Source organism: Ulvibacterium sp. (assembly GCF_965248315.1).
Taxonomy (GTDB): Bacteria; Bacteroidota; Bacteroidia; order Flavobacteriales; family Flavobacteriaceae; genus Ulvibacterium.
Map to the genome: position 1 here is coordinate 2,308,993 of NZ_CBDFIX010000002.1, position 115,343 is coordinate 2,424,335.

A 115,343-nucleotide genomic window follows, 5' to 3' on the forward strand; every position below is an offset into this window, starting at 1 on the left:
TTGGGTGAAAAAGCCCCCGGCCTCACCGCCAACTTCAGTACTTCCGCCAATTTCGGTAAGCTTGGGCCATGATTTTATTTCGATACGCCAACCTTGGTCGTCGGTTAAATGCAAATGCAAAACATTGATTTTATAATAGGCGAGTAGGTCTATGTATTTCTTAACATCCTCAACGCTGAAGAAATGTCGGGCCACATCCAACATGGAGCCTCTATAGGCAAAGTTGGGACTGTCCATAATCTTGCCCGAAGGAATGGGCCAAATACGCTGCTCGGCCAAGGTATCGTTACTGGTTTCTGGGACAATCTGCCGTAGCGTTTGTATGCCCCGGAATGCCCCTTCCGCCGTACTGGAATTCAAGATTATCGTGTCCTGCGTAATATACAGCTCATAGGCCTCGGGAGATTCCATCTCCAGACTGTCCGATCGGTTAATGTAAATAACCCTTTGTGTACCTTCGGGAGCATCCCTGTTAACCGGAATTTCCAAATCTATTTTGGCCTTTATCTTTTTAGCTAAAAACTGCCCTGCTTTTTCATACTCGGACTCGTTTTCGGAAGTAAAAATGGCCGTATAACGATCCAAGGCAAAGGCGGAATGGGTCGGAATTATTTTTAGCGGTTTTGGCATAAAGCTTTCCTGGGCCAGATCTGTAGGTGGAAAATTGATAGGTTTCTTTTTCTCTTCTTGGCAAGCCAGAACATGAATAAGGATGAATAAAAATGAAAAAAATTTGATTAAGGTCGATTTAAGCATTTTCGAAAAATTTATAGGTTGATATGTTGATCGATGAATATTTCTTTGATGGGTAACTGCGATTTCAAATTTAGTCCATATACGGCTTTAATACGTTATGCCATAACTCATATCCCTTAGCGTTCATATGAAGTCCATCCTTGATAAAAATATCGGTCTTTACCTTTCTTCCATCCAACATGGGTGCCCAGACATCCGCAAATTCCAAATGTTCGTTTTGCTTGCTCAATCTGCTGAATTTGCGATTTAACCTTTTATATTTCCGTCTTAGGTTCCATCGGGCAATACTTGGTTTTGCCGATATGAGGACTATTCGCGTAGTGCTATCCTTTTTTTTGATTTTATCAATGATTTCCTTGGTAGTGTCAACTATGGTATTAGGCTTTTTACGGGCAGAAATATCATTGTCGCCCTCATAAATAAAGACCTTTGACGGGTTATATTTTAAAATGAGATCATCTATATGAATCAATAAATCGGAGGCCTGTGAACCACCAAAGCCAGAGTTAACAATTTGATGTTGCGGAAAAAGCTGTTCCAAATCATTCCAAATCCGAATACTGGAACTGCCTGTAAAAATGACGGTTCGTTTGGAAGGGTCCCAAAGGGAATCGTATTTTTTGCCGATAGCTTCCACTTCATCCCTGAAACGAAATGAATCCTGTGAATGACCAATGGTATAGGTTATCAAAAAAAATAGGACAATGCGATATTTCACTATGCAAAAATTAAGAGCGTAAGTTAGTTTTTATTTGGGATTGTCCAAAAGTTTTAGGGTGTCATCATTTTAAAACGTAATGAAAATATAGGAAGAATTGAAATTATGCCAACTTGCAATAATCTGTCATTCAACTTTCAACAGAATTGCAGTGGTTTTCTTAACTTGTTTGAGAACCAGCTAAATCCACTACAATGACCACCAAACTTTGCACTTTCCGAAAATACTTTTTATTCCTATCTCTATTTCTGGCAATGATTGCCTCCGCGCAGCAAATCTCTAAGGAAGAGCTTATTTTTTTAACTCCGGAATGGAAAGGTGAGCGTTTGGCGGATGGCCGACCTTATGTCTCAGATGAAATTTTGGAACGTATGAAAAAGGTGACCTTGGAAGAGGCCTGGGCCGTGCTTAAAGGCCAAAATTTTAAATATCAGTATGAAGAAAATTGGCAGACGATAAATCCGGATAGCGTTTTGGTGGGAAGGGCGGTCACGGCGGTGTTTGTACCGGGCCGGCCAGATATTCATCGGGTAATCGATGAAAAAGGGCATACCAAGGATGGTCGCATAAAATCCCAAAATGCCTGGACTATCGATTTATTGATCAAGGGAGATGTTTACGTGGTAGATCAATTTGGTGCACATTTGGATGGCCCTACCATTGGCGACAATTTAGGGAACTCCATCTATGCCAAAACTGGAAACGGAATCGTGTATAACGGAGCAATACGGGATATAGACGGTTTGAAGGAGTTGGAGTCTTTTACCTCATTTTTTCGAACGTATCATCCATCCCATCATTTGAACAACCCGGATGGGGAACTAAATACGACATTGATCGGAATCAATACACCCACACGAATCGGGATGGCGACGGTAATACCCGGGGATGTGGTATTGGGACGTGATGGCGGAGTTATGTTTATTCCTCCCCACTTAGCGGAAAAAGTGGTAAAGACCTCTGAGATCGTGCGACTTCGAGATATGTTTGGTCACCAGCGGTTACGCGAACAGAAATATACGCCGGGTCAAATTGATTCCAGATGGTCCGATGTAATAGAGAAAGATTTTTCCCAATGGCTTAATGCCCATATTGATGAATTGCCGGTACCTAAGGCACAGATACAGGAGTTGTTGAAGACTCGAACATGGTGAGCAGATTATGAATGACCACCCTTCCAAAATAATCGTAAAATCAAAGAAATGAAAAACTCAAGAAGAGACTTTTTAACCAAGACCATGGCTGCTGGTGCATTGTCCGCCATACCTTTTGCCAGTTATGGAAAGGAATTTGAAACCGCAGTCGATCGGACACCTAAAATGTCAGCTCCATCAGACCTTAGGATTACGGATATCAAATGTGGCTATATACGGGGAGGGCATAGTCTTTTTGTAAAAATATATACCAACCAAGATATCGTTGGGCATGGTGAAGGTGTTGATGCCACTCCGGGAACCTACCACCTGGTAAAAATATTTGGGGAACGATTGCAAGGAAAAAGTCCCCTAAATGTGCATCGACTATTTGAGGATTTACGAAGAAGAGGTTTTTTTGAAGGGGCACAGGCAGGTATGTACGTTTCGGTGCTCACAGCAGTGGAATCCGCTTTATGGGATTTGGCCGGTAAGGCCTTGGGACTTCCGGTATACCAGTTATTAGGAGGCAAGTTTAGGGACAAGATCAGGGTTTATATGGATACGGCACTTTATCAAAATAGGCTCCCCAAACCAGAGGATTTTGCCACTAGCGCCAAGGAGGCTGCGGATATGGGATTCACAGCGGTAAAGTTTGATTTGGACCAGGCCAAAGATCCCAATAAATATGACGCCTATAACTGGACGGCGAGTCCTGCGGAGATACAACGTATGTACAATCAGATGGCTGCGGCCAGACAAGCCGTTGGCCCCAATATTGATATCTGCGCCGATATGCACGGACGATATGATACCACTTCGGGAGAACGGGTCGCCAAGGTTTTGGAGCCGCTGAACATGATGTGGTTGGAGGAACCTATTCCCGCTGAAAATGTAGAGGCCTATAAAAAGATTACGGAATCGACCAGTACCCCCATTTGTGCTGGTGAAAACCACTATTTGGCCTATGGTTTTAGACCTTTGCTGGAAGCAGGTGCCGTGGATGTTATTATGCCGGATCTACAAAAAGCCGGCGGTTTGGGCGAGGCCCAACGTATTGCTAATCTGGCCAACCTCTATTACGTTCCTTTTTCTCCACATATGGTGGCTTCATACCTCGGTGCCATGGCCTCCTGTCATGTCTGTGCCTCCGTACCCAATTTTATGATATTGGAATGGCAGATTTACTTTCATAAGAACCCGATGTTCAAGGAAATTGTCACTTTTGACGGTCCAATGGTGGTAGACGGCTTTATTCCACTTTCCGATAAACCCGGAATTGGCGTGGAAATTAATGAAGAGGGCATGCGGAAATATGCCGTAAAGGATGTTCCTTTTTTCAAATGATAAAAAAGCACTACCGAAAAGAGACTCCAAATCTATCACGTGAGTTAAAATAAAGGAAATTTCTTGATGTCCTAGGCTATGGGTGAGCTTAAGGTGCTGTAATACCTTCAGCAACGGACCAATCGTAAAAACGCTGTATCCAACTGTCAGATGGCAGCCCCTGTTCCTTCATGCCAAAGCCATGACCGCCTTTGGCATACATGTGAAGTCCTACTGGTTTTTTGGCCGAGAACCATTTGGAGTACAGCTCAATACTTCCTGAAGCCAATCCTAAGGGATCATCCGTTGCACATACGATTAACATCGGAGGTGCATCGGAGGGAGGGTCATTTGGCGGAAGTACGGTTGTCCAAGGATAAACAGGAACCAAGAAATCCGGGCGGTTGGCCTCAGTGTAATTGTAGCCAACACCCATAGTAACGGCCCCACCGGCTGAAAAGCCCATGAACCCGATTTTATCAGGGTCTATAGCATACTTTTTTGCGTTTTTGCGAACATACGCAATAGCGGTCAATCCATCGGCAATGGATAGTGGCAGTACAGGTTGTACCTGTCTACCGATTTCCATGGGATTGGAATTGCCCAAATCCGTAATTTCCTTTACGCCATCCTCTCCGGTGGGTACCAATCTGTATTTGAGAACAAAAGCAGTAATCCCTTTTTTATTGAGCCATTCCGCAACATGATTGCCCTCGCTCAGAATACTTAAAGCATAAAGTCCACCTCCAGGTGCAACAATGACCGACGTACCGTTAGGACTTTCGGGACGGAAAACCCGCATAGTGGGAACGGACACATTGGTCACCACTTCATTGTCCCAAATTTTTGAGTAGTACTGCTTCTCCGGCCCTTTCCATGAGATATCCCTTGGGTTCTCATGGGCAAGCTCTACAATTTCTTGAGCTATTGTAAACTGTATTAGGACTAAACAACTTAATAAAAAAGTAATTTTTTTCATGTGTTTAAATTTTTTAACTATCTGTAAATAAGATATCTAAAAATTTGAGAACCCATGCAACCACTCATTGCATTCGTTCTCTCATAAATTTATTTTAATCATCCTATTACGCGGGGTTTTTGATTAAAAAAATTCATGTTCGTTTCATTTGTATTTATTTGAACTATTCTAAACTTCTGTCTGGATCATTTTAGCTCCCTATCCAAAGAAATGCCAAAGCGGCCAAAAAACCACCTGCCAATGGGCCCAGAATGGGAATCCATGCATAACTCCAATCACTACTTCCTTTTCCCTTTAAAGGTAAAAGCGCATGCATAATGCGCGGCCCAAGATCACGTGCCGGATTAATGGCATATCCGGTAGGTCCTCCCAAGCTAAAACCAATTCCCATCACCAAGAGGGCAACCGGAAGAGCGTCCAAGGAACCCAATGAAATAGGTTCCTCTGAAAAAGTACCTCCGGCAATATAGAATACCCCGAAGACCAAAGCAAAGGTTCCAATAGCTTCGGAAACAAAGTTCCACAAAGGATTACGAATAGCCGGTGAGGTGCAAAAAGTAGCTCTAAGCGCATCCGGTTCCTCGGTGGCATCATATTGCTTTTTATAGGTTAACCAAACCAATGTAGTCCCTGTCATAGCACCCAATAACTGCGCTAACATATAGCCTGGCACCATTGACCACGCGAACTTCCCCGCGCTGGCCAACCCCAAGGTTACGGCAGGATTCAGATGCGCACCACTTACATCGGCACTAATAAAAACGCCTACAAAAACAGCGATACCCCATGCCAAGGATATGCCGACCCAACCCGAATCAGATCCCTTGGTACCCTTTAAGACTGCATTGGCTACAATACCGTTCCCTAAAAGTAGAAGCATACCAGTACCTACAAATTCAAAAATATAAGCGGTCATCGTGTTGATTATTTAGTTGCTGTAAGATAAAAAAAATATGATAGGCGTTAAACAGGACACTTTTACCTTACATTTATTCGGTAATAGCTTGATATATAAACTGGCGCATTATGGTCCCATAATAATTGTTATAGGGTTGGACCTGTGTCAATAAAATAGCGATGAGTTCTTCTTTGGGATCTACAAAAAAATAGGTGCAATATGCCCCACTCCAATAATATTGCCCCACAGATCCCAAACTTTTGCTGTCGGCCAGATCCGTGGTAACCCCAAAACCAAAACCGAATCCCTGACCCGGAGCTTGATATAAATCGCCAACCTGATTCATGGTCATAATTTCCAAAGTCTTGGGACTTAGAAATTGCTTTCCATTCCATTTACCTTTGTTCAACAACATTCGGCAAAAGGCCATATAATCGGAAGCTGTTGAAAATAGTCCGTGGGTTCCTCCAAAAACCGTATTTCCCTGGGTAGGCAATTGCTGTTCGGAATTGACCAATTTTCCTTCTGGATTGAAATTGTGGACCGGCACCCATCTTTTTTGATTTTCATTCGAAATATTGTATCCCGTATCATTCATTTCAAGAGGATCAAACAATCGCTGCCGTAAAAAATCTATGACGGTCATTCCGGAAAAGTGCTCGATCAATAGCGCCAATACATCCGGGGAAGCACTATAATACCATTGTTCCCCAGGATGCCCCATAAGTGGTAAACCCACCAAAGTGTTGACACGGCTCTCTATGTTTTCTTGAGGGTTAAAGTATAAGGCTTCCCGTACTTCCTTATCCAAAGCAGACCCTCCAAGACCGTGCGAGAAACCTGCAGTATGAGAAAGTATATGCGCTATCGTGATTTCGGTATGGGCAGGTTCGGTAGGTCCTGCTTTTCCAAGTTCAAGATCCTGGGCGACCTTTACGTCCTTGAATTGGGGAAGGTATTTGGAAACAGGATCGGTCAGAAAAAAATGCCCCTCTTCGTAGAGCATCATAAAAGCAACGGTAATTATGGGTTTCGTCATGGACATAATATGAAAAATCCCATCTTTTTCCATAGGAGATTTGTCCTTCAAACTACCATATCCATAGGTATTGTCGTGTACTATCTGTCCTTTTCTTGAAACTAGTGAAATCGCTCCTGGGATTCTTCCTTCTTTTACCTCTTTATTTAAAAAGGCATCATATCTGTTCAGACGTTCCGGGGATATTCCGGCTACATCCTTCTTTTCCAATAGTGCCTGTTGTCCATGTACGGATAAAACGAAAAGGCAAATAAAACTTAAGACAATTGTAAAATTGTGGCTATTTTTCATGGTTGGAGTTTGTTTCTAATAGGATATGACAACTTTTGCCAAAACCTATTCCGTTTTTCCAATTTCCAAGATAGTCTTTTTTTGCTAGCTGTTGAACCTCCTAAGAAATTCTCTTTTTAAGGTTCTATTTTCTTACGGAAATTTTTAACTTGTTGCTGTATTAAAAAATTCAAATGCTATTCTGAAAGGTATTATCCGATAACTTAATTTAAAACAAAACTACTATGAGCGATTTAGCAGATAAATTGGCTGCATTAAAATCCACAGCGGTAAAACAATTAAACGAATGTGGGGTGTCCGATATTGATCACGATCAATTGGATGGCTATGTCAATAGTTTAAAGACCATGGTGAACAATCAGGATGCTCTTCTCGTATCTGGAACGGATGAGTCCGAATTGGAGACCGTAAGACGTAATTTCGTTGAGAAAAAATTAGGAGTAACCAATAAGGACAAGGCCATGGCCGCTATCCATTCCGTTGCTGATAAAATGTCCGGAATCCGAATGAAAAGCAGACCGGCATTCTACTATTTGGTAGCTCATGAGCTAAACTAACTTTCCCATATACTATTGAAAAAGCGCCCGAATAGGGCGTTTTTTTGTACATTGGATTTGCCGTTCCCTTTCACCACAAACCATGGGATTATTCCCAAATAACCGGACCAACCAGAACGATGACCCTTTTTAAAAACCTTATTTTCTATTCTTTTTGCTGTATTTCCATATCTGTCGTTTCGCAGTCCACAAATTCAGATTTGAAAGCGAGACCTGTAGCCGAGGCCCAGGCCTTGACTGAGGCCCCATTGATTGATGGTGATGTATTGAACGACCCCATTTGGCAAACCATAGAGCCATTTGATGAAATGGTTCAAGCGCAACCGAATTTCGGTCTACTAGCTACTGAACGAACAGAAATCCGTATTGCCTATACTTCGGAGGTGTTCTTTATTTCCGCCGTCTGTTATGATGCCAACCCGGAGGGATTGGTAGTCAGTGATGCCCGTAGGGACGCCGATTTGGATAATACGGATGCCTTTATCTTTATTTTGGACACGTATAAGGACAGCCAAAACGGATTTGTGTTCGGTACCAATGCCCTCGGAGTAGAATATGATGCTCAGGTTGATAATGAAGGCCAGGGGAATTTTAATGCTAATCGACAACAAGGAGGTACCATTGGAGGTTTTAATCTAAATTGGGATGGATCTTGGGAGGTTCGGACAGAAGTAGGGGAGTACGGCTGGAGTGCCGAGTTTGCCATCCCGCTGCGTACACTTCGGTTCCAATCCGGTAGGGACTGGGGCATTAATTTCCGCAGAAATATTCGCAAAACCAATGAAATTACCTATTGGGCCCCCATGCCCGTAGGACTGGATCTAAAGAGGCTTTCGCTTGCGGGAACCCTAACAGGCTTGGATTTACGGAGCCCAGGAAATTTAAAATTGATTCCATATGTCCTTGGTCGTATGGAGAAGGATTTTGAAGCGGCCAATCCCAGTACGGAATGGAGTGCCGATGCAGGAGGGGATCTAAAATATAGCGTTACCCCCAGTCTTACCCTAGATCTCACGTACAATACGGATTTTGCCCAGGTTGAGGTAGATGACCAACAGGTGAATCTAGATCGCTTTAATCTGTTCTTTCCAGAGAAACGCCCTTTTTTTCTGGAAAATGCGGGCCAATTCAGTGTAGGTAGCCCAGGTGAGGTGGATTTATTCTTTAGCCGTCGAATAGGTATTGGCGATGAAGGTAACATTGTTCCCATCATCGGTGGGGCAAGACTATCTGGAAAACTCAACCGGACCAATATCGGTTTTTTGTCCATGTGGACAGAGGACGTTCAGGAAGAGGGGGTAGAGGAAAACAATTTTACCCTGGCGCGTGTTAACCATGAATTTAAGGGACGATCGGCACTGGGGGCGGTTGTTATCAACAAGGAGGGCTTGCAATCCGATGATAATTTCAACCGTACCTTTGCCATGGATGGAAAATTGGGTTTGGGCAAAAAGGCAAGATTGGCAGGTTTTTATGCCCGTACCCAAGACCCGAACGATACCATAAATGAACGCTCCTTTAAATTTCAGGCCGACTACAATTGGAACAATTGGGAATTGAATGCTGCCTATACGGAAGTGGGGCAAGGTTTTAACCCCGAGGTGGGTTTCTTACTGCGTACAGCATTTAGAAAACCGGAGGCCCGAGTACTTTACCATTTAAGACCTCGAAATCCGGATGCAAAAATATTGGAGTACAGACCCCATATTTCGTATCGTAGCTACTGGAACTTCGATAATTTTTTAGAAACCAGTTTTTTACATATCGATAATCATTTTGAATGGAAAAGTGGGCTGGAAATCCATACAGGCGTGAACGTAACCACGGAAGGTGTTGTGGATGCCTTTGATATTTCCCGTGGGAAAAACGTTATCGTACAGCCCGGCACTTATAATCATGTAGAATCCCAGATTGTATTCTTTACCAATAGAAGCCATCCTTTTTCGGTAAACCTAAGGTCAGTAATCGGAGGGTCTTTTGGAGGTACACGCTATATAGAGAGCCTTACGGGACGCTTGCGCTTAGGTGATAAGTTTAATTCGGAGGTTACGTTCTTGTATAACAATTTTCAATTGCCCGTAGGCAATTTTACCGCCAATATTTTGAGAAGTCAATTATCCTATGCCTTTAGACCCAATATTTATTTACAGGGACTTATCCAACACAATACCACGGATAAACTTTGGGCGGCCAACCTACGTTTTGGATGGTTGCAGCGTGCCAATACGGGACTTTTTGTAGTTTGGAACTACAACCTTCAGGACGGCGATCCGTTGAACAATAGTTTTATAGTAAAGTATACGCGAATGTTCGATTTGGTACGATAATCCCTTAAACCCCAAATTGTTGCAAGTGGTGATCCAAATGTTTGGAAAATAAGGTATTCCATTCCTTTTCCGTTAACGGGCCAAAAGCGTGGGATTCTTTATTGTGAAAATGGGCAGGCCCCAATTGAAAGGTCTTATCCAAATGATCCAGTAGGCGTTTCTTTTCTTTTTCAAAATCCCTTTGCCCTTCAATGAGAAAGATTGGAGCTGTTCGTGCATTCTTTTTATAGGGTTTGGGTCCGACGACCACATTTTTGGCGAACAGTTTAATCAGGAATTTTTGAAAACCTTTGGGCTTGGGATACTTGTCCGTGTACACCAGTTCGTAAGCCACGTTTACGTGGGCAAGCATTTGATCGACACTCATTTTGCCCCAATGATTCTGGGTTTCCGGAGTCAAGGAGTTGATGCGCGTCTTGATTTCCTTTACATCGTTTTCATCGAAGATATTTTTCATGGATATCCTTAATTTTTGATTGGAATTTCTAAAGTACTAAAAAATAGAATTTGGCATGGTAAGACTTTCTTTTATCCAATTTGCTTTTCAAATATTATCCTTAAGAAATAGCTATACATATGGATTTTTAAATTATTTTGATTCCACTCTAAATCGCAAAACGGTCTTTAGTTTTTCCGGGGCCACCTTTCTAAAATCGGTCAGATAAATTTCCCTATGATCTTTGGATATTCTTGAGAGATTTTCTTTCTCGGCAAAATCTTCCATGACCTTAAAACTTCGGGGTTCATCATCATAACTTCCTAGATGCATCATTTGAATGCACTTCCCGTCCGTTATCTTTTCAAACGTAACCTGCTCCAAAAGCGGGTGTGTTTTTCTTTTTTTGGTTTGTTCCAACATTTCCAAAAAATAATCATCGGTAACAAAGGCCGGCTGACGGATCATCAATTTAAAAATCAAGTCATTTTTATCGATTGTTCCGGTAAATGTTTTTTTGGCTTCCTTGGTAATGTCCCAAATACCCTCTAAGGGATAAACCGTATAATCACTGTACCCTTGCGGCTTTTTCGACTCCTTTTTTAGGTTCATTTTTATGGCGTAGGAAACAGAATAGAGGACTCCGATATATTCGGCAAAAATTTTGTTTTGGGGACTGCCCGAACCTTTTATGGTAACGAACTTGAATTCCGGGATTTCTACTATTTCCGGGTTGCTCTGGGGCAGATAAATCTCCTTTTCCCGTTTTCGCCATTCATGTTTCATAGGACAATAGCCTTTAGTGTTGCCTAAATGTATTTAAAAAGTGGAAATCAAAGGTGGATTGAATTCAATTACTTTTTAACCATTTTTGCGGAATTAGCGATGGACCACTGTTTGGCTACTTGTTAAATGCATTCCCAGAATATCCATGTAGTAGGATTTCCAAATCTCTTAGTCTATGGTATGCTGTGTTACTATTGGTTTACTTTGTAATTTCCTGGGGTAAATCCGAATGTTTTCATCAACCGGTTCCAAGTATTGCTTTGCGAAATGGTCAATGTTATATAGCAAATTTCTTCTTTGGAAAAGAAGTTCAACAATGGATTATATATACTATTGGATATTGGTTTTCCGTCCAATTGGGTAAGGGCATCGGTGAGATAGAGCACCACCCTTTCCTTCTCCGAAAAATAGGGCGTTTCTTCCCAGACACATAATGAAGATAGGCGCAACTCTGTTTCACCTAAATGTTTCAACTCCTTATGGTGCATATCAACGCAGTAGGCGCAGCCATTCTTTTGGGATGTTCTTAGCTTAATGAGTTCCGTTAAGTTTTTGTCCAGAGGGGATGCGTCGATCAAACCTTCAATGGCCCGTAGACTTTCAAACATTCCTTTTGGGACATCTTGATATGTAATTCGTTCCATGGTTTATTTTGTTTTATAAGTTTGGAACAAATTTTATACATACGATGGATTTAAAAATTAAGGTATCTTAAGAAATTCGATTATTTTGAATTCCTGCGCAATTCACTTAAATACTCCGGTGTAATTTCGAGATAGGAAGCTATCATGTATTGGGGTACCCGTTGCATGAAGTCCGGGAATGTTCTGGCAAAGCTGGTGTACCGCTCTTTACTTCTCATTTGAAGGAAGATATCGCTTTTCCGAAGACTGGCAATCAACATGTTCTCGGTAATAATTCGGAACAATCGTTCTAGTTTGGGATATTTTAAGTACAGTTTTTCCAAGGTCTCCTTTGATAGGTAAAGAACCGTTGTTTCTTCCAGAGCCTGTAGATATTGTGTGGAAGGAGCTTCCCTTATGAAACTTTCCATATGGGTTACCCACCAGTTGTCTATAGCGAATTGTGTGATTTTCTCGTTTCCCTTTTGATCAACATAGTACAAGCGGACCACTCCTTTAAGAATAAAATAGTAGTATTTACAAATCGTGTTTTCCTTTAGGAGAAGTTCTTTTTTTTGAAAAACCTTTGCCTTGAGTTCAGAATAGATACCATCTATTTCCTCATTGCTAAATTCCACGTATCTGGCAAAATACGTTTTGATTTGTTCTTTCATGGCATGGGAAATCTTTTATATAACATCCATTGCTATCCAAATACTGACACTAAGTGAAATAGCGGACTTTTTTGCTAAAACACCTCATGCGTGAGTTCCATATTTACTTTTGCTCCCGCTACATTTCCTTTGTAAACGGCATTGGCCACGGAGCGAAAAGCTGTGGTATTGTCACCACAGGCGAAAACACCTTCTACGGTCGTTTTTTGAAAATCATCAACTATTATATACCCTTGTTCGTCCAATTTGCATCCCAAAGTGGTCGGGATATTGGAATGTTGTTCAAAGAGAGGCCTTGCATAAATGGTGTCAAAATCTATTTTTGTATGATCCTGGAAAACTACATTTTTCACATTACCATTTTGATGATCTATTTCAACTATTTTAGATTCTACAATGGGAATATTGTGTTGTTCAAACTTGGCCTGTTGCTCATCCGTAAACTGGGCTTTGCCCGAAGTTAAAATGGTCAAATCCTTAGTTAAATTGTGAATTAAGGGCACCATGTGGATTGCAGTATCCCCATTGGCAAGGATAGCTGTTTTTTGATTGCGGTGCTCGTAACCATGACAATACGGACAATGGATTACCGAAATCCCCCAACATTCCGAAAACCCTTTGATGTTGGGCATGATGTCCCTTACTCCGGTTGCAAAGATCAGTTTTTTCCCTCCAAAAGTTTTTTCGGATTCGGTCTTTATCTCAAAACCATACGGGGTCTTTTTTCCATTTATTGCAATATCCTTTTGGAACCTTACCGTTTCGTATTTCTCTACCTGATTTTTGGCGAGTGTAGAAATTCCCTTTGGGGTATTTCCATCCTGCGTTAGAAAGTTGTGGGAATGTGGGGTCTGAGCATTGCAGGGCTTTCCACTATCGATGACCAATGTATTTTTTAGGGAGCGTCCCAAGGTCATTGCTGCCGAAAGGCCTGCATAACTTCCCCCAATGATGATTACATCATAAATCGTGCTATCTGCCATTTTGTTGTATTTTGAACAGACGAATACTCTGTCCCAGAGTACTGTTGTACTATTAATTTTTTTGGTAAAGTTAATCGCATTTTTTTGTTATTGCAACATAGTCGCATTAAGAATATGAATCGTAGAAGCACACCGACAAAAGAGGCCGTCCTTAAGCTGCTTAAGGAAAGTGGTAAAGCGATGAGCCAGGACGCTATTGCCGCTGAAATTAAAATTGATATCAATCGGGCAGCGATTTATCGGGTTTTAAATCGTTTTTGCGAGGATGGGGTCGTACATAAAATAGTGGCGGAGGATAGCAAGCAATACTTTGCCGTTTGCGAGAAATGTGATAGCAAAAGCACTTTGACGATTATTTTCACTTTCGTTGTAGGCGTTGCAAAAAACAGAATGTTTGCATGAGTCTGTTCACTCCAATGCTCCCAAAAGGGTATATCGCTGAAAGCATGAATTGTTTACTAACCAGAATCTGTAGCAAATGCTCCTTACGAGTTTCAACTTTTTTAGTTGTCCAAACCATAGTTAGAATATGCTGATCTATGAATCGCAGTTATAGGGCTAAATAGTGTCCCCAAGTGCTTTTTGCACGGTACGATGCGTTTTTTCATAACTATGTTTTAAAAGTGTCTTTGCATCCATGGTTTCCCAATACCCTTTATTGAACAGTTCTACGGAAAATCCACCCCTAAAACCGGCGTCGTATAGTTTGGGGATAACGGCATCAAAAGGACAGACCCCTTCTCCGGGCAATACCCGATCCGAATCCTTTAACTGATCATAGGCGGGTGTAGCCGGATAATCGTTCATATGTATTACAGGTAATTTCCCCCCATTAAGAATGTCTACGGTGTCCCAGTCGTTCCCGCCCCGATAGACATGATAAAAATCCAATAAAATTGTCGCTTTGGGGTGTCCGGTGGCAATCGCGATTTGAGCGCAATCGGCTACCTTGTTAAGGGCTCCCATACCCCAAAGTTCCATAATGGGGGTAACTCCAGTTTCATCTCCCAACTGTAGGATGGCGGCATAACGCTCGGCATAAGCATCGTATTTGGTTCTATCCAAGGAGGTTATCCCCTGTACCGGAGCGGCGATATAAGTACCGCCCAGACCTGCGGTAATCTGCATTTCCTCACGTAGTTGATCTATCGCCTTTTTTCGTTCCTCGGCATCGTCACTACACCATTTTGAAAATCCAATGATATTCTCCAGAACAAGGCCGCGGGTCTGTAACTTATTCTTTAGGTCGGTCGTGTTGCCCCCATTTTCCAAATAAGTCTTTATATTACGCATCCATAATTCTATCCCATCAAAACCCGCATCGGCCACGAGGTCTATTTGTACATCCACATCCAGCTCGTAATGCAAAAGGGTAGAGGTGTTTAAGCTAATTCGAAAGGGCAATTTCTTCTTTTCCCTTGGGCCAGAAGCGGTTAGCATGTCCTTGGAATTGGATGTAAAGGCATAACCGCCTATTGCGGCAAGAGAGCCTGTGAGGCCAGTGGTAATAGCCTTTCTCCTTGAAATTTTGTGTTTCATTAAGTATGGTTTTATCTGATGTCTAAAGATATGGATTGGAATGCCAATCATTCATAAGCTTCATGCCCGAAAAGATACAAAAAAGCCGGTGTCTGTAATTCTTTTTGTGTGATACTCTATCGGGTATTTCAGTTTTGATTTGGAAGTATCTTGGGTTGATGCATGCTTATACAGTGTAATCCACCTCCCCCTAAGTTAACGGCCAGTGCATCTAACATGATCACTTTTTTTTCTGGAAATACGGTTTGTAGTATTCTTTTGGCTTCGGCATCCTGCATTTTGATTTTCTCGGGCAAGCCTTCCCGCCAATATTTTTGCCCAAGGATTATAGTATTGGTAGTGATAAAATTGAGATAGCTGGCCGGGGCTACCACGGTAATGGTTTCTCCATCGGGAAATTGGCTACCGTCATGATAGTCCAAGGTTTTGATATAATCATATACATAATCCCCAGGCCCCATTGTGGTCAAAATGGTTTGCGGTAAGGGCAGTCGTGCTATTTTCAATGGATTTCCATCTTGATCGGTACTGTTGGAAAGGATCGTGAAGTTTTCTTCCAAACGCCTATAATTTTCCTGGGCAATGGGATCTTCCAATTCAGTACTGTCAACACTGGCCAAAAGAAGGGTAGAATCGTTTACAAAACGGGCAAACTCATCCACATGGCCGTTGGTCGTAACCACGGTATATGCTTTTTTGGTATCAGCAGTCGATAGGGGTCCTAAGAAGGTATGGCTGTCCTCCAAAAGTCCCTCTTTTAGCCATATTACTTTTTGTGCTCCGAGTAATCTTTGATATTCCGCTTCCATGGTAGCTTTTGACATCCCCGGGTTACGTCCCCGTTCCACGGCCTCGGTAACTACCAAAGTTCCCTTTCCGTTGAGCTCACGATTACCGCCTTCGCTGATCATGGTACTTGAAATGATAGGGAGATCCAATAATTCAGCCACCTTTTCATCATACTTCTCTTCGATCCGGGAGCTTTGGTCTAGGGTGTCCGAATACCCCCAAGAATTAAAATTAAAGTCGGCAATGGCATATTGTCCATTTTCTATTTCTACAAAGACAGGCCCCATGTCCCGGGCCCATAGCTCCACCGAGGGAATCACACGAAAAACAAGATTCTCCAGATTGGGATATTTTTCGCTTAATTTGGATTTTGCCTCTTTAAGAACTCCATCATCCGCACAACTTATCACAATCTTTAGGTCGCTGATCAGGGCATCGATAATGGCCAAGGTTACTTTTTCAACAGATTCCCCTTCCTTATGGTCGGTGGTTGGCCAAATAAGCCAGAGCGCATCGATAGTTTCAAATTCGCCCATTTGCCGGGTAACCTTCAATGACTCCGGTTTTTTGTTCGAAGGTGGATTACACCCTAAAAGTAGTAAGACCGGAATGAGTATGAATAGTATAGAGATTTTCATTTTTGAGCTTAACGATACATGATGAAGTAGTTGTTATACCTCCATCGAATCAAATAACTGGAGATGGCATAAAAGCCAGCCATCTCTTACCGAGGTTTCAAGATAGCTTTTTAAGTTGTATTTCCCCAACCATACTTTAAAATCAACAAGGGCGTAGGCCCTATTCCATTAGCCTACAGATACCGCTCTTTGATGATGTTGAGGTGTCTCAATTCATGGCCGGCAATATGATAGGCAAATGCCCTTACCGTTCTTTCATTGATTATACTACCGTCCGTATCGATTCCAGAACCTTTCCTCATAAAACTGTCCTTGGGCAAATGTTTAAAAAGTGCGATCGTACCTTTCCGTACGGCTTCATACTCTTCAAAGATGCTGTCCAGACTTCTTCCGTTGGCCTCCGAAAATATTGTGTAATCATCTTGTTCAAAGCCGGGCAAAGGGGTAGTGTCATTCCGAGCAAAGCGCATGGCCCTACAGGAAAAGATGCGTTCATCATCGATGTTATGTACTAAAATCTCTTTAATGGTCCATTTACCTTCGGCATATCGATACTTCAATTTTTTCTCGGGAAGACTGTAAATGAATCGCTTTACTTCCAAAAAATTCTCCCATAATTGATCTAGAATGTTTTTTTGGTCATCCAACAAATCCATATAAATGGACGAATACGAGGGATATTCGGAGGGATTTGGCTTTTGTAATGTTTCCATGTGTATAATTTAGGTGAGTCCTGATAACTTTAACCCCGATTCCTTGCACGTTCTACTCAGCGTTGTTACGAGTTGTTCTTTACTAGATACAAATTAAGTAGCAATACTACAAAAAATGTAGCAATTAATCAAAATCTTCTAGCTATTATTTTAGCGAAAGTAATTTAAGTAATACAAGGTACCGGCGATTTAAACCAAACTCAAATCACCGGTACTATTCACTTTCCGGCCTTTAAGATTCTTATTCCCGTATCGGAATCATATTGGAGGTATCAACCGGAAAACTATCGTACTTGTTATACAATTGTAAGTATTTTTCAGGGTCTATAGGGACCTCGTTCAATGTTTCGTAAAGGCCCCTAAAAAAGCCTTCCCGTTTTTGTGATGGGTTGAAAATCAAGGTCAGTTTTACCATTTCATCAGTATCATTCCTAAATCCATGGGGCGTAAATCTGGGCACGTATACCACTGTCCCTGGTCTGGCCTCATATACTCTATCGGCTGCTTCTATGGTCAAAACACCCTGGTTCACCACAAAGGTCTCATCCATAAATCTGTGATAGTGCAATTTTGCACCGATACACATAGGGGGAAGTGAAATCTCGTAAACTCCCAATTGGTCATTGGACATTTCACTGGTCACCTTAAAGGTTATTGCAATGGTATTGAGTTCCAGGGTTTCCCCTTCGTCAGGCACTATTATGGATGCGTTGTCCTCCAATTGGTCTACAAAATAATTCGCTTTAGTTGCTTTCATGTTTTTGTTTTATAAATGATTGATCGATGCTCTGTTGAGCCAAATATTTGTTCTGTTCCAATACCCCGTTATCACTGGTACCTTCCAGGGAAAATAATCCTCGGACCTTTATACCCATATGTCCCAAAATAGCTTTGAGATAAGGTTCTTGAAAATCATGGGATTCCATAAAAGTGCCTTTGTACCGGCCTCCTTTTACGGTTGCCAAATAGGCCGATTTATCCTCTAGCAAACCATAATAGCCCTTTTCATTGGTGTTGAATGTACGTCCAACTCGTACCACTTGATCGAAGTAGGCTTTGAGATTCGAGGGGATATTCAAATTGTACAAAGGGCTACTTATCAGGATATCATCTACGGATTTGAGCTCTTCGATCAATTCGTCCGATAAGGCAGTGGCTTGTTTGCTTTCAGGGGACATATGTTCCAAAGGTGTGTAAAACCCTTCAATGGTATTGTTTTGGATGTGGGGCAATTGCTGTTTTGCCAAATCCCTATAAATAACCGTTCCGCTTGAGTTTACAAGTTTCCATTTTTTTTCGAAGTAATCGGCCAAGTTTCTTGAATGTGACCCTACGATCCTTGAACTACAATCGATTCGCAATAATCGTTTCATACGTTTAAATTTTTGTAATTAGTTGTAAATAAAACAATTAAAAAAATTGAGAACGTATGTAACCACTACGTTCTCGCATTAGAAATTTTAAACATTACCTTTAATGAAGTAATCATTAAAATTTCTTAATGCTCGTTTCATCTATTGATATTTTAAATTCAATAGTATGACCAAAGAGCAGGAAGAAACGTGACGGATTTATCGAAAAAACGTTTTCAATTTATTGGGGTCGATGACGGCGTAGATATGCCGTATTTTGTTGTCTTCAAATTCAAAGACTTGACAATTGATCAAGGTTTCACCTTCGTAAAATAATAAGGCAGGTTGGTGGTTCACTTCGGATATTTCAATGGACAGTGATTTTTGATAGGTTTTGAACACATAGAGCAACAGGTTGGAAGTGGCCATTTTTCCCGTGGTCAATTCCCGTATCACCTTGATGTCCTCCCCTCCATCCGCACTTAGGGCCACATCCTCAGAAAGCATTTCTCCCAAATGTTTTACATCTCCGTTTTTAATGGCATGGATATAATTTTCCAAGTGAGGGGAGGGGGCGGCGGAATAGTTTTTTGGGCCGGATGTTTTATGTGCTCCCAATTTTAGCTTTCCCCTGCTCAACAGTTTTCTGGAGTTTTCAATGGAAATGCCAATGGTTTCGGCAATTTCCTTATGCGAATAATCAAAAGCTTCCTTAAGAATAAAAACAGCCCGTTCCCGGGTAGTTAATTTTTCGAATAGAACCAATAGGGAATAGGACAATATCTCTTCCCCGATAAGATTGTCGTCCGCTTTTTCCGTAGATATGGGTTCGGGAAGCCAAACCTTGTTGGCCGTAACTTTGGCTTTCCTGTTTTTGATATTTATAGATCGGTTTATCACGGATTGGGTCAAATAGCCTATTTCATTTTCAACATGTGCAGTATTGATGGATTGATACTTGACCAGTACATCCTGTATGGCATCTTTGGCATCCTCTACCGTGCCCAGAATATTATAGGCGTAGGGAAACAAGGTGTTTTGGTGATTTTTCAAATCGAAATTTTTAGTATTTCAATAGTGTGACAAGGTAGTCAATGAAAACGTGACATTTTGAAAGGAAAAATTGCTATTTACCTTTTACGTCTTACATGATATGGCCCTACCCTGATATTGCTACATTCCAATGAGAGATTTTCGAATTCGATTTGACTTTGGGAGTTTTTGCCACAAAAGGGGACTTCACCCGTCCCTAATAACAAACCACCAAAGCAATACAAATGAAAACAACAATGCCATACCTATTGTCAATTGTGGGTATCATGTCCTGGGGTCAGGATACCCGTTCAACCACAAAAAGCTCTAATGACGAACTTGCCCATAAAATAGACGCATTGATTAGCCCAATTTCCGATTCCAATAATTTCAGTGGCACTGTTCTGGTAAAACAAAATGGGGACATCATCTTATCAAAATCCTACGGGTATGCCGATAGGGAAAATCAAATCAAAAATACCAAGGCATCCCAATTTTTTATAGGATCTGTTTCCGCCATGTTTACCGCGGCCGCCATATTGCAACTTGTTGAGAAAGGAAAGATATTGGAGGATGATAAGCTCGCCAAGTTCATACCCGGATTTCCCAATGGAGATAAGATAACCATTCATCATTTACTTACGGAGAGGTCAGGTTTGCCTAGGTTTGTTTCCCAAGCCGATGGCACTTATGATAAAATGATCGAATCGGCCCATACGCTGGATGCGTTGGTGGATTACATAAAAATATTGGAACCCATAGCGGAACCTGGAGAAAAATATAGACATTCGGGATCCTCCTTTATACTCTTGGCCAAAGTGATTGAAATAGTCTCAGGAGAGTCTTTTGGATCGTATCTTAAGAATCATATTTTTTTGCCTTTGGGCATGACCCATACGGGACACTTTGCCTATGCAATGCAGTATGGGGACGTTCCAAATTTGGCCCTGGGTTATGAACAGCAAGGGGTTACCGAATTGGAGCGGGCCCGGTTAATACATTGGTCCACAAAAATCGGTCATGCCTCAATTTACTCCAATGCGGAGGACTTGGAAAAGTTTGCCCAGGCTATGATGCACAATACATTGTTGTCCGCCGATTCCTGGAAAAAAATGACCAATTCTTACTATGGCACAAGTTTGGGGTATGGAATATCCAATAAACCCCAGGGAAATCATGTAAGATATTACCGAAGTGGGGGATCTCCGGGCTTTTCCAGTTATTTTGCGGTCTATCCCGGGGAAGGTTTAATCGTGATTATGTTCTCTAACATTCATATCCATGTACCCTATTTTAACGTGCCCAAGATTGCCTCGATCGTTTTTGGGGAACCCTATGAGCAACTAAACTTGGTAAACCCTAGGTACGTGAATAATGACCTTGCCCAAAAATTGTTGGGAACCTTTCAGTTTGATGAAAACTTTTATAATCCCAATGGAACGGTAACCATAAGTTTCAAGGATGGAATGCTACTTTCCGATGGTGCTCCTATGATACCTGTTGTAGGTGACAATGGCCAAATCGTTAAGTTCATCAATCGGCAGTTTTGGTCACGGTTGGAATTTGTCCCGGATGGTACTGGACATTTTTCGAAATTGAAATTTGATGGGTTCATGGGGACAAAAAAGGCAATGTTGAAAAAGAACTAGTATCCCAATCCCTGAATCGGTCCCTATTGAATCACGGCTACTGATGTATTGAATCTATGACCGGCCAATTTGGAACTTCTTGATTTGATCAATGTTCTCATATTCTTTTTAGCAGTACGATTTTCTTATGCAAACCAAATTCAATTCCTCCTCCAATTTTAAACCCCCAAGCCCACGTATTGATTCTTGCTTTATAACCCACATAGTTCAAGGCGAACAGATTGTTGATTCCGGTCTCTCCGAACAAGCGGATGGTATTCGGAAGAAAATTGTTTTATGGTATAGGTTTTTCTTAAAGGTTTACTAAAGTCTTGTATAAACGTTTTGCCATTAGTACTTTTTTGGCCAAATGGTTTTAAATCTTACACAAACTACTAGCATTTCTTCGGTCGGCTTCTCCCCGCTCTCTTTTAAAAAGCTCTCAAAAAAGTCCCAGTGTGCTTTTCTCCATTTTTCAAGAGGTTGAATATCTGTTCCCATATCCATTTCTGCATACTCTTTGGAAATTTTATTGAATGGAATAGTGTCTACTCTCGTATTTTCAATTATCCCTTGTGCCCTGCCGTCAAAATCAGTAAATATTTGTTTTGCTCCTACTTTTGGTAAATCAACGTTATATTGTTTATACAAACTCAATAAACCTGAAGAAGCTTTCTTTTTACCTTTTAGTGTTAATTCCGCTAGTCGATTCGCATCTTTTCTATTGTTATGAAAAAAATCGGATTCCGGGATTTCTTGGTCTTTAAATCCAGGATTTGATTCCACATAGTTGTTCCACATTTCGTAAACGGATTTATCAATTCCGTTTTCGGTTTCGGCCATAGTTTGTGTTTCTATATCCGTTTCCTTTTCGTTTTGGATTTTCTGTTCATTTTTACAGCTTATAAAAATCAAAAACAGCACTATTGTCAGTTGTTTCATGGTTTCTTTTGGTGTTAATGCCAATGTTGGGCACTTTTCCAGATTTAAATCTGTTTAAATATAACGAAGTACGGGAGAACGTGGCCAAATTACTTTTGGTCTAATTAATAGCATACGTCATTCCATTATTTAACGGAAGCTATAGTATGGTTATCGTAGTTTTAGTTTTGAATGATGATTTTTTTGATCGAGCGAAATTAGTTGGCCACTTATAAAACAGGGTTGTTGGATCTCTGTAGTAAATGGTTGAAAAATAATGCGTTATAGGCTAATCTTGGTCGTTTAGAAATTGAATTGAATAATCTTCATACCAGAATTCGGCCCTCAGGAAGAGTTTTTCCCCAAATTCATTACATCGGTAGCTTTTTCTCCTTTCCGGAAAGATCAGACCCTTTTTCTCAATAACGGATATATTTTCTATTAAGACGTATGTTGGTTTGTGATAAACCATAGAGCTTACCAAAGCCCAATTGTTTTTGTCAAAATGATACCACCACTCGTCTTTGGTGGAATGATTTTGGTGTTTCTTTGGTTCATAGGTGGCTTTAATGGTGTGTACGGTGTCAGTGGTGTTTAGTAATTTTGGCCCTTCATAGGTGAGGACTGTACCTTCATCTAAAAGTTTAAAAGGCATTCCTACCACATATAGTGAGCTGTTGACAGCTGATTTTACCGCATCGCCTTGTTCGACAATGCTGTTATTTTTAAATTTTTGGGAAATGAGATCATTATGTACTATTAGAAAGCTGTCCCGGTCGACGACCCATGATATTTTTATGCTTTTATGAGGTCTTAGTACATAGTGGTGCCGTTGGGTTACTTCAGATTCAATTTGGCCATTTTTCAAAAGTAATCTTGTTTTTTTGGTATATTCCAAGGAGGCTATGTTTTTCCATTTTTCGATTGTTCCAGCCCAATTGATTGAGTTTTCTACGATTTCTAAAGCTGTGATTTTTTTTGGGTCCTCATCAATTTTTTCCTTTTCTTTTGAAAATTTACAAGAGATAAACAGACAACCTAAGATACACATGACAAGTACTGATTGCGTAGTTTTCTTTATGAAAAAGAAAAATAATGATAGCAACGAGTTAGTAATTGTATTTTTCATAAAGTAGTATAAAATCAATTATTTCATAATATGTCCCATCTTGTTTATATAGCCATAAAATACTGCTTTATAAACCCATAATAGGTATAAAACCAGCTAAAATCTATGTTTTAAGGTAAACCATAAAATTAGCGAAAGTGCTTTTTGTCCCCAGTAGCTAACATTCTAATAGACCACTGTATTTTTTTAGAGTTTGGGATTGGCACAACGGATTAAATCCATCACTAAGCGCAGCTATTATTTTTTAGAGCTGTTAAAGCCCTTAAGTAGCAATTCCATACCCCATTTTAAAAGTTCGAATGATTCATCATCACTTAAACCGCAAACATCTTTGGTAACGATAAGAGGTTCAATTCCCATTAGAATAGTAAGAAGGTTTGAAAGATCCCTTTTTTCTTTGGAGGTATAGTTTGTGTTCTCAAGTACCAATTGCAAAGTTTTTTTCCTTCTTGCTCCCCTTTTCTGGGTTGAAGTACCAGAATCCAAAACGGTACTCAAGTATTTTCGAAACAACTTTTCATGGTTTGTAGCCAAAATGTTGTAGTAGTCTTGAATTTCAAGGACCTTATCCTCAATGGTCTTGCCATGAAGATTTTCGAAAATTGTTACCGGACTTTTGGTGCTAACGTCGAGTGCGGCTTCCGCTGCCAATACATCTACATTCGAAAAGTATCTATAGATTGTTGCTCTGGAAACTCCGGTTCTTTTCGCAATATCCTCTAGATTAAACGCTAGCCCCTTGTTTAAAAAATATTGGGCACTGATCAGAATTTTCCCTCTAGTCTCAATTTTTTGGTTTGTCCTGCCTTTGTTGATGTAATTGTCTTTCATAAGACAAATATCTCACAAAGTTTGGATAAAGAAAAATTTACGCGTATGTTTGTGAGACAAATATCTCATAAGATGAATTCAACCAAAACAAAATGGGTACTCGGTCATAAGGTAACGCCCCATGAAACTACGGGCGATTATGACCTAATGGTAGCAGAAACGCCAGCTAGAGTGCAGGGCCCACCACCACATTTGCACAATTCTTTTAAGGAATCCTTCCTCATCATTGAAGGTGAAATGGAGTTTATGGTCAATGGCGAGACCATGATTGTAAAGGCCGGAGAATCTGTGGACGTTCCTCCCAAGACCTTGCACACATTTTCCAACAACAGCGATAGACCCTGCAAATGGGTAAATATCCATAGCCCCAAAGGATTTAGGGATTTTTTCGAACAAATAGGTATCCCGGAAAACGAGGAAGATGCCAGTGACAAATCGCTTGCTCCAGAAATCGTGAATAAAGTGATAACGACAGCGGTGGAGTTTGATATGATTATTAAGATTTAAGTTACAGCTCGCTATCACTGTTGTGCTATAGTTGTTTGATTAGGATTTCGCGCAGAAATCCGGACATTGCTAACAACTAACTGTTACTTCCAAAAGTTATAGAAGAAAAGAGTAACAAAAACCCTGGGATAATGGCTTCTAAAAAGAAGGCCAATAGGGAATCGGTACATACCATAATAGCGATAAAGCATACTATTTTCTCAATTTCGTGTTTCATGAAAAGTGTTCCGTTTTTGATTAAAATTGACAAAAAACCAAAAAAGACCCGTTTTTCGGGCCTTTAATCTTTGGTTGATGGTATTGGGCATTTACTTTTTCTTGTACTTTTCTAGGAATACTCCATACCCCTCATCTTTTGTTAGCGTAAGAATATCTCCCGAAATTTCAAAAGGAGTTTCCCATTTATTAATGTCCACATAATCGTCATTACTATAATCAAACTTAATTATCCCGTCAGATATATATTCCCAAGAACCGATGGCATCTTGAGCTTTGTAACATCCTACTTCTTCATCAAAATTATAGTGGTACGTGAAATTAAAAGTACTATCGTTCATAAATGTAAGCGAATCTTGACTATCACATTCATTGGCTTGTATTTCTCCCTCATCATCATGGACATACGCGATATACGTCCAAGTGCCTATTAGGTCTTCGTCTGTTGTTGGCTCACTTTCATCTTTATTGCACGAAGTAAAAAAGAATCCAGTGGTAAGAAATAAGAATAACATTGATTTTTTCATGATTTTAAATTTGGGGGTTTTTGTTTAAATATTTTATTACAAAACGTCCATACATAGAGAATATTGTCTATGAAACTATTTAGATTTTTTAAACTTATACTTCCCAAATAAGGAAGCCTTCAATACAGATGCGGTGAATAGGGAAAGAAGTATGTCATATATTGGATGTGTGGCAAGTTATATCAAAAAGGAAAAGTGCTTTAAGACCAAAAGGACATAAAGGACATACTAAGTATCTTTAGGAAGATTAGTCCATGGCCATTCATAGGATTCATTGTTGTAACCGGTTATGACACATCTGCGTAAACACGCCACCTTCAAGTTCTGTTTTCCGTTCGATTTTTAAGTCCTGATTTTTACAATACCAAAGTGTAAAAAAGCCCCTTTAAGGGGCTTATAATTAGCTGCTTGTATGAATGTTACTGGCGTTAACAAAAAATTTTTTATTCTTCGGTATCTTGATAAAATACTTCCTTTGAGTAGTCCGTTCCATCAATTGATAGTTGCAAGGTGAACGTATTGCTCTGTATGTTGGAAATTTTTAACCAAACAGATGAAGCAATTTGTCCCCTACCTTCAAGATTTTCGATTTTCATTATTCCAGAATTTTCGTCTTCCCAAGCCCAATCTCCAGATCCTACAAATTTGTTTTCTAATAAAATCATTTTTTGTTCATATTTGCCATCTGAATGGAAATAAATATCGGCGGTACCATTATTTGAATCAAACCACCATTTATCTAAAAGAGATGATTTGTCGGGATCATTATCATTGGAAGTACTATCATCTTTATCGCACGAAGTAAAAAAGAATCCAGTTGCAAGAAATAAGAATAAAATTGATTTTTTCATGATTTTTAATTTGGGGGTTTTGTTTAAATGATTTATTCCAAAACGACAATGAATAGAGAATATTGTCTATTTTTTATTTGGAACCTGTTTAATCAAAGAAACGGTGATTGAGAGTATATACGACACTGAAGATAAAATACCCCAAAACAATCCACTATTTACACAAGACTTTGTAGTCCTACTCTTTCTGTAACCTTCCCTAAAAAATGGAAAGGCTTCAAACTGAGTTGACCACAGTTCCGACTTGACAAAAAAAGCCTCGAGAAGAGGCTTATGAAGATTCAATATTTCAAAAAATATGGGCTTGAATAACGATTACCATTGTTTTAGCCAGTTATTCTTTAACCTCTAAATCTTCTCTTTTTATGACTTTACCCCCAATAACAACTTGCACTATAGCATCATAGGCTTCAATATCCATTAAAGGGTTTTTAGCCATCATAATGATATTTGCCTTTTTTCCGATAGCCAATGAACCAAGAGAAGCATCTAAATGAAAAGCTTTGGCATTATTAATTGTAGCGGATGCAAGTATTTTATGTAAAGGGACTCCTGCTTCTTTCATCAATTTAAGCTCCCAATTTCCATTATGACCGGGTTGATTGCCATAAGTTGGGGCAGATGGAGTATCCGAGCCAAATAGAATTAGGCCATTATGGTCGGAAAGGTACTTTAAAGCTAGCATGGCATGCGCTTGTACATTGCTATAGATTTTATGAACCTCTTCTACAGTAAGTTCACTAAAAATTTCTTTGGCGAACCATTGGGCCTCTTCCGTTTTATACCATTCCAGTAAATCTTTAGGGACCACCTTTTTTAAGCCAGGCTGATCAAGAAATTCAGTATCGACCAGTGCTTCCTCTCCTTCAATGACTGTTAAGGTGGGGGTATAGCCTATTTGTTTTTCAATTTGTAGATCCAATGTTCTTTTTATTTCTAATGGTAGAGAGTCCCTTGGTACATCTTTGTACTTTCCCCAATTCCATATGCCATGTGCTATAACGTCCACTCCTATGTCCACCAAAAAAGAATGGGCTTCAAGTGAATTGGCGTGAACTGTTAGGACAAGCCCATTGGAATGCGCTTCTGTAAGCAAATCTTTCATAATGTCTTTGGTTGGAACAGGTAACCCCATCATACGTCCAAAGCCTGATTCATAATACGATTTTACGGCGATGGCTCCGGAGTTTTTGATACGCCTGACAACGGCTTCGGGGGTATGATCGGCAGGGTCATAGGTATCCGGGATATTTTCTGCCTGACTGTCCATGTATATGAAATTTGGCACAGCATCAAACCGAAATTCTTCAGGTGTAAAATTCATTGGGTAACCATTTGCAACCGCGGCTCCTGAATATCCAACATGATATAAATCGGGTTTTATCTCTTGTTTGCTAAAAGAAGTAATAAGTTCTTCAGATATGCCCCCTAGATCAATAATTGAGGTAAAACCATAATACAAATAACTTCTTGGCATTTGGCTTTTAAACTCCGTGGCCAGTTCAGGGTATTTTTCTATATGATGAGGAAGCATTCCTTGCACTCCCGGAATATGAACATGGCTATCGATTAACCCTGGAATTATGAATTTTCCAGTACCATCGATCTGTTCAAATGTTCCGCTTATGCTTGGCTCGTCTTTGCTCACATAAACGATTTGATCTTTTTCAACCACTAAATGACCCATATAAGGGCTGTAAGTACCATCTTCTGTTGAGATTAGGGTAACATTCGATATGTATACACCTTCCGTAAGATTTAGTTGTTCTTTAGTGTCCTGACAAGAGCATAAAATTGTAACAAGGAGAATAGTCAGTAAATTTTTCATATATAATCTTCTTTAGTTTTTAACTGAATACGATTATATCCCCGGCTTGTTACAGAATTTATAAGTCTTAATTGTTCTTTGGGCGATTGAGCATAGTTTAACTTCATGGAAATCACAGGTATAATTGTGAATACTATTTTTTGCATTGGTCTTGTTGTTTTTCTATAAAGACGTGAATAGGATACCAATGGTTGCCTGTGTTTAGAATTTTGTTCGTTCACCAACGGTTTGGCTATATGCAGTATCCCGAAGAGTATTGCGTATAGGTTTTGTTGGGGCTAGTTTTTCTTTCTAATGATTTTTACAATTCGGTTAATTGTAATTTCCGATAAGTTCCATTCATAACCATTAAAATCTGTGGTATTGATGAATTGAACCACAACAGCATCTATATCTTTGTGGTACTCTGCAAGGCTCTGATAGCCAATTACCAGACCTCCATGATTGTATTCATAAGGATAAATTTCCTTTTCTCCCTCGTCAAATACCGAACCATCGTTTAAGGCTCGCAAGAATATACCCACATCCTCTGCTGTAGCCAACATCCCATATTCACGCGCTTTAAAATCTTCCTCATATCCCACATAATATCCACTCATAACATCATCTAAATCGACTTCAGTAATCGAAGAAAAGGTGTTTTTCAACTCTAGGGGAATTAATACTTTCTCTTTGATATACTGATTGTGGCTATACCCTAAAACATCATCCATAATCCTACGAAGCAATAAATAATTTGTGTTTGAATATTCATATCCTTTATTAGGTTTAAAACTGGCTGGTAGGTCTAGAGCAAAATCCAAGGCATTTTGGCCATTTTCCTGTTCGTTTTCCCAAAAAGCCGGATTATCCGTGAAATTGGGAATACCAGACCGGTGTTGAATCATCATCCTCAAGGTAATTTCTTCAGCATTTTCAATCCTACCTCTAAGTTCTGGAAGATAATCAGTGAGTGCTTTATCAAAAGACAAACGCTTTTCTTTGACCAATTTGGTAGCTGCTACAGCGGTATATAACTTGCTAATACTGGCAATTTTGAACAATGATTTTGGGTCGGCCGGTATTTTGTTCTGTCTATCTTTCCAGCCACCTGTGTAAAATGCAGGTGGTTTCCCTGCCTGATCTACGTAAACAATCATCCCATCAAATCCATGCCCAATGGCTTCATCTACTTGTTTTTGGACTGTTTCCGGTAGCGGCAAAATCCAAGCCTTTACCAAAATCCATGGCACAAAGAATAAGGAGGATATAGATGCAATTATGAACGCTATTCTCAGAATTTGTTTTACTTTTTTCATTGTCATAATTCAGGGCCGTAAATTTCTTAATTGCTCACAAAGGTTCCGTATATAGCTTCGTTGCGTGGGTGGCCGGTGAGCGTTGGGTTTGGTTGGTGTGCCTGCCTGCATGCCTGAGGCACGTAAACCGGCAGGCAGGATTTTCCAGAGAGCCAAGACGCGGGATGGAATCATTCTGTTTTGTTTTTTAACTTTTATTGAAGGTAGTAAATATTCTTTTGGATAGGAGTGCAACCATGGATCATAGCCATTGTTACCTGTTGGCATCATTTTTTAATCGATCTACTAGTTCCATTATTTTTTGTTTTCTCAATAGTAATTCACTTCCAGTAGTTCTTACTGTTAGTATCGTTGTTAAGTTGGGAAACGTCAATTTTCCGTTGCTTAGGGAATACATCCAAATCAAATCAATATAATTTAGTGCGATATTTAATTTTTCCAAAATTGAGGTTTTATTTACCTCGAAGCCTAATTTTTCAGCACTTCGTTTACTCAAAAAGTACGAGCTTCCTCTTATTACGGTAGTGCTTGATAAGTCACCACTTTCAATTTGAAGTATTATTTTAAGCAATGCGTCCAGATAATAATGAAGCATTCTATTTTTCCATTTGATGCCTGGTTTTATTTTCGACATTTCCATTAGATAATCAAATGATGACCCATTGTGTAAATCTATATGTCTCTTATTATTTCCAAACGAAACGACCATTGGCGAATAATAGGTATAAAAGTTAAGAAGTGTAAAAAGAGGTGTGATTAGAAGTTGAATAACCGGAACCATAATAAAAACTAAAAGCATCCACAATTTGGATTCACTCACGGCCGTAATCCAAAAAAATAATATGAATAGAAGAATTATTGCAAATGAAATCGAAATAAACCATTTATGGAATTCATTCAATTGATTAAATCGTTTCATCAGTTTTGCTTGCAGGTAAAGGTCTTGTATATGAAAAGTAGCATTTTTATTACATATACTTTTCCTAGAGGAATAAGATAATAAAAAAGCGCAACCCAATAGGATTGCGCAATGTCTGCTATTTTTTGTATATGGTGTTGTAGGTAGTTGTTTAACTTTCCTTAGTTGGTGGAATATTAAACATGTATCCAGCTATTTTCCATTCTCCCATTATGTGTTCGAAAAGCCAGAGTTCCCTATTATCTTCAGGAACGACAACTCCGGTTTCTCGAATTAATCGTGTACCCACAGATGTAGTTGTTGCATAAGCAAAATCTCCGTTCACTTGAATTTGATCTTCTTTAATATCAAATTCTAAGGTTAATTGCAGTAAGGAAAAAGCGTAATCGTAAAATCTAAAAATGGCCTCTTTTCCAAAATTAGTGGGAAAGTTGGCAGGAATCATGATGGCATCTTCCTTATATAGACTCGCTGCAAGTCCCGCATCTGCGGTGTTAGTTGATTTTTGATATTGTTGCAATATGTCAATAATTTGTTGTTTCTCTTGTGACATCATAATTAAATTAAATAGTTATCATAGTTGTGTTAATCCCCCGTCAACAGCTAGGTCTACCCCGGCTATAAAAGAAGAATCATCTGATGCTAGAAATAAAGCTGCTTTGGCGATTTCTTCAGCAGTGCCTATCCGTTTCATAGGATTCTCTGCGGCAAATCCCTGTTTAGCGGCTTCAATAGCTTCTTCCGGAATGCCAACCTTATACATGATTGGTGTGTCGATAGGGCCTGGTGAAATGCCATTGACACGAATTCCTTTGGGCAATAGATCACCTGAAAGTGTTCTGGCCAAACTTCTTGCCGCTGCCTTGGTCGCACCATAGACGCTCATGTTCGGTGATCCTATTAAACCTGCGGCAGAAGTGGTCAAGATGATTGAACCTCCTTTTTCCATCAAGGGTACTGCACTTTGAACATTAAAGAACAATCCTTTGAAGTTGGTATCGGATAATTCATCAAATTGTTCTTCTGTAACAACATCCATAGGTTCGAATTTTGCTATTCCAGCATTCAAATACAGCACATCAATTCTTCCATAATGTTCTTTAACCTGTTGGTAAAGTTTTTTAATATCATTTAGGTCAGTTGTGTCCGATGTGATTCCCAGTACACCTTCACCGATTTCTCTGGCTGCATTTTCTACAACTTCTTTTCTTCTTCCAGTGATTATTACTTTGGCGCCTTCTTTATAAAATAGTTTAGCGGTGGCTAAACCGATTCCACTGTTTCCACCGGTTATTAGGGCAATTCTGTTTTCTAATTTCATATGATTTATGGTTTGATTTTAAAACATTGTGTTGCTATGAGCCATTTTTTCAGGAATTTCCTGTATCACATCCCAATGCTCTACAATTTTGTCCTTATCAACCCTGAACAAATCGTAGATGGCAACTGGTTTTTCGTTCCATAACCCTTCGCATTGGGTAAGAACAAAATTCCCTTCACCTACGACTCTATGGATTTTGTGATTTTTTAGTCCGGATGCAGAGATGACTTCCTTGAGCGCTTCTGGTCCATCTTTTACCAAGGGATTATGTTGATGATAAAGCCCGTTGGATATGTAATGATTCATTTTTGCGAAGTCCTCCGGAATTAATACCTCCGAAACAAACCGCTCAACTAAGGCTTTGTTCTCTTCAGTTTTGCCCAAATCAGTAACTGCCGTCACCCCATCCACTTGACTTCTTCCACTTGCCGTTTCTGTGTGTTTGGGAATAATACAATCCCAATGTTCGGCCACTTTTCCGTTATCCATACGCCATAGGTCAAAAGCAATTACGGTATCTGCTCCAAAAACACTTGCGTTGTTATAGGTAGTATGCGTCAATAACAGGTTTCCGTCCTCAATTACCCGGTGCGTATCGTAACTAAAATTGGCCTCTTTGAGAATGGGCAGCAGCCCAATGACTGAATCCAATCCAGTCGGGACATTCGGGTTATGTTGTACGTAATCCCGCTTATAGAGTTTTCTCATTTGTTCTTCATCAAAATTTTGGAAAAGGGCATCCATGGCATGTACTAGGATTTTTTTTGAATCACTCATTGATTTTATTTAGAATATTTCAGTTTGTAAATACCTACTGGCCAAACCATATATTTATGCACGAGAGCAGCCATTAGGGCAATATTATATTGTAATAATAATTATTACAGTTTAAAGGTAAGCTGTATATTTGAAGCAAACAAAAAAATGGGGACATACAAAAAAGTGCGTTTATGAGAAAAGAAAACTCCACGAATTCAATCAATCAAAAGAAACTTGAGGACACCTGCGGCTTAACATATGCCATGATACTGACCAAAGGTAGATGGACAGTGAATATTTTGTGGCGTATCTACAATGGCGACACCCGGTATGGCATGATCAGGAAAGAGGTTGAAGGAATTTCAGAGAAGATGCTTACCCAGCGTTTAAGGGATTTGGAGAAAATGGGCCTGATTGTTCGTGAGGTTAAAACCGAATACCCTAGTCAAATAGAGTATCATTTGTCTCGCTCCGGAAAAGATTTTATACCCGTTATTTTAGCCCTTTGTAAGTGGGGAGATAAAGTGAGGCCATATACCAAAACCTTACTTTAGATTTATTGGAGGAGCTCAGTATGCTTATTTGTTGCCATCAAATTGGGATAAGATTAAAACCTTTCTTTGAACTCTTCCAAAGTAATTTTTGCAAGGTTTTTAAGAATAGCAGCATCCATATCTTCATATAGCTCATCCAATTTTGTTTTGATTTGGCTACCTACGGGACAATTGGAATTGCCCTCATTCTTAGAAAATTCTAGAATATGATTCCTTCCTTTTATGATTTTGAAGATCTCGGCAAGTAGAATTTCATCTGCTGATTTTGCGAGCTTAACGCCGCCATTCTTACCCTCTTTGCTTTCAATCAAGTTGTGGGTCTTGAGGTCAATGAGCTCTTTTCTGATCAATGCAGCATTTATATTTACACTTTTTGCCAAATGACCAGATGTTATCCATTCATCCGGATACTTCGCCAGAAAGGTCATTATATGTATCGCTATGGAAAATCTACTTTTTACCAACTGTAACAAAAATTACTACTCTACAATGATAGTCATTGTAGTTTAAGAGGTAAAATATCACTTGGAAAAATGTGCGTGGAAGCAATTACCGCCAACGGTCCCGGCGATGATTTGTTCTTGCCTCCGACGACTCCCAATACCTATCGGGATGAGAGGAAGGCATTGTTGAATGTAGTGCAGGGCCTATTCTTTTGATATTGAATTTAATTAAAAATATTAAGGGTAGGAGGGCAGCAGTGGATTATAGCCCTTTTAAGCGGTAGTTTTTATTTAGGAGTACCCTTTTTTTTAGTACTGAAAATATCCAACAGATAATATAAACCAGCCTTAATTAGAATATACATTTTTATTATGGAGTTCCATCCATTTGCTTGAATCGGCTAAGTCCGTCCAACCGTATTTTCGATATAGTTCATGAGCATCTCCAGTAAGTAAAATCCAACGTCTTAAACCTTGAAGTTCAGGGAAATTCATTATAGTTTCCATCAGCCATTTTGAAAGACCTTTTCCTCTATATTCCTCTAAAATGTACACATCTCCTAAATAAGCTATTGTCGAAAAATCTGTGATAATTCTTGCAAAACCAATTTGTTTGTTGGTCTCGTAAAGACCAAAACAGAAGGAATTTTCTATTGAAATTTCAACTTTTTCTTTCGGAATATGTAAACACCAATATGCTTTAGTCGATAAAAAATCATGAATGGTATCAATGTCTAATTTCGACTTATCCGTAGAAATGTAGAACTCGTTTTTTTGTAGTGATAGTTTTTTCATTGAAATCTTTGGTCAAAATTGCCGCTAACGGTCTGGGCTATAAATTCGACTCACCAGTGTGGAAATCAAACCGCCTTTATTTTCTTTTATTCTAAAGTAGGAATTTATTTAAACGGAGAAGTAAGGCAGGGATAAATTATAGCCAACTTAAGTTTGATTCTGATTAGATTGAGTTAATAAATCAGAAAGAACAAAAGAGAGGAATAAGGTCACTATAGCCATAGGAAGTAATGATTCCGTCAACATTGATGATCCCCTCTCTTTTCCATCAAAGAATTCGTTCAGTTCTGTGAGACCTAGATCTCGATTTTAAGTTGTTGAAGCTTAGATGGAGCGTCCTTTCCAAAACAATGTATTATGACTAAAGATAGCAAAATCCATGGCGTGGACATCAGTAAGGATGTGTTCGATGTTATAGGCCCCAATGGTCACCACCATCAGTTCGGTAATGCTCCCAAAGGTTTTGGGCAATACCTGAAGCTGTTGGGGGAAGAAGACCTGGTGGTCATGGAGGCTACGGGGTATTATCATTATCTATTGGCACAGTTTCTTTACGAATCCGGTATTAAGGTTTCCGTGGTAAATCCCTTATCGGTAAAGCGGTTCAGACAGATGAAACTGGCCAAGGTAAAGACCGATAAGAGCGATGCCATGGCCATACGTGACTATGGCCGTACCAATGAGGTCCCACGCTATGATGGAAAAGGGGCTGTACAAGCGGAGAGCTTACAATTATTGGCCCTAATGGACATTTATCTAAAACAGCGCACCCAGATAAAGAACAAGCTCCACGGGGAGAAGGTCCTGGGCATACCTTCAAAAGCGGTCCACGGTTCATTGAAACGCACATTAAAGGATCTGGACCGGGAGTTGGATTCACTCAACGAGCGATTACTTTCTTTGGTCAAAGAGACCCAGCAAGAACAATTGACCAATTTAAAGAGCATACCTGGTCTGGGTGACAGGACCGTTGCGCTGTTGATCGTTCTGACCGATGGCTTCACCAAGTTCGAGAATGCGGGCCAGCTGTGCAATTATGCGGGCATAACACCCACGATACGACGTTCGGGGAGCAGTGTCAGGGGCAGGAGCAGAATAAGCAAGGTGGGCAATAGAAAATTACGGAACCTATTGTTCTTATGCGCCTTCTCCGCCTGCAAGCACAACAAGGGATGTAGGGAAATCTATGAACGTATCACGGCAAAGGGGAAGAGCAAGAAACTGGCATTGATCGCGGTATCGAACAAATTATTGAAACAGGCCTTTGCAATTGCAAAATCGGGACTGCCCTATGATGAAAATTATATGTCCAGATTAAACTAAAAGGACTTGTTTTTTAACTCAGTTCTTTGTTACAGCACGTTTTTCTTTTTCAATAATCTTTTGGCCGCCTTGTAGCCTTCCCTAAAAATAGGACAGTTTAAAATTCGAAAATAGTAACTTTAAATTTTAACTGTCAGATGAAAAAAAGCAAGTTTACCGAGAGCCAGATTATCAAGGCACTCAAAGAGAACGAACAGGGCCGCAAGGTCGGGGACATATCCCGTGAGATGGGCATCGATACCAGCACCTTTTATTATTGGAGAAAGAAGTATGGTGGCATGGAAGTGGCCCATATGAAGCGCCTTAAAGAGCTTGAGGAGGAGAACCGCAAGCTTAAGCAGATGTACGCCGACGTAAGTCTGGACGTCCGCATGCTCAAGGACGTGCTGTCAAAAAAGTTCTAGGGCCTTCCGACAAGAAGCACCGCGCGAAATACCTACAAGAGGCCTATTCGGTAAGCGTATCACGTTCCTGTCAGGTTCTGGAACTTGCCCGTTCGATGTGGTACCACCACAACAGGAAGGATGACACGGAAGTTGTCGGAGCGTTATCCAGACTGGCGGAAGAACTGCCCACCAGGGGCTTTGAGGTGTATTACAAGCGGCTTCGTCGCGAAGGCCATAAATGGAACCGCAAACGGGTCTTGCGGGTATATAGGTCGATGAACCTGAAACTCAGGCGCAAACACAAGAAACGTTTGCCCGCAAGGACAAAGAACCCATTGGAGGCCCCGATGGATCTCAATGAGGTGTGGAGCATGGACTTTATGGCCGATGTGCTGTCCGATGGCAGGAAGATCAGGGTGTTCAATGTAATGGACGATTGCAACCGTGAGGTGCTTGCCATGGATGTGGGGCTGAACTACCCGGCAAAAAAAGTGGTGGAGACATTAAGCCATTTGGAGGAAGAAATGGGCCTTCCCAAAACGATCCGTTGCGATAACGGTCCGGAGTTCATTTCCAAGACCTTGGCCGATTGGTGCAAGAAGAAAAGAATCGAGCTCAGGTTCATCCAACCGGGAAAGCCCGTACAGAACGCATTTATGGAACGATTGAACCGACATTATCGCGAAGATGTACTCGATGCATATTGGTTCAATGACCTGCACCAGATAAGGACATTGACCAACGAATGGATGGAGAACTACAATACAAAGCACCCGCACTCGGCATTGGACGATATGCCACCAAGGGAATACAAAGACCGTTTCGGGGAAGAATTCTTCCCCGAAACCAACATAATTAATGAAAAATTATTGAATTTAGAGTTGTCCTAAAAAGGGTAAGGCTACAGCCTCTTTTGCTTCTTCAGTGAATTTGGAATTCGAGTCCGCAATTGCATTTAATCCTTTGATGGTCTCGTTTTTAAATTTTGATTCAAAGGAATTTATCAAATTTTCATTCAAAACCCTTTCTTTAGGGTTCTTTTTTTCGGGTAATAATGTGTCCATCTGCTCTTTGCTGACCACGAAGAACAGAATCATTAATCCTAGAAAAATCGGATTTATTCCAACTCCTGCAAATCCAACTTTATAAGTGGTTATGTAAAACTCCAAAAACCCCATTAATCCAATTGTGAGTGTCAATGCAAAGAACCAGAAGAAAATCTTTCTATTTGAAAAATAAAGTACTGTGGATAAGGTCAAGCAACCAATTCAGATATAATGTTCGGTTGTGAAAACTTTGTTGGACATAATAGTAATTCCAAAAGAAATCAGAACCAATATTATGGAAATGACCAATGGTAGTATGTTGATTTCAATTTTTTTCAAAAATGTGCTATATCATTTGTTAGCCTCTTGTTTTCAAAACGAAAAATCAGCTTGTTGTTAACGTATTTAAATCTATTTTTCTTTCCTTTCCTCTTAGTTCAATACTTCCCAAGGGAATCAACTTATATCCCTTAGTGTCAGAAATTAAATCAAAAGTCTCTTTGGAGATCAGGATATTTACACAATATTGATTGCATTGCTCTTGGATTCTGGCAGTGGTATTTAGTACATCTCCTGAATAAATGATATCCTTTTTAATGACACCAATTTCACCGGCCATAACAAGCCCACAATGAAGGCCTGCTTTGAATTCTGGGATGACCTGATATTTTTTTTCGTAAAAAGACCCTAGATCGGTTAGTTTTTTCTGGATCTGAGTAAAGCACCGAAGACAATTTGCATTTCGAATGCCCTTCTTAATTGGCCAGGAGATTACAATTTCATCTCCAACATATTGATATATTTCGCCCTCGTTGTTAAGAATTGGGTCGGTGATATCAGAAAACAGATCATTCAATAAATCAAAGTACATTTCATTACCAATTTTCTCAGCAATTGTAGTTGAAGAACGCATGTCCATAAACATGAAGATCCGCTGTTCTTTTTTTGGTCGGTGGTAGTTTCCGGTGAGGAATTTTAATAGTATTCCAGGTCCAAATTTGTCATTAACTTGTAACAGGAATAGGGTTGAAAGTGTAATAGCACCCCATAAAACAAAAGATGTTAGTAATATTGGGTCAAGCACTAGCCAAAGGCCTGTTTTTATTTGGTCAAAGGATAGTTCTCCAAGCCCATATTCTTCCAGCAAGTTTGCGAGTGTGCCTATTAGAGTAACTATAGCAAAAATCAAGATATAAGACCCTAGGGTTGTTAGCATGGCAAATCTGAAAGATTTCTTCCTGAACAATTGACTATTTACAGTGACAAGTAAAATCCCACCAAGTATTCCAGCAATTAGTCCAATCAATATGTTTGTTAGCAAATAGTTTTTTAAACTGAATAGAGGAGATGGACCAAGGGAATATGGAGAATTGATTAGTGAATAATTGAAGAAAAAGAAGAAAATGTTAATGCCAATGTAGCTAACCGTTATAACAGCTACTTTTTTTAGATCCATCTTGAATTGTCGCGATGATTTCATCTAGTTGAGGCTTACGGTCTTGTATATGAAAAGTAGCGAATTTTACACACTAATTTTCAAGTTTACCAACGACCTTACTTTATTCATTTTCTTTAGTTTAAGCAATTAAACAGCTATTTTTTATATACGTTGTTGGCAACAGTTATTTATTCGGGAAAATGAAAGGCCATTATTTCAGCGTAAATAAATTTTTCTTTGTCTGTTGGAAAATGGAAGATGTATGAAAACGAACTTTCTCCATTACTACCATTTTCTCGAACAAAGTATTCGTGTTTAGGAATGATTTCTTTAATGGTTGCTAATACTTTTGAAAACTCCTTGTTTTTTACAAAAAATATAATTGCCACTTTACTGTCTCTCCAAGTTAAATACCTGTCGAACAATTGATTTATAGTTTCGTGCAGTACAGCTTCTCCTTTCCAATATTTACATTCAGCTACAAATAGATTTGTTCCGTCTTTATATCTGATTAAAATATCGGTTTTACCACCTTTGTTAAAAGTCTCACCTGTGACTGAAGTATTATCATAACGAGTCTCCAATGTTGGCAATACATAATCTCTTAACCCTTCTTCATCTTTACTTTTATATGTTGAAGGCTTTTTTTCTACAGATTTAAAAAATGTGTATATCACTTCAATAATATCTGCGTAAAAAGCATCATCCATCGCAGGTGTTTCGGTAAATTTTTTCGTTGATTTTTTGTCTACTATCGGTTCTGGAATTTTTTTCTTTTTTGCGATTGGAACCTTAAATATTTTATCTGTTTTTTTATCTATATCTATATTTATTTTTTCGAAGAAACTATTTTCAGATAGTACCTTTTCCTTTTTTCTTTTGTAAACCGTGTCAAAAGTGCTTGATACGTCAGCCTTGAACCTTTGCAGATCATTATTGATATTTGGCACATTAGCCATAATCCCATCTAATAGGTGTTTTTTATCGTATTCAAACTGCTTTTCGTTTTGGTCATACATTTCAAATTCAGCAGTCAAAATTCCACTATCCGAACTGGGAACATTCACCATTGGATGATGAATTCTTCGTGTTGAGGGTATGAGCATAAATAAGAAGTAATATCCTGTATACGGAACACTTAATTCGAATCTGTATGATTCACTTTCATATACTCTCCCGAACTGTTCTTTTTTGATTTTTCTTTTGCCCTTGAATTTAACTGTTGCTTGCTCTGGGAATAAAGTTAATGGCGTAAAATCATATTTATTTACAAAGTACTCTTTCCATTCATCCTCATCAACATTTAAGATATAATCATTGGATTTAGAATTAATTTCATCTGTCATTTCCTTTAGATAATGTCTAAATGAAGAAGATGCTTCTTGGGTTCCAAATATTGCAAATAGTGCCATTGGTTTTGACTGTACTTAAATTGTTGCCAACTTGTTTATATGAATGTTAAATAAAGCTTTATACGCCCATACAGGTATAAAACCGATAAGAAATACAATGTATAGATATACAATATGGTCCATCAAAAATCATATCTCCAAAGCCATAGCGTTTTTCCTAGTGAGTGTTTCTAACGTACCCCGTTCACCTGCATCGCCAAGGTATAGACCGAGTCCATGGCCGTAATAAAAAGAATATCCTGTTGGGGCCCGCCAAAGGTGACATTGGCCGTCCATTTTTCAGGTACTGGAATATGGTAGATCTGCTTCCCGGTTTTGTCAAAAACGGTCACCCCGTCTCCGGTGAGGTATACATTCCCCTGGTTATCTACCGTCATCCCGTCGGAGCCCAATTCGGCGAACAGTTTTTTATTGCTTAGACTGCCATCCGCGTTCATGGAATAGGAATAGGTTTTTTTATCCCCAATATCCGCCACATAGAGCGTTTTACCATCGGCCGTACCGATAATGCCATTGGGCTGTACATAGTCCTTGGCCACAATACGGACCTCCCCCATATCCGGAGTGAGGTAATAGACCCGTTTGGCGGCCTGCTCCGGTTCCTCATGCTCCCACCAGGGTCTTTTGTAAAACGGGTCGGTAAAATAGATGCCCCCGTTGGGGTCTACCCAAAGGTCATTAGGGCCGTTCAATTTTTTGTCATCAAAACCTTCCACCAAGACCGTGACATTTTTTTCGGTATCAATGCGCCACAGTTGGGTCTTCTCATCGGCACAGGACAGCAGATTGCCGTCATGGTCAAAATAGAGTCCGTTGGAGCGGCCTGAAGGCTGCAGATAGGTTTCCACGGAATTGCTGGCAGCATCCCATTTTAAGATACGGTCGTTGGGCTGGTCCGTAAAATAGACATCACCATTGGGGGCAAGGGCTGGTCCTTCGGTAAAGTCGTAATCTTCCGCAACTAAGGTCAATTCGGCTCCATCTGCGACTAGGTTGTTTTCTTGGGCCTTGCCATAGGTGATCAAAACAAGGAGAACGAGAATCGTGAGGTATTGCTTTTTCATTGGATTTGATTTTGATAGGGTAATGTACGAATAGAAATTTGATTAGTCCAAACCCCTCCGTCTTTTGGCGCGGTAATCGATTTATACTTTTTAGATAGGATATAAAGAGATCGCTTCGTCTCCCCGATCACCATCGGGGACGTCGCGAAAACGAATCTATTCACCAACCCATCCGGGTCCACGGACCACCCGTCCCGGAAAGGCTCCTGTATGCTCACCGTCCTGCAACACCTGGGTGCCGTTTACAAATACGTGCCGTACACCTGTGGCATATTGATGCGGCTTTTTAAAGGTGGCGTTATCCGTAATGATCTCGGGATCGAACAGCACCACATCGGCGTAAAAACCGGTTTGTAGCGCACCACGTTTTTTTATCTTTAAGTTGGTAGCGGGTAAGGTGGTCAACTTGTAGATGGCCTCTTCCAACGGAATTACCTTTTCCTCCCGAACATAATGCCCCAACAAGCGGGCAAAGGAACCGTAGGCCCTGGGATGCGTGCTTTGTTCCAAAAACACGCCCTCATTGGTATAGGAACCGGCATCCGAGCAAATGCTCATATAGGGCAGGGCCAGCTTCTTCTTGATATTGTCCTCGGACATGGAAAAATAGACCACTTGAATCCGGCTATCGTCCTCGTAAATCAAATCTACCAAGGTCTCGTTGGGCGATTTTTGTCGCTCTTCGGCCACTTCCGCCAAGGTCTTGCCGATAAGGTTCCGGAGGGCTTTGTTGCGAAACCCGACCAATAAAATCTTGTCCGGCGGTACATGAAAATCGATTTCCGCCATCATTTTTTTACGCTGGTCAGGCTGCGCAATCAATTTCATGGTAGCGTCATGGCCCCCTTCCTTGGCCCATTCCGGGAGTACCACGTTAAGTCCGGTGGAGCTGGCATTGTACATATACATATCCGTGGTAATGGGCAATCCCTCAGAACGGGCGTCCTCCACCAATTGTATAACACTGTCCAACAAATGCCAATTGGCATTGCCAGAGGCCTTAAAATGGTAGATTTCGGATGAAATTTCCGCTTCTCGGGAAATGGTGATCAACTCCCGTACGGCATCCAATAAATCCCCTTCCTCGCTACGGAGATGGGAAACGTACATACCATCGTGTTGGGCAACTTCTTTGGCCAATTCAATAATTTCCGGAGTCTGGGCATGACCGCTGGGTACATAGATCAAGGCGGTGGAGAGCCCTACGGCCCCCTCTTCCATAGCCTGATTGGCCAGATATTTCATGGTATCCATTTCGGATGCGGTGGGCACTCGATTTTCATAGCCCATTACATATTGGCGCAGGGTACCGTTGCCCACAAAGGAAGCGATGTTGGTAGATACCCCTTTTTTCTCCAAAAACTCCAGATATTCGCCTAGAGTGCTCCAGGGGATATCGTAGGTAATATCCTGTTGGCCCGCTTTCATTTCTTGCTTCATGGTATCGTTCAGGGGCCCCATGGAATGTCCTTCGCCCAATATCTCTAAGGTAACCCCTTGCCGGATATCCCCTTGCGAACGCCCATCTTCAATCAAGGAAATATTGGCCCAACTAAGCATATTAATGAAGCCTGGGGCAACGGCCAGTCCCGTAGCATCGATTTCCAAGTTGCCTTTTGCCCTTTTAAGTTGACCTATGGCGGCAATAGTATCGGCATTGATGGCAATATCACCCGTAAAGGACTTTTCACCGGAACCATCGTAAATCTGTCCGTTTTTGATAAGGACATCATAGGTTTTTGGCGATGTACAGGCCATGAATAGCAGGCTCATAAAAATAAAAAGGGGGAGGCAGTAGTGTTTCATGTTGTGTATTTCTGGATTGACGAGGGGTGTTTTACCCTCCCGATTTACGATTATAAATTGTTGAGATAGTCCATATTGTGCTGCATGCTCGCCATGGGGGTACTGGCGTATTCTTCCTGTTCTAGAAAAATATGTTGAACACCGGACGCTTTTTGGTGGGCCATCATTTTTGGGATATCCAATACGCCCTTGCCGAATTCCGTGCTTTCCTTTTTTCGCATATCCATATCCTTTAAATGCCAAAGCGGGAAACGACCCGGATATTTCTTGAAATAGTCCAAGGGATCTTTCCCGCCTACAACTACCCAGCCCAGATCCAGTTCCATATAAACCAAATCGGGTTCGGTTTGTTCCATGAGCACATCGTACAAGACCTGCCCTTTGTGCGATTCAAATTCATAGCCGTGATTGTGGTACCCGAATTTCAGTCCCATTTTCTGACAGGCCTCCCCAGCCTTATTAAAATCCTCGGCCACTTTTTTATAGTTGCTTACGGTCTGTCCCTTGGAGGGTAGGGAGGAGCAGATAAGATATTCCTGCCCGGCTTCCACGGCCTCCTCCATGGTCTTCTGAAAAGCGCCGTCCAAACGTACATGGCCGCTCACCAATTGCATTCCAAAATCTTCACAGATGGATTGCATTTCCTTGGGCGAAAGGCCATAATAGTGTCCTTTTTTGCTTCGGGCCGATTCGATTTCGGTAATCCCCAGGGAAGCGATTTTTTCCAAGGTGCCTTTGGCGTCCTTGGCCATTTCATCACGAAAGGAGTACAATTGTACCCCAATTTTTTGTTTTCCGGGCCATGCCCAGGAAAATGAGGGTAGGAGCAAGGTACCTACTGCCAATCCACCCGTTTGTCGTAAAAAAGTTCTTCGTGTTTGCATGCTTCGGTTTTAGGGATTCGTTAGATTGATTTCTGATGATGTGTCGCTTAAAAATAGCGTAAAATTCTCAGTCCATAAAAAGGTCGGGCAGGAAGAGGGATAGCTGCGGAAACAAGGTGACCAAAATCAGTACCAAGATACTTACGGTGAGGAAGGGGAGTCCAGCCATACTCACCTTGCCGATAGACACCTTGCCAATACTGGAAGACACGAATAGACAAATGCCCAAGGGAGGCGTGGTAAGCCCGATCATTAGGTTCAGTAGTGCAATCACCGCAAAGTGAATGGGGTCTACATCCACGGCCAAGGCCACTTTCAACAAAATGGGAAAGAGGACCAATAAGGCCGCAATGGTCTCCATAAAAGTACCGACCAAGATCAATAAGATATTGATCAATAAAAGCACCACATATTTGTTCTCCGAAAAGGCCAGTATTTCACTGGAAATCAATTGAGGCAATTGTTCGGTGATAAGAATCCACCCAAAAAGATTGGCGAACCCTACCAGCACCATAAGGGAAGCCGAGGTCTTCATGGAATCCAATACGATGACCAGGATATTCTTAAAATTCAATTTGCGGTACACAAACATCCCGACCATTAAGGCATACAAAACAGCAATTATTGATGCTTCCGTAGGGGTAAATACGCCCCCAATGATGCCGAATAGAATGATAAACGTCATCAAGAGCGACCAAAAAGTATCCAGGAACCCTTTGGCTATCTGTCCTATATTGCTTCTAGGATGTTTGGGATATTTCTTTTTTACCGCAATATAATAGGCTATGCCCATAAGCCCGAAACCCAGGAGGAATCCGGGAATGGCCCCGGCCAAGAATAACCGGCCAACTGACAGGCCACTCAGTGTGGCCGCAATGATCATGGGAACACTAGGCGGGATGATAGGCCCAACGGTAGATGATGCCGCTGTAATGGCACAGGAAAAACTGGCATCATAACCTTCCTTCTTCATGGCCGGTATCATTACGGCACCAATACTGGCGGTATCGGATACGGCTGTGCCCGAAATTCCAGCAAAGAGCATGGAGGCGCCAATATTGGCCAGGGCCAAACCTCCCCGGATATGGCCCATAAGATGGTTACAAAACGAAATGATCTTTGCGGTAAGGCCGCCATGGTTCATCAAATTACCTGCAAGGATAAATCCGGGAATACTCAACAGTACAAATACATCGATGCCGGAATACATTTTCATCGGGACCACGATTAGCGGAATGCCCTCAAGAAGTAAATAGAAAAGACAGGAAAGCCCCAAGGAAAAGGCGATAGGTACGCGAAACAACAAGCAAACGACAAAAACCAACAACAATACCCAGATCATATCAACTTTTTTGTTTTTTCAGGGTTTTTAGGAAATCCAAAAGCGCAAAAAAGCTTACGGAAAGCCCCATAAGGATCATACTGCCAAAGGCGATGGACATGGGAACTTCAAGACTAGGGGAACGTTCGGGAAGCCCTTGTATCACAAATTGGATACCGTATAGCATCAAAACCATAAACAATACTATGGTCAGTAGGGATATGAAGTGGGTGACCCATCGCTGTACCTTTTTACCCAACCGATTGAAGAACACATCAAAATGCACATAAAAACCATCTTTCATGGCCAGGCCTGAAGCAAAGGCCATGGCATAGATAAAAAAGAAACGCGCCGATTCCTCGGTCCAGGAGGGGGCACTTTCCATATAAAACCGGGCGTATATCTGTATAACAGTGGAGACAATAAGCCCTAAAGAACTGATCAAGGTTCCATATTTAAGGAAAGTGGCCACATATTTTCTCGTCTTCCTCATTTTCTTAACGCTACAATTTCTTGATGTACTTTCTGCATCTCTGGTGATAAACTTTCAAATAGGGCCTTGCGTGATTTCTTTTCGAAACTTTCCTTGTCAACTTCTACTAATTGCATCCCCTGGACCTTCAGCTCGTCCTGTACTTCCTTTTCGTTTTCCAAAAACAATTGACGCTCAAATTCCTGCATATCGCGGGCGGCTTCCAAGAAAACTTTCTTGAGATCCTCCGGAAAGGCCTGAAATTGTTTCTCTCCGATTACCGGATAGGTCCAACTAACCACATGGGCGGTAAGGTTAACATATTCTTGAACCTCGGCAAAACCGGCTGCTTTGATCATAGCGAAGGGATTTTCTTGGGCTTCTATAGTACCTTGCTGTAAGGAAGTGAACACCTCAGAAAAGGACATGGGTGTAGGTTTGGCACCCAAGGCCTGCCATGCCGTAACGAAAGAGGGCACATTAGGAACTCTAATAATAAGGCCTTTTAAATCATCTGGATGTTGAATCGGGCGGTTGGAAGTGAGGTGCCTAGGTCCGCGTTGAAAATAACCCAAGGCCCTAAAACCGGTTTTTTCCCGCATCTCCCGCTCCATCCGTTGCCCTATAGGCCCATGGATCAACTTATCCATATGCGCTTCATCCCGAAGCAGGAAGGGCATCTCGCAAAAGGCCATGATCTCGATCCAATTGTTCAAGGTGGACCCGGTTACTGTCATATCGATCACTCCGGCCTGGATCATCCGCAGGGCCTCGATTTCCTTGGCCAATTGTTCAGAATGGTAATTTTGAACTACTATCCGTCCATTGGACCGTTCTTCCAAAATCTCGGCAAAATATTCAAAAGCCTTATACCATGTGTGATCTTCATTGGTGAGGTGACTGGCCCTAAGCAGGAATTCAGGTTCCGGTTCCGATTTGCACTGTACCAAGAACAGGCAAATCAAGACGGTAGTTATACTTAAAAATAGTCTTTTGGTAAGGGCCATTTTGGTTTGGAATACTGACTTGCCTAGGTAATTTCGTTGTTTCTTGGCTTCCTAAAATACTCTAAAATTTCCACACTTAGAAAGTTGGGGTCTTTGTACTTTTGCCAAAATTGGTTTTTATGAATTCCAGAAAGGCACAATTACAAGCTTTTGATCGTTTACTGACCATTATGGACGAACTCCGTGCCCAATGCCCATGGGATAAAAAGCAGACCATGCAGACCCTTAGGCATTTGACCATAGAGGAGACCTACGAATTGGGAGATGCCATTTTGGAAAATGACTTTGAGGAGGTAAAGAAGGAGTTAGGCGATTTGCTCCTGCACATCGTTTTTTATGCTAAAATCGGTTCGGAGACCCGAGATTTTGATATCGCCGATGTCTGTAACGATATTTGCGAGAAGCTGATTAACAGGCATCCCCATATTTATGGCGATGTAAGTGTAGAGAATGAAGAGCAGGTAAAACAAAACTGGGAGGCTATAAAACTTAAAGAAGGTAAAAAGAGCGTTTTGGAAGGCGTTCCTAACAGTTTGCCCGCTTTGGTAAAGGCAAATCGGGTTCAAGACAAGGTCGCGGGACTAGGTTTTGATTGGGAAAAACCAGAGCAAGTTTTCCTTAAGGTACAGGAGGAGTTGGAAGAACTACAGGATGAAGTTTCAAAATCGAATCCAGATCGTATCGAATCCGAATTTGGCGATGTGCTTTTTTCGATGATCAACTATGCCCGATTTCTAAAGGTCAATCCTGAAAATGCTCTGGAGCGTACCAACAAAAAATTCATAAAGCGCTTTCAATATTTGGAACGCAAGGCGGATGAGAACGGAAAATCCCTAAAGGACATGACCTTGGCCGAGATGGATGTATTTTGGGAAGAGGCCAAAAAAATCTAGTATCTTGCTTTCCTATCATAAGGAACTGCAAACACAATCTAAAACCAAAAAGAAAATGTCCAAACCCATCAACTATTTCCTGGCCATAGCATCCTGTATTTGCTTTTTGAGCTGTGAACCAAAAAAAGAGGCACCGGAACCCGAGCAACCGAATATCCTATTTATACTTTCCGATGATCATACGTCACAGGCATGGGGAATTTATGGTGGTAATTTGGCAGATTATGTACAGAACGAAAACATAAAGCGCATGGCCCGGAACGGGGCCGTACTCAATAATGCCTTTTGCACCAATTCCATTTGCACACCCAGTAGGGGCAGTATCCTTACCGGTCAATACAGCCATATCAATCAGGTTTACACACTTAATGAACCACTACCAAAAGGCCATCCCAATATCGCTAAAACCCTTGGAAAAGCAGGGTATCAAACTGCAGTGATAGGCAAATGGCATTTGGTGGAACAACCGGAGGGTTTTGATTATTTTAACGTACTTCCAGGTCAGGGGTCGTATTGGGACCCGGTACTAAAGAAAAAAGAAGGATGGAAAGATGGACATGACAGTTCCGGCGGGACCACTTATACCGGCTTCTCTACGGACGTGATTGCCGACTTGACCATAGAGCATTTGGAAAAGCGGGACAGTCTAAAACCATTTCTGATGTTCTGTAATTTCAAGGCCACCCATGAGCCTTTTGATTACCCTGAGCGGTTTGCCTCCCTCTATAATGATGTTGAAATTCCAGAACCGGAATCGCTCTTGGATTTTGGCAAAGAAACTACGGGGAGAACCTTTGGAGGTCAAATTCTGGAGCGCTTGGGCGCTCGATGGGAAGCAGCCACAAAAGACCCAGAAAAATTTTGGACTTCCTATCCCGGATTGCCCTATCCCTTGGACGGATTGGACAGTATTCAAAAAAGAAAAAAAATATACCAAAAACTGGTCAAGGACTTTATGCGTTGCGGTGCCGCCATTGATGATAACATTGGAAAATTACTCGATTATTTGGAGGAAGCGGGCATCGCCGACAATACCATAGTTATCTATACCGCCGATCAGGGCTATTTTTTAGGGGAACACGGATTCTTTGATAAAAGATTGATCTATGAGGAATCCCTTAGAATGCCTTTTGTAATACAATACCCAAAAAAGATACAGGGAGGCCAGCGCATTGATGACATTATCCTGAATATTGATTTTGCCGCCCTACTGGCCGATTATGCAGGTGTAGCCCAACCGAATTATATACAAGGAAGGAGTTTTAGGGGAATACTGGAAGGAAATGCTCCCGAGGATTGGCGAAAACAGATGTACTACAGATACTGGCTGCACCACCCGCATAGACCTGCCCACTTTGGTATTCGGGACGATCGCTACAAGCTGGCCTTTTTCTATGGGCAGGATTTAGGAATGAAAGGGACTTCCGATCAAATAACCGAACCGCAATGGGAATTTTACGATCTGGAAGAAGATCCCAAAGAGCTTTACAATGCCATTAACGAAGAGAAGTATGCAGACATTATTGGAAAAATGAAGGAAGCCCTTTTGGAGGAACGCAAAAAGTATCGAGACCTGGACGAGGATTACCCTATTATGCAGGAGCTATTGGCAAAGGCCTATAAATAGGGTAATCCGTCCATAGGTACCCATAGCTGTTAAAAAACTTTTTCACTGTTGTGCCCTACGGTGAAATCAACTTTCTATCTTTGTCGGTTCTAATCGCATAATCCGTTGTTCCAACAATACACCAAAGAATTCCGCTATAATTTTAAACTGGCCTACCCGGTTATTCTGGGTATGTTGGGCCATACGTTTGTAGCTTTTGCGGATAATGTTATGGTGGGGCAACTGGGAACCGCCGAGCTGGCCGCAGTCTCCTTAGGCAACAGTTTTATTTTTATCGCCATGTCCCTGGGTATTGGTTTTTCTACTGCGATTACCCCTTTGGTGGCGGAGGCGGACGGTGCCAAAAATAAGGACGATGGCAAAAGTGCCTTAAAACACGGGTTAGTGCTGTGCACGCTGTTGGGCCTATCGCTTTTTGGTATCATTTTATTGTGCAAGCCTTTAATGTACTCTATGGATCAACCTCCAGAGGTGGTGGAATTGGCGATACCCTATTTAAATCTGGTGGCATTTTCATTGGTTCCTTTGATTATGTTCCAAGCCTTTAAACAGTTTTCCGAGGGCCTATCACAGACCAAGTATCCTATGTATGCCACTATTCTTGCCAATGTGGTAAATATTGTATTGAATTATTTGTTGATTTTCGGCTCCTTCGGATTTCCGAAAATGGGTATTGTAGGTGCGGCCATTGGTACTTTGGCCTCCCGCTTTATTATGGTCGCCTTTATCTGGTACCTATTAAAAAGCAAAAAGAAATTTCACGATTATGTTACCGGATTCAATTTTAGAAAGATCGAAAACAAGGTGATGCGGAAAATTATCAATTTGGGATTTCCATCCGCCTTGCAGATGTTCTTTGAGGTGGCGATTTTTACCGCCGCCATTTGGTTGAGTGGGGTATTGGGAAAGAATGCACAGGCCGCCAACCAAATTGCCTTGAATCTGAGTAGCATGACGTTCATGTTCGGGATGGGCCTTGGAGTTGCCGCGATGATCCGTGTCGGGAATCAAAAGGGGCTAAAGAATTTTACCGAATTACGGAGATTGGCCCAATCCATTTTCTTGCTTACCCTTTTGTTGGAAATCGTATTTGCGGTATTGTTTTTACTGGGCAGACATTGGTTCCCTACCTTGTATTTGGATGTGGACGATGTTATGAATATGGCGGACAATACCGAGGTAATTGCGCTGGCCGCCCAATTGCTTTTGGTCGCGGCATTTTTTCAGATTTCCGATGGAATACAAGTAGTTGTACTTGGTGCTTTACGCGGATTACAGGACGTTAAAATTCCAACTTTTATTACTTTTATCGCCTATTGGTTAATCGGTTTCCCCATCTGTTATTACTTGGGATTGCATACCGATTTAAAAAGCACGGGCATATGGATCGGGTTATTGACCGGGCTTACCGCATCGGCCATTATGTTGTATATTCGATTTAATTATTTGACCAAAAAACTGATAGGTTAATCCGGTTTCTTGATTATCCTAAGAATCACTTAAAGGTTTTTTTAAATAGTAACAAAAAACGAATGGAACTACCAAAATTTCTTTTAGGGGACAATACGGACCATCCCTCCGCCATATTCATCATACATACGGAGTATCCAAGATTTATAATCAATTTGGAAAATGATGAAGTAGAGTGGTTGGAGGACTTTACCAAAGAAGATGAAAAGGAATTGGAATCCGAAGCGGAAAATCTGATACGTGAAGCGACCGATTTTTATGATCGCGAAGTATCCCGATATGAAGAATAGCAACTATGTTGGAACAATTGGTAGCCTATGATAAGGAACTATTCCTCTTCCTAAATAATTTGGGAAACGATACTTGGGATGGATTTTGGATGTTCGTTACCAATAAACTAAGTTGGATTCCACTTTACGTGGCCCTACTTTTCTTTTCCTATAGGCAATTGGGAACTAAAAAAACAGCGTTACTCCTTCTTAGCGTAGCTGTTCTTATTCTGGTTACGGATCAATTGGCCAATTTTTTTAAATATGGGGTACAACGCTTGCGTCCTTGTCACGATATGGAGGTAAATGATATGATGCGTTTGGTAAAGGATTACTGCGGAGGAAAATTTGGCTATTTTTCTGCGCATGCCGCAAACCATATGGCAGTAGCTTTTTTCTTTACCTATTTGATAGGTAAAAAGTATTGGTATATAGGGGTTTTCCTCATTTTTTGGGCGTTTTTGGTGGCTTATAGTCGTATCTATATTGGGGTGCATTTTCCATTGGATGTGCTTACAGGCTTAGGAATTGGCCTGATTCTTAGCTGGTTGTTTGCAAAGTTGTATATATTTGCACTCAACAGATTTCCTCTATGATATCCAATCTTAGGTATTGGTTTTTACTGTCCTTGATAATTCTGGTTTATATCGCCGGAATGTTCGTTACGCTTTTCGAAAATGACTCTGCCCAATTTGCCGTTATGGCCATGCGGATGGTACAGGAGAACGACTTTTTGTCCCTTTTTAAGGGCCCGGAGGAATACCTGGACAAACCCCATATGCATTTTTGGTTGGCGGCAATGTCCTACAAGGTTTTTGGATTGTATGACTGGGCCTATCGAATTCCCGCTATTTTGGCGACTTTTTTGGGAGCGTATAGCTGTTATGGCCTTGGAAGATTGCTCTACAATACCCATGTGGGTAAATTGGCCGCTTTGGTTTTTATGACCTCCCAGACCATTGTACTGTCGGTTATAGATGTCCGTACCGATGCAGTACTTACCGGGTTTACCATTTTTGCCATTTGGCAATTGGCCACTTATATAGAAAAGAACTCCCTTGGGCATATGATCTTGGGGGCTTTTGGAGCAGGAATCGCCTTTTCCACAAAAGGACAGATTGCACTTTTGGTCATTGGGTTACCGTTATTGTGCCACTTGGCCTATACCCGAAAATGGAAGGCTTTGTTACATTGGAAGGTTTTAGTGGGGCTACTGTTTTTTGGAATTGCGATTGCTCCCATGTTGTATGCGTACTATCATCAATTTGATTTACATCCGGAGAAGATAATCCGGGGCAAGGACAACCGTAGTGGCATCTTTTTTATTTTCTGGGAGCAGAGCTTTGAACGGCTAAGCGGTGAGGGTGTTGGGAAGAATAGTAGTGATTACTTCTTCTTCTTTCATACTTTCCTATGGGTATTCCTGCCCTGGACCGTTCTGGGGCTTACTGCCTATTGGTGCCGGGTAAAGACCTTTTTTAAACTTAGGTTCAAGTATAACCCCAAGTACGAGTTTTTGACCTTGGGAGGAATTTCCGTCGTTTTTTTGATTATCAGTTTTGCACAGTTTAAACTGCCCCACTATTTGAATATCATTATCCCTCTTTTTTCGGTTTTGACTGCCTCGTACCTCTATAGCCTATATCTATATACAAGAAGAAAGCCATTGAGGATTTTGCTTGGGATACAATATTTTTTGATCAGTGTGGTGTTTATAGCCTCTACTCTCATTCGTTATTTCGTGTTCAAGGTGGAGAATCCTTTTGATCATATTTGGACCATAGTATTGGGAGGTCTTATCATATATTATGTTCTCAAAAGAGAGGAGTATTATTATCGGTTGATTACCATTTCCATATTTAGTGCCATTCTTTTGAACCTGACGCTGAACATTCATTTTTACCCATCATTATTGGACTATCAGGCAGGGTCTTCCATGGCCAAAAGAGTGGAGGAAAACAAGGTTCCCAAGGAAAAGATTTATAAGCTTTCTTCCAATCATACTTGGGCCCTGGATTTTTATAACCAGGAGCCCGTAAAATTAACTTCATACAATGAGTTACGGAAAAAGAAAGATTTCTGGTTGTACGTGAATGATGCGGAAATTCAGGAATTACACAAACTGGGCTTCGACTGGGACCGGCAATTTACCGAGAAACAATTCAGGATTACCAGGTTACAGGCAAAGTTCCTCAACCCGAATACCCGTAAAAAGGTATTGAATAAAATGCACTTGATCCATGTGTATTAAATAACTTGGCTGGGCCAAAGGCATTTGAATGCGGATACATCATTTAGTCCCCAAGTGTCTCCAAATTGGGTCGCTTAAAATGATATACTATTCCAAAAAAGGATACCAGGGCGGTTATCAAAAAGAACACCATACTAATGCTTATGGAAATGTTTTCGTCCAAGGATAACCATGTGGCCCCATAAAAAAAGGTCACTTCCCTACTACCGATTCCTCCTACGGTCAAAGGGAGGACAGCAACTATGGAGGAAATCAGAAAAATGAATAGATAGGGCACTATTCCTGCTGTAAGATATAGGGCCTTGAAGATAAAATAAACACTTATCAATTGGGCCAACTGTACCAAGGCGGAAAGACCGAAAGACTTCCAAAAAACGGGCAATACGTAGTTAAAAAAACGCTTGTTAACCCACCAGAACACGGAAATACTTCCGAGGACTGCCGGGAGAAACAACCATTTGATATCGGTAAAAGCCTGGGTATTTAACAACAAGGCCAAAATACAGGCATATACAAATAGTAGTAAAAGTCCACTAAGTCGGTCCAATACCAAAACCGAGACGACTCGTTTTGTACCAACATCAAAATTCTTTTTAATCAGATACCCTTTGTAGGCATCCCCCCCAATTCCCCCAGGGAGAAAAAGGTTATAAAACATACCTAAGAGATACAGTTCCAGATTACTTTTTTGAGATAGGGGAACACGGATCTGGTGAAAATATAGGTTCAACCGAAAGGCCGCCAATACTTTGGAAAGTATAAAAAGCGCAAGGGCTGGAAGGAGATAGGAAAGCTTTGCCCTTTTCAGGATGTCTAAAACTTTCTGTAGGTCAATTTTGGTGATGACAAAATAAATAAGCGCGATGCTGATTACCAGTTTCAGTACCGTTAAAAGCTTTTTACGATGTTTGGCCACCTACGGATACTTTTTTGATTCGGTACGGTCTTTTTTGCTGGGACTCGTAATAGGTACGTATCAAAAGTTCCATAACGATGCCAATGGTAAACAGCTGAATACCGGCCAAAATAAACATCATCCCGAACATTAGTAGCGGCCGTGTGCCAATGTCCTCTCCTAGGCCAAGCTTTACGATCAATAAATAGATATTGATGAAAATCCCCAAGATGATCATTAGAACACCGAATATTCCGAAAAGATGAATGGGACGCTGAAAGTACTTTCGTATGAACAATAGTAACATCATATCCGCCACTACCTTAAAAACCCGCTCCAGTCCATATTTGGACACTCCGGCATGTCTGGCATGATGCTTAACAGGTACCTGTTTGATCTGCGCTCCCTCCAAATGGGCCAAGAGGGTAATAAACCGATGCATTTCCCCATAAAGGTTTAGCTCTTTTGCGATATCCCTGGTAAACACTTTCAAGGCACACCCATTATCCTTGATGTCCAGTTTAGTGACCCGACGGACCAAAAAATTAGCGATTTTGGACGGAATTTTTTTTACGAGGGAATCCTTTCTTTTTTGCCGTATACCAGTTACCACATCAAAGTCTTCATTTACCGCAAAATGTAACATTTGTGGAATATCGCTGGGATCATTTTGCAGATCACCGTCCATGGTAATAATATATTCTCCTTCGGCATAATCCAAGCCAGCCGCCAAGGCCAGGCTCTGACCATAGTTTTTTTTAAGCTCCACCAAATGCACCCTGTCATCATTAAGGCCTTTGATCACCTTTCGGGTATTATCCTTTGAAAAGTCGTCCACGTAAATGATTTGGTAAGTATACCCGACCAAACTCTCGTGAATTTTTTGGGTAAGGAGGGCCACATTGTCCTCTTCGTTATAAAGGGGTACGACTACGGAAAGGAGTAGAGGCGTTATAGGCTGCATGTATTCGGTTTGTTGTCGGGGGCAAAGTTATGTTTTTATTCGGAATCGAGATTATTCCTTACCAAAAGGCAACTTGTACCTTCATGACACCTCTATTTCGCTTCCTGTCTGTAGGCCTGTATCAGTTTTTCTGCGGCCGCAAAAGGAGAAACTTTGCTTTGGGTGACTTCTTGGATAATTTTTGGCAATAGCGAAGCCACTTTTGGGTTGGAATAAAAGTCGGATTTTATTTGACTGTCAATATGTTGTAATAGCCAATTTTTGTTCTGTCCCTGTCTATTCAACAAAAAATGATCGGATTGTTTGGCCCGCTCCATGTATCTATCGATTACCTCCCAAATTTCCTGAATTCCGGTATTCTCGCTGGCGGAACAGGTCAGCACTTTGGGAACCCAGCCATTTTCCTTGGGAGGGTAAAGGTGCAGCGCCCTGGAAAATTCGGTCTTGGCCAGTTGTGCGGGTTTGATGTTATCCCCATCGGCCTTATTGATTACTATGGCATCGGCCATTTCCATAATACCCCTTTTCATACCCTGTAGTTCATCACCGGCTCCGGCCAATTTTAATAAAAGGAAAAAGTCTACCATACCATGGACAGCGGTTTCACTTTGGCCTACACCCACGGTTTCTATGAGTATAACATCGTATCCCGCTGCTTCGCAAAGAATTATGGTTTCCCGGGTCTTACGGGCCACCCCGCCCAAAGAATCCCCTGAGGGAGAAGGCCGTATAAACGCATTGGGGTCCTTTACCAATTCTTCCATTCGGGTCTTGTCGCCTAGTATACTTCCCTTGCTCAAACTGCTGGTAGGATCCACTGCAAGAACGGCCACTTTCTTCCCCTTGGAAGTCAACGTTTTTCCAAAGGTCTCTATAAAGGTGCTTTTTCCCACACCGGGTACACCGGTGATTCCTATTCGGACCGTATCGGGTTTTTTTCCCAGGCAATGCTCCAGAATCTCGGTAGCTTTCTTAAGGTGTTCGCCGTTGGAGCTTTCTACAAGGGTTATGGCCCGGGCCAATGCGGTCTTATTCGAATTAAAAATACCTTCTACAAGTTCCGCTACGGAGGGTGGGCTTTTTCTTTTCCCCTTTACTTTGGAGATACTTTCCTGACCTGTATTTTTTGGAATGCTCAACTTTATGGATTAATGGGCACCTTTACTTTGGTATCATCCCAAAAAAGGCTAAGGTACAATTGTTTCCCGTCCTCAAAGCCTATAGTAAAGCTTTCCTGGGGCGATGGGAGTTTCTCAACAGGAACCTGTACTTGTATGACATCTTGGGACGGATCACGGGAAGTTTCCGAACCTCCGCTCAAAAAAGTCACGCCCCATTCCGGGACTTCCTTGTTGAACATGATGGTCCAGTATTCCCTTTGAGGTCTGGTCCATATGGAATACGTGCCAGCGGGCAGGTTTTTATCAATGATTTTTACATCTGTTTTGGTACTAAAAGTGGTAGGCTCATTGGCCCCGGTACGCCAGACAGCATCATAGGGGACAAGCTCCCCAAAAATGACCCGCCCTTTCTTAAAGGGACTGCTATAAGTTACGGAGAGGTCAAAATCATCTTTAATATGGGTCACTGTTTTTTCAGGGCTCTTTTTTTTGGTTTGCTTGAGCATATAAGGCTTGCCCACGAAAAAGAACAAAGCCACCAACACTATGAGCACTATTAAAAGCCATTTTAAAAACTTCATGATTACCGGTCTTGATTTCTATAAAACTAAAGTACTAAATCAAACGTAAAGACGGAGGCATTACGATAAATTTCATCGGGCCGTAATATGCAACTAGGGAAGTGTTCATGATTGGGCGCGTCTGGATAATTTTGGGTTTCAAAGCAAATGGCCGGAAAATCGGGCGGGGTATACACCACTACCGCTGGTTGATTGGTTTTTACCTCTAGGGAGATGCCCGATCTTCTGGAAAAGATACGGGCGGCCAAATCCGTTTTTGAATTTTTTACATAAGGGGTATCCAAACGCATTTCCCCAATTTTTCGTTCCGTACGGAAATCGTATTCGGTATCGGCTACGGGAACAATATTTCCTGTGGGCAATAAGTTCCTGTCCGTCTCGACGATTTCCGGGCAGTAAAGTTCTAATCGATAGTGATCTATGGACCCCGTCTTATCCAACCTAAAATAGGAATGGTTGGTCAAATTAATCACTGTAGTCCGATCGGCCGCGGCTTCATGTATGATGTGCAATTCGTTTTCCACCAATTTATAGGTGAGCATCACCTTTAAGTTTCCAGGATAGCCTTCCTCCAAATGTTTACTATAATAGGAAAGTTTAACAAAAGGCTCACTACCATAATCCACCTCCTCAATGGTCCAGTACTTTTTTCCGAAGCCTTCCTTTCCACCGTGTAGATGTATCCCCTTTTCACCATAAAGAGGAAAGGTTTCGCGATCTAGTTCAAAACTGGCATTGGAGATACGCCCGGCATACCTTCCTACACAGGCCCCCAAAAAAACAGTGTCCTCAAGGTAATTGTTGGGATAATTGGATCCTACCACCACATTAGTGGATCGGCCCTTTTTGTCCTTTACCAGAAGTTTTTGAATGATGGCACCGTAGTCCAGTACGATTAGAGTAATGAAGGGAGTACTTATGGTAACCTGTTTCAAGACGAAATCATTAATTTCCCTATAAAAATAGTCTTTTTTGCAACATCGGGTTTTTTGTCCCGTCCTTAGGATAACGACACCGATAAAACCAACAACGAAACTGGCCAATGTTTCAAATTGATGTAGTAGAGCAATGCAAGGCAAATGACCGAAAAGCACAGCTGCAACTGTACAATCAATATTGTAGTGGTATGTTCTATGTGGCTATGCGTTTTGTAAAAAATAGTAGTGATGCCGAGGACATCATCCAGGAGTCGTTCATCAAGGCCTTTCAAAAAATACATCAATTTAAGGGAGACGTGAGCTTTGGAGCTTGGCTCAAACGAATCGTAATCAATAAGAGTATCGATTTCTTAAAAGCCAAAAAAGAGCGATTGGTGCCGTTGGATGAAAATTATATGCAGGTAGTAGAAGATGACGACTGGACCGTAGAAGATGGTATAACCTTGGACGAGGTAAAATTGGCCATGGAACAATTACCGGAAAAGTACAAATACGTGGTGATGATGTTCTTATTGGAAGGCTATGACCATCGCGAAATTGCAAATGTATTGGGGTTGAGCGAAACGGCCTGTAGAACACGATTGTTACGGGGCAAAGGTTTTTTAAAGGAACTTTTAAAAAAGAAAAGATATGGGACAGGATCTTAGGGAAATGTTCAAAAAAGAAAATGAGGGTGGAAAATTCCAAATGCCGGAAGGTCATGAAAATCGATTTTTGGAACGTTTGGAAACCGAACTTCCTAAACGGGAAAAGTCCTCATTTTATATTTTAAAAATTGCAGCGTCCATTTTAGTGCTGCTTAGTATTGGAATTGTCGGATATAAAGTATTGACGGGAAAGGATACCATCAAGACCACTGTAGTAGAAAAAAATGATCCATCCAAGGAAAAAAAGGGTATTTCCTTTGGTGACCTTTCGCCAGACCTTAAGAAAGTAGAGGACTACTATGTAACCAACATAAACCTGGAACTTTCCAGATTGGAAGTGTCCGAGGAAAACAAGATACTGGTAGATAGTTTTATGGATCGGTTGGCCGACCTCAACGGCGAATATGAAAGGCTTAATGCGGAATTGAACGAAATCGGTCCCAACGACCAGACCATAACCGCTTTAATCAAGAACCTACAGCTACGGTTGGAATTATTACAGAAATTAAAAAGAAAATTAAACGAATTAAAATCATCAAAAAATGAACAAGTCACAAAGAATACTATATAAGGGCATCCTGGTTTTCCTATGTCTCGGTATTTGGGGCACCAATGCCCAGAAAAGTACGGAGACCTATAACGAGACCTTTGTTGTCAATGCTAATACCGTATTGGAGTTAAATACCAGTCATGCGGATATCGAATTCGAAACTTGGGACAAGGACCAGATCGGCATTGAGGCCGTGGTAACCTTGGAAGGTGCCACGGAAGAGGAGGCCCAGCGCTATTTTAAGAACGACCCCATTACCATTATGGGTAATAGTAAAAGGATAGAAATACGTACAAACTCCGGGAATTCTTGGTCATTTGCACCTTCCTTTAATATGGTCCTTGATATTCCCGAACTGGAGCCCTTTATCGTGGATATTCCCGAAATTCCGGGAATCCCCGAAATTCCGGAATTTGCCGAACTTCCTGAATTCCCACCCCTTCCTGTAGCTCCCTTTCATGATTTCGATTATGAGGCCTATAAAGAGGATGGTGAAAAGTATTTGAAGAAGTGGCAGAAGGAATACGGCAAGTACTTTGACGAGGAGTATAGGGAGCGAATGGAAGCGTGGGGGAAAAGGATGGAGGCCCGTAGCGCCGAAAGGGAAAAACGGAATAAAGAAAGATTGGAGGAACGGAAAAGGGCCCGGGAAGAACGTTTACAGTCCAGGGAAGCCGCCAGGACGGAACGTATGGAAAGAATGGAGGAAGCAAGGGAAAAACGCGCCGAAGCCCGTGAAAAAAGAATGGCCGCCCTTGAAGCGCGAAAAGTGGAACGGTTTGTCTACCATGACTCCGTTTATTCCTTTATTGCCGGGGACAGTCTCGAGAGATTGCCAAATACCTTTTATTTTCATAGTGATGGGGAGCACAAAAATTATAAGGTAAAGAAGACCATTAAGATAAAGATGCCCAAGAATACCAAGATAAAGATGAACGTACGCCATGGAGAGGTAAAACTGGCAGAGAATACCAAAAACATCAACGCAACGCTCTCCCATGCCTATTTATGGGCCAGTACCATAGATGGTGACCAGACCGACATTAAGGTTTCCTATTCCCCGGTAAGCGTACAGAAATGGAATTATGGGCAATTGCAAACTGATTACTCGGAAAATGTAGATCTACGCGAAGTCCTCAACCTTCGTTTGAGCGCTACCTCTTCGGATGTTTCCATAGACCACCTATTAAAAAGCGCCTTTATAAAAAGTGATTTGGGCCCTTTGCACATCAATACCGTATCCGAAAACTTTAAGGAACTAGATGTTACCTTGCAAAATGCCGAGTTGATTTGCAATTTACCCTCCACCGCCTATGCCATATACATTAACGGCACCGATTCCAAGGTCAATTGCCCAGAACAGCTAAAACTTGACCGGAAAAAGAATCGCAACACGGAAATCGTAAAAGGGTATCATTTGGATGAAAACAACAAAGCATCTATCGTAATCCATTCCAAGTATAGTAACATCCTTTTGGATTGACTACTCTTCCAGTAAGAGCGTCCCAAAAATATCCGCATTGATCCACCCCTGATTTTTATCTTCTCCGGGAACAAACACCGATCCAATAAAATTTTCCCTTTCCGTACTGCCATCATTATCACAATAGGCCAAGGCAAACCCCATTTTCTTATGGTTACTCAAAGTTTTTGGAATATTGTTTCCACCATCAACATAGGTATCGTCATATACATGGATGGCTATTTCCCAAGTAGAAGTTTGTCCCTGGGTAACTTGTTTGGAGACGATATGCTCGTTGTATAGTTGTGGTTCCTTGTTGGGTGCAAGGTCCACTACGTTTCCGTCCAGGGCGATGTGATAGGCAAAGGCGTTATGGCTAAATTGATGCAATCCCCCTGAATTGTCCTCATCGATAAAGACTTCCACGCAATCGTCGTTCCACCATAGTTTAAGGGGATCCTTGTACTGATCAAATAAGACATCGTCGGTTATTTCTACTAGAACGTAGAGGGCATCCTCATCCCAGCTTAATTTATAATGTCCGTTGAAATCCTCATGTTCATAGGGTTTTCCCAACCAATTCTGGTCCAATGCATGCCAGTCGGTCCGGGCCCAAATGTTTTCGGTAGCCTTACCGTCGATAGTAATGGGATGTGGACTTTTTTTAACGGAAATGATGTGATGGTCTTCCTTTTTCTTCGTGGTATTACAGCACACGAAAAGGAAAGCCAAGCATAAGGTCATTGCAGCTTTCATCAGTAATAAGTATTGGGGTTACTCTATTAAAGATAGCAATTTTTGGCACTTTTTACCGCTTTTTGAGAAAGCAATGTTAAAAAGCAGGCCTTATTTCCAACACTAAAGATTCAAATCGGACTTCCAATGCACGATTTTTTCGTTGTGCATGGCATCAAGTCCCATTTGTACGCAGACCGCCGCATTGGCACCTGTAGCGATATTGGATATGGGCTCCGTGTTGTTCGCAACGCTCTCCCTAAAATCCATCAAGGCCTGTTTACTGGGATCTTCATGATCCACTTCAATGGGGTAGCCTTTGCCTTCGTCCCATTTTAAGGTAGCTCCGGCCACACCGTCTACTTCGCCCATTTCCTTATTCTTTTTGCCCTCTGGGTAATACCAGGCTCTTGCATAATCCATGATCACGGTTCCTTGATCGCCCATCACCTTTATTTTATAGTCGTTCATGGCATTACTGGTCAAACAAGTGAATTTAGCTCTTACCCCACTGGGATAGCTGTATAGTAGGTGAATATTGTCATAGGTTTCCCTACCGTCCTTCCAATAATCGATACCGCCCACACCCATTACTTTTTCTGGGGTTTCTCCCAAGACCCAATTGGAAAAGTCGATTTGATGGGAACAAAGTTCTGCGACCAATCCGCCTGAAAACTCACGGTACATACGCCAGTTGATCAAACGTTCCAATTTGGGATCGGGTACGGGTCGCCGCCAGTTTCCGTTCCGATTCCATTGGCATTCGATCGCGGCAATTTTTCCGATTTCCCCTTTTTTGATCATGTCCACAACATAGGTATACAGCCGCGAACTATGGTATTGGTGCCCGGTCTGAAAGATTTTGTCTGAGGTCTTTACCTTATTGACTAGATTCTGTATACCATCGAAACCCTTGGCCAGCGTCTTTTCACAGTAAACGTGCAGTCCGGCATCCAAGGCATCCAAAGCAATTTTGGAATGTGTATTGAACGGGGTTGCGACCAATACTGCATCCAGGTCGGGATGTTCCAAAAGTTTACGATAATCTTTGAAGCCTTGTGCCTTGCCTTCAACTTTTCCAAGGCCTTTTTCCAATCGGAATGGAAGAACATCGCAGCAGGCAATAACATTGAAGTTACTGATTTGATTGATTAATGGGATCAATCCACTGCCACGGTCCCCTGTACCAATTATCCCGATATTCAGTGCTTCATTGGCACTTTCCTTTTGTATAATCTGTCCCATCGCTGTTGCGGATGTTGCCACCGCAGCGGAGGCCAGGCTACTTTTTACCATAAATTCCCTTCGCTTCATTTCAATCTATCGTTTCTTTGCTACTTGTTTTATATCTTTGGAACTAGATTTTCGGCTCCCAGCCGTTTTCGTATTCCCTTTTCCAATTTTTCATTGCTTTTTCACTGTTCAGCACCTTTCCGGTAGTGGTATCGATCTTTAGCATTTCCCCGGCATCCTGGGCCATGTTGCCCAGATGGCACAGCATAGTAGAGAAGCTAGCATCGTTGATGTCCGCATGAAGGGACTGGTCTTTCCGAATGGCCGCAAAAAAGTTGCCTACGTGATCTACGTCCAATCCACCGATTCCTTGGGTATTGGTCGTGGCACTGGCCGATTTCTCAAACTCCGACTTTATAGGATTCCCTTGAAGATCGAACAACTTATAGAAGTTACGATCTAATTGGATAGATCCCTTGCTTCCATAAATAGTGATGCCTCTTCCTGGTCGGGACGGCTTTAACACACCGCGACTATGTCCCGTCCATGTGATGAATTTATTACCTGGAAAAGCATAGGTTACCTGTTGGTTGTCCACAAATTCCCAATCATCGTTATAGGTGTATTTCCCTCCGAACGAAGTAACCGTTTCTGGTAGGTCCACACCTAAGGCCCAACGGCAGATATCGATTTCATGGGTTCCATTGTTGTGCACCTCACCGGTACCCCAGGTACGGAACCAGTGCCAGTTATAGGGATGGATATTGTCCCGATAACTCTCCCGGGGAGCGGGTCCTTGCCAAAGTTCCCAATCCAAGGATTTGGGTACGGGTATTTTGTTTCCCTTGCCTATGGAACCCCGATTGTTGGAGTAATAGGCCTCACCTTTGAAGACGTCGCCGATAATTCCGTTTCGGATATCCTCAATGGCCATGATGGAGGTCCGTGCCGAACGTTGCTGGTTGCCCATTTGCACCTTCTTACCATATTTTTTCTGGGCCTGAACCAGAAGTTGATTTTCGTGCGGGTTATGGCTACATGGTTTTTCCACATACACATGTTTTCCGGCCTGTAGTGCCATGATGGCCATGGGCGCATGCCAATGTTCCGGGGTGGCGATAAACACGGCATCTACGTCCTTGTCCTCCAAAACCTTGCGAAAATCCTTTTCTACCTTGGGCACATAACCAATATTCTCTTGGCACCAAGTATTGTGCTCTTCTATAATTCTGTCATCAACATCGCAATTGTATAGAATTAGGGCATTACTATCCGCGTGTATGGCCTTTACATGAGCCTTGGCCCGGCTCCGTACCCCGATTACGGCGCAATTGATATGATCATTGGCCCCAAGGACCCGGGCATTGCCCAAATTGGGCATTACCAGTCCGCCCAAGGTAATTGCCGCAGTACCTGCCGTTGTTTTTTTAATAAACTCCCTTCTGTTCGTATTCATTTTGGTTTAGGTTATAGGGTTGATAAAATGCCTTTGACGTAGCCCATGGATTCGGCCATTCCCGGAAGTGGGTCCTTTGCTTCCGCCTCGTATTCCAAGGCCAAGGTGCCTTGGTATCCCAATTTTTGTACCGTTTTTAAAAAGGTTGGAAAGTCGATGGTGCCCCTGCCTATAATACAGGTCTCCCCTTCGGCTTTGGCCGCGGTGACATCCTTTAGATGGATATCAAATACCCGATCCGAAAAAGCGGCGACATCCGCTGCGGGATCACGACCAATACGATGGACATGGCCAATATCAATACACAGTCCCATACGGGAATCCCGGTCTAGAACCTTTACATAAGCATCCTCGGGACTGGAATACAACTTATCTCCAGGTCCGTGGTTGTGAATGGCGAGCTTAATATCGGTCTCCTTTACTTTTTCTTCCACATAATCCAACAATTCATGGTTGGGTACCCCGATGATCATTTTCATTCCGGCGGTCTGGGCATAGCTAAACGCCTGGTCCACCTCCTCCTTGGTCTTCATATAAATGACCCCGGCACCATACAGCTCAATGCCCTTCTGTTTGCATAGGGCCACCGCATTTTCAATAGTTTCCTTATTGGAATCCAGAGGAAGGTGCATGCTCTTAAAAGTAATCCGATCCACTCCGCATCGCAAGGTCATATCCAGGGCCTCTTCCATGGAAAATTCACGAAGCATATAAGAGGCTACCCCTAGCTTTAGGCCTACTTCCTGTGGATTTGGAATACTCTTTAAACCGGAAGCTTTGGCCATTTCTGGAAAGGTAACGGTAGTTATCCCCGCAATTCCTGCGGATACCTTTTTTATAAAATTTCTTCTGCTTTTCATGTTGGTTTCCCTCTTGGTTCCCTAGTGCCGTATCCAGCCTTATTTTGACCTTGCTTGTCCGCCAAGGATTTCCATAGAGTGTGAAAAAATTGGTACAGAAAATCTACAACGTTTGCGTAAATTTAGGTACAACTGGATTCAAAATCCACTAAACTATGACTATCCGATAAATTTACAAATAAAAAAGCGACCGAATTAGGGTCGCTTTGCTATTGACTGTAAAAAAATTTTAGTGCGAATCTTCTTTTAAATAATCCCCAAAATTCTTTTTAAACCGATTGAGCCGCGGAATGGATACGTTGGTGATATAGGAATTGTTGGGATGTTTTCGTTCGTAATCCTGATGGTATTCCTCGGCCTTCCAAAACTTGGTGAATTCCGTGACCTCTGTGGTTATAGGGGCGCCCTCATAGACGTTCTGTTCCTTTAGGGCAGCAATATAGCTATCTATGATTTTCTTTTCCTGTGCGTTTTTGTAAAAGGCAACGGAACGGTATTGTGGTCCTCGATCTGGCCCCTGCCGATTTAAGGTGGTAGGATCGTGGGATCCGAAGAAGACCTGTACCAATTCTACAAAGGAGATCACTTTTGGGTCGTAATACACTTCCACGGCCTCGGCATGCGTGGTGAGTCCGCGGCCTACCTGCTCATAGGATGGATTTTCCTCACTCCCTCCGGAATATCCGGAAACGACCTCTTTGACCCCTCTTACACTCTCAAAAATGGCTTCTACACACCAAAAACAACCACTGGCAAAATAAGCGGTCTCAAAGGCGCTTAAATCCTGGGAGGACATTTGGGCCATTTCCTTGTTTTCCTCTTGTACCATAGTATCAATGGCCACTTTTTTGTTTTCATTGGCCTTGGATTGGCAGCTGCCCAAAACCAAAAGGGAAAGGACCAAAAGGGATGCTTTTAGAATTTTCATGTGTTTTCTTTTTCAGGGTTTGTTGCCGAAGTTAGTACCTCCTTACGGAAACTTTGGTTAAAATATGTTAAGGTTTTGGGATACTAATATATGGAAGTTACAAACGCATCGGTATTGAAATCAACTTAATTATTTCACCATGCATGTTCTATACATTTGAAATAATTAGCTTTTATTGCATTATTGCCCAAACGAATACATATCTTACATTTGAGGTATGCATACCCTGGAGCAAGTGCTTAACAATATTTCACAACAGCCAGTAACCATACTGGATACTAAAATTCCAGTAAGCAGCTATATACCCATCGACCTATCTGCGCATAACCCGGATTTGGAAGAGGTAGCTGTTACGGATCCAGACCAATGCCAGGCCTATATTGATCAAATCCTCGAACAGCACTCAGCGACGGTCGCCTATGGGGGCTATTTGGAACAGCGGAATCTGTATGCGGACAAGTCCGGCTTTACCACCGAAGGGAAGCCGTCCCGGAATATCCATTTGGGGATGGATTTTTGGGCCCCGGCAGGAACCCAAGTGGTCACTCCATTGTTTGGGAAAGTGCATAGTTTTCAAAACAATAGCACGCCTGGGGATTACGGGCCTACAATTATCTTGGTACATGAAGCCAAGGGCGTTACCTTTCATACGGTTTATGGGCATCTTTCCCTGGAATCCCTAGAGGGCCTGTATGCGGGAAAGGAGTTTCAAAAGGGAGAAAACTTGGCGACTTTGGGCACTCCGGATATCAACGTACACTATGCCCCGCACCTCCACTTTCAAATTATCCAGGATATGCAAAACAATCAAGGCGATTATCCTGGCGTATGTTCTCGTACGGATTTGGATTTTTATTCCCGTAACTGCCCCAATCCCAACCTTCTGCTAAAGCTTTAGTCAGGAGCTAAGCGAAACTGTAATCCGTATATCCAGTTTCATCCGCCGTATAAAACGTATTTTGATCGGGTTCGTTCAACTCTAAATCTTCTTCCAAGCGTTTGGGCAGATCTGGATTGGCCAAAAGGGGCCTACCAAAGGCGACCAGATCACCCTTACCGTTTTCAAGATCTTTCTCCGCACGTTCCTTGTCGTATCCACCGCTTAGGATAAAAGCTCCTGAAAAAGCCTCTCGCATCGTTTCCTTGGTCTGTTGTGGAACTTCAGGAGCACCCATGGCGGAATGATCTACTACATGTAGATATACCAAGCCCAGATCGGAAAGCCCTTGGACAAGTTCCGTAAAAGCTGCATCGATACCGTCAAAAATGCCCATACCGTTAAAAACACCATAGGGTGATAGCCGAATCCCAGTTCTATCGGCTCCTATGGCCTCGGCAACAGCCTGGGCCACTTCCAAGGGAAATCTATTTCTGTTGGCCGCACTACCCCCATATGCATCATTTCTTTGGTTCGTAGTCGGATTAATGAATTGGTCTATGAGGTATCCATTGGCACCATGGAGTTCTACGCCATCAAAACCGGCCTCAATGGTATTTTGGGCCGCCTGGACATATTCGTTTTTGGCCGTTTCTATATCCTGTAAGTCCATCTCCTTGGCCAAGGGGTAGGCTTGCATCCCGTTTTGATCGGTATACATTTCACCCTCCAATGGTACGGCAGAAGGGGCAAGGACCGTGGTTCCCTTAGGCATATTGTCCGGGTGCGAAACCCGCCCGGTATGCATAAGCTGAATAAATATCTTCCCATTTTCTTGATGTACCGCTTCCGTTATCTTTTTCCAACCCTTTATTTGCGCATCACTATATATGCCTGGAATACGTGCATAGCCTACACCATTAGGAGAGGGTGATGTGCCTTCCGTAATAAGCAGCCCGGCACTTGCCCTTTGAGCATAGTAGGTAGCCATTAAGGCATTGGGAATGTTATCTAAAGCCCGGCAACGGGTCATGGGGGCCATAACGATCCGGTTCTTCAACGAAATCGGACCTAGGTCATAGGATTTAAATAGTTTCATGTTTCTCGTTTTAGTATCTAGTTGCACATTAAAATTCTGCAATTCTATTGCAGCTGCTTTAGTTTTTATAAACACTTTGGCCCGAAGTGTTATTGGGTTAATGATTATTGCGTGATTTTGTAGTGTTATAAAATAACCGAATAACTTGGTAACACAATAACAGTTTGCAGTTTCATTGTTTCTTTAAAAACTACGATTTCCAATCCAAAGTAGTTTGCTTTTTCCGAAGTCTGAAGATAGGAATGTTCCCTATAATTCCAAAGTAGTATACATATTAAACAATACAGGCAGTTTTTAGGTATCCTTTTTTGATAAGACCATGGTTGGAATCCCGTTAAAGTACACCTTCTTTCGGTAAAGTGATTTTGGGTTCTTGTCCGTTCACCGATGCTATTGTGCACTTTATCCCGATTTCTGTAAGATACCGAAAAATAAGGGGTTTTCAGCGAATCGAAACCCGGTAGGATACGCTTCACCGCGTTTTTATTATATAAAAACGCAAGTCATGAAAACGCTAATAACTTTAATCTTCGTTCTCTTCATCGGAATCACTGCCCAGGCTCAGGATACTACTTCCGAAGTAAAGGTTGCAACCATCGAAATGGGAATCGTTACCGAGACCGTTGAAGAAGGAGTTTCTTTCGAGAACAAGACTGAGGTTGCCCGTTTGTACAAGCGTTCCAATACCAAGGTAAAAAAGGCTTTGTCTTTTACAACTAAGAGAAACCGAGCTAAATTGGCTTAATCCTCCCTATCAGATTTAACCTTCTAGAAGACTTGCAATCTTCAATTCAGATGTAATGAAGTATACGCATCGGCCAGTTCCTGTACCTTTTCGGGAAAGGTAGAGGCCAAGTCATTGAGTTCGGTAGGGTCTTCCTTCATATTGTAGAGTTCCCAATCCCCGCCATTGAGCCGTACAATTTTATAATCTCCTTTTCGGAACATACGGAACTTATCCAGGCCGGAAGCAAAATAATCGGGTTCCTTCCTTTCCTTGCCCTTAAAAATAGGTAAGAGGGAACTCCCTTGAAGCGGTAGGGTGGCATAACCATTTATGGAATCCGGATAGGAAGTTTTCAATAGGTCCAAAAAAGTAGGAGCCATATCCACTACGTGGCCTGGCTGCCGGGTAATGGTCCCCGGAGCTATATGATCGGGCCAATACGCGATAAAGGGAGTATGACTCCCGCCTTCGTGTCCGCATTGTTTGTATTGCCGAAAAGGGGTATTCCCCAAATTGGCCCAAGTGGCCCGTAGGCTCCAATAAGAATCCGCCGGGCCAGGGGCTACATCTTTTACTTTGTTCGTATAAAAGGGGCACGAACCATTATCCACCAAAAATAAGACGAGGGTATTCTCCAATTTTCCATTTTCGCGAAGTTTATCCAGCACCCGACCTATGTTCTGGTCCATTCGATCTACCATGGCCGCAAAGACGGACATTTCCAGATCCAGGGAATCTTGGGTGGATTCGGATAGGCCGTCCCAGGGATAATACTCCACATATTCTGGTATCAAGGGCTTTCGAAACTGGTTGAGGTTGCCTTCCGGCGGACTTAGCGCGGTATTTTCAGCTATCACGCCCAATTGTTTCATCTTGGCAAAGCGCTCCTTTCGTAATTCATCCCATCCCTTGAGGTAGGTACCCCGGTACTTGGCGATATCCTCGGGTCTGGCCTGTAGGGGATAATGGGCTGCATGGTAGGGAAGGTATAGAAAGAAAGGCTTGTCTTTTTCAAAAGTATCGTCCAACCAGTTTAACGCATAGTCTGTTATAAAATCGGTTTTGTACATGGGTGATTGTTCAAATTGAATCTCTTCGGCCTTTAATTCCCGACCATTTAGGTAAAAGGGTCGTTCAAATTCCCCGGAAAGCGGGCGAAAATATTCCGTGGTGGCCCAAAAGGTAAAGGCCTGGTCAAATACATTTTCGGCCTTACAATACTCGGGCACCCAAGGATCAAAGTGCTCCTTTCCGCTCATGATGTTTTCATATCCTGCTTTTTTGGTAAGATGTGCCAGATGAACGGCCCCATTCCCCCCAGTGTACAATCCGGTCAAAAGGGACGAGCGCGTGGGATTACACTTGGCCATGTTATAGAAGGTAATAAAGCGCATTCCGCCTTCGGCCAAAAAATCGATATTCGGGGTCTGGATTTCACTACCATAACTGCCAATATCCGAAAAGCCCATATCATCGGCCATGATCAAAACGATATTGGGTCTCTCCTGAGCCTCTTTTTTTGTGTTACAGGAATACAGGTAAACCGATAGCAGTGCAAACAGAAGGTATTTTTTCATGGAAGTATTTATAATTGGGCATAAATCGCCGCTCTATAAAGTTAGTATTATCTCCTTATTTATTTAAATGGACCGACTTATCCTATTCATTTTTTAAATGAACGTGTTTTTTTATGATGGAATCTTAAGCTTTAATCCCGTTAAAGTGCGCCTTCTTTCGATAAAGTGATTTTGGGTTCTTGTCCGTTCACCGATGCTATTGTGCACTTTATCCCGATTTCTGTCAGATACCGAAAAATAAGGGGTTTTCAGCGAATCGAAACCCGGTAGGATACGCTTCGCCGCGTTTTTATTATATAAAAACGCAAGTCATGAAAACGCTAATAACTTTAATCTTCGTTCTCTTCATCGGAATCACTGCCCAGGCTCAGGATACTACTTCCGAAGTAAAGGTTGCAACCATCGAAATGGGAATCGTTACCGAGACCGTTGAAGAAGGAGTTTCTTTCGAGAACAATACTGAGGTTGCCCGTTTGTACAAGCGTTCCAATACCAAGGTAAAAAAGGCTTTGTCTTTTACAACTAAGAGAAACCGAGCTAAATTGGCCTAATCCTCACTTTTAAAATTACCGATATTTTTCCGGAACTTCCGTAATCTGTTTTACATAAAGGTCTTTATAGAATACTTCGGCACCTTCGGACTGCAATATGATTTTTCCCGAATGGAGCTTTTCCCGGTTCGACATTTTCCTGGAATTGAAAAGTCGCATAACCACCTGACCATTTACAATATGTATACTGGAATCCCCAAGTGTAATCAATTCAACATCGTTCCATTCTCCATGGGGTCTTTCTGCATTAAAGGCTTTAAAAACCCTTCGCTTCGCCAAACTATCATGGGTCGCTGTTTTGAGTATCTCGGCAAAGTAATAGGAGCGTAAAGGCGCATTGTCCTTATAAATATAATACATACTGTCCTTGAGAACACTCGGGATGTCTATTTCCACATCGCCAACAGGCCAGTAATCGCCCATATCGCCCTGTTGCACTTGAAGTTCCTGGGACCCCATCCAATTGTATACCGAGCCGGGTTCCCCAAAGCCATGGTATAGCAATCCACTGTCCCTGGGTCCTTTTTCCCTCGGGGGATGCATACCTTCGCCCCACTTGGTCTTTAACTTCAAATGATAGTTTTGATAATCCCGTTCCGTATAGATCATTCCCCAGGCCACACCGGAAATACGAATGGCATTCCCATTATCGGTATCGGCAATAGTGATTACTTCTAAGGGGTCATTATCGATTCCAAAAGGGGTTAGGGTATTGCCTAGGCTATCGGTTTTCATTTGGTACGGTGTTCCCAGATAACTATGCCAGCCGCTCAGGTCGGTGCCATTCCAGAGCGAGGTCCATTGTTCCGTAGTTTCGGTCTCCTTTTTATTGGATTTACAGGAGCAAAGGACGAGAATTAGGGATAGGACAAAAAACCATTTCATGGTAGGATTATCTTAGGTTGATGCCTTAAGATAGTGCAAATTAGTTTATGGGTTACAATAGCTAGTCGAAATCCTACCCGTGACGGGCAGGTATGCACTTTTAATGCTACCGAACTTTCGGGGCTAGTTTCCACAAATATCTGGGTTTTCAAAAAGTTATCGAGTTACTAAATCATCGTTCCCCACTATAAAAAATAACTTAAAACCCAATATCTTAAATAACCTATCCTCCCGATTCAACTCAGCACCACTTGCTGCTGCTTCCAGCAAAAACAAAACCAGGGGTAGGAATCCCGTTAAAGTGCACCTTCTTTCGGTAAAGTGATTTTGGGTTCTTGTCCGTTCACCGATGCTATTGTGCACTTCATCCTAATTTCTGTCAGATACCGAAAAATAAGGGGTTTTCAGCGAATCGAAACCCGGTAGGATACGCTTCACCGCGTTTTTATTATATAAAAACGCAAGTCATGAAAACGCTAATAACTTTAATCTTTGTTCTCTTCATCGGAATCACTGCCCAGGCTCAGGATACTACTTCCGAAGTAAAGGTTGCAACCATCGAAATGGGAATCGTTACCGAGACCGTTGAAGAAGGAGTTTCTTTCGAGAACAATACTGAGGTTGCCCGTTTGTACAAGCGTTCCAATACCAAGGTAAAAAAGGCTTTGTCTTTTACAACTAAGAGAAACCGAGCTAAATTGGCCTAAGAAACATTTTATTCTCGAACAACATCTTCCAAAACCGCCCATACATTATTGGCCACGATTTTTTGACCTGCAACAGTAGGGTGTATGCCGTCCTCTTGGTTTAATTCAGGATTACCTGCCACGCCTTCCAACAAAAAAGGAATCAAGGGCAATGTGTTCTTCTCCGCCAAATCTGGAAATATCTTGCGGAATTCCGAAGTATAGTCCTGTCCCATATTGGGGGGTATTTGCATACCGGCTAGAATAATCTGAGTATTCGGGTTTTTCTGGCGTACAACATCTATAATGGCCTGTAAATTGGTTCTTGTCTCTGCAAGGGGAATCCCCCGTAATCCGTCGTTGGCCCCTAGTTCCAGTATAAAAATATCGGCCTTTTGGTTCAATACCCAATCCAATCGGTTTCTTCCACTGGCCGTGGTCTCCCCACTAAGTCCGGAATTAATGACCGTGTAATTCATTCCCAAGGAGTTCAATGTATCCTGAATAACAGCGGGAAAAGCTTCTTGGGGATCAAGACCTAGTCCTGCGGTAAGGCTATCCCCAAAGAAAACAATGGTCTTACTATCCCCCTTACTGATTTCCTCTGTAGGGGAATCTACCGGTTCTGTAGCCGCATCATCGGTCTTCTGTGTGGATTTACCACCACAGGATAGCAATAGGAACAGGGAGAAAAAATAACAAAGTTTTAAGAGTGTATGCATGCTGACAGGGTCTAAATATCGAAATCATTTCCTTATTTTGTCCTTTTTGCCCTTGGGCATTTTAGAAAAGGACCATGACAAAGATATTAAACGTTAGCCACCTTGGGAAGACATACACCAGTGGTTCTAAAGAATTAACCGTATTGGATGATATATCCTTTGCTATAAATGAGGGGGATACTTTTGCCATCGTTGGGCCTTCAGGAAGCGGAAAGACTACATTGTTGGGGCTCTGCGCGGGACTGGATAAACCAGGTACGGGTAGCATTGAACTTTGTGGAACCGAGCTTCAATCCCTCAGTGAGGATGAAAGGGCATTATTGCGCAACCAAAAAGTAGGGTTTATTTTTCAGGATTTTCAATTGTTACCTACCCTTACCGCACTGGAGAATGTAAGCGTACCTTTGGAATTGCAGGGTGCCAAGAATGCGAGTATCGTAGCCAGAGAGCTGTTGGAGAAAGTGGGATTGGCCGATCGCGTAAACCATTATCCTTCCCAACTTTCCGGAGGGGAGCAACAACGGGTAGCGCTGGCCCGGGCCTTTTCCAATAGTCCCTCAATTTTGTTCGCCGACGAACCCACAGGCAATCTGGACGAGGAAACGGGCGAGAAAGTGGTAGAACTACTTTTTGAACTTAATAAGGAAGCCGGCACTACCTTGGTAATCGTGACCCACGATTTGGACCTGGCCCGAAAAACACAGCATATTCTAAGACTAAAGGGCGGTAGGATTTTGGCAGAGGAAAAAGCAATAGCATAGTGGGCAAGACCGACCGAAATTTGAAGACGGCAGCAGGTACACAATGGTTGTTGAAAATGGCCTGGCGAGACAGTAAGGCCAGCGGTAAACGGTTGCTACTTTTTATGGCCTCCATCATTTTGGGTATTGCAGCCGTGGTATCAATCCAATCCTTTAGTGAAAGCCTTAAAGAGAACATTGCCTTGCAATCAAAAGCGCTAATGGGCTCCGATTTCAGAATAGATACCAAGCAATTACCTTCTGAAAAAGTCCAGGCTCTTATTGATTCCTTGGGTGCAGAGGCGATGGAAGTAAAGTTTGTCTCCATGGCCGCTTTTCCGAAAAGTGGATCGACCAAGTTGGTACAAATTCGCGGTATGGAAGGAGGATATCCCTTGTACGGCGATTTGGAGACCTATCCGGAGAACGCTGGCGATACCTATCAAGAAAAGAACGGGGCTTTGGTAGATGCCACCGTAATGTTACAGTTTAACCTGAAAGTTGGAGATAGCATAAAAGTAGGGGATGTTACCTTTCCTATTATAGGACGATTGGATTCGGGCCCAGGGACTACTGGCGTATTTAGTTCGGTCGCCCCGCCGGTCTGGGTACCGTATGGTTCCATTGAAGCAACTGGATTGCTGCAGACCGGAAGTCGCATAGAGTATAATTATTTTTTTAAGGCCGATGCGAATACCGACTTAAGCACCTTAAACGATAAACTGGACCCTTTGTTGGATGCGGAAAAGGCCGATTTGGATGTCCATACCGTAACGAGTCAACGTATGGGACGTAGATTCGGAAATGTAGGCAAGTTTTTGAATTTGGTAGCTTTCATTGCCCTGTTATTAGGCTGTGTGGGTATTGCCAGTTCGGTACATATCTATATTAAGGAAAAGTTGCGCTCCATTGCTGTACTTAAGTGTATTGGAGCCACCCGAAAGCAGACGTTTTTGATATACCTTCTGCAAATTGCGGGATTGGGACTTTTTGGTGGAATAATCGGGACGGCGGCAGGATTGATCCTTCAGCAGTCCTTTCCCGTGTTGTTACAGGATTTCCTACCCTTTGAAGTAGTGCTTTCGCTTTCTGCGAGGCCTATTATCATGGGATTGTTGCTAGGTATTCTAATGTCCGTGCTGTTTGCGTTATTGCCTTTGTTGAGTACATGGTTTGTCTCACCCTTGCAAGTCCTTCGTATCCAAGAAGGAACTCCCCAACGTTCCCGAAAGGCTATGGCATTGGTCATGGGCGGCATTCTGCTGTTCATTTTGGGATTTGCCCAATGGTTGTTGGATAACTGGAGGTACGCCCTCTATTTTGTACTCAGCGTATTGGCAGTTTTTTCAATTTTGGGTGGATTGGCCAATTTGCTCATGCGGGGTGTAAAAAAATATTTCCCCACTTCATGGGGATTCACCGCCCGCCAAAGTCTGCTGAATCTCTTTCGTCCAAATAATCAGACCTTGGTCTTGATTCTGGCCATTGGGGTGGGGGCTTTTTTGATCAGTACGCTTTATTTTAGCAAAGATATCCTATTGGCCAAGGCTCGGGTGGAGGACAGTTCACAGAGTCCCAATATCATTTTATTGGACGTGCAGACCGAGCAGAAGGATTCCGTGGCCGAGAGCATTTTGCCCAAAGGTCTTCCGGTCATTGATAATATTCCTATTGTGACCATGCGCATTCATAGCATCAAAGGGAGGGCGGTAAACGAACTTCGCCAGGATACCACCCTGAACATGAACAAATGGATCCTTAACCATGAGTTTAGGGTCACCTATCGCGATTCACTGATCGATTCGGAAATGCTTACCAGTGGTGAATGGATTTCCCAGGCCGATGTGGATGTTCCCATTCCTATCTCCGTAGCCGATAATATTGCGCGGGATGCAAAGGTGGTGGTAGGGGATACGCTACTGTTCAACGTACAGGGCGTATTAATGAAGACTTTTGTTGGTAGTATTCGTGCCGTTGACTGGGGTAGGATGCAACCCAACTTTTCCATACTCTTCCCTAAAGGCATCTTGGAGAATGCGCCCCAATTTCATGTATTGACCACAAGGGTTCCGGACGAGGCCGCTTCCGCACAATTACAACGGGAATTGGTCCGCAAGTTCCCCAACGTTTCTATTTTGGATTTACGTCAACTTCTTGGGATATTGGAGGGCATTCTTGATAAGATCTCCTGGGTTATCAATTTCATGGCCTTTTTTAGTATCCTTACAGGTGTTATTGTGCTCATAGGTTCGGTACGAACTAGTAAGTATCAACGTATTCGAGAAAATGTATTGTTACGTACCTTGGGGGCAAAGAGTCCACAAATCTTAAGGATTACCGCTTTGGAATACTTCTATCTGGGTATTTTGGGAAGTGCCATGGGTGTTTTGCTCTCTCTCTTAGGAGCGCAACTGCTGGCACGATTTGTATTCGAGGTGCCTTTTGCTCCCTCTTGGGCACCCTTCCTGATTCTATTGCCCGGGATCACGGCCTTGGTGTTGTTGATCGGCTTGGGCAATAGCCGAAGTGTTATCCAAAGCCCGCCTTTGGAAGTATTGCGGAAGGAGGGAGGTTAAGCAACACTATATTTTGTTATGGCAAGAACGAAACATAGATTAAAATTCCAATTAAGACCTATATTATGAATTACAGGAATATCCCCAAGACCGATTTAGAAGTATCCGAAATTTGTTTGGGTACCTGGGCTATGGGCAATGATTTTTGGGGCGATGTAGATGACAATGCCTCCATACGGACCATACAGGCTGCCTTGGACTCGGGCATTAATTTTATCGATACGGCACCGGCCTATGGGGCTGGACATGCAGAAAGTGTGGTGGGCAAGGCCATAAAGGGGCGTCGTGATAAGGTAATCCTCGGTACAAAGACTGGGGTTACCCGTACTTATGATAGTTTCTTACGCGATCTTAGGCCGGAGACCATTCTTAGGGAAATAGATGAATCGCTCTCGCGTTTAGGAACGGATTATATCGATTTATATCAGATACATTGGCCCGATGTCAATACTCCCTTGGAGGATTCCCTGGAAACCCTTTTAAAACTTCAAGAGCAAGGGAAATTCAGGTATTTGGGTGTTTCCAATTTTACCACGGAATTGATGGAACAGGCCAAGGGTTTGGCAACTATTGTAAGTCTTCAGCCGAATTATTCCATGCTTCAGCGGAAGATTGAAGAGACCTTGGTGCCCTACTGCCTTGAAAATGAGATTGGGCTTACTACCTATGGTACCCTCGCAGGTGGATTGCTGACCGGAAAATACCGGGAGCTCCCCAATTTTGAGAAGAATGACAATCGAAGCAAATTTTATAACTACTATAGACCTGAAATTTGGTCGCAGATTCAGGGACTACTATCACTTTTGGATGTTTTGGCGGAGAAGTATAAATGCCCTGTATCCTACATTGCCATTGCCTGGGCTCTGCAACAGCCCGGAATTGTTTCGTTATTGGTCGGGGCCAAGAACGAAAAACAAGCGATTTCCAATGCGGCCGCTTCCAACATCAGGTTAACCGAAGGCGAGGTTCAGGAAATAGACCAGTATATTCGAAAGGAGCTGGCGAATGTTGCTTTTTAGGAATATCCTTAAGGTTTTAAGGAATAGGCTTTTATAGGGTTTTCAGTGGTAATTAAATCTATTTCCACTTTGGTAAATCCTAACTTTTGAAGCCGCGGCAACAAAACTTCATGTATAGTCTGGTAGGGCACATTTTTCCCCCTATCAAAAGGAATAAGATTAATAGTGCCATTCTCATCTTCAACGCTCCAGCCATTGTCGTGGGAAATCAAAAGTCGGGAAAGAAGCTGGTTTTCCTTTAAGATGCGGATCATGTTTATATAGCTATCTATTTTTTCGGAACTTACCCCATCCAAACTGATCCATACCCCTTTTTTGGCCAGGGCCAGCCTTTCTTCATCCTTACCATTTTGGGCATGGACCCATATCATATTTTCAGCATCTACCCCTGCTTTCATTATAATTTGATATTCCGAAAGGGCCGCCTCACCATCCCCGGTATGCATGGCCATTTGTAGGCCACTTTTTTTATGAAGGAGAATCGCTGCGTTTAATAACTTCTCCTCAATGGCATCCAAAGGCCCCTTTCCAACGCCCAGTTTTATAAATCCGGGCCGAATACCTGTACCCTCAATACCCTCCTGCCATTCCTTTTCCCAGCGTTCCGCCAAGGTTTCGCTACTTTCGGTATAGGCATGTTTAGGTAGGAATTTCTTGTTCACGGCAGCGTAATAACCCGTATTGGTAACGATTTTAAGACCCGAAAGCTCAGAAAGCGCCTTGAGCAATTTCACATCCCGGCCAATATAGTTGGGCGTACATTCAAAGAACAGGCTATAGCCTATTTTCTTGAGATTTTTAAGATGAGGCAAAATGGCGGTTATAGCGACATCCCTAGAGTAACGGGGTTGGGGCGCGATTTCCGCGCCCAGAAAATCCGTAGTGACATGCTCATGAGGTAAAATACTCCCGAGATTTTCCAAATCGACCTTCCCGGTAACCGTCATGATAAAGGCACCTTTAGGTTCCTCTTGGGCTCTTAGGGAAATTGAGCCCGATAGAATTAAGAAAAGAATTAGGAATTTAAACAGTCTTATATGAACCCGCATTTGTTTCTCTTCGTTTAACAGAAAATGTCTCATTCGGAATGATACTTTCCATATAGAAAGTTATTAATTGTAGTCCAGTATAACAAGACTTTGGACAGATGATTTATAATGCTATATTTAGTGTTTTAGCCCACTTTTCCAAGAATGAAAAAAGGACTTTTCAAAAAAATCATACACAACCTCCACTTGTATGTGGGTCTTATCATTGGCCTTCTATTTTTTATTATTGCGCTTTCTGGGGCGCTATATGCCTGGGATGTAGAAATTAGCCACAAGATCTACAAACAAAATGTTGCCAGCCAGGACGTACCTTTTGTACCGGTTTCCAAACTAAGGACAGAGCTTGCCCAAGAGTTTCCCAAAGGGGATTTTAGGGCGGTAACTTTCCAGGGGAAATCTTCCGCTGCAAAAGTACTGGTATACGCCCCGGGTACCTATTACTATGCTTTTATGAATCCTTATACAGGAGAGATCCAACATCTGCAAAATATGAAGGAGGGCTGGTTGAACCACTTGAAATCCTTACATCGGAACTTACTTTTGGGCGATGTAGGGAGGGTAATTGTGCATTGGGTTACGTTATTGTCCTTTTTTATGATATTGACAGGACTGATTCTTTGGTGGCCACAGCGGAAGTCACGAAGAAAATATCATTTTACCATTAATCTAAAATCCAGACCAGTAAAACTGAACTATGACTTGCACAATGTTCTGGGTTTCTATGCTTCATGGATAGGTGTTTTTATCATTCTGACAGGTGTCTTTTGGGGATTTGAACCTATACGGAATGGGTTAAGGCTATTAACTGGGGAAAACAAAATGGTGTATGATATTCCTGTTTCGGAGAAGGAAGGGAAAACCCTGGACCACTACCCAAGCCGGAAAGTGGATAGTTTGGCCACTGCTTTTTTAGAACAATTTCCCAACAAGCGCGTTCGAATAAGTTACCCCCACAAGGAGACGGATGCGATACACCTCGCAGTGATACACCCGGAACAATTGGTGCATAGCACCGATCACTATCATTTTGACCAAAATACCGGGGCCTTGCTCCAAGGAAACTTTCAGAATGGTATCCATAATAGGGCCAGTGTCTTTACCACTTTAAATGGACTCGTTTACGATATTCATTTGGGAAACATAGGCCACTTTTGGGGCCGCCTATTTGTTAGCCTTACGGCTTTGGTCTTGGCCTCACTACCCATTACCGGTTTTATTATTTGGTGGGGAAAACGCAAGACTTAGGCGGGGTAATCCGAAGTCAACTTTCCGGATAGTTGGATTAAGCGCGCAAAGTACTATTCCTTTAGCTTTCCATACAACCACGCATTGCGCAATTCCCTTTGTTCCGGAAAGGTCCAATGTTGTGTTTCTTGAAAAACATGCAACTCCTTTTGGGCATCGATGACGTTATAAGCCGCGAACATGGAAGCCGGGGGGCACACATTATCATTGTATCCCCAACTGTACCATCCCGGGATTTTTACGAATCGAGCGAAATTGACGACATCAAAATATTTGGAAGTTTCAATTTTTTCGGGTTTATTGGTATACGCATCCAAGAAAATTTGGGGCCAACCTCCAGCGCGACCGTGCAAAAACCCGGTTAGGTCGGAAAGTGCAGGATAAAAAGCGGCCAAATAATCGATTCGTTCGTCCAATCCAGCGGTAATAATGGACAACGCTCCACCCTGACTTCCACCGGTAACCCCAATATCTTCCCCATTAAAGCTTTCAAGGCTTTCTATAAAATCCACGGCCCTGACACAACCTAGATAAACCCGTTTGTAATAGGCATTGTCCCTATCATCTAGATTGGTGGTCCAATAGCTGTTCAATGCACCCTGCATAAGATTGTCATACACTTTCTTTTCCAGATTTACGGGTATTCCGTGAATACCTATGGTAAATGAAAGAAACCCTGCTTCGGCATCGGAGATTTCCCCATAGTAAGGCCGAATACCGGCTCCGGGAACCCGTAGGATTGCTGGGTATTTTCCTTCCATTTTCGGTTTACATAAAATCCCATAGATTTTACCTTTGATGTTGTCCAATTCTACATGGTAGACGTCCACTTTGTCCGTACACCTTTCCGGTAGCAATGTCAAGATAGGGTTTATAGGAATCTCTGCCAGTTCTTCCTTGCCTTTGTTCCAAAATTCTTCAAAATCCTTGGGTAGGGTAGTGGTCGGTTTTATGTTATTGGGAGCAAAGCCCACAGTGGTATACGAGGAATATTCCTTGCCATCAACCGTTACAGTTGCCGTACAGCGTAAAAACCCAGGTTCGTTCATTTTCTTGGCCTTTATTTTTGCCGTCCCATTTTTTAGGGATAGGGTTCCTTCTTGCCAAATTTTTAGCATCCGGTAACCGGGATCTGGTTGTATGGTATAGCTGATTTCCACCCCTTCCAAGGGAACATTGTTTCGTAAAACGGCAATGGAAAACTCAGGCCGGTCACCAATGTCATACGTCCAGTCGGTTTCGTCTGGGGATACGATTACTTTTACCAATTTCCTTTGCGGTTGAGCATGTGTGTAAAAGGAAAGCATTGCTATACAAACAAGGGAAAGATACCATCTGAATTTCATATCGGCTATTTTAATTGTGATTACTGGGTCCATTGGATATTTGTGGAATATACTAAAATGAAAGCACACTATGGAGTGCAACGGACGAAAGGTTGAAATGGACTTGGAAATTCAGGACGAAATGACCGTTGTGCGCAGATATATTGTCTGGGTTATAAATGACACTTTTGCCCCTTCAAGGCTTCTTACCCATGATATACAGATAATCCCCCAAATCATTTTCATAGGACGCTCTAATTTGTTCATGTTTTCCTGTATCCAGGTCCTTTCTCAAATCCGCCAACCCTTTTTCTACTTCGGCTTTATTCGCTAGGGACGAAAAAGAAGAAATTCCGTGCCGTACATTATCATCAAAATACATATCGGCCTTTTGTTTTCCGCAATATAAGAACTTGTCCTCTAGGTCTGGACGAACAACATATTTTTCAGTATTGCATACTTCAAAGCCGGAACCGATCATCGCTGCTTCCACCGATGCGTAGGGAGGCATTTGGGCTATGGAATCGGACATCATTTTTGGAAAGTACCGATTTAACCAATAGCCTTCCATTTGTTCCGGAGTGGATGTAAAAATCACGATTCTACCTTCGTCCTTTAAAACTCTAAGAAGCTCTGCAAGTCCTTTTTTTAAATCAGGCCAATGATGTATAGTGAGTGAAGCTATTATACCATCAATAGAGGCAGTCTCTAAACCCGTGCATTCCGCCGTACCCATACGCCAAGAAATCTCCTGGTTTCGGGATTTGGCTTTTTCCAACATGGTTTCGGAGGGGTCGATTCCTATGAACCTGAGTCCTTTTTTTTGTAGGGCATCCGTATAATTTCCTGTTCCGCAGCCCATATCCAGATACAGTCCATTCGTATTGGGATTCAGGTGATTTTGCAATCGCTCCGTAAGATAACCGTCCGCTTTACGCGTTCGATCGTAGTTGTTTCCTATAGTGTCATATTTGGTTTCCAAAATTGGCTTGGAATTAGATAGATTAGTGATTCGTATAGGGGATGTATATTACAATTGTATTTTGCCCCTTCAATAGTACAAGTTACAAACTGTTGACAATTCGGTATCTTTTGGCAGTAGTAAATTTTGGTGAGATAGTTTTAAGTATAATTTACAAACCAGTAACCAAAACAAATTAAAATAAGTAGAAGAACAATTTTGAACCACCAACCTATGGTTGCGTTTTTCTTTGCTTCTCCAGAGGTATAAAAACCATTAAATTTTCTTCTCCCCAAGTGCCATGAATATCGGATTATGGCCCCAAACCATTCAGATGAGTTCAGTTCATGCTCTGCCTGGGTCAATATTCTAAACTCCCTATCTTTGTTTGGCTTCTTTGTTTTAGGCTTCTTTTTCATAAAACTCAGATCACATATAAAGGTATTTAATGGATAGAAAAAGTTAGGCTTTTGTTTCAAAACTCTGATAAAATAAGTCAGAAACTTGAACTAACTTTTTGAAATAGGCCTCTCGTGCTACCGATAAAAACCCCATTTTTTCGATAAGTTGAATGGGCATGGAATTCTGTTCGCCGAGACTTTTTTACACTTCATCCGTAATTTTTACATTGACCGAAAATAGGTGTCGTTCAGCGGGTTACAGGGCATCCCAGCCTGTAATCGGGGTTATCTTTAAGTAACCCAATCGCACTGACATGAAGTCTATTTTAACCTTGCTTATCGTCCTTCTCTTCGGAGCTATGGCATTGGCACAAAACACACAAACCGATGTTAAAGTGGAGTCTATTGAAATGGGTGTTGTTCTGGATGGTAGCCTTACTATTCCTATCGCTACTCTCCAAAGTTCGCAACCCATCCAAGACCAAGTCGCGCGTTTATACAAGTTCAGAAATGCAAGAGTAAAGAAAGCCCTGTCTTTCAGTACTAAAAAAACGAAAGCCAAATTAGCCTAAAGGTTCCCCATACCTTAACCTTAAATCTATTAGCTATGATATTTGCCTTTATTACTGTTTCAGCTCTTTTAGTAGTTGCGTATGTTGCTGCCTTTCCAAAAACTAAAGGCGTTTTGAGACCTTTAAAAGTACCCGTACGTAAATCATGAATTTAATGATGTATATCAAATAATGTTTCCAACCGCCACTTTCTCATGTTAACGACATGATTTGTTCCCCTTCCATATGGAAGGGGAATTTTGTTTACTGCTTTACCCTGGGCTGTAGAATTTTATACCCTATTTTTTGTTTCTTCAATAGTAACCATTTCTAAAATGGGCCTTTTGCGATAACTGGCCTAATTTTACATCCTAATTCATCCAGTTATCCAACCATCTAATCATCCAATACTCCAATTAATTACTTGGCACGTTGACTTTATCCCCCAAAAACAGAGCGTTTAAAAACAATCGATTTGTACCGTACCAAGAGCCTCTGAAATTGGGATTGTCCGCAAAAAGAATGACCCGACCGTTCCCGAGCTTACTGACCAATAATGAGGCCGAGGGTTTTATAAATTCCTCCATATTCTTTTGGGTAATAAACCCGTCTATGTGAGGTTCATCGGCATATTGCGCCACGGTGGCATAGGCGTTCTTGCTGGGCGAGAGCCATACCTCATTATTCTTATACACCGGAATCTGTTGGTCCCGGTAGCCAAAACCTAAAGGGTGGGTAGTATCTAGATCTACTTTAAGGATAACGCCACCTATTTGTTCCTTGCCTATGTTCTCGGGGGCGTCTACATAGGGCTTTCGTTCTACAGCAGCCATAGAATCCGTCTCGGTTTTGGTCAGTTTTTCGCTTACTAACTTCTTTTCAATGGCCCATTTGGCGGCCGTACCAATGGTAATCAAGGTATTTCCCTTGTTTACCCAATCTTTAATTTTGTCCCTTTGTTTTTGGGTCAAGTCATAACTTCCAGAAACCATGACCAGCAAGTTATATTTATCTAGGTTTATTCTATTAAAATTCCGCATCGGGACTTTGGTAATGGGCATACCCACACGGGTATCCAACAAGTGCCAGACTTCCCCTGCCTCATAGGAACGTACGCCTTGACCAATCAACATGGCTGCTTTGGGAGTTTTTAAAGTCTTAACATTGCGACTGCCTAGATCAATGCCCTTTATATTATAACCTGTGGGGACCCCATATACAGGGACCTGAAATTTTTGTTGTGCCTTTTGGACAATCCGGTACACCTCATCTACCGATTTCTTTTGGAGGGATACGGGTATCACCAAGGCACCATAATTGAATTTTTTTCCGTTGGGGCCTATTTTTGCCGTAAAAGGCTTAAAGGATGAAGAGACCACCAGACCTTTGTGTTGAAGTTGGTTGAGCAGGGCGGGGGCATTATAATCGTCCCAATCCACAATATAGGCGTAGTCCGATTTTTGGACGGGTGCCACGGGAACCACATTTTCGGTTGATTCCACTTTTTCACCTAAATTCAGTGAATTCAGCGGTTTGTATTTCATATTATAAAAATTGGCCACGGACCAGGCGGAGGCATCGTAATACACGCTATCCCGATACTTTTCGTAGGTTTCGAACATCGTTTGTACCATCCTGTATTGCGGTTGTCCTGTGGGCACTACATATCTTTCACCCGATTTATACACATCTATTTTATGCAGTAAAAGCTTATCGATAAAAGCCTTGGTACGGTTGACGTCGTATGCATCTCCAAAGGAATATCCCCTAATCTTGCTTTTGCCAGCATTGGTTAGGGCACTTTTAAAGAAATCCTGCTGGTATTTGCGCAAATAGGCTTTGTTTTCCACCGCGGCCTTTACGGTAGCTATACTTGAGATGTATTGGTTTCGAATGGTAAACGGAAAGGTAATTTCACCAAAGGCGGTTTTTTGTCGATGCCCCCGGCTACTGGCCTGCTCGAACAACAATCCCAGACCGCCTTGTATATCCGGATAGGAGGAACCATAGCCGGGATAGGTTCCATCAAAGGCCTCCTTGGTAAAATAAAACGAGCCTATACTGTCTAGTGCTTGAGCAAAATAATTCCCGAATATTTCATTGAGGTCCTCATAATTTTCCTTAGGCATAATAGGATCTAGGGAGCCATTGGCTTTCATGGGCTCAAAAAAATAGCTGCTTTGTGTCCCCATTTCATGAAAATCGGTCACAACATTCGGATACCATTGATGGTACCAAACGAGCTTCCCACGACTTTCCGGATGGATACCCAATAGCCAATCCCGGTTTAGATCAAACCAATAGTGATTGGTACGTCCCCCAGGCCAGTATTCATTATGTTCGGCGTCCTGTGGATCGGCCACTTCGGGGTTTCCTTGATACATATTGGCCCATTGTGTATGTCGATCACGACCATCCGGGTTTATGGTCGGGTCTATAAAAATAATCGCGTTTTTGCGATAGTTTTGGATTTCGTGATGGTTTGAGGCCACCAAGGTATAGGCCATTAACAAAGCTGCCTCGGAGCCGGAAGGTTCGTTTCCATGTACATTATAACCTAAATTGATAAATATGGGCACCTCGTCATAATTGGAAACAGTTTTTGATGGGTCGGTGAAGGCCAAATGTTGCTGTTTTAAAGTAGCCAAATTCGAAAAGTTCTCCGGAGTGGTAATCGTTAGCATAACCAACTTACGCCCTTCATGGGTTTTTCCATATTCTTGAATAGAAGCTTGGTCTGACACTTTGGCCAATTTTTCCAAATAGGCAACAATTAAATCATGGCGGGTATGATGCTTCCCGATATCATAGCCCAAAAATTCCTGGGGAGTTGGAATATCAGTTGTGAAAGGATGGAACTTTTTGTGGAAATAATCCTGTGCCTGAAGGACGCCACTGCACAACAGCAGCAAAAAAAGAGTTTTTTTGAGCATGGAAGAATGTTTTTGAATTAGTCGCTTAAATATAGGGATAATGGTGCAGAATTACCCTACAACACCTACGGATACCTGGATTATTGCAGATGCCCCAAAATAGAAGGATTTCTGTTGTATTGGTGATGATTTTACCTCTAAAATTCAGGATATTTGGCAATTAAGCCAGAGATGGTACCTTTTGGTGGATTTCCCGAAACTTTACGATGTAATAGGTGCCTTTTTTAGTTACATCCCTAATTATGGAACCTCTCAGCTGTCTCGCTAGATTATGGATAAGTTTTAGCCCTAAGGACTTGGTGGTCTTATGGTTCATGGTTTCCGGAAATCCGATTCCATTATCACCTATGTTCAGTTGGTACTCGCCATCATCGCCTCTTCGTAGTTTAATAAAGATTTCCCCTTTGGAATCGTCCACAATACCATATTTGAGGGCATTTGTTACAGCTTCATTGATCAACAAGCCCAAGGGTATGGCAGTATCGATATTTAGTTTAATGTCCGGAATATCAATATCCAAGGTAATATTACTACTGGTTCCTTTAATGGAACGCACGAGATATTCTGCCAGTTCCTCTACATAGGATTTATATTCTATTTTGGAAAGATCTTCGCGCATATATAACATCTCATGCACCATGGCCATTGAGATAACGCGATTTTGACTGTTTTTTAAGAGGTCCTTGGTCTGTTTGTCGTCAATATTCCGTGATTGAAGACTGAGAAGGCTGGATACGGTTTGCAGATTGTTTTTTACCCGGTGGTGTACTTCCTTGAGCAAGGTTTCCTTTTCCTTTATTTTTTCCTCTACCTCACTTTTGGTCTTGTACAGTTTATGATGGACATGTAATAAATTCTTCCCAAAGACCCCGCCCAAAAGATAAACGGAAAATAAAACACTCAATAAGGCGAATAAATCCTTGGAACCTTTCGGTACTACACTGGAAGCAAAACTAAAATCCACAATACTCTGCGTATAAATAAGTAGGACAATGGATAGGATAAGGTATAGGTAAAGGGCGCCATAAGACCTGGTGCTCATATAGCCCGCTACGACGACCAATGCCAAAACAAATATAAACGGACTGTTGATGCCTCCACTATACAAGGTAATGATAGTAGCGCCCACCAGTGCCATTATAGAAACGATATTATAGGCAAGTGCCAGACTTTTATGATATTTATAGAGAAAGGTGTTTAATAAGTTGAGCACACCAAACGCCAAAAAAACATAGGGAATTACCGTGGTAATGTTAAGTGCGAATAAACAGAGCAAACAGAAGACCAAGGAGCAAATAGAGGTGAAGTAATTCACCTTAAGCACCAATTTGGCCTTGTCCCGTAATCTTTCTTCCATTCCCTTATCGTACTGCATATCCAATCGTATTAGATACCGATGCTTTTGGCGTATGCCATAGAAAGGGTAGGTCAGGTTAGGGTTATGCCGTAAAACTAACCATGTTTTGATATATCTTCCAAATGGTGATGCTACTATTTTAGGTGCGGGGAAGTTTTTTTGTCTTTTTACAAGTTTACCGCTAACTTCTTTTAACTTTAGGTTTCAAATCGGTCAAATCGGCAATTTTAATAGGTTTGCCTCCCTCGATACTACGGCGCGCACCTACACCGATTAGAATGGACATGGCTCCGTCCCTGACTCCCGCCGTACGGCCAAACTCGTCTTCAGTTTCAGGGCTCTTGAAGATTTTATCGTGCAGTCTTTTATCACCACCACCATGACCACTTTTCTCCATGGGGACTTGTACCGTTTCATGGGTCTTCCAAAGCTTATGTAAGATTACAGGCTCGTAATAGATTTCATCCTTGCTGGTCTGTGCCATTTCCTTGGTGTGTTTTTCAGCTTCGTCCGTGGTCTCATTTTTGAAGTATGGGATATCTTGCCAAGCTTCGATTCTACCTTCGGTACCATTGATGGCCGCACGCCAACCCTCATAAGGTGAGTAGGTGGTCAAGGAATAGTTTAGAATGGTATTGTCCGCATATTTTACCTGGGCCGACATTTTATCATAAATATCGATTTCTTCCCGGAACAAACAGTTGTCGCGAATGTAACCATCCTCATGCTCATGGTCTACATAAAGCTTTTTACTGAATTCGTCCTTGTTGATGTCCCAATAGAAATCACATTTGGATTGATGTTCACAAGTTCGGCACTTATCGCCTCGGAAAGGTCCGTTCTTGCCATAAAATTCCAGATCTCCATAGGCGAATACTTCCTCAGGTTCGGAATCTATCCACCAGTTGAGAAGGTCAAAATGATGTGTGGCCTTATGTACCCAAAGGGAACCACCGCTTTCCATCTGTCCGTGCCAACGTCTAAAATAAGAGGCCCCATGATAGGTGTTGAGGTACCAGTGGAAATCTATAGAAACCAACTTTCCAATGGCGTTATTGGCTAAAAGTTCCTTCACTTTGGTAGCATAGGGACTCCATCTATAATTGAAACCGACAATAAGATTTTTATTGGATTTTTTTTCGGCATCCAGAATCGCTTGACATTTCGTTTCGTCCGTGGTCAATGGCTTTTCCGTAAGTACGTCACAACCCATTTCCAATCCTTTGATAATGAACTCATGGTGGGTGGAATCCTTGGTGGTCACAATGACCAAATCCGGTTTTGTACTGGATACCATTTTCTCAAAGTCCGTAAAGGTAGGGCAGGAGACACCAATATAACCTTTCCCGTATTCCAATCTACTCGGGTTGATATCGCTCAATCCCACAAACTCCAAAATATCGGAATACTCGTCTACTAAACGCTTGCCCCAAAAGGTAATACCTCGGATACCCGTACCGACCAATGCTACTTTAAGTTTTTTTGAAGCACCAAAATCAAAGGCATGCAGGGGCAGTGCAGAACTGGCTGCCAACATACTGATGGAAGAAAGGAATTTACGTCTGGATGTTGTCATTTTTGAAAAACTTAGGTTTGTTTTAAAGATATTGAATTTTTGGGTTATCTAGGTTGAAGCCTATTGGATTTGAATGAAAAAGACCACCTTTTGGATTGTTTGCATAAAAAACGGCGGCCAATTGGCCGCCGTATGTCAAATAAAGGCAAAACTTTTTAGTCTTCGGTCAACACCCATTCCCCTTTGTCGATTAAAGGTTCGGCCTGCTTGTACTTAACGGTTTTACTTTCTCCGGACATGATATTTTTAATGGTAACCCTTTCGTTTCTTCCAATTTTAGGTCGTTCGCGGACAATGGTTTCCGTAACCTGTGGTCGTTGTCCTTGTGTCTGGCCTGCCGCTCTGTTACGGGCCGCCAACTCATCGCTATTGGGAATTTCTTCTTTACTGGTCTGAAGATTTTCCTTGGGCCTACGAACGTTTCGGGCTTCCTGTATCTCATTAGGATTGGCCGTAGGCAACTCCCCTTTGAACAAGAATGACACCACCTCACCGTTTACCTTTTCTATTATGCTTTTGAAAAGCTCAAAGGCTTCAAATTTGTAAATCAGCAAAGGATCTTTCTGCTCGTGGACCGCCAGTTGTACGGACTGCTTCAACTCATCCATTTTACGGAGATGGGTTTTCCAAGAATCGTCTATTATGGCCAGTGTAATGTTCTTTTCAAAATCGGTCACCAATTGTTTGCCATCGCTTTCATAGGCATCCTTGAGGTTGGTCACCACGTTTAAGCTCTTTACTCCATCGGTAAATGGCACAACGATGCGCTCAAATTTATTGGCATTGTCCTCATACACCTTTTTGATTACCGGGAAAGCGGCTGCCGCATTCCGCTCCATTTTATTTTGATAGTACCCATAAGCTTCCGAATATACTTTATTCGCTATTTCCTGAACACCCATCCTCGTAAAATCCTCCTCGGATATAGGGGATGTGATGGAAAAATATTTAATGAGTTCAAACTCAAAATTTTTGTAGTCGTTGGCTGCCTTGTTAGTATCGGCTATGACCTCGCAAGTATCGTAGACCATGTTGGCAATATCTACCTTAAGGCGCTCTCCTTGCAGGGCATGTCGTCTTCTTTTATAAACCACTTCCCGTTGGGCGTTCATAACATCATCATATTCCAATAGGCGTTTCCGAACCCCAAAATTGTTTTCCTCTACTTTTTTCTGAGCCCTTTCTATGGACTTGGTCATCATGGAATGCTGAATGACCTCGCCTTCTTCCAGTCCCATCCTATCCATCATTTTGGCTACACGCTCCGAACCAAAGAGACGCATTAAGTTATCTTCTAAAGAGACATAGAATTGAGAACTTCCCGGATCTCCTTGACGTCCGGAACGGCCCCTTAGCTGTCTGTCGACCCGTCTAGAATCATGACGTTCCGTACCTACAATTGCCAATCCACCTGCCTGTTTAACGGCATCCGTAAGCTTAATATCCGTTCCCCGGCCCGCCATGTTGGTGGCAATGGTTACCACCCCGGGTTTACCGGCCTCGGCAACGACGTCGGCTTCTTTTTTATGCAATTTGGCATTCAGTACATTGTGTTCTACCTTTCTAATGGTCAACATTCGGGAGAGCAATTCCGAAATCTCTACCGAAGTGGTGCCGATCAAGACCGGTCTGCCCTCTTGGGAGAGCTTGGTAACCTCATCGATAATGGCATTGTACTTTTCCCTTTTGGTCTTGTAAATGAGGTCGTTCCTATCGTCACGTGCTATGGGTCGGTTGGTGGGAATTTCCACAACATCCAATTTATAGATTTCCCAGAACTCGCCGGCCTCTGTAACAGCGGTTCCTGTCATTCCGGCCAATTTACGATACATCCTAAAATAGTTTTGTAGAGTAACCGTGGCAAAGGTTTGGGTAAGGGCCTCTATCTTTACATTTTCCTTCGCCTCAATAGCTTGATGCAACCCGTCCGAGTAGCGGCGCCCATCCATAATTCTACCGGTCTGCTCATCCACAATAAGCACCTTGTTGTCAATGACCACATATTCCACGTCCTTTTCAAAAAGTGTATAAGCTTTTAACAACTGGGTCAAGGTGTGGATGCGCTCACTTTTTACGGTAAAATCCTTGAACAGGTCTTCCTTGAGCTCGGCTTCTTTTTCGATTTCCAAATTTTGGTTTTCGATTTTGGCAATTTCACTACCGATATCAGGCATTACGAAAAAGTCCCGATTCTGTTCGCCGGAAAGGTAATCTATGCCTTTGTCCGTGAGTTCTATTTGATTGTTCTTTTCTTCTATAACAAAGAGCAGGTCTTCATCTACCTTGGGCATTTCCCTATTGTTGTCCTGCATGTAGAAATTTTCCGTTTTCTGCAACAACTGTTTTATGCCCTCCTCGCTCAGAAATTTAATCAATGCCTTATTCTTGGGCAGGCCCCGATGCACACGCAATAGTAGAAAACCACCCTCTTTGGTGTCACCCTCGGCAATCAACTTTTTGGCCTCGGCCAGAACTCCTGTCAGGTGTTGGCGTTGTTTTTGGACGATTTCCGAAATTTTGGGTTTCAATTCGTTGAATTCGTGTCGGTCGCCTTCAGGTACAGGTCCTGAGATGATCAAAGGAGTACGGGCATCATCGATCAATACGGAATCCACTTCGTCCACAATGGCGTAATGGTGGGGACGTTGCACTAGATCCTTAGGGGTATGGGCCATATTGTCCCGTAGGTAGTCAAAACCAAATTCATTATTGGTCCCATAGGTAATATCCGCATTATAGGCAGCTCTTCTCCCATCTGAGTTGGGACGATGATGGTCTATGCAATCCACGGAAAGTCCATGGAACTCAAAAATAGGGGCCATCCAAGCACTGTCCCGTTTGGCCAGATAATCGTTTACCGTTACCAAATGGGCTCCTTTACCGGATAGGGCATTAAGATATAAGGGTAGCGTGGCGACCAAAGTTTTTCCTTCCCCGGTCTGCATTTCCGCAATTTTCCCTTGATGCAAGGCTATACCTCCTATGAGCTGTACATCATAGTGTATCATATCCCAAGTAACCTCCTTGCCGGCGGCGTCCCAGGAATTTTTCCATACGGCATCATCACCATCCAGGGTTACGTAGTCTTTTTTTCCTGAAATTTCACGATCAAATTCTGTGGCTTTTACGCTAAGTGTCTCATTTTTAACAAATCGCTTGGCAGTTTCCTTTACCACGGCAAAGGCCTCAGGGAGGATATCATTTAGTGTATTTTCGGATAGTTTATAGACCTCTTCCTGGAGTTTATCTATTTCCGCATAGATTTCCTCATTTTTATCAATGTCGTCGGAGGCCTGTACCTCCTCCTCCAATTGCGCTATTTTATCACTAGCTTCCTTACAATCTTCCTGAATCTTTTGTTTGAACTCCACTGTTTTATTCCGCAACTCGTCATGGCTCAACGCTTCCAATTGTGATTCGAAAGACTTTATTTTAGCGACCAAAGGCTGCAGTTCCTTAACATCCTTTTTGGATTTATCACCTACAAAAGCCTTTAGAACTGAATTTAACAAACTCATATTGTTATCGTATTTCTATCAAAAATCATGGTAAAATCAATAAGTACAAATGACCATGGTCTTTATTAAATGTGTGTTTCCTTAGGGATACCTGCTAAGTGAACAAAAGGTATTCCAGTTTTTGAAATCACCCAAAATATGGGGATTTCCTGCCAAAATTACATAAAAAAAAAGCCTCGTTAGAGACTTTTTTGTTGCAATTGCGTTAATGTTATCAATATTCGTCCTCGTTCCAGAGGTAATCTTCTTCGGTAGGATAATCCGGCCATATCTCTTCAATGGATTCATATATTTCCCCACCTTCTTCTTCCATAGATTGAAGGTTTTCCACAACCTCCAAAGGAGCACCGGTACGGATGGAGTAATCTATTAATTCATCCTTGGTTGCTGGCCATGGCGCATCACTTAAATAAGATGCTAATTCTAATGTCCAATACATGGTAATAGTTTGATTTTAAATTTTTTGCAAAAATAGATTTTAAAACGACATTGCCAAGTTATTTCACAAGTATTTAAGCCGTTTTGCCAATTTATTTTTGTTTTAATAGTTTGATAACGAAGAAATAATGAAATTATTAGAGAAAGACAAATTTAACCGATGAATATTCAACTTTTGAGTCCATCTGTTGTCTTTTAATTTCCCTTTTCGGGAATCCATTTAACCTCCTCCGCATGCAAATCTTTCGACAACTTTCGTGCCAATACAAAGAGATAGTCGGAAAGTCTGTTTAAATATGACAAAACATGATCATCAAACGGTTCTTTTTCATATAATTGAACGGCCAAACGCTCTGCCCGCCTACAGATGGTTCTGGCAATATGGCAGTATGATACGGTTGTATGGCCTCCTGGTAGTATAAAATGTGTCATTGGTGGAAGTGTTTCCTCCATCTTATCCATTTCCTTTTCCAGTATTGCGATATCGGCACTTCCTATTTTCGGGATATTCAGTCTTTCCTGCCCATTCTTTAATAGGGCCTTCTTAGGGTCCGTAGCCAAAATAGCACCGACCGTAAACAGTTTATCCTGGATCTTGGCCAATAGTTGTTTGGTAGGGGCATCGATTTTTTGGTCACGGACCAGTCCCAGCCAAGAATTAAGCTCGTCCACCGTGCCATAGCTGTCAATTCGTATATGGTGCTTTGCAACCCTTGTCCCTCCATACAGCGCCGTGGTGCCATCATCACCCGTCTTGGTATATATCTTCATTTTGTAAATTCAAGTTAAAGCCCATGATCCAGCCTTTAATGTGTTTTCCGAATATCGTTTGCCGTGAAATTCTAGTTGCTTACTCTTTTTTATCGTCTTCCTTTTTCCTATGACGGCCATATCCATCCATAAATTTTTTGTCCCTTCGGCGTCTGGACTGCTTCTTATTGTAAATCGTAATGAAGAGATATACCACAAAAAGTATTCCCAGTACGGTGTAAATTGAATAATCCATAATGTTTTCCTTAGTATTTAAAATTACGCGATCATATCCGAATTTTAAAATGTTCCTCGGCTTGTTCTTTCCTAAAAAATACGACACCACAGTAAAAGAAATCCAGGGTAACGGTAACATGTTTCCATTTTTTGATGTTTTCCCAGTATGTCTCCATTTTTTTGTTTTTGTGGATGGAATTGATCAGTAGCATGCTGTCATTATGTATCCTGTTTTTAGATAAGCTATATTCATTGCAGGAGACTTCATTCGGATACTCCAAATAGATAATGTCATATGGTTTACCCTGGAACGCCATTTTGGGAGAATTCTGCTGGATCAAATTTTTTAGAACAATGTCCTTTTTAGGAAGTAGGATTACTTTGGCCTCAAAATAGTCGACACTTTTTAGCAACACATCAAGGACCTTATTGCCTTTGTACCTGGTTTTGGTATATATGGATCGTGTAATGAAATTATAGACAAAAGGGGAATGCACTCCATGTTGATTGCTGGAGTTTATTAAGAATTTTAGGTATTTGAAGAGACCTGACAACATTACTATTATTCAAATGGACATTTGTATACCAAGGTTTAGCCAGTTTTCAAAAAGTCACCGACATATTCTTTGGTAAATTCAAATTCTACCCATACCACAATGGGCTATTCAAGCATTGCGGATAATTCAAACCACCGTTCGGTTTTTTCGTCAATGGCATCTGTTACTTTCTGTAACTCGATGGATAGTACGTCAATTTTCTCTCCGCCAAGTGAGGGATCCATAAATTTTTGTTCCAATTCAATTTTCCTATGCTCCAATTTTTGGATTTCTTTTTCCAACTTTTTGTATTCCTTTTGTTCCAGGTAGGAAATCTTAGCTTTGCTATCTTCGTCTTTCCATGTGTTTTTAGGCTTCGATTCGGAAGGGTCTACCTTTTCCTGGGTAGCTTCAGTGATTTTGCTGTTCTCATAGGTTCTATAGTCGGAATAATTACCGGGAAAGTCCTCGATAACCGTATTGCCCTTGAAAACAAAAAGATGGTCCACGATTTTATCCATAAAATAGCGATCGTGGGAGACCACAACAAGACAACCGGGAAAATCGAGCAAGAAGTTCTCCAATACATTTAACGTTACAATATCCAGATCGTTGGTAGGTTCATCCAAAATCAAAAAATTGGGATTTTGAATGAGCACCGTACATAGATACAATCGTTTTCGCTCTCCGCCACTCAGTTTTTCGACAAAATCGTACTGTTTTTTACGATCAAAAAGAAAGCGCTCCAATAGTTGCTGCGCTGAAATTTGCCGACCTTTTTTTAAGGGAATGTAGTCCCCGAACTCTCGGATAACATCAATAACCTTTTGGCCTTCTTTACTAGTAATTCCAGTTTGCGTGTAATAGCCAAATTTAATGGTATCCCCTACCACTATTTTTCCACTGTCAGGTGTATCGGTTCCTGTAATGATGTTCAAAAATGTAGATTTTCCAGTACCATTTTTTCCAATAATTCCGACACGTTCGCCCTTGGTAAAAGTATAATCGAACTTATCCAGAATGGGTTTTTCCGGATAGGATTTGGAAACCTTATGGAGCTCCAGGATTTTGCTGCCCATCCGTTCCATATTTATTTCCAGCTGTATTTCATGTTCCTTTCTACGCTGATGGGTTTTTTCCTTGATGATATGGAAATCATCAATACGGGATTTGGATTTTGTGGTACGTGCCTTGGGTTGCCTACGCATCCAATCCAATTCTTTTTTGTACAGACGTTGGGATTTATGTTGCTCTACCGATTCCTGTTCCAAACGGGCTTCCTTCTTTTCCAAATAATAGGAATAATTGCCCTTATAGGCATATAGCTTACCATTTTCCAGTCCCAAAATTTCGTTACAGACCCGTTCCAGAAAATAGCGATCGTGGGTAACCATGAATAGGGTCATATTTTCCTTTGCAAAATAGTTTTCCAGCCATTCTATCATCTCCAAATCCAAATGGTTGGTAGGCTCATCCAAAATGAGAAGGTCTGGTTTGTTGATCAGTGCATTGGCCAATGCCAAACGCTTTTTCTGTCCTCCGGACAGGAGTCCTACCTTGGCATCCAAATTTTCCAGCCTAAGTTTAAAAAGAATCTGTTTGTATTGGGTTTCAAAATCCCAGGCATCATAGCGTTCCATGGCCTCAAAAGCTTGTTGATAGGCATCTTGATCATCTGAATTTGTCAACGCCCTTTCATAATCCGAAATTATCTTGAGCACTTCGTTGTCGGATGCAAGGATGGTCTGCTCAACAGTAAGCTGTGGATTTAAGTCCGGTTCCTGTTCCAAATAGGAGATACGGATACTTTTTCGGTAGTTTACCTGCCCGGAATCAGGAACTTCCTGCTTGGAAAGGATATTCAGAATCGAAGTCTTCCCAGTGCCATTTTTGGCAATCAAGGCTATTTTTTGGTCCTTGTTGATACCAAAGGATATATTTTGGAAAAGCACGAGTTCCCCATAAGCCTTGGCAATATTTTCTACCGTTGTCAGATTCATCGCTTAAAATGTCCTGGAATTCCGAAGTTGCAACAATACATAGAAATAGCGGGTTCCCAAAGCCAATAGAATAGGTAAAAGCAAAGGTGAGAATACCTGAACTTTAAAAAGCCCAAAAACAATCACCAAAACCAAAAACCCCATAAGTATTTTTAGATATGCGGATAGCCACTTTGGAGGCACCTTTTTTCGAATCAGTATAAAAGATAGGATCAAGTTTAAAGGGAAGGCCCATAGTATATTAAGGTTACCGATTGTGGCGGTATGATCCGTTAAAAACCAAAGATAGAAAATAAGGCACCCGGCCAATCCGGTGATAAAAAAAAGTGTAAAATCTAGCCAACGGCTTCTTTTGTCCTTCTTAAAATCGATAAAGGTTATTATCCAAACTAGGGCCAATACAATTAAAAGCCAAAATAAAGGTGTCAAGAAAAAATTGCCGTTCTTTTTGGTGGGGAGCGTCTGTAAGAGCGTTTTAGTAGTATAGGCGATGGGCTTTTCCCCCAATTGAGCACCCTCTAATTGTTGCATTACATAAATAGGCAAAAACATATGCTCTTTGGGCGAAGCCTTTTTATCAATAACGGACCCCAGGGCAAGATCAATTCCAAAAGCCGACCAAGTATTGGTCTCCAAATGCTGATGAATCAACTCCCGAAATGTATACAGGTTTTTTAAATACCCTTCCTTTAATTGCAATTGTTCACCATATACTTCCTTAAGTACGTCCCAAATCTTTGAAGCGCAATTGTCATAGAAAAAATCATATTTATACGTTCTGTTTTCTGGCCGGTTGTTTACTTCCAAAAACCAGAACAGCTTTTGGCGCTGCTGCAGGGTGAGATCTAAGACCTGTTCCCTTACCCATCGGTTTTCGTACTTGTAGACACTTAGAAAACGATCCATTTTCTGTCTACTTAACGAATACAACAATTTGCCCTGTGCAAACTCAAAATAGAATTCTGGAGGATTAAAATCAAAAGTTCCGTAGTTATACACTACATCTATTCCAATGGATGGGTCGTTTACCCTAAAGGCACTATGGCCAAAAGTGGTATAAAGGTCACTTCCGGAACCACAGGTAAGTACGCTTATTCTGGAAAGTTGTGAAAGCTGTACCTCTTGGGAAATGCCCCAAAAGGACAAACTAAAAAAAAATCCCAACAAAAATCCTTTTAACCGCATGGTCTGCTAAGTGATGGTGGCGAGGCAAATATCCGAATAAAATATGGACTAATCCGATTGCTTAAAAATTGTCTTATTTTTACGGAAACCGACACTGATGAAACGGCATATACCTAATTTAATAACCTTGTTGAACGTTTTTTGCGGTTGCATAGCTACTGTATTTGCCGTAGCCAATGTATTGGAAATGGCGGCACTTTTTGTTTGCTTAGGTATTTTCTTTGACTTTTTGGATGGATTGGTCGCTAGATTATTGCATGTGAAAAGTGAATTGGGCGTTCAGCTGGATTCTTTGGCGGACATGATTACGAGTGGTTTGGTGCCAGGTATCGTCATGTTTCAATTGTTGAATATGTCCGAACTGGGTGGTTGGAATATGACGGCTAAGGTTTCCGTGACCGATAATGCAGATGTTTCTTTTCTACCCTTTTTTGGATTTGTGATTACCTTGGCCTCTGCTTATCGTTTGGCCAAGTTTAACATTGATGAAAATCAAGCAAAATCATTTATAGGGTTGCCTACACCGGCAAATGCCTTATTGATTATCTCACTTCCATTGATTCTGTTGTACCAGAATAATGATATGCTCAATACAATTATTCTTGATCAATGGTTTTTGATAGGTTTAACCCTTTTGAGTGGGTATTTATTAAATTCTAGGATTGAGCTTTTTGCCCTTAAATTTGAAAATTGGAGTTTTAAGGATAATGCCCTACGCTACATTTTCATTATTATAAGCCTTGTACTATTAATTACGATGCGATTTCTGGGCATACCTCTTATTGTTGTTTTTTACGTGTTGGGCTCTTTGATCCAAAACTTGAATGCCGAAAACAAATAGAAATTGAATACCATAGAATATATAAAGTTCAATAAGGCGCATTTTGGCGAATGGCGCAAAATGTCCTTGGAGCTTTTTCCTGGATACGCAACGGATCATTTGGAGAGAGATTTGCTTCAGGTTATAGAATCCGACAATCAGGAGACTTTTTTTGCCAAAGGTGAGGAGGGGATAATCGGTTTTATCAATGTCTCTATCCGGCATGACTATGTAGAGGGCTCCAATTCCTCACCGGTAGGTTATATTGAGGCGATTTTCATTAAACCCGATTATCGGAAGCACGGGGTTGCACGAAAGTTAGTTGATTTAGGAGAGCAGTGGGTTCTGGAAAAGGGATGTACACAAATGGGTTCGGACACATGGGCTTCCAATAAGCATGCACGTAAATTTCATTTGGGATTGGGTTTTAAGGAAGAGGATACCTTGGTACACTATATCAAGAATCTGAAAACAGATTCTTAATAGCCTTTTAAAAATCCAGTTTTTTCTTTCGAAGTTCAAAATTCTGGCCTAGGTAGACTTTTCGAACCATTTCATCTGCTGCCAAGTCTTCCGGAATACCGGATTTTAGGATACCCCCTTCAAACATGAGATAGGACCGTTCCGTGATGGCCAAGGTTTCCTGTACGTTATGATCCGTAATAAGTATGCCAATATTCTTATTTTTCAACTGGGCCACAATGCGCTGTATGTCCTCCACGGCAACGGGATCCACACCGGCAAAGGGTTCGTCCAATAGAATAAATTTGGGATCCGTGGCAAGTGCCCTGGCAATTTCGGTACGTCTGCGCTCCCCTCCGGAAAGTAGGTCCCCGCGGTTCTTACGGATATGGCTAAGACCGAATTCCTCTATAAGGGATTCCATCTTCATAAGCTGCTCCTTTTTACTCAATTTGGTGAGCTGCAATACGCTGAGAATATTCTTTTCAATACTTAATTTCCGAAAAACCGAAGCCTCTTGGGCCAAATAACCAATACCGTTTTGTGCCCTTTTGTACATTGGAAATTTGGTAATCTCCATATCATTTAGAAAAATCTGACCTCCATTGGGTTTGATCAAACCAACAATCATATAAAACGAAGTGGTTTTTCCTGCACCATTGGGCCCCAACAACCCAACTATTTCACCTTGGTTTACTTCCAAGGAAATCCCTTTGACCACTTTTCGGCCCCGGTAGGCTTTCATGATGTTTTCGGCTCTTAGCTTCATCTCCTCTATTTCAGGTTTCCAGTCTTTGGTTTCAAGTTTTTGATGATCTTACATTGCATATATAGAATAAACCAAAACAAAAGAAACAAGAAACTTTTGAAATGCTTTGGTATTTAGGTCTTTTTTAACCCGGCATCTTTGCTTTTCATTTCCTTTTTCGCTTCCCGTCTTAAAACTACTTTGGAAATATAAATGCTGACCTGATAAAGAATCAATACGGGAAATGCAACGATAATCTGGCTGGTCACATCTGGAGGTGTAATTACCGCAGATAGGATCAATACGATTACCAGAGCAATTTTTCGGTACTTTTTGAGAATTTCCGGGGTTACCAGGCCTACTTTGGTCAAAAAATAGATAATGATGGGCAGTTCAAAAAGAACACCACAGGCAATAACCGATGTTCTCACCGCACCAATGTATGAGCTAAGATCAAACTCGTTAAGGACCAGTTCGCTTACCTGGTAGGTACCCAAAAAGTTTATGGAAAGGGGTGCTACCACATAATATCCGAACAAGACTCCCGTAAAAAATAAGGTGGAGGCAACAAAAATAAAGCCCTTGGAATGTTTTCTTTCATTGGGGTGAAGCCCAGGGCTTATAAACCGCCACATTTCGTAAAGTACATAGGGGAACCCTACAATAAACCCTACCCAAATAGCGGTCCATATATCCGCCGAGAATTGCCCGCCCATGGTACGGCTTTGTATAGTAAATGGTAATTTATCCGCGCAGAAATCAGATTCTATACCCAAAAAAGTTGCAGCCTTACAGAAAAATCGATAGGTCGGGAAATCCATTTGTGAAGGGCCAAATATGATGACATCAAAGACAAAACCACTCATCACAAAGGCCACACATCCAATGATTACTATAGCTAGGGTAGAACGTATTAAATGCCAGCGCAATTCTTCCAAATGATCCAAAAAGGACATTTCATTAGGGTTTTTGTCTACTTTTTTTGCCATTAGAGTATTCCTTCGTTGATTAAATTGTGCAAATGTACTACCCCTACATATTTATTCCCCTCTACGGCCAATACTTGGGATATGCCTTTGTCCTGCATTAATTCCAATGCTTTAATGGCCAGTACATCGGTTTCAATGGTCTTTGGATTTAATGTCATGATATCCTTTGCCTTGAGTCCATTGATGTTATCATATTTATTCAACATTCTCCTGACATCCCCGTCCGTAACAATACCAACAATCTCATCGTCCTTTATGACAGCACTTACACCGAGCATTTTTTCGGAAATCTCCACAATGACCTTTTTTACATCGGTATCCATTTCAACTTGAGGACGTTGATTGTTTTGGGCAATATCGGCTACCCGTAAATAAAGGCGCTTCCCTAGGGACCCTCCGGGATGGTACTTGGCAAAATCCTTACTGCTAAAACCCTTGAGTTCTAGTAGGCATATCGCCAGGGCATCTCCCATGACCAATTGGGCCGTGGTACTTGTTGTAGGAGCCAGATTATTCGGGCAGGCTTCTTTGGTCACAAAGGTATTGAGGACAAAATCTGACTGTTTGGCCAAAAACGAATCCAAATTACCGGTCATCCCGATTAATTTATTTTTGCCCCGTTTTATGAGAGGGACCAGCATTTTAATTTCTGGAGTGCTACCACTTTTTGAAATACAGATGACCACATCGTTTTCCTGTATGGTGCCCAAATCGCCATGGATGGCATCTCCGGCATGCATAAAAATGGCCGGGGTTCCCGTGGAATTCAAGGTGGCCGATATTTTAGAGGCGATTATGGCGCTCTTACCAATGCCGGAAACGATTACCCTTCCTTTGGATTTTATAATACATTCAACCGCACCTGGGAAATCATTGTTCAATAAAGAGGCCAGATGTCCAATGGACTTACTTTCCGTTTCAAAAGTTTTTTTTGCCAAGTCCAGTATGGCTTCGTTTTTGCTCAACCTTAGTGTATAAATTGTAGATGGTATTCCTAAAAGAATGCTATATTTAAGTTTACAAAATTACGTAAACTTAATTTTATGGAATACTTTATATTTTAATAAAGTTAAATAGAACAAAAAGCGTTTTAAATTTTAAAAATACGTATCTTAAGTAATTGAAATTTTGACTACGCGCTAATTCAACATTTATAAAATGCAAAAAAACGGTATGGTTTCGAATGGACTGGACCTTCATGCCTCTTTAAAAAAATACTTCGGTTTTTCACAATTCAAAGGACTTCAGGAAGAGGTCATCAAAAATATAATCCAAGGAAATAACACTTTTGTAATCATGCCCACAGGTGGCGGCAAATCATTATGCTACCAGCTCCCTGCTCTGATGCAAGAAGGAACGGCCATAGTAGTGTCGCCGCTCATTGCCTTGATGAAAAACCAAGTAGACGCTCTCCGAGGTGTTTCTTCCAATAACGGTGTGGCCCATGTACTCAATTCCTCCCTGACCAAAAACGAGGTAAAACAGGTGAAATTGGATATTACCGAAGGGGTGACAAAACTACTGTATGTGGCACCGGAGTCCCTGACCAAAGATGAATATGTAGACTTTTTGCAATCCGTAAAGATTTCCTTTGTTGCCGTTGATGAGGCACATTGCATCTCCGAATGGGGGCACGATTTTAGACCGGAGTATCGGAACTTGAAGACCATAGTAAATCGTTTGGGAGATGACATTCCCATAATTGGACTTACCGCTACGGCAACCCCAAAGGTACAGGAAGATATCATAAAGAATTTGGGAATTATGGATGCCAAAGTCTTTAAGGCCTCCTTTAATAGACCCAATCTTTTTTATGAGGTACGACCAAAGACCGAAAACGTGGATGCGGACATTATCCGTTTTGTAAAACAAAATATGGGGAAATCCGGAATCATTTATTGCTTGAGCAGAAAGCGCGTGGAAGAGCTGGCACAAGTATTACAGGTGAATGGCATCAGTGCCGTTCCCTATCACGCAGGATTTGACGCAAAAACACGTTCCAAGTACCAGGATATGTTCCTAATGGAAGATGTGGATGTTGTTGTCGCGACCATTGCCTTTGGAATGGGAATAGACAAGCCGGATGTACGTTTTGTTATTCACCACGATATTCCCAAGAGTATTGAGAGTTATTATCAGGAAACAGGTCGGGCAGGAAGGGATGGTGGTGAGGGCCATTGCCTCGCCTTTTATTCATACAAGGATATTGAAAAACTCGAAAAGTTCATGTCCGGGAAGCCTGTAGCCGAACAAGAGATAGGAAATGCCCTTTTACAAGAAGTGGTCGCATATGCGGAGACTTCCATGTCCCGAAGAAAGTTTATGTTGCATTATTTCGGGGAAGAATTCGATGAGATAAGCGGTGAGGGAGCCGATATGGATGACAACACTAGAAACCCTAAGGAGAAGCAGGAGGCCAAGGAAGATGTACTAAAACTTTTAAAGGCGGTCCAGGGGACCAATGAAAAATTCAAGTCCAAAGAAATCGTAAACACATTAAGGGGCAAGGTAAATGCGCTTATATCCTCTCACAAAACGGATGAGAAACCGGTCTTCGGTATTGGTTCGGACAAGGATAAAAATCATTGGATGGCATTGATACGTCAGGTCTTGGTTGCTGGACTTTTAAGAAAGGAAATAGAGCAATATGGTATTTTACACGTGACACCAAAGGGAGAGGGTTTCCTAAAGGACCCTACATCCTTTATGATGACCAAGGACCATGTATATAATAAGGCCACCGATGATGCCATTGTAAGTGCAGCGACTAAAGGCGGTATTGCCGATGAAAAACTTCTAAAACAGTTAAAGGCCCTGAGAAAGTCCCAGGCAGGTAAGTTGGGTGTTCCACCTTTCGTGGTCTTCCAGGATCCCTCCTTGCAGGATATGGCTTTGAAATACCCCATTTCCATAGAAGAATTATTGAATATCCATGGGGTAGGGGAAGGCAAAGCCAAAAAATATGGGAAACCTTTTGTAGAAATGGTAGCCGCTTATGTAGCGGAAAATGATGTTGTTCGCCCGGATGATTTGGTCGTAAAAAGTACAGGAGCCAATTCTGGCCTGAAGCTCTATATTATTCAAAACGTGGACCGCAAATTACCCTTGAGCGATATTGCCTCGGCCAAGGGTCTTGAGATTCCGGACCTTATCAAGGAAATGGAACAGATTGTTTTTAGCGGTACCAAATTGAACTTAGGTTACTGGATCGATGAAATTTTGGATGAGGATCAGCAAGAGGAAATACACGATTACTTTTTGGAGGCCGAAACCGATAATATAGACGATGCCATGGAGGAGTTTGACGGAGACTATGAAGACGATGAACTACGATTATATCGTTTAAAGTTTATTAGTGAAGTGGCCAACTAGCCCTTACGGAAACACCTTATTTTACAGGTCTTTCTAGGAGTTGTAACGTCATATCCTCAGTATTCAATCGGGCCTTGATCCCAATGGGAAAGGTAAGGTTTTGGGTTACATGGCCAAAGCTCATCCCATAGACCGAAGGTATTTTTAAAGGCCCTATTCTATCCATAATCACTTCTTTTAAACTAAAAGAGTTAGGATTGGTAGACGAATTACAACCTGCACTTACACCAAAAAGTATACCTGCGGCCTTGGAAAATGACTTGCCCGCCAGTAATTGTGTCAACATACGGTCTATACGATAGGGAGCTTCTTCTACATCCTCGATACAGACTAATGCGTTTGTAAAATCAATTTCATGGGGTGTCCCGATAAGTGCAGTGATAAGAGTTAGGCTACCACCTAACAGTCGGCCCTCTCCCATACCAGGAGTGATGACATAACGTTCGTATTCGGGATGCTTCTTTAAACGTTGATTTTTGATTTTGGCATTTTGAATGAGCAGTTGATCTTTGGGGTACATTACCACGCTTTGTAATTGCTCAATACTATAGGGGTCGTTGAGTGTACTCCCCACGGGGCCATGAAAGGTAATAAGTCCGGTTTCCTTAAAGATGCCATTCAGAAGTGCTGTAATATCGCTAAACCCGATTAAGACCTTAGGATTTTTTTTTATGTTTTCATAGTCCAACATATGCACAATGCGGGTACAACCATATCCTCCTCTGGCACATAGAATACCATCTACATCGGGATTGGCAAACATGTGATTTACATCTTTGGCCCTTTCGGCATCGGTATTGCTAAAATAGCCATGCTTTGACAAGATACGTTCTGTATGATAGGGAAAAAGGCCCATTGCCATTAACGTAGTCTTTGCCTCTTCCAGAACTTCCTCATTTATGGCATAGCCCGGGGCGATTAAACCCACTACATCTCCTTTACGTAATCCGGCGGGGAAAATACGTTCGTCCTCGAAAATAAAACTACTATTGCCCAACACATTATTTGGGAGCATCATTGTAGCTGAAATGCCAAGGGCCGAACCAATAAATTGTCTTCTTTTTTGCATGAGTTTGTATAAAAACAACCTCAAAGTAACAAATTTAAACAAGACCAAATACACGGAAATATACTTTTGAAGCAGGTGGGCTTGAATCTATGTGATTTAGACGCCACTGCAATTTGCGTGGATATAACACTTTGATTATAAGTCAACTTTGAAAAACAGGAAAAGCCGCTGAAATATGTATTCTTCAACGGCTTTCCATATGTATCGTTACCCGATAATTTTAAGGAGCGGATGCTCCACCTTTGGATTTAGCCCTTCTTAATTGTCGTTGTATTTTTTTAATAGCGGACTCAATGGATTTTTCGGGTTCTATAATGTTGTATTCTCCCCAAAAATCAGGATCGGAAAAACCATTGGCCGCTTCGGCCAAAATAATAGACGACCTCATTCTTTCCTTTGATTTTGGAAACTCACTGGCCAAATTTTTCTCCCAATCGGTTACTGCCATTTCACAGGTCATGCTATAAACTGAATTGAATAGCCTTTTATCCCAATTGACCTTGAATTCCAATAGCACATTACTATAACCATAGTACCATTTGCCATTTTTTTCTCTGTAATCCACCCTGTAAGCCACTTCTGTAGGCCATACCCTCGCATTCCTTGGTTTTCTGCGCACAAACATTCTGGAGGCCAGATTCTTATCGGTAATATTAAGTGAAAATATGGCGCTTGTAAGAATCTTGTTCTCCACATCTATATATAGTTTTCCCTTATATAGTGGTTCTGGGATACTACTGTGCTGTTCAAAATTAACTACATAAATAAGCTTCTCGTTGACCCTGGTGGAGCGATCAAAGCTGAATACATATTTATCTATGGATTTATCCGTGAAAATATATTCCGGATATTTCATAACATCCACGAATAAAGTATTGAAAGGTCCTCCCTGAAGTTTTAGGGCCACCGTGTCCAATTTGCTATAATCCGTACTTTTTCTGGATTTGTACAATTGTACGGCATCCCTACGTGGAGAAGTATATGGTGTTTTATAGATATTGACCACTGCTTCGGACAAGGAAACGTTTTTCCTTCTTTTTTTAATAGTTTCCCTATAAAAAGCTGTCATCAAAGTAGGATCAACAAAGTAGTTATCGCCTTTTCTTTTCAAGGTTTGTCTAACCAATTCACCGGCATCCTTGGGAATTTCAATATTAACTTCGGAAAGTTCCATAACGGATACTTCCATTTGTATTCTATTGTTGCCGTTACCAAACTGGGCCAAGGGCACCATTTTGTCTTTGTACCCTAAGAAAGAAACAACGACATTCCCTTCCGTTATGTCCTTGGGCACTTTTAAGGCAAACTCGCCTTCCGTGTTGGTGATGGTACTTATGTTGGTTCCCTCAATGGTCAAGGTAGCAAAGACCAAGGGCTTTTTATTTGTGGCGTCCATCACTTCTCCCTTATATTGATTGAAAGAGGTGTCCTGTTGTTGGTCATCTTGGAAAAAAGCGGATGCCCTATGTGTTCCGGTTACCCCAATAAGAAACACTACCAATAGTGCCACCACTAGGGATTTGTTGGGTAATTGTATAAACTTTTGCATCGTGATTGATATTTGGCGCTAGAATGATAAATTTAACTCTAAGGTAGTGATTTTTAACGAAATACTTTGTTAAAAAGATGGTAATAAACCATATTTATTTGTACATTTTGAACACTGGATCCGGCATGCTTCAAATCCATTTTTAAGTCAAAATTCAATCAAGAAGTAGTTACCTGTTTTCACCGAAATGATATTATTTTTGAAACTATCAAAAGATACGGCAACTATGGATTATGGGCTTATTCCATGGGTAAAGTGCCCTTCAATTCATGCAGTATTTTTTCCAAATGGTTTCGAATAAGTGAAAAATGACCTTCGTTTTCGAGCACGTGGAGTTTGGAATTGATTAACTCAGAATCCAAATAAGTACCTCTGTGGAAAGGTGACATTTTATCCTCGGCCCCATACCATAGCTGAATGGGAGCATCAATGTCCTTAATTCGAAAGCCCCAATCGTTTACATATAGCTTCCATTCCTGTACCACTCCATCAATACCATTTTTATAAGCCTCAACACTTCCATCGATAAACTCCCATCCATATTCCGGTCTTTGGGTCATAATTTCCCTATCCGGCACCGGCAGATAATTCTGAAACTGTTTTAGACGGCTCTCCGGTTTTTTCAATAAGGTCTCAATGTCGTTCTGGATTACTTTTCGCAATCCGTTGTCATTTTTCCGTGAAGCCAGCCAATGGATGAATTGCACGGGGGGCCACATACCCTTTAAACTACCTTTGTAATCATAAGGTGCAGCTCCACAGACTACGGCACTTTTACATATCCTATTGGGAATCTCATAGGCACAGGCCAACACATGGGGCGACCCACCGGATAGACCAAAAACCGAAAATTTTTTCAATTGCAGATAATCTGCAAGTTCGGTTACGTCCATAGGCCAATCCAAGAAGGTCCTGTTTTTTTTGAAGGAAGATAATCCAATACCCGGCCTATCCGGGGCAATGATCCGTATTCCCATATTTTGGGCTGTGCTATGCATGAAGGCAGAGGACAACCTGCTTTCCTGTCCCCCATGGAAGTAGAATATTGGAAATCCGACCGGGTCCCCATATTCGGCATACCCTAATGTTCTGCCGTCTTTAAGGATCAGCTTGTTGTCGGTTTTCATTCCAGATTTTACCATGGTATTCCCATCACTTATTTGTGAAGAAACACTTAAGCTAGAAGCGGATATGGGCAATAGGAACAAATACACATAACCAAAAATGGGAAGTAGAAGTATAATTGTTGTTACTACAATAAGTGCAATTTTCAATTTCCTTTTCATGTTGACCGAAAGGTCGTTTAGATTATTCCAGTTTTTTATCTTTTGTCCTTCTCGTCATGAGTCTTGGAAGAAGCCCTTACCAATCGGTAGATTTCGTTAAGTTCATTTTGGTTAAGAAACCGCCATTTCCCCAAGGGAATATCCAAATTGACGTTCATTATACGGACACGTTTCAAGGTTTTTACCCGGTATCCCAAATATTCGCACATACGCCGTATCTGTCTGTTTAGGCCTTGGGTCAGGATAATCTTAAATTCCTGGTGCCCTGTTTGTTCTACCTTGCATTTACGGGTCACTGTGTCCAATATAGGTATTCCATTGGACATTTTGTGTACAAAATCGTAGTCTATGGGCTTGTTTACAGTTACCAGATATTCCTTTTCATGACGGTTTCGAGCCCTAAGGATTTTATTGACGATGTCCCCGTCATTAGTCAAAAAGATGAGACCTTCGCTCATTTTGTCCAAACGGCCAATAGGAAAAATACGTTTGGGAAAACCTATAAAATCTATAATATTATCTTTCTCTACCCGAGTATCGGTAGTACAAACAATGCCCACGGGTTTGTTAAAAGCCAAATAAACCGGTTTTTCCTTAGGTTCGGAAATGAGTTCCCCATCGACTCTTATCGCATCGTTTTCGGAAATTTTAGAGCCCATCTCCGGGATTTTCCCATTAACGGTCACCCGCCCTTGCCCGATAAGTTTATCGGCCTCACGCCGGGAACAATAGCCTACTTCGCTTAGGTACTTGTTAATTCGAACGGGTTTTGAGTCTGGCACTTGTAATAATTTGGAATGTGCAAAGATAGCGTTTTTGATTAGGCACAAGAGTTGCAGGAGGTTCCCATTAACTTAGAAAAAAGAAGCAATCCATCTTAAGCATGGCTTCTCTTAAAGTTCAAATACCTCGGTTTCCAAGGTTTCTGTGTCCAAAATGAGAAAGGTAGCCGGAATGGTCTTCAAACTACCCCCATGGAACCCCATAAGTGTCCCAGGATTTACAAATAGGGTATTGTTTATGGTTTCATTGGATGATAGGTTATGATTGTGCCCGTAGCAGACCACATCGAAACCGCCATTTTTTGCCAATATCCTGGCTTTTTCAGGATAATGGTTCATAGCGAAGGACTTATCGCCCAATTCCCCCCTAAAGTATTCCCCATGTATGTTTATATTCGGGTAATCTTTTGAGATTCCGATGAAGGCGGCCACATCACCATCGTTGTTGCCAAGTGCAATATGGATAGGGCGTGAATACCCTTGTCCAAACAGTTTGATGATAAATGGGGAACATAGATCCCCGCAGCACAGCATAGCCTCGGTAGCTTGTAACTCGGGTATTGCCAGTGCCTTCTTGAGGTTATTTACATGATCATGGATATCTGAAACAATTACGATTTTCACGCTGCAGAGGATTAGGTTAGTTTTTACGAATTTACCAATATTAAACTATAAAAACTTGTACGTACAAGTTGTATGGACTATCTTTATCCAGTTCCATAGTAATTCAAATAAATCTGCTCTTTCTAAACATGGAAAAAAAGATCGATAGACGAAGTTTTGTTCAAAAGTCAAGCTTGGGCTCTACAGGAATGCTACTTGTACCGGGTAATTTGCTATCGTCATTCAAAAGCCATAAAGCTCAAATTGAGATTCCTATAAATGCCCATCTCTGGATTTATGCCAGTAAATTTCCTCCGGATTGGGATTGCACACCTGTTTTGGATACTGTATTTTCCGATTTAAGCTATGCAGGTATCCATGGCGTAGAGCTTATGGAAGGCCAATTGCGTCATAACGATTCCGTCCAGCGGCTTAAAGGACTTACAGAAAAGTACGGGCTGCCTGTTTCTGGATCTTCCTATGGAGTTGGTTTTAAGATGTGGGATGTTGCACAACATAAGACGATTATGGAGGACATAAAGACTGTGGTCCCGCGATTGGCGGAGGTAGGTGGAAGAACATTCGGGATATCCGTGGGAGGTAAAAAGGATGGACTTAAAACCGAAGCAGAACTCGATGTGCAAGCTACCCTTTTAAAGAAAGTCAGGTCTGTTTGCGAGGACAATGGTGTAGAAGCCAATTTACACAATCATACGTATGAAGTGGAGAATGATATGCACGATTTAAGAGGTACTTTGGCCAGGATTCCCGATTTTAAGTTGGGTCCAGATTTAAATTGGTTGATTCGAGGGGGGGTGGACCCTGTAGATTTTATCAATGCCTATGGCCCACAAATTGTATATCTTCATATACGGGACCAGTACAAGGATGGTACCTGGTCTGAATATGTTGGCCAAGGCGATACGGATTTTGAACCCATCGCGGCTGCTCTTAAGGCCCAAAATTTTGAAGGGAAGACCGCAATAGAATTAGCATTTCCCAATAATTTTACTCCTAAAAATGAATTGAAGGAAGATTGGAAAATGAGCCGGGAATTTGTTGAAAAGACTTTTGGGTGGTAGTATGTCGCCATCGGTCGCTTTTGAACAAGACGAAGTCGTAAAGGTAGCTTTAAAGATTTTTGTATTAAATATTGAACTTGAAACAATAATTATACTATGAAAATTGCCATGCTAGGTTCGGGCTTTATCGCTCGATTTTATGCGGAATCCTTACACGCGCAAAGACGCAAGGATCATGTAATTATGGTCTACTCAAGAAACCAGGCCAACGCCGAACGTTTTGCCAAGGACTATGGGCTACCCTTTTATAGCACCTCTATGGAAGAAGCCATTTCGCACCCTGATGTAGATGTGGTGTTAATTTCCTTGCCCAACCATTTGCACGAAGCTGCCGTGCTGGCCTGTGCCAAGGCTAAAAAACATGTCATTTGTACAAAGCCGCTCGGACGCAATGCCCAGGAAGCTAAACGTATGCTCGATGCAGTGGAAGAGGCAGGGATTTTCGGCGGTTATCTGGAAGACCTTTGCTATACCCCCAAGTTCTTGAAATCGATGGAAAGCGTAAAACGAGGAGATATCGGTCGCGTTCTTTGGACAAAATCCCGAGAAGCCCACCCGGGACCTCATAGTGACTGGTTTTGGGACAAGGAAAAATCCGGCGGTGGGGCCATCATAGACCTAGGTTGCCATTGTGTGGAAATCAGCCGGAACTTTATCGGGAAGAACATAAAACCAATTGAGGTCATGTGTTGGGCAGATACCCAAGTGCATCCCATAGATGCGGAAGATCATGCCATTGGACTGGTTAAATATGCAAACGGAGCCATTGGACAGTTCGAGGTAAGTTGGACGTTTAGAGGCGGAATGGACTTACGGGACGAGGTTATGGGTACCGAAGGGACTATATGGGTCAATAGCTTCTTGCGCACTGGTTTTGAAATGTTCACTACCGGAAAAGGAGGTGACGGTTATGTGGCCGAAAAAGCGGAATCGAATGCAGGTTGGTTATTTCCTGTAGGTGACGAGGCCCATGAATTGGGATACCCCCACATGTTTACGGACATGTTTACGGCCATTGAGGAAAATCGTGACCCTTTGGAAACCTTTTATGATGGATATGTGGTCAACGCTATCTTGGATGCCGCCCTTAAATCCGCTGATAGTAAGACCTGGGAGCCTATAATTCTTGAGGATTGGCGGGGAGATGAACCGGAAGATTATAAAAAGGATTGGGAATCCTACGATGATGACCACTATTTGATCAAGGAGGAAATTTTGCCCAACGGAGACGTTACGGTGATATTGAAGCATAAAAAAACGGGAAAGGTTTCCAGAAAAGTGACCCTGGCCTAGGCGTACAGGTTCATGGCGCCATCTATAGTCTAATGTCTCATATCTAATGTCTTAAAAATGTACATCAACGGAAAGGCAATTGCTGAAAACACCTATGACGCCATTGTTATTGGATCGGGAATAAGTGGTGGCTGGGCAGCAAAGGAATTATGTGAAAAAGGGTTGAAAACCTTGGTGCTGGAACGCGGCCGAATGGTAGAGCACATAAAGGATTATCCCACGGCAAGCATGCATCCATGGGAGTTTAAACATCGCGGGGCCATTCCGCAAAAAGTCAAGGAGGAAAACCCAGTGATCAGCCGTTGTTATGCCTTTAGTGAGGCTACGGAGCACTTTTTTGTAAAGGATACCGAGCATCCTTATGAACAGAACAAACCTTTCGATTGGATACGAGGTTATCAGGTGGGCGGTAAATCCTTGCTCTGGGCGCGATGGACACAACGTTGGAGCGATCTTGATTTTGAGGCCAATGCCAAGGAAGGTATTGCAATTGATTGGCCCATACGGTACAAGGACATAGCTCCATGGTACAGCTATGTGGAAAAATTTGTGGGCATCAGCGGAAACAAGGATGGACTTTCTGTTATTCCAGATGGCGAATTTCTGCCACCCATGGAAATGAACTGCCTTGAAAAACATGTAAAGGAGCAATTGGCAAAACAGTATAATGACCGCCACTTGGTGATTTCAAGAACTGCTAATCTAACTGCAAGACACGAGGGTCGCGGCCCCTGCCAATACCGTAGCCTATGTAATCGGGGTTGTCCTTTCGGGGGCTATTTTAGCAGCAACTCCGCTACACTTCCGGCAGCGGAAAAGACAGGAAACCTTACCATCCGACCTTTTTCCGTGGCACAATCTATTATTTATGATGAAACTACGGAGAAGGCTACGGGCGTTCGCATCGTGGATGCCAATACCAAGGAAAGTATAGAATATTTTGCCAAGATCATCTTTGTAAACGGCTCTACTTTGAACTCTACCCTATTGCTGATGAATTCCACCTCATCGCGTTTTCCAAATGGCATGGGTAATGATTGTGGGGAATTGGGGCATAACTTAATGGACCACAATTACAATTGTAAGGTTCAAGGGGAATATGATGGTTTCAAGGATAAATATTATTCTGGGAGACGACCTACCGGAACCTATTTGGCCAGATTCAGAAATTTTGGTAAGGACAAACAGAAAAATTTCAAACGAGGCTATGCGTATGCCGCCGGCGGTTCGCGGGCTGCGCAGAGTGAGCTAAGTAAAACAGCTGTTGGGGAAACCCTTAAAACCGATTTGACACGATTGGGCCCCTGGAAATTTGGTTTTAGCGGTATGGGTGAATGCCTCCCTTATCACGAAAACAAGATAACCTTGAGCAAGGACAAGACCGATGAATGGGGTATGCCACTATTAAACATCGATGCGGAATACAAGGAGAATGAGGCCGCTATGACCAAAGACATGGTCACTACTGCAATGGAAATGTTGGATGCGTTGAATTTTAAGAATATTGAGGATAAAAAGCAGGTACGAAACATAGGGCTCAACATTCACGAAATGGGAACCGCCAGAATGGGCCGTGACCCAAAGACCTCAGTACTTAATGGAAACAATCAGGTTTGGGATGCTAAAAACGTCTTTGTCACCGATGGTGCCTGTATGACCTCAAGTGCCTGTCAAAATCCGTCTTTAACCTATATGGCCTTGACTGCTAGAGCTGCCGATTTTGCAGTAAACGAATTAAAGAAAATGAATCTCTAAGCGATACCAATGCTACGAAAAACTTTTATCAACCGATTGGCCCTGGGTAGCGGAAGCACACTTTTACTTCCCGCAGCCAGTCTGATACAGGGTTGTGCGTACCAGCCAATTCTACGAACTACCCTGACCGATACCGATATTCCTTTGCTGGATGAACTGGGAAGCACCATTATTCCGGATACGGGATCTTCTCCGGGAGCCAAGGCCGCTAAGATTGGGGAGTATATGTTGCTCATGTACATGGATTGCATGCCCATGGAAGAACGAGAAATCTTCCTAAACGGAATCAATGAATTGGATTCAAGAGCAGCACGGACTTTTTCAAGTTCTTTCGGTCAAGCCGATTCTTCCCAAAAACTTCAACTATTGGAGGTTGTGCAAAACGAGGCGATGGCCTATAAGCTTAAATTGGAAAAAGAGGAAAAGACAGTACCTCACTACTTTGACCTTTTAAAAGGTTTGACGATTTCGGGATACTTTTCCTCGGAAATTGGGATGACCCAAGCTAGGAATTACCTCCCGGTCCCCGGCAAATTCGAGGCCTGCATGGCCTACGATCAAGATGATAAACCTTGGGCAACCTAAAAAATTATGGACTTTAAGAACACCTCGTACATCATAATGGGCGGCACTACCGGAATGGGTCTCACCGCGGCCAAGGCTTTGAAAGCCAATGGGGCTAACATTCTCGTTGTGGGAAGAAACCCGGATAATTGTAAAAAGGCGGAGAAAGTCTTGGGGCAAAACAGTCTCTCAATAAGCGGAGATGCCACCACCCCTGAAACCATAAAAACTGCAATTCAAATGGCCCATAACGCTTTTGGTAGAATTACCGGACTGTTCCATGTGGCTGGTGGAAGCGGTCGTAAATGGGGTGATGGCGCTTTAGATCAAATTACCTTGGAGGGCTGGAACAAGACCTTGGAATTGAACCTAACTTCCTTGATGCTTTCCAACCAGGCAATGATTCGGTATTTTCTTGAACATAAAAAGGAAGGTGTCATTTTAAATATGGGATCCGTATTGGGTTTCTCCCCATCTCCCAAGTATTTCGTTACCCATGCCTATGCTGCGGCGAAGTCCGCTATCATAGGTTTTTCAAAATCAATTGCGGCTTACTATGCACAGCATAATATCCGAGTTAACGTCATTGCACCGAGCCTTTTCATTACACCTATGGCAAAACGAGCAGCAGAGGATAGGGAGATATTACAATTTTTAAAAACGAAACAACCTTTGGATGGAGGACGTGCCGGGGAATCTGAGGATATCAATAGTGCCGTACTGATGTTTTTGCATCCGGATTCCAAATTCATTACCGGACAGGTTCTGTCCGTCGATGGAGGTTGGACCCTTAGTGAGGGGCAGTATATAAGTCTTTGAAAAAATGACAAAACATTTTTTGGGTATCGATATTGGAGGGACAAAAATTAAGACCGTCATTCTTAATGAGGTAGGTGACATCTTGGAACAAGATGAGGTTTTGACTGAAGATGATGCTATAGATACAGAATTTTGGAAGAAAAAAATAGTTGCAAAAATCGCCGAAAAGACCAACCAATATGCTGAAAAAAATAATCGATCACTGCAATGTGCTATCTCAGCTCCCGGTCTAGTCGATAAAAAAAACCAGATGATTCTCCACATGCCCGAGCGCCTTCAGGGCATAGAAAATTTCAATTGGTCCGAAGAATTACAGCAGGACATTAAAATCATAAACGACGGACATTCGGCTTGCCTTGCGGAATATGAATCTTTTTACAAAGGACAGGGAATACGGCATATGCTGATGCTTACTTTGGGTACTGGTGTTGGCGGGGGTATCATTGTCAATGGGGATTTGTATCAAGGGGATTTGCAACGTGCAGGTCATGTAGGCCATATGACCGTTGCTTATAATGGCGCACCTACCATGACCAATATGCCAGGGAGTTTGGAGCATGCTGTTGGTAACTTTTCAGTTTCCGAAAGGACCCAGGGACGATACAAAAGTGTCCGGGAACTGGTAGATGCCCATAAAAACGGGGAAGAAAACGCTACAGGATGGTGGTTGGAATCCGTTCAAAAATTGGGGGTGGCATTGGCTTCTTTGACCAATATACTTTCCCCGGAGCTGATCGTTTTGGGCGGTGGCATAACGGCAGGTGCCAAGGACGTATTGATGGAACCCTTACGGGATTTCATGACCCGCTATGAATGGCGGCCAAAAGGATATAAAGTAAAACTAGAGGCAGCGAGGCACGGTAGTTTCGCCGGTGCGATTGGAGCGGCCTTTTTTGCCAGAAATAACAATAGCTAATCTTGTGATAAATGAGCGTAACAAAACAGTATTTGGAAAAAGGAAGGGATATCATAAACACCATAGAAAAACAGGAGCCTGTAATTCAAGAAGTGGCACAACTGTTCGCCAAGTCCATTTTAAATGGTAGAATGGTACACCTGTTCGGATCGGGGCATAGCCGAATAATGGTCGAGGAAATGTGGCCGCGCTACGGATCATTCCCCGGCTTTAATCCGATTGTGGAGCTGTCCTTGTCCTTTCATAATCTGGTAGTTGGGGCCAATGGACAACGGCAGGCGATGTTCCTTGAAAATGTACCGGGGCTTGCGGAGCGCATCCTTCGAAATTTTGATACCAGCCCATTGGATACGGCACTCATCATCTCCTCTAGTGGTTGCAATGTAGTTCCCATTGAAATGGCCGAGGAATTTCAAAAACGAAGCATAAAGGTAGTGGCCTTGGTAAGCAGCTTACATTTGGAAGGCAGCACTTCAAAAAAAGCCGATGGCAAAAAGTTGACCGATTTTGCCGATTATGTTCTGGATACCGGAGCACCGCTAGGTGATGCCATGATTT

At 41.9% G+C, this 115,343-nt stretch carries 114 protein-coding genes (2 of these 114 only partly in view); 39 read left to right on the forward strand and 75 right to left on the reverse strand.

What is annotated here, in order from left to right; all coding sequences use genetic code 11:
- Positions 1 to 756, reverse strand: partial view of a family 20 glycosylhydrolase gene (locus ACP2AF_RS11570; protein ID WP_425236313.1) — the start only. Its footprint begins 861 nt before the window's first position; 756 of the gene's 1,617 nt are visible here — the first part of the coding sequence; its start codon is at positions 754 to 756; its stop codon lies beyond the left edge, outside the window.
- A gap of 70 nt (positions 757 to 826) precedes the next feature.
- Positions 827 to 1,474: a GDSL-type esterase/lipase family protein gene (locus ACP2AF_RS11575; protein ID WP_425236314.1), complete on the reverse strand. Its 648-nt coding sequence runs from the start codon at positions 1,472 to 1,474 to the stop codon at positions 827 to 829.
- 194 nt (positions 1,475 to 1,668) lie between these two features.
- On the opposite strand from ACP2AF_RS11575, the gene ACP2AF_RS11580 reads away from it, so the two are divergent.
- Positions 1,669 to 2,628 carry an RraA family protein gene (locus ACP2AF_RS11580; RefSeq protein WP_425236315.1) on the forward strand — a complete coding sequence of 320 codons (960 nt, stop codon included), beginning with the start codon at positions 1,669 to 1,671 and terminating at the stop codon, positions 2,626 to 2,628.
- A 48-nt stretch (positions 2,629 to 2,676) separates the two neighbouring features.
- Positions 2,677 to 3,954 (forward strand): mandelate racemase/muconate lactonizing enzyme family protein, encoded by a 1,278-nt coding sequence (locus tag ACP2AF_RS11585; RefSeq protein ID WP_425236316.1) that lies wholly within the window; start codon positions 2,677 to 2,679, stop codon positions 3,952 to 3,954.
- 88 nt (positions 3,955 to 4,042) lie between these two features.
- On the opposite strand, the gene ACP2AF_RS11590 is transcribed toward ACP2AF_RS11585, so the two are convergent.
- The 3 genes from ACP2AF_RS11590 to ACP2AF_RS11600 all read right to left on the reverse strand — a co-directional run bounded on the left by ACP2AF_RS11590 (position 4,043) and on the right by ACP2AF_RS11600 (position 7,140).
- A complete protein-coding gene (locus ACP2AF_RS11590) occupies positions 4,043 to 4,912 on the reverse strand; it encodes an alpha/beta hydrolase (RefSeq protein ID WP_425236317.1) in 870 nt (289 codons plus the stop codon).
- Between the two features lie 190 nt (positions 4,913 to 5,102).
- On the reverse strand, positions 5,103 to 5,828 hold the full coding sequence (locus tag ACP2AF_RS11595) for an MIP/aquaporin family protein (protein WP_425236318.1): 726 nt from the start codon (positions 5,826 to 5,828) through the stop codon (positions 5,103 to 5,105).
- 73 nt (positions 5,829 to 5,901) lie between these two features.
- The gene (locus ACP2AF_RS11600) at positions 5,902 to 7,140 is read right to left on the reverse strand and encodes a serine hydrolase domain-containing protein (protein WP_425236319.1); all 1,239 of its coding nucleotides are present in this window, start codon (positions 7,138 to 7,140) and stop codon (positions 5,902 to 5,904) included.
- Positions 7,141 to 7,364: 224 nt separating this feature from the next.
- Between ACP2AF_RS11600 and ACP2AF_RS11605 the strand changes: the two genes are divergently transcribed.
- Entirely contained in the window at positions 7,365 to 7,697 is a 333-nt protein-coding gene (locus ACP2AF_RS11605; RefSeq protein WP_425236320.1) for a DUF2853 family protein, read from the forward strand.
- 200 nt (positions 7,698 to 7,897) lie between these two features.
- Positions 7,898 to 10,024: a DUF5916 domain-containing protein gene (locus tag ACP2AF_RS11610; protein WP_425236321.1), complete on the forward strand. Its 2,127-nt coding sequence runs from the start codon at positions 7,898 to 7,900 to the stop codon at positions 10,022 to 10,024.
- A gap of 4 nt (positions 10,025 to 10,028) precedes the next feature.
- Here ACP2AF_RS11610 and ACP2AF_RS11615 read toward each other — a convergent pair whose 3' ends face one another.
- The 5 genes from ACP2AF_RS11615 to ACP2AF_RS11635 form a co-directional block, all read right to left on the reverse strand.
- The gene (locus tag ACP2AF_RS11615) at positions 10,029 to 10,481 is read right to left on the reverse strand and encodes a DUF1569 domain-containing protein (RefSeq protein ID WP_425236322.1); all 453 of its coding nucleotides are present in this window, start codon (positions 10,479 to 10,481) and stop codon (positions 10,029 to 10,031) included.
- Between the two features lie 132 nt (positions 10,482 to 10,613).
- Complete coding sequence (locus ACP2AF_RS11620; protein ID WP_425236323.1) at positions 10,614 to 11,246, reverse strand: GyrI-like domain-containing protein; 633 nt, start codon at positions 11,244 to 11,246, stop codon at positions 10,614 to 10,616.
- Positions 11,247 to 11,437: 191 nt separating this feature from the next.
- Positions 11,438 to 11,890 carry a carboxymuconolactone decarboxylase family protein gene (locus tag ACP2AF_RS11625; protein ID WP_425236324.1) on the reverse strand — a complete coding sequence of 151 codons (453 nt, stop codon included), beginning with the start codon at positions 11,888 to 11,890 and terminating at the stop codon, positions 11,438 to 11,440.
- Positions 11,891 to 11,970: 80 nt separating this feature from the next.
- Positions 11,971 to 12,543 carry a Crp/Fnr family transcriptional regulator gene (locus tag ACP2AF_RS11630; protein ID WP_425236325.1) on the reverse strand — a complete coding sequence of 191 codons (573 nt, stop codon included), beginning with the start codon at positions 12,541 to 12,543 and terminating at the stop codon, positions 11,971 to 11,973.
- Between the two features lie 74 nt (positions 12,544 to 12,617).
- Complete coding sequence (locus ACP2AF_RS11635) at positions 12,618 to 13,526, reverse strand: NAD(P)/FAD-dependent oxidoreductase (RefSeq protein ID WP_425236326.1); 909 nt, start codon at positions 13,524 to 13,526, stop codon at positions 12,618 to 12,620.
- A gap of 114 nt (positions 13,527 to 13,640) precedes the next feature.
- Here ACP2AF_RS11635 and ACP2AF_RS11640 point away from each other — a divergent pair, with 114 nt between their 5' ends.
- Positions 13,641 to 13,928 carry a Fur family transcriptional regulator gene (locus ACP2AF_RS11640; protein WP_425236327.1) on the forward strand — a complete coding sequence of 96 codons (288 nt, stop codon included), beginning with the start codon at positions 13,641 to 13,643 and terminating at the stop codon, positions 13,926 to 13,928.
- Between the two features lie 156 nt (positions 13,929 to 14,084).
- Here ACP2AF_RS11640 and ACP2AF_RS11645 read toward each other — a convergent pair whose 3' ends face one another.
- The 6 genes from ACP2AF_RS11645 to ACP2AF_RS11670 form a co-directional block, all read right to left on the reverse strand.
- Positions 14,085 to 15,065 (reverse strand): sugar phosphate isomerase/epimerase family protein, encoded by a 981-nt coding sequence (locus ACP2AF_RS11645; protein ID WP_425236328.1) that lies wholly within the window; start codon positions 15,063 to 15,065, stop codon positions 14,085 to 14,087.
- Positions 15,066 to 15,193: 128 nt separating this feature from the next.
- Positions 15,194 to 16,492, reverse strand: a complete 1,299-nt coding sequence (locus ACP2AF_RS11650) for an agmatine deiminase family protein (RefSeq protein WP_425236329.1) — start codon at positions 16,490 to 16,492, stop codon at positions 15,194 to 15,196.
- A 173-nt stretch (positions 16,493 to 16,665) separates the two neighbouring features.
- Entirely contained in the window at positions 16,666 to 17,205 is a 540-nt protein-coding gene (locus ACP2AF_RS11655; protein ID WP_425236330.1) for a DinB family protein, read from the reverse strand.
- 241 nt (positions 17,206 to 17,446) lie between these two features.
- A complete protein-coding gene (locus ACP2AF_RS11660) occupies positions 17,447 to 17,962 on the reverse strand; it encodes a cupin domain-containing protein (protein ID WP_425236331.1) in 516 nt (171 codons plus the stop codon).
- On the reverse strand, positions 17,949 to 18,578 hold the full coding sequence (locus tag ACP2AF_RS11665; RefSeq protein ID WP_425236332.1) for an FMN-dependent NADH-azoreductase: 630 nt from the start codon (positions 18,576 to 18,578) through the stop codon (positions 17,949 to 17,951). Before ACP2AF_RS11665 ends, ACP2AF_RS11660 begins: the two co-directional genes overlap by 14 nt.
- Before the next feature lie 198 nt (positions 18,579 to 18,776).
- A complete protein-coding gene (locus ACP2AF_RS11670; RefSeq protein ID WP_425236333.1) occupies positions 18,777 to 19,610 on the reverse strand; it encodes a sigma-70 family RNA polymerase sigma factor in 834 nt (277 codons plus the stop codon).
- A 224-nt stretch (positions 19,611 to 19,834) separates the two neighbouring features.
- Between ACP2AF_RS11670 and ACP2AF_RS11675 the strand changes: the two genes are divergently transcribed.
- Positions 19,835 to 21,238, forward strand: coding sequence for a serine hydrolase domain-containing protein (locus tag ACP2AF_RS11675; protein ID WP_425236334.1), 1,404 nt, complete (start codon positions 19,835 to 19,837; stop codon positions 21,236 to 21,238).
- Between the two features lie 330 nt (positions 21,239 to 21,568).
- Here ACP2AF_RS11675 and ACP2AF_RS11680 read toward each other — a convergent pair whose 3' ends face one another.
- The 3 genes from ACP2AF_RS11680 to ACP2AF_RS11690 all read right to left on the reverse strand — a co-directional run bounded on the left by ACP2AF_RS11680 (position 21,569) and on the right by ACP2AF_RS11690 (position 24,098).
- Positions 21,569 to 22,159: an ASCH domain-containing protein gene (locus tag ACP2AF_RS11680; protein WP_425236335.1), complete on the reverse strand. Its 591-nt coding sequence runs from the start codon at positions 22,157 to 22,159 to the stop codon at positions 21,569 to 21,571.
- A gap of 268 nt (positions 22,160 to 22,427) precedes the next feature.
- Positions 22,428 to 23,006, reverse strand: a complete 579-nt coding sequence (locus tag ACP2AF_RS11685; protein WP_425236336.1) for a hypothetical protein — start codon at positions 23,004 to 23,006, stop codon at positions 22,428 to 22,430.
- Positions 23,007 to 23,504: 498 nt separating this feature from the next.
- On the reverse strand, positions 23,505 to 24,098 hold the full coding sequence (locus tag ACP2AF_RS11690) for a TetR/AcrR family transcriptional regulator (RefSeq protein ID WP_425236337.1): 594 nt from the start codon (positions 24,096 to 24,098) through the stop codon (positions 23,505 to 23,507).
- A gap of 72 nt (positions 24,099 to 24,170) precedes the next feature.
- Here ACP2AF_RS11690 and ACP2AF_RS11695 point away from each other — a divergent pair, with 72 nt between their 5' ends.
- Positions 24,171 to 24,605, forward strand: coding sequence for a cupin domain-containing protein (locus tag ACP2AF_RS11695; protein ID WP_425236338.1), 435 nt, complete (start codon positions 24,171 to 24,173; stop codon positions 24,603 to 24,605).
- A gap of 76 nt (positions 24,606 to 24,681) precedes the next feature.
- On the opposite strand, the gene ACP2AF_RS11700 is transcribed toward ACP2AF_RS11695, so the two are convergent.
- The 9 genes from ACP2AF_RS11700 to ACP2AF_RS11740 all read right to left on the reverse strand — a co-directional run bounded on the left by ACP2AF_RS11700 (position 24,682) and on the right by ACP2AF_RS11740 (position 32,342).
- The gene (locus ACP2AF_RS11700) at positions 24,682 to 24,822 is read right to left on the reverse strand and encodes a hypothetical protein (protein WP_425236339.1); all 141 of its coding nucleotides are present in this window, start codon (positions 24,820 to 24,822) and stop codon (positions 24,682 to 24,684) included.
- A 91-nt stretch (positions 24,823 to 24,913) separates the two neighbouring features.
- Positions 24,914 to 25,348 carry a lipocalin family protein gene (locus ACP2AF_RS11705; RefSeq protein ID WP_425236340.1) on the reverse strand — a complete coding sequence of 145 codons (435 nt, stop codon included), beginning with the start codon at positions 25,346 to 25,348 and terminating at the stop codon, positions 24,914 to 24,916.
- A gap of 443 nt (positions 25,349 to 25,791) precedes the next feature.
- Complete coding sequence (locus ACP2AF_RS11710) at positions 25,792 to 26,199, reverse strand: hypothetical protein (RefSeq protein ID WP_425236341.1); 408 nt, start codon at positions 26,197 to 26,199, stop codon at positions 25,792 to 25,794.
- 334 nt (positions 26,200 to 26,533) lie between these two features.
- Complete coding sequence (locus tag ACP2AF_RS11715; RefSeq protein ID WP_425236342.1) at positions 26,534 to 28,027, reverse strand: amidohydrolase family protein; 1,494 nt, start codon at positions 28,025 to 28,027, stop codon at positions 26,534 to 26,536.
- A 278-nt stretch (positions 28,028 to 28,305) separates the two neighbouring features.
- Positions 28,306 to 29,331 (reverse strand): serine hydrolase domain-containing protein, encoded by a 1,026-nt coding sequence (locus ACP2AF_RS11720; protein WP_425236343.1) that lies wholly within the window; start codon positions 29,329 to 29,331, stop codon positions 28,306 to 28,308.
- 247 nt (positions 29,332 to 29,578) lie between these two features.
- Complete coding sequence (locus ACP2AF_RS11725; RefSeq protein ID WP_425236344.1) at positions 29,579 to 30,244, reverse strand: hypothetical protein; 666 nt, start codon at positions 30,242 to 30,244, stop codon at positions 29,579 to 29,581.
- Positions 30,245 to 30,395: 151 nt separating this feature from the next.
- Entirely contained in the window at positions 30,396 to 30,797 is a 402-nt protein-coding gene (locus ACP2AF_RS11730) for a YybH family protein (protein ID WP_425236345.1), read from the reverse strand.
- A 21-nt stretch (positions 30,798 to 30,818) separates the two neighbouring features.
- Entirely contained in the window at positions 30,819 to 31,565 is a 747-nt protein-coding gene (locus tag ACP2AF_RS11735; RefSeq protein WP_425236346.1) for a glucose 1-dehydrogenase, read from the reverse strand.
- A gap of 18 nt (positions 31,566 to 31,583) precedes the next feature.
- Positions 31,584 to 32,342 carry a nuclear transport factor 2 family protein gene (locus ACP2AF_RS11740; RefSeq protein ID WP_425236347.1) on the reverse strand — a complete coding sequence of 253 codons (759 nt, stop codon included), beginning with the start codon at positions 32,340 to 32,342 and terminating at the stop codon, positions 31,584 to 31,586.
- A 173-nt stretch (positions 32,343 to 32,515) separates the two neighbouring features.
- On the opposite strand from ACP2AF_RS11740, the gene ACP2AF_RS11745 reads away from it, so the two are divergent.
- The gene (locus tag ACP2AF_RS11745) at positions 32,516 to 32,878 is read left to right on the forward strand and encodes a winged helix-turn-helix transcriptional regulator (protein ID WP_425236348.1); all 363 of its coding nucleotides are present in this window, start codon (positions 32,516 to 32,518) and stop codon (positions 32,876 to 32,878) included.
- Positions 32,879 to 32,931: 53 nt separating this feature from the next.
- Here the strand turns inward: ACP2AF_RS11745 and ACP2AF_RS11750 are convergent, their stop codons facing one another.
- Positions 32,932 to 33,351, reverse strand: a complete 420-nt coding sequence (locus ACP2AF_RS11750) for an RrF2 family transcriptional regulator (protein ID WP_425236349.1) — start codon at positions 33,349 to 33,351, stop codon at positions 32,932 to 32,934.
- 60 nt (positions 33,352 to 33,411) lie between these two features.
- On the opposite strand from ACP2AF_RS11750, the gene ACP2AF_RS11755 reads away from it, so the two are divergent.
- Positions 33,412 to 33,537 (forward strand): hypothetical protein, encoded by a 126-nt coding sequence (locus ACP2AF_RS11755; RefSeq protein WP_425236350.1) that lies wholly within the window; start codon positions 33,412 to 33,414, stop codon positions 33,535 to 33,537.
- 132 nt (positions 33,538 to 33,669) lie between these two features.
- Here ACP2AF_RS11755 and ACP2AF_RS11760 read toward each other — a convergent pair whose 3' ends face one another.
- Positions 33,670 to 34,116: a GNAT family N-acetyltransferase gene (locus ACP2AF_RS11760; RefSeq protein ID WP_425236351.1), complete on the reverse strand. Its 447-nt coding sequence runs from the start codon at positions 34,114 to 34,116 to the stop codon at positions 33,670 to 33,672.
- A 357-nt stretch (positions 34,117 to 34,473) separates the two neighbouring features.
- Between ACP2AF_RS11760 and ACP2AF_RS11765 the strand changes: the two genes are divergently transcribed.
- Positions 34,474 to 35,439: an IS110 family transposase gene (locus ACP2AF_RS11765; RefSeq protein WP_425236352.1), complete on the forward strand. Its 966-nt coding sequence runs from the start codon at positions 34,474 to 34,476 to the stop codon at positions 35,437 to 35,439.
- 137 nt (positions 35,440 to 35,576) lie between these two features.
- Positions 35,577 to 36,715, forward strand: a protein-coding gene (locus ACP2AF_RS11770; RefSeq protein WP_425234704.1) for an IS3 family transposase whose coding sequence is annotated in 2 segments (ribosomal slippage) — positions 35,577 to 35,838 and positions 35,838 to 36,715 — 1,140 coding nt in all. Because the reading frame shifts where the segments join, the coding sequence is not laid out codon by codon here.
- On the opposite strand, the gene ACP2AF_RS11775 is transcribed toward ACP2AF_RS11770, so the two are convergent.
- The 9 genes from ACP2AF_RS11775 to ACP2AF_RS11815 all read right to left on the reverse strand — a co-directional run bounded on the left by ACP2AF_RS11775 (position 36,701) and on the right by ACP2AF_RS11815 (position 46,275).
- Positions 36,701 to 37,084 (reverse strand): hypothetical protein, encoded by a 384-nt coding sequence (locus tag ACP2AF_RS11775; RefSeq protein ID WP_425236353.1) that lies wholly within the window; start codon positions 37,082 to 37,084, stop codon positions 36,701 to 36,703. The two genes, ACP2AF_RS11770 and ACP2AF_RS11775, sit on opposite strands and share 15 nt — an antisense overlap.
- A gap of 172 nt (positions 37,085 to 37,256) precedes the next feature.
- Positions 37,257 to 38,351 (reverse strand): adenylate/guanylate cyclase domain-containing protein, encoded by a 1,095-nt coding sequence (locus tag ACP2AF_RS11780; RefSeq protein WP_425236354.1) that lies wholly within the window; start codon positions 38,349 to 38,351, stop codon positions 37,257 to 37,259.
- Between the two features lie 146 nt (positions 38,352 to 38,497).
- Positions 38,498 to 39,721, reverse strand: a complete 1,224-nt coding sequence (locus ACP2AF_RS11785; protein WP_425236355.1) for a hypothetical protein — start codon at positions 39,719 to 39,721, stop codon at positions 38,498 to 38,500.
- Positions 39,722 to 39,891: 170 nt separating this feature from the next.
- Positions 39,892 to 40,785: an SMP-30/gluconolactonase/LRE family protein gene (locus ACP2AF_RS11790; protein ID WP_425236356.1), complete on the reverse strand. Its 894-nt coding sequence runs from the start codon at positions 40,783 to 40,785 to the stop codon at positions 39,892 to 39,894.
- A 156-nt stretch (positions 40,786 to 40,941) separates the two neighbouring features.
- A complete protein-coding gene (locus tag ACP2AF_RS11795) occupies positions 40,942 to 42,591 on the reverse strand; it encodes an N-acyl-D-amino-acid deacylase family protein (protein ID WP_425236357.1) in 1,650 nt (549 codons plus the stop codon).
- A gap of 50 nt (positions 42,592 to 42,641) precedes the next feature.
- Positions 42,642 to 43,475, reverse strand: coding sequence for a sugar phosphate isomerase/epimerase family protein (locus ACP2AF_RS11800; RefSeq protein WP_425236358.1), 834 nt, complete (start codon positions 43,473 to 43,475; stop codon positions 42,642 to 42,644).
- Positions 43,476 to 43,542: 67 nt separating this feature from the next.
- Positions 43,543 to 44,817, reverse strand: coding sequence for a TRAP transporter large permease (locus ACP2AF_RS11805; protein WP_425236359.1), 1,275 nt, complete (start codon positions 44,815 to 44,817; stop codon positions 43,543 to 43,545).
- Between the two features lies 1 nt (position 44,818).
- Positions 44,819 to 45,289 (reverse strand): TRAP transporter small permease, encoded by a 471-nt coding sequence (locus ACP2AF_RS11810; RefSeq protein ID WP_425236360.1) that lies wholly within the window; start codon positions 45,287 to 45,289, stop codon positions 44,819 to 44,821.
- Positions 45,286 to 46,275 carry a TRAP transporter substrate-binding protein gene (locus ACP2AF_RS11815; RefSeq protein WP_425236361.1) on the reverse strand — a complete coding sequence of 330 codons (990 nt, stop codon included), beginning with the start codon at positions 46,273 to 46,275 and terminating at the stop codon, positions 45,286 to 45,288. The genes ACP2AF_RS11810 and ACP2AF_RS11815 overlap by 4 nt, the downstream gene beginning before the upstream one ends.
- A gap of 119 nt (positions 46,276 to 46,394) precedes the next feature.
- On the opposite strand from ACP2AF_RS11815, the gene mazG reads away from it, so the two are divergent.
- From mazG to ACP2AF_RS11845, 6 genes are all read left to right on the forward strand, one after another.
- Entirely contained in the window at positions 46,395 to 47,168 is a 774-nt protein-coding gene (gene mazG / locus ACP2AF_RS11820) for a nucleoside triphosphate pyrophosphohydrolase (RefSeq protein ID WP_425236362.1), read from the forward strand.
- A gap of 55 nt (positions 47,169 to 47,223) precedes the next feature.
- The gene (locus ACP2AF_RS11825) at positions 47,224 to 48,795 is read left to right on the forward strand and encodes a sulfatase family protein (RefSeq protein ID WP_425236363.1); all 1,572 of its coding nucleotides are present in this window, start codon (positions 47,224 to 47,226) and stop codon (positions 48,793 to 48,795) included.
- A gap of 105 nt (positions 48,796 to 48,900) precedes the next feature.
- Complete coding sequence (locus ACP2AF_RS11830) at positions 48,901 to 50,265, forward strand: MATE family efflux transporter (protein ID WP_425236364.1); 1,365 nt, start codon at positions 48,901 to 48,903, stop codon at positions 50,263 to 50,265.
- 62 nt (positions 50,266 to 50,327) lie between these two features.
- Positions 50,328 to 50,555: a hypothetical protein gene (locus ACP2AF_RS11835; protein WP_425236365.1), complete on the forward strand. Its 228-nt coding sequence runs from the start codon at positions 50,328 to 50,330 to the stop codon at positions 50,553 to 50,555.
- Positions 50,556 to 50,560: 5 nt separating this feature from the next.
- Positions 50,561 to 51,130, forward strand: coding sequence for a phosphatase PAP2 family protein (locus tag ACP2AF_RS11840; RefSeq protein WP_425236366.1), 570 nt, complete (start codon positions 50,561 to 50,563; stop codon positions 51,128 to 51,130).
- Positions 51,127 to 52,785, forward strand: coding sequence for an ArnT family glycosyltransferase (locus tag ACP2AF_RS11845; protein ID WP_425236367.1), 1,659 nt, complete (start codon positions 51,127 to 51,129; stop codon positions 52,783 to 52,785). The genes ACP2AF_RS11840 and ACP2AF_RS11845 overlap by 4 nt, the downstream gene beginning before the upstream one ends.
- Before the next feature lie 43 nt (positions 52,786 to 52,828).
- On the opposite strand, the gene ACP2AF_RS11850 is transcribed toward ACP2AF_RS11845, so the two are convergent.
- From ACP2AF_RS11850 to ACP2AF_RS11870, 5 genes are all read right to left on the reverse strand, one after another.
- Entirely contained in the window at positions 52,829 to 53,701 is an 873-nt protein-coding gene (locus tag ACP2AF_RS11850) for a lysylphosphatidylglycerol synthase transmembrane domain-containing protein (protein ID WP_425236368.1), read from the reverse strand.
- A complete protein-coding gene (locus ACP2AF_RS11855; RefSeq protein ID WP_425236369.1) occupies positions 53,685 to 54,644 on the reverse strand; it encodes a glycosyltransferase family 2 protein in 960 nt (319 codons plus the stop codon). The genes ACP2AF_RS11850 and ACP2AF_RS11855 overlap by 17 nt, the downstream gene beginning before the upstream one ends.
- Positions 54,645 to 54,736: 92 nt before the next feature.
- Complete coding sequence (gene meaB, locus ACP2AF_RS11860) at positions 54,737 to 55,783, reverse strand: methylmalonyl Co-A mutase-associated GTPase MeaB (protein ID WP_425236370.1); 1,047 nt, start codon at positions 55,781 to 55,783, stop codon at positions 54,737 to 54,739.
- Positions 55,784 to 55,785: 2 nt separating this feature from the next.
- Entirely contained in the window at positions 55,786 to 56,346 is a 561-nt protein-coding gene (locus ACP2AF_RS11865; RefSeq protein ID WP_425236371.1) for a DUF2911 domain-containing protein, read from the reverse strand.
- A 26-nt stretch (positions 56,347 to 56,372) separates the two neighbouring features.
- A complete protein-coding gene (locus tag ACP2AF_RS11870; RefSeq protein WP_425236372.1) occupies positions 56,373 to 57,389 on the reverse strand; it encodes an aldose epimerase family protein in 1,017 nt (338 codons plus the stop codon).
- Here ACP2AF_RS11870 and ACP2AF_RS11875 point away from each other — a divergent pair.
- From ACP2AF_RS11875 to ACP2AF_RS11885, 3 genes are read left to right on the forward strand one after another with little or no spacing between them, the layout of a single operon-like run.
- The gene (locus ACP2AF_RS11875; protein WP_425236373.1) at positions 57,389 to 57,931 is read left to right on the forward strand and encodes an RNA polymerase sigma factor; all 543 of its coding nucleotides are present in this window, start codon (positions 57,389 to 57,391) and stop codon (positions 57,929 to 57,931) included. The genes ACP2AF_RS11870 and ACP2AF_RS11875 overlap by 1 nt on opposite strands.
- The gene (locus tag ACP2AF_RS11880; protein WP_425236374.1) at positions 57,915 to 58,502 is read left to right on the forward strand and encodes a hypothetical protein; all 588 of its coding nucleotides are present in this window, start codon (positions 57,915 to 57,917) and stop codon (positions 58,500 to 58,502) included. The genes ACP2AF_RS11875 and ACP2AF_RS11880 overlap by 17 nt, the downstream gene beginning before the upstream one ends.
- On the forward strand, positions 58,474 to 59,964 hold the full coding sequence (locus ACP2AF_RS11885) for a hypothetical protein (RefSeq protein WP_425236375.1): 1,491 nt from the start codon (positions 58,474 to 58,476) through the stop codon (positions 59,962 to 59,964). The genes ACP2AF_RS11880 and ACP2AF_RS11885 overlap by 29 nt, the downstream gene beginning before the upstream one ends.
- Here the strand turns inward: ACP2AF_RS11885 and ACP2AF_RS11890 are convergent, their stop codons facing one another.
- From ACP2AF_RS11890 to msrA, 5 genes are all read right to left on the reverse strand, one after another.
- A complete protein-coding gene (locus ACP2AF_RS11890; protein ID WP_425236376.1) occupies positions 59,965 to 60,699 on the reverse strand; it encodes a sugar-binding protein in 735 nt (244 codons plus the stop codon).
- A gap of 102 nt (positions 60,700 to 60,801) precedes the next feature.
- Positions 60,802 to 61,992 (reverse strand): Gfo/Idh/MocA family protein, encoded by a 1,191-nt coding sequence (locus ACP2AF_RS11895; RefSeq protein WP_425236377.1) that lies wholly within the window; start codon positions 61,990 to 61,992, stop codon positions 60,802 to 60,804.
- A gap of 43 nt (positions 61,993 to 62,035) precedes the next feature.
- Positions 62,036 to 63,367 carry a Gfo/Idh/MocA family protein gene (locus ACP2AF_RS11900; RefSeq protein ID WP_425236378.1) on the reverse strand — a complete coding sequence of 444 codons (1,332 nt, stop codon included), beginning with the start codon at positions 63,365 to 63,367 and terminating at the stop codon, positions 62,036 to 62,038.
- A gap of 11 nt (positions 63,368 to 63,378) precedes the next feature.
- Complete coding sequence (locus ACP2AF_RS11905; RefSeq protein WP_425236379.1) at positions 63,379 to 64,227, reverse strand: sugar phosphate isomerase/epimerase family protein; 849 nt, start codon at positions 64,225 to 64,227, stop codon at positions 63,379 to 63,381.
- Positions 64,228 to 64,456: 229 nt separating this feature from the next.
- Positions 64,457 to 65,155, reverse strand: a complete 699-nt coding sequence (msrA, locus tag ACP2AF_RS11910) for a peptide-methionine (S)-S-oxide reductase MsrA (RefSeq protein ID WP_425236380.1) — start codon at positions 65,153 to 65,155, stop codon at positions 64,457 to 64,459.
- A gap of 217 nt (positions 65,156 to 65,372) precedes the next feature.
- Here msrA and ACP2AF_RS11915 point away from each other — a divergent pair, with 217 nt between their 5' ends.
- On the forward strand, positions 65,373 to 66,053 hold the full coding sequence (locus tag ACP2AF_RS11915) for a peptidoglycan DD-metalloendopeptidase family protein (RefSeq protein ID WP_425236381.1): 681 nt from the start codon (positions 65,373 to 65,375) through the stop codon (positions 66,051 to 66,053).
- Between the two features lie 7 nt (positions 66,054 to 66,060).
- Here the strand turns inward: ACP2AF_RS11915 and ACP2AF_RS11920 are convergent, their stop codons facing one another.
- Positions 66,061 to 67,131, reverse strand: a complete 1,071-nt coding sequence (locus ACP2AF_RS11920; RefSeq protein WP_425236382.1) for an alkene reductase — start codon at positions 67,129 to 67,131, stop codon at positions 66,061 to 66,063.
- Positions 67,132 to 67,636: 505 nt separating this feature from the next.
- Between ACP2AF_RS11920 and ACP2AF_RS11925 the strand changes: the two genes are divergently transcribed.
- The gene (locus tag ACP2AF_RS11925; protein ID WP_425236383.1) at positions 67,637 to 67,876 is read left to right on the forward strand and encodes a hypothetical protein; all 240 of its coding nucleotides are present in this window, start codon (positions 67,637 to 67,639) and stop codon (positions 67,874 to 67,876) included.
- Positions 67,877 to 67,917: 41 nt separating this feature from the next.
- On the opposite strand, the gene ACP2AF_RS11930 is transcribed toward ACP2AF_RS11925, so the two are convergent.
- Positions 67,918 to 69,435 carry an arylsulfatase gene (locus ACP2AF_RS11930; RefSeq protein ID WP_425236384.1) on the reverse strand — a complete coding sequence of 506 codons (1,518 nt, stop codon included), beginning with the start codon at positions 69,433 to 69,435 and terminating at the stop codon, positions 67,918 to 67,920.
- Between the two features lie 311 nt (positions 69,436 to 69,746).
- On the opposite strand from ACP2AF_RS11930, the gene ACP2AF_RS11935 reads away from it, so the two are divergent.
- Complete coding sequence (locus ACP2AF_RS11935) at positions 69,747 to 69,986, forward strand: hypothetical protein (protein ID WP_425236385.1); 240 nt, start codon at positions 69,747 to 69,749, stop codon at positions 69,984 to 69,986.
- Between the two features lie 15 nt (positions 69,987 to 70,001).
- Here the strand turns inward: ACP2AF_RS11935 and ACP2AF_RS11940 are convergent, their stop codons facing one another.
- Entirely contained in the window at positions 70,002 to 70,871 is an 870-nt protein-coding gene (locus tag ACP2AF_RS11940) for a 3-keto-disaccharide hydrolase (RefSeq protein ID WP_425236386.1), read from the reverse strand.
- 467 nt (positions 70,872 to 71,338) lie between these two features.
- Between ACP2AF_RS11940 and ACP2AF_RS11945 the strand changes: the two genes are divergently transcribed.
- On the forward strand, positions 71,339 to 71,578 hold the full coding sequence (locus ACP2AF_RS11945; protein WP_425236385.1) for a hypothetical protein: 240 nt from the start codon (positions 71,339 to 71,341) through the stop codon (positions 71,576 to 71,578).
- Positions 71,579 to 71,586: 8 nt separating this feature from the next.
- Here the strand turns inward: ACP2AF_RS11945 and ACP2AF_RS11950 are convergent, their stop codons facing one another.
- Positions 71,587 to 72,279: an arylesterase gene (locus tag ACP2AF_RS11950; RefSeq protein ID WP_425236387.1), complete on the reverse strand. Its 693-nt coding sequence runs from the start codon at positions 72,277 to 72,279 to the stop codon at positions 71,587 to 71,589.
- Positions 72,280 to 72,353: 74 nt separating this feature from the next.
- Between ACP2AF_RS11950 and ACP2AF_RS11955 the strand changes: the two genes are divergently transcribed.
- From ACP2AF_RS11955 to ACP2AF_RS11965, 3 genes are all read left to right on the forward strand, one after another.
- Complete coding sequence (locus tag ACP2AF_RS11955; protein WP_425236388.1) at positions 72,354 to 73,040, forward strand: ABC transporter ATP-binding protein; 687 nt, start codon at positions 72,354 to 72,356, stop codon at positions 73,038 to 73,040.
- Between the two features lie 56 nt (positions 73,041 to 73,096).
- Positions 73,097 to 75,595 carry an ABC transporter permease gene (locus tag ACP2AF_RS11960; protein WP_425238029.1) on the forward strand — a complete coding sequence of 833 codons (2,499 nt, stop codon included), beginning with the start codon at positions 73,097 to 73,099 and terminating at the stop codon, positions 75,593 to 75,595.
- Between the two features lie 65 nt (positions 75,596 to 75,660).
- Positions 75,661 to 76,614, forward strand: a complete 954-nt coding sequence (locus tag ACP2AF_RS11965; protein WP_425236389.1) for an aldo/keto reductase — start codon at positions 75,661 to 75,663, stop codon at positions 76,612 to 76,614.
- An 8-nt stretch (positions 76,615 to 76,622) separates the two neighbouring features.
- On the opposite strand, the gene ACP2AF_RS11970 is transcribed toward ACP2AF_RS11965, so the two are convergent.
- Positions 76,623 to 77,696, reverse strand: a complete 1,074-nt coding sequence (locus tag ACP2AF_RS11970) for a phosphotriesterase family protein (RefSeq protein ID WP_425236390.1) — start codon at positions 77,694 to 77,696, stop codon at positions 76,623 to 76,625.
- Positions 77,697 to 77,807: 111 nt separating this feature from the next.
- Here ACP2AF_RS11970 and ACP2AF_RS11975 point away from each other — a divergent pair, with 111 nt between their 5' ends.
- On the forward strand, positions 77,808 to 78,908 hold the full coding sequence (locus ACP2AF_RS11975) for a PepSY-associated TM helix domain-containing protein (RefSeq protein ID WP_425236391.1): 1,101 nt from the start codon (positions 77,808 to 77,810) through the stop codon (positions 78,906 to 78,908).
- 53 nt (positions 78,909 to 78,961) lie between these two features.
- On the opposite strand, the gene ACP2AF_RS11980 is transcribed toward ACP2AF_RS11975, so the two are convergent.
- From ACP2AF_RS11980 to ACP2AF_RS11990, 3 genes are all read right to left on the reverse strand, one after another.
- Positions 78,962 to 80,254: an acetylxylan esterase gene (locus ACP2AF_RS11980; RefSeq protein WP_425236392.1), complete on the reverse strand. Its 1,293-nt coding sequence runs from the start codon at positions 80,252 to 80,254 to the stop codon at positions 78,962 to 78,964.
- A 175-nt stretch (positions 80,255 to 80,429) separates the two neighbouring features.
- Positions 80,430 to 81,215 carry a class I SAM-dependent methyltransferase gene (locus ACP2AF_RS11985; protein ID WP_425236393.1) on the reverse strand — a complete coding sequence of 262 codons (786 nt, stop codon included), beginning with the start codon at positions 81,213 to 81,215 and terminating at the stop codon, positions 80,430 to 80,432.
- A gap of 140 nt (positions 81,216 to 81,355) precedes the next feature.
- On the reverse strand, positions 81,356 to 81,613 hold the full coding sequence (locus ACP2AF_RS11990) for a hypothetical protein (protein WP_425236394.1): 258 nt from the start codon (positions 81,611 to 81,613) through the stop codon (positions 81,356 to 81,358).
- A 296-nt stretch (positions 81,614 to 81,909) separates the two neighbouring features.
- On the opposite strand from ACP2AF_RS11990, the gene ACP2AF_RS11995 reads away from it, so the two are divergent.
- Positions 81,910 to 82,167, forward strand: coding sequence for a hypothetical protein (locus ACP2AF_RS11995; RefSeq protein ID WP_425236395.1), 258 nt, complete (start codon positions 81,910 to 81,912; stop codon positions 82,165 to 82,167).
- A gap of 395 nt (positions 82,168 to 82,562) precedes the next feature.
- On the opposite strand, the gene ACP2AF_RS12000 is transcribed toward ACP2AF_RS11995, so the two are convergent.
- The 10 genes from ACP2AF_RS12000 to ACP2AF_RS12045 form a co-directional block, all read right to left on the reverse strand.
- Positions 82,563 to 85,079 carry a M14 family zinc carboxypeptidase gene (locus ACP2AF_RS12000; RefSeq protein WP_425236396.1) on the reverse strand — a complete coding sequence of 839 codons (2,517 nt, stop codon included), beginning with the start codon at positions 85,077 to 85,079 and terminating at the stop codon, positions 82,563 to 82,565.
- A gap of 160 nt (positions 85,080 to 85,239) precedes the next feature.
- Positions 85,240 to 86,454, reverse strand: a complete 1,215-nt coding sequence (locus ACP2AF_RS12005) for a sensor histidine kinase (protein WP_425236397.1) — start codon at positions 86,452 to 86,454, stop codon at positions 85,240 to 85,242.
- Positions 86,455 to 86,617: 163 nt separating this feature from the next.
- On the reverse strand, positions 86,618 to 88,012 hold the full coding sequence (locus ACP2AF_RS12010; protein WP_425236398.1) for a Gfo/Idh/MocA family oxidoreductase: 1,395 nt from the start codon (positions 88,010 to 88,012) through the stop codon (positions 86,618 to 86,620).
- Positions 88,013 to 88,167: 155 nt separating this feature from the next.
- Entirely contained in the window at positions 88,168 to 91,530 is a 3,363-nt protein-coding gene (gene secA / locus ACP2AF_RS12015) for a preprotein translocase subunit SecA (protein WP_425236399.1), read from the reverse strand.
- A 214-nt stretch (positions 91,531 to 91,744) separates the two neighbouring features.
- Positions 91,745 to 91,969, reverse strand: coding sequence for a DUF2795 domain-containing protein (locus ACP2AF_RS12020; protein WP_013994285.1), 225 nt, complete (start codon positions 91,967 to 91,969; stop codon positions 91,745 to 91,747).
- A 194-nt stretch (positions 91,970 to 92,163) separates the two neighbouring features.
- A complete protein-coding gene (locus tag ACP2AF_RS12025) occupies positions 92,164 to 92,739 on the reverse strand; it encodes a cob(I)yrinic acid a,c-diamide adenosyltransferase (RefSeq protein WP_425236400.1) in 576 nt (191 codons plus the stop codon).
- A 79-nt stretch (positions 92,740 to 92,818) separates the two neighbouring features.
- The gene (locus tag ACP2AF_RS12030) at positions 92,819 to 92,974 is read right to left on the reverse strand and encodes a hypothetical protein (RefSeq protein WP_170158850.1); all 156 of its coding nucleotides are present in this window, start codon (positions 92,972 to 92,974) and stop codon (positions 92,819 to 92,821) included.
- Positions 92,975 to 93,005: 31 nt separating this feature from the next.
- Complete coding sequence (locus ACP2AF_RS12035) at positions 93,006 to 93,452, reverse strand: hypothetical protein (RefSeq protein WP_425236401.1); 447 nt, start codon at positions 93,450 to 93,452, stop codon at positions 93,006 to 93,008.
- 164 nt (positions 93,453 to 93,616) lie between these two features.
- Positions 93,617 to 95,491 (reverse strand): ABC-F family ATP-binding cassette domain-containing protein, encoded by a 1,875-nt coding sequence (locus ACP2AF_RS12040; RefSeq protein WP_425236402.1) that lies wholly within the window; start codon positions 95,489 to 95,491, stop codon positions 93,617 to 93,619.
- Between the two features lie 3 nt (positions 95,492 to 95,494).
- A complete protein-coding gene (locus ACP2AF_RS12045; RefSeq protein ID WP_425236403.1) occupies positions 95,495 to 96,655 on the reverse strand; it encodes a DUF4105 domain-containing protein in 1,161 nt (386 codons plus the stop codon).
- 118 nt (positions 96,656 to 96,773) lie between these two features.
- On the opposite strand from ACP2AF_RS12045, the gene ACP2AF_RS12050 reads away from it, so the two are divergent.
- Both ACP2AF_RS12050 and aac(6') read left to right on the forward strand, forming a co-directional pair.
- Positions 96,774 to 97,517, forward strand: a complete 744-nt coding sequence (locus tag ACP2AF_RS12050; RefSeq protein ID WP_425236404.1) for a CDP-alcohol phosphatidyltransferase family protein — start codon at positions 96,774 to 96,776, stop codon at positions 97,515 to 97,517.
- Positions 97,518 to 97,520: 3 nt separating this feature from the next.
- Positions 97,521 to 97,979, forward strand: a complete 459-nt coding sequence (gene aac(6') / locus ACP2AF_RS12055; protein ID WP_425236405.1) for an aminoglycoside 6'-N-acetyltransferase — start codon at positions 97,521 to 97,523, stop codon at positions 97,977 to 97,979.
- 7 nt (positions 97,980 to 97,986) lie between these two features.
- Here aac(6') and lptB read toward each other — a convergent pair whose 3' ends face one another.
- From lptB to ACP2AF_RS12070, 3 genes are all read right to left on the reverse strand, one after another.
- A complete protein-coding gene (gene lptB, locus ACP2AF_RS12060; protein ID WP_425236406.1) occupies positions 97,987 to 98,727 on the reverse strand; it encodes an LPS export ABC transporter ATP-binding protein in 741 nt (246 codons plus the stop codon).
- Between the two features lie 113 nt (positions 98,728 to 98,840).
- The gene (gene tatC / locus ACP2AF_RS12065; RefSeq protein ID WP_425236407.1) at positions 98,841 to 99,695 is read right to left on the reverse strand and encodes a twin-arginine translocase subunit TatC; all 855 of its coding nucleotides are present in this window, start codon (positions 99,693 to 99,695) and stop codon (positions 98,841 to 98,843) included.
- Positions 99,695 to 100,660 carry a KpsF/GutQ family sugar-phosphate isomerase gene (locus ACP2AF_RS12070; RefSeq protein ID WP_425236408.1) on the reverse strand — a complete coding sequence of 322 codons (966 nt, stop codon included), beginning with the start codon at positions 100,658 to 100,660 and terminating at the stop codon, positions 99,695 to 99,697. The genes tatC and ACP2AF_RS12070 overlap by 1 nt, the downstream gene beginning before the upstream one ends.
- 193 nt (positions 100,661 to 100,853) lie before the next feature.
- Here ACP2AF_RS12070 and recQ point away from each other — a divergent pair, with 193 nt between their 5' ends.
- The gene (gene recQ / locus ACP2AF_RS12075; RefSeq protein WP_425236409.1) at positions 100,854 to 103,067 is read left to right on the forward strand and encodes a DNA helicase RecQ; all 2,214 of its coding nucleotides are present in this window, start codon (positions 100,854 to 100,856) and stop codon (positions 103,065 to 103,067) included.
- A gap of 16 nt (positions 103,068 to 103,083) precedes the next feature.
- On the opposite strand, the gene ACP2AF_RS12080 is transcribed toward recQ, so the two are convergent.
- From ACP2AF_RS12080 to ACP2AF_RS12100, 5 genes are all read right to left on the reverse strand, one after another.
- Positions 103,084 to 104,136, reverse strand: coding sequence for a S66 peptidase family protein (locus ACP2AF_RS12080; protein WP_425236410.1), 1,053 nt, complete (start codon positions 104,134 to 104,136; stop codon positions 103,084 to 103,086).
- Positions 104,137 to 104,356: 220 nt separating this feature from the next.
- Entirely contained in the window at positions 104,357 to 105,685 is a 1,329-nt protein-coding gene (locus ACP2AF_RS12085; RefSeq protein ID WP_425236411.1) for a carboxypeptidase-like regulatory domain-containing protein, read from the reverse strand.
- 239 nt (positions 105,686 to 105,924) lie between these two features.
- A complete protein-coding gene (locus tag ACP2AF_RS12090; RefSeq protein WP_425236412.1) occupies positions 105,925 to 106,971 on the reverse strand; it encodes an alpha/beta fold hydrolase in 1,047 nt (348 codons plus the stop codon).
- Between the two features lie 35 nt (positions 106,972 to 107,006).
- Entirely contained in the window at positions 107,007 to 107,753 is a 747-nt protein-coding gene (gene rluF, locus ACP2AF_RS12095; protein WP_425236413.1) for a 23S rRNA pseudouridine(2604) synthase RluF, read from the reverse strand.
- A gap of 111 nt (positions 107,754 to 107,864) precedes the next feature.
- The gene (locus tag ACP2AF_RS12100) at positions 107,865 to 108,377 is read right to left on the reverse strand and encodes a YfcE family phosphodiesterase (RefSeq protein ID WP_425236414.1); all 513 of its coding nucleotides are present in this window, start codon (positions 108,375 to 108,377) and stop codon (positions 107,865 to 107,867) included.
- A 128-nt stretch (positions 108,378 to 108,505) separates the two neighbouring features.
- On the opposite strand from ACP2AF_RS12100, the gene ACP2AF_RS12105 reads away from it, so the two are divergent.
- The 7 genes from ACP2AF_RS12105 to ACP2AF_RS12135 form a co-directional block, all read left to right on the forward strand.
- On the forward strand, positions 108,506 to 109,438 hold the full coding sequence (locus ACP2AF_RS12105; RefSeq protein WP_425236415.1) for a sugar phosphate isomerase/epimerase family protein: 933 nt from the start codon (positions 108,506 to 108,508) through the stop codon (positions 109,436 to 109,438).
- A 96-nt stretch (positions 109,439 to 109,534) separates the two neighbouring features.
- Positions 109,535 to 110,731 carry a Gfo/Idh/MocA family protein gene (locus ACP2AF_RS12110; protein WP_425236416.1) on the forward strand — a complete coding sequence of 399 codons (1,197 nt, stop codon included), beginning with the start codon at positions 109,535 to 109,537 and terminating at the stop codon, positions 110,729 to 110,731.
- A gap of 57 nt (positions 110,732 to 110,788) precedes the next feature.
- Positions 110,789 to 112,486 (forward strand): GMC oxidoreductase, encoded by a 1,698-nt coding sequence (locus ACP2AF_RS12115; protein WP_425236417.1) that lies wholly within the window; start codon positions 110,789 to 110,791, stop codon positions 112,484 to 112,486.
- 9 nt (positions 112,487 to 112,495) lie between these two features.
- On the forward strand, positions 112,496 to 113,071 hold the full coding sequence (locus tag ACP2AF_RS12120; protein WP_425236418.1) for a gluconate 2-dehydrogenase subunit 3 family protein: 576 nt from the start codon (positions 112,496 to 112,498) through the stop codon (positions 113,069 to 113,071).
- Positions 113,072 to 113,077: 6 nt separating this feature from the next.
- Positions 113,078 to 113,869: an SDR family NAD(P)-dependent oxidoreductase gene (locus tag ACP2AF_RS12125; protein WP_425236419.1), complete on the forward strand. Its 792-nt coding sequence runs from the start codon at positions 113,078 to 113,080 to the stop codon at positions 113,867 to 113,869.
- 4 nt (positions 113,870 to 113,873) lie between these two features.
- On the forward strand, positions 113,874 to 114,785 hold the full coding sequence (locus ACP2AF_RS12130; RefSeq protein ID WP_425236420.1) for an ROK family protein: 912 nt from the start codon (positions 113,874 to 113,876) through the stop codon (positions 114,783 to 114,785).
- An 11-nt stretch (positions 114,786 to 114,796) separates the two neighbouring features.
- A protein-coding gene (locus tag ACP2AF_RS12135) for a sugar isomerase domain-containing protein (RefSeq protein ID WP_425236421.1) crosses the window boundary here: on the forward strand, positions 114,797 to 115,343 show its 5' portion. It continues 239 nt past the right edge of the window; 547 of the gene's 786 nt are visible here — the first part of the coding sequence; its start codon is at positions 114,797 to 114,799; its stop codon lies beyond the right edge, outside the window.

Excerpts from the sequence above, each read along its gene's own strand:
- lptB (WP_425236406.1), bottom strand. The coding sequence starts at position 98,727 with ATGAAGCTAAGAGCCGAAAACATCATGAAAGCCTACCGGGGCCGAAAA.
- ACP2AF_RS11675 (WP_425236334.1), top strand. The coding sequence starts at position 19,835 with ATGAAAACAACAATGCCATACCTATTGTCAATTGTGGGTATCATGTCC.
- ACP2AF_RS11615 (WP_425236322.1), bottom strand. The coding sequence starts at position 10,481 with ATGAAAAATATCTTCGATGAAAACGATGTAAAGGAAATCAAGACGCGC.
- ACP2AF_RS11745 (WP_425236348.1), top strand. The coding sequence starts at position 32,516 with ATGAGAAAAGAAAACTCCACGAATTCAATCAATCAAAAGAAACTTGAG.
- ACP2AF_RS12085 (WP_425236411.1), bottom strand. The coding sequence starts at position 105,685 with ATGCAAAAGTTTATACAATTACCCAACAAATCCCTAGTGGTGGCACTA.
- ACP2AF_RS12025 (WP_425236400.1), bottom strand. The coding sequence starts at position 92,739 with ATGAAGATATATACCAAGACGGGTGATGATGGCACCACGGCGCTGTAT.
- ACP2AF_RS11650 (WP_425236329.1), bottom strand. The coding sequence starts at position 16,492 with ATGAAAATCTCTATACTATTCATACTCATTCCGGTCTTACTACTTTTA.
- mazG (WP_425236362.1), top strand. The coding sequence starts at position 46,395 with ATGAATTCCAGAAAGGCACAATTACAAGCTTTTGATCGTTTACTGACC.
- ACP2AF_RS11945 (WP_425236385.1), top strand. The coding sequence starts at position 71,339 with ATGAAAACGCTAATAACTTTAATCTTTGTTCTCTTCATCGGAATCACT.
- ACP2AF_RS12110 (WP_425236416.1), top strand. The coding sequence starts at position 109,535 with ATGAAAATTGCCATGCTAGGTTCGGGCTTTATCGCTCGATTTTATGCG.
- ACP2AF_RS11965 (WP_425236389.1), top strand. The coding sequence starts at position 75,661 with ATGAATTACAGGAATATCCCCAAGACCGATTTAGAAGTATCCGAAATT.
- ACP2AF_RS11595 (WP_425236318.1), bottom strand. The coding sequence starts at position 5,828 with ATGACCGCTTATATTTTTGAATTTGTAGGTACTGGTATGCTTCTACTT.
- secA (WP_425236399.1), bottom strand. The coding sequence starts at position 91,530 with ATGAGTTTGTTAAATTCAGTTCTAAAGGCTTTTGTAGGTGATAAATCC.
- ACP2AF_RS11785 (WP_425236355.1), bottom strand. The coding sequence starts at position 39,721 with ATGGCACTATTTGCAATATTTGGAACCCAAGAAGCATCTTCTTCATTT.
- ACP2AF_RS11645 (WP_425236328.1), bottom strand. The coding sequence starts at position 15,065 with ATGAAACACAAAATTTCAAGGAGAAAGGCTATTACCACTGGCCTCACA.
- ACP2AF_RS12130 (WP_425236420.1), top strand. The coding sequence starts at position 113,874 with ATGACAAAACATTTTTTGGGTATCGATATTGGAGGGACAAAAATTAAG.
- ACP2AF_RS11915 (WP_425236381.1), top strand. The coding sequence starts at position 65,373 with ATGCATACCCTGGAGCAAGTGCTTAACAATATTTCACAACAGCCAGTA.
- ACP2AF_RS11875 (WP_425236373.1), top strand. The coding sequence starts at position 57,389 with ATGTTTCAAATTGATGTAGTAGAGCAATGCAAGGCAAATGACCGAAAA.
- ACP2AF_RS11715 (WP_425236342.1), bottom strand. The coding sequence starts at position 28,027 with ATGAAAAATTTACTGACTATTCTCCTTGTTACAATTTTATGCTCTTGT.
- ACP2AF_RS12090 (WP_425236412.1), bottom strand. The coding sequence starts at position 106,971 with ATGAAAAGGAAATTGAAAATTGCACTTATTGTAGTAACAACAATTATA.
- ACP2AF_RS12000 (WP_425236396.1), bottom strand. The coding sequence starts at position 85,079 with ATGCTCAAAAAAACTCTTTTTTTGCTGCTGTTGTGCAGTGGCGTCCTT.
- ACP2AF_RS11880 (WP_425236374.1), top strand. The coding sequence starts at position 57,915 with ATGGGACAGGATCTTAGGGAAATGTTCAAAAAAGAAAATGAGGGTGGA.
- ACP2AF_RS12040 (WP_425236402.1), bottom strand. The coding sequence starts at position 95,491 with ATGAATCTGACAACGGTAGAAAATATTGCCAAGGCTTATGGGGAACTC.
- ACP2AF_RS11740 (WP_425236347.1), bottom strand. The coding sequence starts at position 32,342 with ATGAGTGATTCAAAAAAAATCCTAGTACATGCCATGGATGCCCTTTTC.
- ACP2AF_RS11845 (WP_425236367.1), top strand. The coding sequence starts at position 51,127 with ATGATATCCAATCTTAGGTATTGGTTTTTACTGTCCTTGATAATTCTG.
- ACP2AF_RS11995 (WP_425236395.1), top strand. The coding sequence starts at position 81,910 with ATGAAGTCTATTTTAACCTTGCTTATCGTCCTTCTCTTCGGAGCTATG.
- ACP2AF_RS11640 (WP_425236327.1), top strand. The coding sequence starts at position 13,641 with ATGAATCGTAGAAGCACACCGACAAAAGAGGCCGTCCTTAAGCTGCTT.
- ACP2AF_RS11765 (WP_425236352.1), top strand. The coding sequence starts at position 34,474 with ATGACTAAAGATAGCAAAATCCATGGCGTGGACATCAGTAAGGATGTG.
- ACP2AF_RS11635 (WP_425236326.1), bottom strand. The coding sequence starts at position 13,526 with ATGGCAGATAGCACGATTTATGATGTAATCATCATTGGGGGAAGTTAT.
- tatC (WP_425236407.1), bottom strand. The coding sequence starts at position 99,695 with ATGGCAAAAAAAGTAGACAAAAACCCTAATGAAATGTCCTTTTTGGAT.
- ACP2AF_RS11970 (WP_425236390.1), bottom strand. The coding sequence starts at position 77,696 with ATGAGACATTTTCTGTTAAACGAAGAGAAACAAATGCGGGTTCATATA.
- ACP2AF_RS11695 (WP_425236338.1), top strand. The coding sequence starts at position 24,171 with ATGAATTCAACCAAAACAAAATGGGTACTCGGTCATAAGGTAACGCCC.
- ACP2AF_RS12105 (WP_425236415.1), top strand. The coding sequence starts at position 108,506 with ATGGAAAAAAAGATCGATAGACGAAGTTTTGTTCAAAAGTCAAGCTTG.
- ACP2AF_RS11760 (WP_425236351.1), bottom strand. The coding sequence starts at position 34,116 with ATGAAAAAACTATCACTACAAAAAAACGAGTTCTACATTTCTACGGAT.
- ACP2AF_RS11660 (WP_425236331.1), bottom strand. The coding sequence starts at position 17,962 with ATGAAAGCAACTAAAGCGAATTATTTTGTAGACCAATTGGAGGACAAC.
- ACP2AF_RS11920 (WP_425236382.1), bottom strand. The coding sequence starts at position 67,131 with ATGAAACTATTTAAATCCTATGACCTAGGTCCGATTTCGTTGAAGAAC.
- ACP2AF_RS11895 (WP_425236377.1), bottom strand. The coding sequence starts at position 61,992 with ATGAAGCGAAGGGAATTTATGGTAAAAAGTAGCCTGGCCTCCGCTGCG.
- ACP2AF_RS11730 (WP_425236345.1), bottom strand. The coding sequence starts at position 30,797 with ATGTCACAAGAGAAACAACAAATTATTGACATATTGCAACAATATCAA.
- ACP2AF_RS11805 (WP_425236359.1), bottom strand. The coding sequence starts at position 44,817 with ATGATCTGGGTATTGTTGTTGGTTTTTGTCGTTTGCTTGTTGTTTCGC.
- ACP2AF_RS11925 (WP_425236383.1), top strand. The coding sequence starts at position 67,637 with ATGAAAACGCTAATAACTTTAATCTTCGTTCTCTTCATCGGAATCACT.
- ACP2AF_RS11840 (WP_425236366.1), top strand. The coding sequence starts at position 50,561 with ATGTTGGAACAATTGGTAGCCTATGATAAGGAACTATTCCTCTTCCTA.
- ACP2AF_RS11810 (WP_425236360.1), bottom strand. The coding sequence starts at position 45,289 with ATGAGGAAGACGAGAAAATATGTGGCCACTTTCCTTAAATATGGAACC.
- ACP2AF_RS12020 (WP_013994285.1), bottom strand. The coding sequence starts at position 91,969 with ATGTATTGGACATTAGAATTAGCATCTTATTTAAGTGATGCGCCATGG.
- ACP2AF_RS11885 (WP_425236375.1), top strand. The coding sequence starts at position 58,474 with ATGAACAAGTCACAAAGAATACTATATAAGGGCATCCTGGTTTTCCTA.
- ACP2AF_RS12080 (WP_425236410.1), bottom strand. The coding sequence starts at position 104,136 with ATGCAAAAAAGAAGACAATTTATTGGTTCGGCCCTTGGCATTTCAGCT.
- ACP2AF_RS11990 (WP_425236394.1), bottom strand. The coding sequence starts at position 81,613 with ATGAAAAAGAAGCCTAAAACAAAGAAGCCAAACAAAGATAGGGAGTTT.
- ACP2AF_RS11630 (WP_425236325.1), bottom strand. The coding sequence starts at position 12,543 with ATGAAAGAACAAATCAAAACGTATTTTGCCAGATACGTGGAATTTAGC.
- ACP2AF_RS11755 (WP_425236350.1), top strand. The coding sequence starts at position 33,412 with ATGTGCGTGGAAGCAATTACCGCCAACGGTCCCGGCGATGATTTGTTC.
- ACP2AF_RS11690 (WP_425236337.1), bottom strand. The coding sequence starts at position 24,098 with ATGAAAGACAATTACATCAACAAAGGCAGGACAAACCAAAAAATTGAG.
- ACP2AF_RS11790 (WP_425236356.1), bottom strand. The coding sequence starts at position 40,785 with ATGAAAAAGCAATACCTCACGATTCTCGTTCTCCTTGTTTTGATCACC.
- ACP2AF_RS11975 (WP_425236391.1), top strand. The coding sequence starts at position 77,808 with ATGAAAAAAGGACTTTTCAAAAAAATCATACACAACCTCCACTTGTAT.
- ACP2AF_RS11960 (WP_425238029.1), top strand. The coding sequence starts at position 73,097 with ATGGCCTGGCGAGACAGTAAGGCCAGCGGTAAACGGTTGCTACTTTTT.
- ACP2AF_RS11665 (WP_425236332.1), bottom strand. The coding sequence starts at position 18,578 with ATGAAACGATTATTGCGAATCGATTGTAGTTCAAGGATCGTAGGGTCA.
- ACP2AF_RS11795 (WP_425236357.1), bottom strand. The coding sequence starts at position 42,591 with ATGAAACACTACTGCCTCCCCCTTTTTATTTTTATGAGCCTGCTATTC.
- ACP2AF_RS11800 (WP_425236358.1), bottom strand. The coding sequence starts at position 43,475 with ATGCAAACACGAAGAACTTTTTTACGACAAACGGGTGGATTGGCAGTA.
- ACP2AF_RS11980 (WP_425236392.1), bottom strand. The coding sequence starts at position 80,254 with ATGAAATTCAGATGGTATCTTTCCCTTGTTTGTATAGCAATGCTTTCC.
- ACP2AF_RS11700 (WP_425236339.1), bottom strand. The coding sequence starts at position 24,822 with ATGAAACACGAAATTGAGAAAATAGTATGCTTTATCGCTATTATGGTA.
- recQ (WP_425236409.1), top strand. The coding sequence starts at position 100,854 with ATGCAAAAAAACGGTATGGTTTCGAATGGACTGGACCTTCATGCCTCT.
- ACP2AF_RS11725 (WP_425236344.1), bottom strand. The coding sequence starts at position 30,244 with ATGAAACGATTTAATCAATTGAATGAATTCCATAAATGGTTTATTTCG.
- ACP2AF_RS11580 (WP_425236315.1), top strand. The coding sequence starts at position 1,669 with ATGACCACCAAACTTTGCACTTTCCGAAAATACTTTTTATTCCTATCT.
- ACP2AF_RS12050 (WP_425236404.1), top strand. The coding sequence starts at position 96,774 with ATGAAACGGCATATACCTAATTTAATAACCTTGTTGAACGTTTTTTGC.
- ACP2AF_RS11935 (WP_425236385.1), top strand. The coding sequence starts at position 69,747 with ATGAAAACGCTAATAACTTTAATCTTCGTTCTCTTCATCGGAATCACT.
- ACP2AF_RS11655 (WP_425236330.1), bottom strand. The coding sequence starts at position 17,205 with ATGGAAACATTACAAAAGCCAAATCCCTCCGAATATCCCTCGTATTCG.
- ACP2AF_RS12010 (WP_425236398.1), bottom strand. The coding sequence starts at position 88,012 with ATGACAACATCCAGACGTAAATTCCTTTCTTCCATCAGTATGTTGGCA.
- ACP2AF_RS11600 (WP_425236319.1), bottom strand. The coding sequence starts at position 7,140 with ATGAAAAATAGCCACAATTTTACAATTGTCTTAAGTTTTATTTGCCTT.
- ACP2AF_RS11780 (WP_425236354.1), bottom strand. The coding sequence starts at position 38,351 with ATGAAATCATCGCGACAATTCAAGATGGATCTAAAAAAAGTAGCTGTT.
- ACP2AF_RS11620 (WP_425236323.1), bottom strand. The coding sequence starts at position 11,246 with ATGAAACATGAATGGCGAAAACGGGAAAAGGAGATTTATCTGCCCCAG.
- ACP2AF_RS12115 (WP_425236417.1), top strand. The coding sequence starts at position 110,789 with ATGTACATCAACGGAAAGGCAATTGCTGAAAACACCTATGACGCCATT.
- ACP2AF_RS12030 (WP_170158850.1), bottom strand. The coding sequence starts at position 92,974 with ATGGATTATTCAATTTACACCGTACTGGGAATACTTTTTGTGGTATAT.
- ACP2AF_RS11705 (WP_425236340.1), bottom strand. The coding sequence starts at position 25,348 with ATGAAAAAATCAATGTTATTCTTATTTCTTACCACTGGATTCTTTTTT.
- ACP2AF_RS11735 (WP_425236346.1), bottom strand. The coding sequence starts at position 31,565 with ATGAAATTAGAAAACAGAATTGCCCTAATAACCGGTGGAAACAGTGGA.
- ACP2AF_RS11835 (WP_425236365.1), top strand. The coding sequence starts at position 50,328 with ATGGAACTACCAAAATTTCTTTTAGGGGACAATACGGACCATCCCTCC.
- ACP2AF_RS11680 (WP_425236335.1), bottom strand. The coding sequence starts at position 22,159 with ATGAAACAACTGACAATAGTGCTGTTTTTGATTTTTATAAGCTGTAAA.
- ACP2AF_RS11585 (WP_425236316.1), top strand. The coding sequence starts at position 2,677 with ATGAAAAACTCAAGAAGAGACTTTTTAACCAAGACCATGGCTGCTGGT.
- ACP2AF_RS11865 (WP_425236371.1), bottom strand. The coding sequence starts at position 56,346 with ATGAAGTTTTTAAAATGGCTTTTAATAGTGCTCATAGTGTTGGTGGCT.
- ACP2AF_RS11905 (WP_425236379.1), bottom strand. The coding sequence starts at position 64,227 with ATGAAAAGCAGAAGAAATTTTATAAAAAAGGTATCCGCAGGAATTGCG.
- ACP2AF_RS11950 (WP_425236387.1), bottom strand. The coding sequence starts at position 72,279 with ATGCATACACTCTTAAAACTTTGTTATTTTTTCTCCCTGTTCCTATTG.
- ACP2AF_RS11890 (WP_425236376.1), bottom strand. The coding sequence starts at position 60,699 with ATGAAAGCTGCAATGACCTTATGCTTGGCTTTCCTTTTCGTGTGCTGT.
- ACP2AF_RS11605 (WP_425236320.1), top strand. The coding sequence starts at position 7,365 with ATGAGCGATTTAGCAGATAAATTGGCTGCATTAAAATCCACAGCGGTA.
- ACP2AF_RS12005 (WP_425236397.1), bottom strand. The coding sequence starts at position 86,454 with ATGCAGTACGATAAGGGAATGGAAGAAAGATTACGGGACAAGGCCAAA.
- ACP2AF_RS11955 (WP_425236388.1), top strand. The coding sequence starts at position 72,354 with ATGACAAAGATATTAAACGTTAGCCACCTTGGGAAGACATACACCAGT.
- ACP2AF_RS12125 (WP_425236419.1), top strand. The coding sequence starts at position 113,078 with ATGGACTTTAAGAACACCTCGTACATCATAATGGGCGGCACTACCGGA.
- ACP2AF_RS11815 (WP_425236361.1), bottom strand. The coding sequence starts at position 46,275 with ATGGCCCTTACCAAAAGACTATTTTTAAGTATAACTACCGTCTTGATT.
- ACP2AF_RS11625 (WP_425236324.1), bottom strand. The coding sequence starts at position 11,890 with ATGGAACGAATTACATATCAAGATGTCCCAAAAGGAATGTTTGAAAGT.
- ACP2AF_RS11825 (WP_425236363.1), top strand. The coding sequence starts at position 47,224 with ATGTCCAAACCCATCAACTATTTCCTGGCCATAGCATCCTGTATTTGC.
- ACP2AF_RS11590 (WP_425236317.1), bottom strand. The coding sequence starts at position 4,912 with ATGAAAAAAATTACTTTTTTATTAAGTTGTTTAGTCCTAATACAGTTT.
- ACP2AF_RS11940 (WP_425236386.1), bottom strand. The coding sequence starts at position 70,871 with ATGAAATGGTTTTTTGTCCTATCCCTAATTCTCGTCCTTTGCTCCTGT.
- ACP2AF_RS11930 (WP_425236384.1), bottom strand. The coding sequence starts at position 69,435 with ATGAAAAAATACCTTCTGTTTGCACTGCTATCGGTTTACCTGTATTCC.
- ACP2AF_RS12120 (WP_425236418.1), top strand. The coding sequence starts at position 112,496 with ATGCTACGAAAAACTTTTATCAACCGATTGGCCCTGGGTAGCGGAAGC.
- ACP2AF_RS11720 (WP_425236343.1), bottom strand. The coding sequence starts at position 29,331 with ATGACAATGAAAAAAGTAAAACAAATTCTGAGAATAGCGTTCATAATT.
- msrA (WP_425236380.1), bottom strand. The coding sequence starts at position 65,155 with ATGAAAATTCTAAAAGCATCCCTTTTGGTCCTTTCCCTTTTGGTTTTG.
- ACP2AF_RS11900 (WP_425236378.1), bottom strand. The coding sequence starts at position 63,367 with ATGAATACGAACAGAAGGGAGTTTATTAAAAAAACAACGGCAGGTACT.
- ACP2AF_RS11855 (WP_425236369.1), bottom strand. The coding sequence starts at position 54,644 with ATGCAGCCTATAACGCCTCTACTCCTTTCCGTAGTCGTACCCCTTTAT.
- ACP2AF_RS11710 (WP_425236341.1), bottom strand. The coding sequence starts at position 26,199 with ATGAAAAAATCAATTTTATTCTTATTTCTTGCAACTGGATTCTTTTTT.